Raw genomic sequence first — 99,734 nt, forward strand, 5'->3', positions numbered from 1 at the left:
CGGAGCCTCTCAGACCACCAGTCAGAGAACATTAGGCACCACGCAGCGCTTTCATGGCCATGAATACCCGGTTGGAGAATGGAATAACTTACCAAGCAAGGAGTGGTGGAAGTAATCGGCCATACCCTGCCCCACGCGGTAAATTCCTCGGCTATATACAGACCCGATAAAAGCCTGCCTTCAGCAGGCTTTGTTGTTATGAAGCTGTGGACTCAGCACAATCGCTGTCGCCACTTTGGCGCCATTTAGGAAAAAGAAAAAGGCCACTATTTCTAGTGGCCTTTCGTAACTCTTTGATTTTAATGGTGCCCGAGGCCGGAATCGAACCGGCACGACGCGAACGTCGAGGGATTTTAAATCCCTTGTGTCTACCGATTTCACCACTCGGGCACCGCAATCGGTATCAAGCTCGCGTGGCGGGCTTGTCAATATGGAGGCACGTTCCGGAGTCGAACCGGACTAAACGGATTTGCAATCCGCTGCATAACCGCTTTGCTAACGCGCCATGCAAAAGAGAGTTGGCTCTCTATTGTCTAAATTTGGAGCGGGAAACGAGACTCGAACTCGCGACCCCGACCTTGGCAAGGTCGTGCTCTACCAACTGAGCTATTCCCGCATTGGTTTGGCTGACTGCCTGACTACGAGGACGCATTCTAGCGATGTTCCTCGCCCAGTCAACCAGAAATATTTAATTACCTGATCGTTCGGGCGTTTTTTGCCCTTTTTGAACAGTTTTAGCGCCTTTGGCCGTTTCCTGCCTCAAATCAGCGGAAACCTCACCTTGCGGCGCAGGTGACTCACAGGTTGGCGTGGTGGGTCAAATCTCCCCAGGCGGCCTTCATGTACTGGAACATCGACCAGAAGGTGAGCACGGTGGCGACATAGAGCATCACATAGGCGAGCCACACCATCCAGACGTTGTATTGCCAAATCAGACCGGTCAGCGACACCATCTGGATCATGGTCTTCCACTTGCCAATCCAGCTGACCGCAACCGAGGAGCGTTTGCCGAGCTCGGCCATCCATTCGCGCAGGGCGGAGATGATGATCTCGCGGCCAATCATGGTCATGGCGGGGATGGTCACCCAGATGGTGTTGTAGTGTTCGACGATAACCACCAGTGCGGCGGCAACCATGATCTTGTCGGCAACCGGGTCAAGGAAAGCGCCAAAGGCAGTGGACTGATTGAGCTTGCGAGCCAGATAGCCATCAAACCAGTCGGTGGCAGCGGCCAGAATAAAGATGATGGCGGCAGCCAGATAGGACCATTGATAAGGCAGATAGAACAGGATGACGAAGACGGGAATGAGCAAAATCCGGAAAAACGTCAACAGGTTAGGTATGTTTGTCATTATTTTCAGCCACTTCTTGTACGTCGCTACATAGTGCGCCAAAGCCGATTTGCGATGCAACCGCACTGGCGCCCGTCTTGGTCTTTTTAATCCATCAATCTTCTCAAAATGCGAGGGCCATTATGGCATTTACGGCCCCCCCGCGTCACGGCTCTTGTGCATCAAGGAGTTAGCGATTATGCCATGCCGCTAACCCTGCTCAGGCGCTGTGCAAGCCATCGTGGATGGTCTGGGCCAGCTCCTGACTGATGCCGGGTACCTTGGCCAGTTCATCCACGCTCGCCTTTTTGACCTCCTGCAGGCCGCCCAGATACTTGAGCAGTGCCTGCCGCCGCTTTGGCCCCACCCCCGGAATATCCTCCAGACTGCTGCTGGTGCGGGCCTTGGCCCGTCTGGCCCGGTGGCCGGTAATGGCAAAACGGTGGGATTCATCGCGAATATGCTGAATAAGGTGCAAAGCGGGCATATCTGCCGGCAAATGCAGCTCTTCGTGGCTCTCCCCCATGATAAGCGTTTCCAACCCGGCCTTGCGGGTCACCCCCTTGGCAATTCCCACCAGCAGCGGATATTTGCCGCCGAGGAACTCCAGCTGACGGGCCAGGATCTCTTCGGCGCGGCGCAGCTGGCCGAGGCCACCGTCGATAAACAGCACGTCCGGCACCTTGTCCGGCTCCTGCTGCTTGCCAAAGCGGCGCTCCAGCGCCTGCTCCATCGCCGCGTAGTCATCACCGCCGGTGATACCGTCGATATTGAAACGGCGATATTCCGATGAGAGCGGCCCCTCCCGGTTGAACACCACGCAAGAGGCCACCGTGCGCTCCCCCATGGTGTGGGAGATATCGAAACACTCCATGCGGGCGATGGGGCGCTCCAGCTCCAGCAGCTCTTCCAGCTGATCGTAGCGAGCGGTGATGGTGCTCTTGTGAGCAAGCCGCGATCGCAACGCCGTCTCGGCGTTGATAGAGGCGAGCTTGATAAAGCGGGCCCGTTCGGCGCGGGTACGGCTCACCACCCGCACCTTGTAGCCTGCGGTCTGGCTCAGTGTCTCGGCGATGACGCTCTCATCCTCCAACGCCACATCGAGCAACACCTCACTCGGGATCTGCCGTCCCCCCTGCCCCGACAGATAAAACTGCAGCAGGAAGGATTGCACCACCTCGTCAAGTTGGGTATCGGCCGGCACTTTCGGGAAGTAGCTGCGCGAACCCAGCACCTTGCCCTGACGAATAAAGAGCACGTGGATGCAGGCCGCACCTTGCTGGAAGGCGACCCCCACCACATCCAGCTCGTCCAGCACGTTACCGCTCACCGACTGCTGTTCGGTAACCCGGCGCAGCGCCAGGATCTGATCCCGGTAGCGGGCCGCCTCTTCAAAGCGCAGATCACCGCTGGCGGACTCCATCTTGCCCACCAGCTCGCCTATTACCTGCTGGTTCTTGCCCGCCAGAAACAGCTTGGCCAGCTCCACCTGCTGGGCATATTCGGCCTCGCTCACCAGTCCGGGCACGCAAGGGCCAGCGCAACGCTTGAGCTGATAGAGCAGGCAAGGACGGGTGCGGTTGGCATAGACCGCATCCTCGCACTGGCGTACCGGAAATATTTTCTGCATCAGATGCAAACTCTCGCGCACCGCGCCGCCAGAGGGGTACGGGCCGAAGTACTCCCCCTTCACCTTGCGGGCGCCGCGATGGACGCCGATACGCGGATGCTGGTGCGCGGTGATGATGATCCAGGGGTAGGATTTGTCGTCCCGCAGCAGCACGTTGTAACGAGGTTGGTACTGCTTGATGAGATTGTGCTCGAGGATCAGCGCCTCGGTCTCGGTGTGGGTGACGGTGACCTGAATATCGGCGATCTGGCGCACCAGGGTGCGGGTCTTGATGCTGTCGACGTTGGTGCGAAAGTAGGAAGCGAGCCGCTTTTTCAGATCCTTGGCCTTGCCCACGTAGATCACGGTGCCACCGCTGTCATACATGCGGTAGACGCCACTCTGATGTGTGACGGCGCTCAGAAACGCCTTGCTGTCGAAGAGAGGTTCGGGAGAGAGGGTCATCAGCTACTCGGCTCACACAAAGGCAAAAATTGACGGGCAGAGCATACTGCCCTCGCAGCCCGAAAAGCAAAAGGGCAGAAAAGCAAAAAGGCGGCACGCGCCGCCTTTGTGACCACACGCCACCCGATTAGAGGGTATCGGCATCCAGCATGCCATAGCGAATGGCCAGATGGGTCAGTTCCACGTCACCGTTGATCCCCAGCTTGCTGAACAGACGATAGCGGTAGCTGTTGACCGTCTTCGGGCTCAGGTTGAGCTGCTCGGAGATATCGGTCACCTTCTGCCCCTTGGTAATCATCATCATGATCTGCAGCTCGCGCTCGGAGAGGGACTTGAAGGGATTCTCGTCAGCGGAGGCAAATTGGCTGAGGGCCATCTGCTGGGCAATCTCCGGGGAGATGTAGCGCTGACCTGAGTGCACCAACCGGATCGCCTGGATCATCTCGTCAGGGGCAGCACCCTTGGTCAGGTAACCGGCGGCGCCGGCCTGCATCACCTTGGTGGGGAACGGATTTTCTGAATGAATGGTCAGCACTATGATGCGTACATCGGGGCGGATCCGCAGAATTTTGCGGGTCGCTTCCAGACCACCAATACCCGGCATGTTCATGTCCATCAGGATCACGTCCGGATGGTGTTGGCGACAGAACGTAACTGCGGTCTCGCCGCTCTGTGCCTCACCCACCACCTTGATCCCGCGCACATCTTCAAGAATGCGTCTTATCCCTGTACGCACCAGCTCATGATCATCGACCAGGAATACATTTATCACCCAAACACCCCGTTTTATCTCGTTTTAGCCGCCCGGTTAGGGTTAACAGGGCGTCTTGCATCATAACCAAACTCGTCGCTTTGGCAAACCATGCACGCCAAAAGTTTGAGAAAACCCATGTTTAGCGTTTAAAATCAAATAATTATATAAATTTTCAAAACAAAAAACGGTGCCTTGCGACACCGTTTTTCATGACGTTAGTGCTGTGGCCATCACTTGGCCAAAAAGGCCCGCACCTTCTCCAGATCGGCCTGGGTATCCACCCCGACCGGCGGCGCTTCAAGGGCCTGGGCGACGTGGATCTTCTCCCCGTACCAGAGCACCCGCAGCTGCTCCAGCGCCTCGACCTGCTCCAGCACGCTCGGTGCCCAGTCTACGTAACGCTGGATAAAGCCGGCGCGATAGGCGTAGATACCGATATGACGCTGGTAGTGGTCACCAATCTGCTCGTGACTGTTGGCAAAGCGATCCCGATCCCAGGGAATGCTGGCGCGACTGAAGTAGAGGGCGTAGCCATCCTTGTCAGTCACCACTTTCACTGCGTTCGGGTTGAACGCCTCTTCGGCATCCTTGATCGGCACCGACAAGGTCGCCATCGGCGCCGTGGCGGCGGCCAGATTATCCGCTACCTGACGAATGATGGCGGGCGGAATGAGCGGCTCATCCCCCTGCACATTGACGATGATGGTATCGGCGGCAAAGCCGTAGTGACGGCACACCTCGGCCAGACGCTCGGTGCCGGACTGGTGATCCGGTGAGGTCATGCACACCTCGACGCCGGTGCTCAGCAGTGCTTGCTGCACCCGCTCGTCATCGGTGGCAACGATCACCCGATCGGCACCCGATTGCAGGGCTTTCTCCACCACGTGCTGCACCATGGGCTTGCCATGGATATCGGCCAGCGGCTTGCCCGGCAGACGGGTTGACGCATAGCGGGCCGGAATGACGACGACGAAACTCATGACGGCAGCTCATCGCTGTTGAGCGGACGGGCACGGTTCTCCAGCAGCACCGGGATCCCCTCCTCCAGCGGATAGGCCAGCTTGTCAAAACGGCAGACCAGCTCATGAACTGCTTTGTTGTAGTGCAGCTTACCCTTGCAGACCGGGCAGGCGATGATGTCGAGCAACTTGATGTCCAAAGCCAAAACGATACTCCTTCAACGATGTCGCGCTGGCGGCTTCATCACGCCAGCGATGGATGTCGAGCAACCAGCTATTCCATGCGGGGCATATCAAGCCCCTGCTCCCCCGCCGAGGCGAGAGAGCTTAATCTTGCGCCCTGGTCGCGCCCTTTGCCTTCGCCCCCAGCTTGTGCAACAAGGTATCGAGCAAGGAGGCGGGCAACTCGGCGCTGACCGGCAGATACCACCAGTTCTCGAGGGCAAACGGACGACACTTGACCGCATCCTTCTCGGTCATCAGCAGCGGCTTGCTGGCAAAGCGGCCCACCAGCTCATCCCGATCGAAGGGGTGATGATCGCCGTAGGCGGCCTGCTGCTCCAGCTGGTAGCCGAGCCCTTCCAGGGTGGCAAAGAAGCGGGGCGGATGACCAATCCCCGCCAGCGCATCGACCGGCCCCGACAAGGGGGCAGCCAGCGGGGCATCGTCGCGCACCCGGCGCGGGGTGTCGGCGACCAGTTGCATGGGGTACTCCCCCTTGCCCGGCTCGCCGCCGTTGCAGATGATGGCGTCCACCCGTTTGAGACGAGTGACCGGCTCGCGCAGCGGCCCCATCGGCAGCAGGCAGGCATTGCCGAAACGGCGCGCTCCATCCACCACCACCAGCTCGATGTCGCGGGCCAACGCATAGTGCTGCAGACCATCGTCGGTGATGATGATATCCACTTCACCGCTCTGCTCCAGCAGTCGTACCGCGTCGGCCCGTTTTGGGGCAACCACCACGGGGCAGCCGCAGCGCCGGGCAATCAGCACCGGCTCATCACCTGCTTGCGCCGTGGTGCTGGTTTCATCCAGCCGATAGGGGTAATGGGGCGCCTTGCCGCCATAACCACGGCTCACCACCCCGGGGCAATAGCCGCGGGCTTGCAACTGTTCCACCAGCCAGACCACCACCGGCGTCTTGCCGTTGCCGCCCACCGAGATATTGCCCACCACGATCACCGGCAAGGAGGAGCGATACCCCTTGCGCCAGCCGTGGCGATAGGCGTAGCGGCGGGTGCCGCTGATGATGGCAAACAGCAGGGCAAAAGGGGCCAGCAACCAGCGCCAGCCACTTTTGCGATACCAGAGCCGTTCCAGCATCAGGCCTTGTTTCCTGCATTGCCAAACTGAATGGCACGCAGTTGGGCATAGGTGCCGCGCTGCTCCATCAATGCTTCGTGGTTCCCGCGCTCGACGATATGACCTTCGTCGATCACCAGTATCTCGTCCGCCTTCTCGATGGTAGAGAGACGGTGGGCGATCACCAGCGAGGTACGCGCCTTGCAAAGCTCGTCGATAGCCGCCTGAATGTGGCGCTCGGATTCGGTATCGAGGGCCGAGGTGGCCTCATCCAGCAGCAAAACAGGCGCATCGCGCAGCAGAGCCCGCGCAATGGCAACACGCTGGCGCTGACCACCGGAGAGGGATGCACCGTTTTCGCCAACCACAGTGTCATACCCGTTGCTCATCTTGCTGACGAACTCGTCGGCATGAGCGATACGGGCTGCCTGCACGATCTGGTCGCGGCTGTATTTGTCTTCTGCGGCGTAGGCGATGTTGTTGGCCACCGAGTCATTGAACAGGTGAACATGCTGGGAGACCAGCGCGTACTGCTTGCGCAGCTCGCTCAACTTGTATTCGCGGATGTTGATGCCGTCCAGCAGGATCTCGCCCTGATCGATGTCGTAGAAGCGGGTCAGCAGGCTGGCAATGGTACTCTTGCCAGAGCCGGAACGGCCCACCAGCGCCACCGACTTACCCGCCTCCACCTTGAAGCTGACGTTGTGCAGCGCCGGGGTGTCCTTGGTCGGGTAGGTGAAGGTGACGTTGCGAAACTCGATCTCGCCGCGAGCACGCTCCAGAGTGCGGGTGCCGGTATCCTGCTCCGGCTCGGTGTCGAGCAGACCAAACAGGCTGTGGCAGGCAGTGATGGCGCGCTGGAACTGGTTGTTGACATCGGTCAGGCTTTTTAGCGGTTTGAGCAGCATCATCATGGAGGTGATCATGACGGTAAACGTACCGGCAGTCAGCTCGCTGCGCACACTGTCGATGGTGGCTACATAGAGGAAGGCAGCCAGCGCGATGGAGGCCACCATCTGCACAACAGGACTGCCGATGGCATCAGCGGCGACCATTTTCATGGTCTGCTGGCGCATGTTGTTGCTGACCTGGAAGAAGCGTTTCTCTTCCACCTTCTGGCCACCAAACATCAGCACCTCTTTGTGCCCTTTGAGCATCTGCTCGGTGGAGGTGGTGATATCCCCTACCGCCTGCTGGATGTGACGGCTGATCTGGCGGAAACGGCGGCTGATAAGGCCGATGATGACCCCCACCAGCGGGCCAACCACCAAAAAGATCACTGACAGCTGCCAGGAGTGCCAGAACATCAGGCCGAGCAGGCCGACCACGGTCGCCCCTTCCCGCACCAGGGTCACCAGCGTGGTGCTCGCCGCCGAGGAGACCTGACTGGCGTCATAGGTCACCTTGGAGAGCAGATGACCGGTGTTCTGACGGTCGAAGAAGCTCATCGGCATTGCCACCATGTGATTGAACACCTGCTGTTGCAGACGCATCACAACGTGGTTGCCGACCCAGGCCATGCAGTAGTTGGAGAGAAAGTTGGCGACACCGCGCAGGGCCACGATGCCGAGGACGAAGAAGGGCATCCATTTCAGAACGGTGCTGTCGTTGCCATTGATGCCCTGATCGATCAGCGGCTTGATGGAGTAGACAAAGGTGGTATCCACGGCGGCGTAGCCCAGCATCCCGATGATGCCACCGACCAGGCCCAGCTTGCGATCACGGACATAACCGAGCAGGCGTTTGAATACTGGCCAGCTCTCTTGTGAGGTTTCTTGTTGCATGAATAGCCGTTAGTAATGGAAATGACGGGCTATTCTAGCCAAAGCGCAGGATTACACCAAGCGTCGCCACCGATATAGAATCCATCCGCTGCGGAAATGACGGATTATTGCTCAAACCACACTCTCGGCCGCCACCACTCACCACTGCGCCGGTACCAGGGCCCCAGATCTCGCTCGGCTGTGACGCTCAAGCCCTCTGCGGCGGGTTCGACCAGCATCGCCCCTTGCTGACCGGTGATCCACTGGCGGGCATCCTGATAGCGAGCAACCACATCGGGACGAGGAAAGCCCCACTGATTCATAAAACCGGCGCTGTGGATCACCTCCTGCGCCGCTACCGCCGCGACAAACGGGGGCGTGGAGGAGGTGCGACTGCCATGATGCGGGCTCACCAGCAAGGTGCTGGCCAACCCCTCTCCCTCCAGCGCCACCAGCCGCTGCTCGGCTTGCCGCTCGATATCTGCGCTCAGCAGCACGCTGCGCTGCCCATCGCTGATGCGCACCACGCAGCCATCGTTATTGCGCCCGCCACCGGGGCGTTCTGGCCAGAGCACAGCAAACGAGAGCCCCTGCCAGCGCCACTGTTGCCCACGCTGGCAGAGCGTCGTTCCCTCACTGAAAGGGTAAGAGGAGAGCTCGTGGCGCACCGGCATGGCGCTGAGCAGTCGCTTGCGATTGCCGGCATGGTCCCGATCCTTGTGGCTGATGATGAGGCGATCGATGACCCGGATCCCCAGATGGCTCAGCTGGGGCAGGATCACCGCGTCCGCCATGTTGTAGCCTCCGGGATAGCGATCGCCGGTGTCATAGAGGATGGCACGCTCCCCCTTGCTGATCAGCACCGCCAGCCCCTGCCCCACATCCAGCACCCGCAGTTGCCAGCGGGCAGGCGTTGGCCAGAGCGCCAGCAACAGCGCACAAAGACCCGGTAGCCAGAGCCAGCGGGCCGGGCGCCACTGCGCGGCGAACCAAAGCAGCAACAGCAAGGTGCAGAGTGGCAGCCACCAGCCGGGCAGTGGCCACCACAGTTGCAGTTGATCGGCCAGCCAGTTCAGGATCGTCAGCACCCACCCGAGCCCCAGATCCGCCAGCCAGAACAGGCCGTAGGCGAGCGAGGTGGAGAGCGGCGCAAGCAGCACACCGATCAGGGCCAGCGGGATGATGGCGATACAAAAGAGCGGCACCGCCAACAGGTTGATCACCATGGCAAGGGGCGCGATCCCCTCGAACAACGCCAACTGCAGCGGCAGCAGACCGAGTAGCAGCCAGAGCTGGATCTGCCAGAGCCCCGGCTTGTCGTGGAGATATCCCACCAGCAGCAAGATGGCCACTGCCAGAAACGAGAGCCAGAAGCCGGCCGAATAGAGGGCGAAGGGATCCCAGAGGGTCAATACCACAAAGGCCCACAGCCAGATGCGCCAGGCCGGCCACTCTCGCCGGCTCCAGCGCAGCACACTCCACACCAGCACCATGATCAGGGCCCGTTCGGTGGCCACCGCAAACCCGGCCAACGCGCTGTAGACGGCGGCAAACAGCAGGGAGGTGATGATGGCGCCACGCAAGCCAAACAACCTACCCAGCCACCACCCGAGCACCGCCACCAGCGCGATGTGTTGCCCTGAGATGGCGATGATATGGGTCAGGCCGCTGCCGCGAAACAGCTCCCACTGGGCATCCGTGATGCCACTCTGCTCGCCAAAAGTGAGCGCCGCCAGCAAGGGAGAATGATCAAGCGGACGCCAACTCTCGGTCGCCGCGCCCAACCAGCGTTCGCGCCACCCCGCAGGTGCCTGTTGAATATCTATCACCCGACGCAGATTGCCGGTGGCAGTGATCCCCTTGCCCAGCAGCAGACGCCGCCCATCCAGCCCCACCTCGTTGGCAAGACCGTGAGCCGGTTTCAACGAGGTCACCAGGGTGATCCGGCTGCCTACCGTCATGGCGGGTAATGCCTGATAGGCATTGACCCGGATCAGGGGCTCAGGTGTCACCGGTTGCTCGTCGAGGGTGCTCACCCGCAGCAGCAGCCGGACAAATTTATCCCCCTCGGGCTCTGCACTTTGCAGCTCTGCGGTTATCATGTGGCTCGTCTGATCGCCCAACCGCTCCAGCCAGGCCAGCCGATAGGCAAGATTGGCCTGCATCCAGAGGATGCCGAGCAGGAGAAACAGCCACCGCCAGGCACGGCAATATGCAAGGGGGATCAGCAGGGACAGCAACAGGCCCCCCCATGCGAGTGAAGGTAACCATGGCCAGAGCAGTGAGGAGCTTGCCCCCAGGGCAAACAACAACAGACGCAGATCCATGGAGCAAGTATTTAGCAAGGTTTCAATATGCCCAAACGACTCATTAAACGCTGGATGCCCGATCAGCAAACCCTGAAAGAACACAAGCACCTGCGGCTGTTCGGCAAACTGCTGCTCGATGCCAACCTCTGGCACCTCAACCGCCGCTCGGCCGCCGGGGCATTTGCGGTGGGCCTCTTCATGGCCTGGGTGCCGCTCCCCTGCCAGATGCTGTTGGCCGCCGGTGGCGCCATCCTGTGCCGGGTCAATCTGCCGCTCTCGGTGGCGCTGGTCTGGCTCTCCAACCCCTTTACCATGCCGCCCCTGCTCTATGGCGCCTATCTGGTGGGTTGCCAGTTGCTGGGACATTCGGCGCAGCAGATAGAGATTGAATTCACTTGGGAGTGGCTGGTCTCGGTACTGGGCACAGTGGCACCGCCGCTGTTGCTGGGCTCGCTGATCCTGGCCCTGCTCAGCTCCCTTATCGGTTACACCCTGATCCGCACCTTCTGGCGGATCAGCACGGTGCGCCAGTGGCAAAAACGCAAGATGGCCCGCCCATGCTGAGTCGCTGGTTTGCCCGCTTCAAGCTAGATCCCGATACCCTGCGCCAGCAGAAGTGGTTTGCCCTGTTTGGTGAGCGACTGCTTGCCCCAGCCCTCTGGCAAGGGGGCACCCGCGCCCTGAGTGGCGCGGTGGCGGCCGGGATCTTCGCCTGCTGGTTCCCCATCCCGATGCACTCGCTTATCGCAGTCGGTCTGGCGCTGGCATTCAGCCTCAACCTGCCGCTGACACTGCTGGCGGTCTGGTTCAACAATCCGCTGACCCTGCCGTTCATGTATCTCTACGCCTATCGCACCGGTTGTCTGGTACTGCACCAGACGCCGGAGCCTTTCCACCTCAGCTGGACCCTCCACTGGCTGGAGCAGGAGGCGGCCACTCTGGTGCCCCCCTTCCTGCTCGGCAGCCTGCTGCTGGCGGTACTCACCGCCCTGAGCGGCGGCGCCCTGACCGCGCTGCTGTTGCAACTGCGCAAGCTGTGGCAAGGTGCCCGCCACCACTGAATCCCCCTTGCGGTTGTTTGGCGATCAGCCGTTGGCGATCAAAAAAGCCCGTCACCAAGGTGACGGGCTTTTTCATGGCATGGTGCTGCATAGTGCCAGAGCATCAGGCGATGCGATTACAGCACCTTGGCAATGGCCTCGCAGAGGGGATCGATATTGGCGCGGGTAATACCGGCTACGCTGATCCGGCCTGAGCCGACGATATAGATGGCAAATTCGCTCTTGAGGCGCTCCACCTGCTCCTTGGTGAGACCGGAGAAGGAGAACATGCCGTTCTGCTCGCGGATAAAGCTGAAATCCTGGCTCACGCCGAGGGCAGCCAGCTTCTCTACCAGCAGCTCGCGCATCTCGCGAATACGCACCCGCATGGCGGCCACTTCTTCGACCCACTCGGCATAGAGAGCCGGATCGCTCACCACGGCGGTGACCACGGCGGCACCGTGTGACGGCGGGTTGGAGTAGTTGGCACGGATCACGGTCTTGACCTGAGTGAAGGCCACATCGGCGATCTCCTTGGTCGCGCTGACCAGCGTGAAGGCGCCGACCCGCTCGTTGTAAAGGCCGAAGTTCTTGGAGAAAGAGCTCGCCACCAGCAGCTCGTCATGGCACTCGGCGAAGATACGCAGGCCTTCGGCATCCTCTTCGATACCACGGGCAAAACCCTGATAGGCGAAGTCAAACAGCGGCAACCAGCCGGCAGCAGCACTCTGCTTGGCCAGCGCGCGCCACTGATCGCTAGTGGGGTCGATACCGGTCGGGTTGTGACAGCAACCGTGCAGCAGCACCAGCTCACCCGGCTGCACTTCGGCCAGCGAGGCCTGCATGGCGGCAAAGTCGAGTCCCTTGGTGGCGGCGTCGTAGTACTTGTACCACTTGACGGTCAGACCGGCGGCCTGGAACACGCTGACGTGGTTGGCCCAGGTGGGATCGGAGATCCAGATGGTCTTGGCCAGACCGTTGCGCACCACGAATTCGGCCGCGATACGCAGGGCACCGGTACCGCCCGGCGCTTGCGCGGTCTTGGCGCGGCCACTGGCAACCAGCGCAGAGTGCTGCCCGAACAGCAGTTGCTGCACGATGCGGCCATATTCGATATTGCCTTCAATACCGAGGTAGTTCTTGGTCTTCTCGTCGGTCAGCAGCTTCTGCTCGGCTTTCTTGACGCAGTGAAGAATGGGGGTGGCACCGGACTCGTCCTTGTAGATCCCTACGCCCAGATTGATCTTGTGGCTGCGAGAGTCAGCGCGGAAGGCTTCGGTCAGGCCCAGGATCGGATCCGCTGGGGCGGCAACAACCTTTTCAAACATGGTATTCCCTGTATTCCGTTGAGTTCGTTGGGTGGCAAAGCGGCTTGATAAACAAAAGCGCTCATCTGGCGAGCGCTTCGTCAACTCTTTATATCACCGCGTTCAATGAGGGAAAACCGCTTTTTGGCTCGCTTTCAGGCCAATTTCAACCAACGGCATGCCACGCTGGCGCCAGCGCACACACCTCGGCCGACAAGCCACCATTGGACTCAACCAAACCGCTACAAACTGCTAACAATGGCTTGGGGATCCGGCTCGGTTCCCACGGCCTAGCCTCAGTCAAAGGTTGGGCATACGCGCTGAGAATGGGGGCCAGATCACGGGGCAACCACCAGCTGGCCGGACGGCCCAAGCGCTGGGCCAGCGCCTGCAGCCGATCCACCCCTGCAGGGTCGAGGGCGGTGAGATGACTCCACAACACATTGGGGGGCAAGGCGGCCACCACCTGCTGCAAGGCTAGAGGAGCCGATGGGGGTGCCCACACCAGCAAGGTGCCAGCATCAAGGGGCAACTCGGCAAAGGCGCCGACGCTATCTGTGGTGATCACCCGCTCGATACTCCCCTCCCCCCACAGGATCTTGCCAAGACCCGCCAGGGTGCGCTCGGGTAGGGCCACCTCCCCCAGCGCCTGCAACCAGGGGGCAGCGTCGATCAGGGTGCCGCCGCTAAAAAAGAGGCTGAACGGCTGGGCAGCGCGCAAGCGCAACAGCTGATCGGCACAGAGCCGGATCCCCTTGTCCTCGAAATCGATCTGCTCGTTGGGGGTGAAGTTCACTTCGCTCTTGCGATAGAGCGCCGCCAGCACCCGTTCGTTGACCTGCTCCCCCAATTGCCAGCCCTGAGCATGCAACCACTCCTCTGGCTCGGGGGGCGCGGTGGCGATCTCGGCCAGCATCAGCTCGCGGGTGAGATAGCGCCGTCCGGCCGGGGTGAGCTCATAGCTGTGGCTGCCATGGGCGAGCAGCAGCTGGTTATCCTTGAGCAGGCCCACCAGCGGTTGCCACTGGCGGCCACGGATCACCACAGGTGAGTGGCTCAGCAACTGCTGCGCCAGTGCCCGCCATTCGGGGTGACTAAAGTCGATCAATTACAATCCATCCCTGTCAGTGCTCAATCGGATAAACAGCCTGAAAAGGTACCGTTACAGGCCGATGACGCCAAGCCTCCCGCGCCAATTACGTGACCCCGCTCCCTGCAATTTTCCCCAAACTGAAGAGCCCACCGTGGGGTGGGCTCTTCCTTGGATAACACTCGACGCTTATTCGACGTTGAGGCGCAGCTCGGCATCGTGCCAACCCAGTGGCAGGGTCAGAAGCTGATCGATCAGCTCCCGGCGATCGGATTTCTCCAGATAGGCGAGATAGAGCGGACGGCTCAGCGGCTGGCCCCCCTCCACCAGATGGAGCGTCCCCTTCTCGAGGAAGGGGCTGACCATCCGCCGTGGCAGGTAGGCAGCACCACCGTTGGCCAGCACGAACTGCAACGCCATGCTGGCGGAACTGGAGTGCAGCACCGGGGTCTTTTGCAGGCTCTGCAAGCGGCTGGGTTGCGGCTCGAAGCTGGTGCCCCAGTCGAGGTGGATGTGCGGCATCTGCATCAGGTTGTCGGCATTGGCGGCCGGATCCCGGCTCACCAGCTCGAACACCAGCTCACCGATGGGATGCAGGGCAATCTCGTCGATCTTGGTGGGCTCGGAGAGCAGGGCCAGATCGAGGGAGCGCTCCAGCAACTGGCGGCAGAGGTGCTCGCGGGAGGCTGTTTCCAGCCGCACCGCCAAACCGGGCGCCAGCGCATAGATGTGATTGAGCCAGTCGTTGAAATCGAGCTCCCAGAACACCGCGGGCGCGCCGATAGCCAACTGCTGGCTGAATCCTGGCGAGAGCGCCACATCCTGCTTGGCACGACCAAGGGTGTGCAAGATGGCGTCTGCGTAAGGCAGCAGACGCTCACCGGATGCGGTCAAACGGATATTGTTGCGATGACGGGCAAACAGACTGACACCCAGTTGCTGCTCTAGCTGGCGGATCCGGAAACTCACCGCCGACTGGGTCAGGTAGAGATTTTCAGCAGCCCGGCCAAAGTGCCGGGTCTTGCTCACCTCGATAAAGGTCCGAAGCAGCTCGGTATCCATTAATCGATGGACTCGTCACTGCCACCACCGCTGCCACCACCGACATCAAAGCTGCCGCCACCGCTACTCTCTTCGCTGGCGCCGCCAACGACGGTGCAGAGGCGATGAACGCGCTTGGGACCGATCACCTTGAGGTATTTGAACCACACCTTGGCATGGGGGTTGGCACCGGCTGCGCCGGATTTGACCTGCTCGACGAAGGCGGACTCGACATCGTCACGGGGTGCAAGGTTGCCCTGGTAGAGTGCCAGCATGGCGGTACCATACTTTTCCAGACTGTCCGCTTCGGCCACAGTGAATTCGCCACTGCGACGCAGGCCACGGGGAAAATGTTTGAAGTCGTTGAAACGCTTGTCTGATTCGAAGCTCATAGTGCTCTTTTTCTGGTTAGTTTGACCTTTGCGGGCAAGTATCATCAGGCCATCGCCGAGTGCAAAATCAATTTTCTCACTATGTTAATAAATATCTTTTATCGAAGTCAGTTTGCCCCATCGCTGACGCCGATTTTGTGGCATAACACGCAAAAAACGTTGATAAATAATAAACTTATGTAAATGTGCAACCCATTTACACGTCACTTTTTGGGTTACGCAGGCAAAAATAAAGCGCCATACGGCGCTTTATTTGTCACATCAGGTGAACCAGCTGAACCCTTGGTTCAAACATGCTTACTCAATCATGGCCGGTTGAGCCAGGTTGTCGGCACGCCACAGACGGTAGCGCACTTCATACTCCTGCGGCACGTAGATCACGAACGGCAGTTTTGAATTGTAGTTCACGAAGAAGCCCTGACCGTAGATCTGGACGAAGGTCTCTTTCTGCTGGTTATCCGGGCACATCATCAGGGTGCTGATGGGGTCGGAGACCTTGCCCAGTTTCAGGTAGTTGTAGCCCCAGCCTTTGACGCTGTGCTGTTCCAGGTTGCCTGCAAAACGCGGTACGTTGCAATCAACCATCATCTTTTTGCCGACCTGCAGCTCGACCATCATGTCGGCTTCTTTTTCGACTTCAGGCAGGCGGATCACCACACGTTCCTGATTCACGTCAGCGGCTGGGAACATGCTGATATCAAATTTTTTCGGCTCGGCGGCGAAGGCATGGCCACCCAGCAACAAGGCGCCCAGCAGGCTAAAACGCAATACGGTTTTCATCTGTACCTCATGGGGTTGGTTCAACGCCGCTAGACTAACCGCTCTGCCGATTTCATGCCAGCGATCTGCTACGTAAAAACTGCGTAAAATGATGCAGATCCGGCACACCATGACGTGATCTGGCTATTTTCTGACAGGGCGCACACTCCCGTTACGGGAACCTGAAACAAAAAGCGAGGCTAATTAGCCTCGCTTTGCATTCAAATGGCGCCAGAGTGCTATTTGGTCGCCTCTTGATGGGCCTTGATGACGGCGACCGCCTTGTCGGGGAAGTCGCTGAACACCCCATCCACATCGGCCTGATAGAGGAAGATGTTAAGGAGATCGGTGAAGTCCTTGGCATAGGCCGGGATCTGCCCCTCATCCTGACGGAAGGTATAGGGGTGAACTTTCAGGCCCGCCGCGTGGGCTTCTTTTACCATGCCGGTGAAGACCGGCTTGCCCAAAGTGCCCGGTTCGGTAACGATCATCGGCTTCCAAGGGCCAATCCCTTCGGCATAGCTGGCGATGGTTTTCATCGCTCCCGGCTTGAACATCCAGTCATAGTTGTAGGGGGTCGCCTTACCCTTGGCATCGTAAACCATGGTCTCGTTCCAGTCGGTCTCGGCCATCAGCTGCACCAGTTTCAGATCCATACCCATGGCGGGCATCAGTTCGCTGTTAATGCGCTTGAGTTCATCGGCATCGAAGCACTGCAGATAGACCTTGTCATCCTTCCCGGTGTAGCCGTACTCCTTGAGCACCTTCAGCACCGCCTTGGAGATATCCTTGCCTTCGTGGCGGAACAGCCAGGGTGCCTTGATCTCCGGGTAGATCCCGATGTTTTTGCCAGTGCTCTTGTTGAGCCCCTGGATCATCTCGATCTCCTCCTGGAAGGTATGAATCTTGAAGTCTGACTTCCAGAGCGGGAAGCGCGCCGGATAGACCGGCACCTGCTTGCCATCCACCAGCTGGAACGGCTCGGTCATGCGCAGGGAGCGCACCTCGTCCAGGGTGAAATCCACCACATAATAACGGCCGTCCGGACGGGCACGACCGGGGAAGCGCACCGCCACATCGGTGATGCCATCGAGGAAGTGATCGTGCATCACCACCAGCTGGTCATCCTTGGTCATGACCAGATCCTGCTCCAGATAGTCGGCCCCCATGCCATAGGCCAGCGCCTTGGACTCCAGGGTATGCTCGGGCAGGTAGCCGGAAGCGCCACGGTGGGCGATCACCACCTTGCCTTCATCGGCAGCCAACACGGGTAATGAGAGGGATGCCCCAAGGCTCAAGGCGATGAGGGAAACGGCGAGTATTTTCATATGTGATGCTCTTTATTATTGTGTGTAGGTAATTGTTCTATCAGAGGTTTGTTGCATATTTACGGTGGAAAGCGGTAGGCAGCAGCGCACTGCCTACCGTCACTCATCAGCTCGCCTTGCGCAGAGCCTGATGGTATTGGTCGAGCCAGATCTGCAGCATCTGCTGCTCTGAGTCGTTCAGGCGCAGCCCCAGCTTGCTGCGGCGCCAGAGGATATCGTCCAGTGAACAGGCCCACTCCCGCTCGATAAGGTAGCGCACCTCAGATTCGTATAGTCCGGCACCAAAGTGCTGGCCACGGGGCTCCTTGAGCCAGAGCCGGGCATGGGCACCATAGGCCTCGGCAATGCGCAGGGCGCTGCGATCATCGAGCCAGTCAAACTCCAGCGCAAAGGCGCGGGCCAGCTCGCGTACCGAGCAGTCAAACTCGCCACCTGGCAGCCGGCTGGTCGCCGTCCAGTCATCCCCCATCTGGCTAAACCAGGGCTTGAGCTTGTTGCAGGCGGCCTGCGCCAGCTTGCGATAGGTGGTGAGCTTGCCGCCAAACACCGACAAGAGCGGCGCACCGTCAGACTCGCCAGACAGTTCGAGGGTGTAGTCACGAGTCACCGCTTGCGGCGAGTCTGACTCGTCATCACAGAGCGGACGCACCCCGGCATAGGTCCAGATCACATCTTGCGGCGCAATTTGGCGAGTGAAGTGGGCGTTGACCACCTTGCACAGGTAGGTAATTTCAGCCTCGCTGATCTTCGCTTCCCGCGGGCTGCCGTGGTGCTCCACATCCGTGGTGCCGATAAGGGAGTAGTCCTGCTGATAAGGGATGACGAAGACGATACGGTTATCTTCGTTTTGCAGGATATAGGCCTCTTCGCGCTCGTGGATGCGCGGCACTATCATGTGGCTGCCTTTAATAAGGCGAATGCCGCGGGGGGATTTCTCGTGCAGGCTCTCGTCGTAGAAGGTCTTGACCCAGGGGCCCGCGGCATTGACCAGACCACGGCAGGTGACGGTGAACTGCTCGCCCCCTTCCCGCTCCAAAGTGAGCGTCCAGTGTTTGGAACCGCGCACCGCCTTGATGCAACGGGTGCGGGTCTGCACGTCGGCCCCCTTGTCACGGGCCATCATGGCATTGAGCACCACCAGCCGGGCGTCGTCGACCCAGGCGTCCGAGTATTCAAATCCCTTGTTGATCCCCGCGGTCAAGCCATCTTGCGGCAGAAAGCGCACGCCGCAGCTCCCCTTGAGCTTGTCGCGCTTGGCCAGATTGTCATAGAGGAACAGACCGGCACGGATCATCCAGGCCGGACGCAGGTGTGGACGGTGCGGCAGGCGAAAACGCATGGGACGCGCGATGTGGGGCGCCATACCGAGCAGCACCTCACGCTCCGCCAACGCCTCTTTCACCAGCCGGAATTCGTAATGCTCGAGATAGCGCAAACCGCCGTGGATCAGCTTGCTGGAGTTGGACGAGGTGGCAGAGGCGAGATCTTGCGCCTCAAACAGGGCAACCTTCAGACCCCGTCCTGCCGCATCGGCTGCGATGCCGACCCCGTTGATGCCGCCACCGACGACGACCAGATCATAATGTTCGCTCATGTTCACCTACTTTCATTTTTATGATTGCTATAACAGCAATGTTTGATTTCGCTCATTTTAGAACATGAAAATACAACAAACGAACATTTTATGATGAAAGTGTGATCGCTACAGCCCGCCAGAGGTGGCAAAGGGGACAGGTCAGCGGAGCAAATGGCGTCGGGCCAAAATCGGCGGGTTAATAGCCAAAAAAACCAGATTGAATAGTGGTTTTTGCAATACCTATAAAGGGGTGAGATGGGTGCAGAGATGGGGGAGAGAAAGAGAAAAGAGGCCGCCCTGACGGGCGACCGGCACAGCCTTGGCGTGTTTCGCCGTCAGCAGATGTGGCAGGCGATCTGGTGTTGCGCCATCAATCGCGTCAGCTTTTCCGGTGGCTCCTGATCGGTAAAGAGGGCGTGGATCTGGCTGAGATTGCCCAGATTGACCATGGCATTGCGACCGAACTTGGTGTGGTCGGCGGCCAGGAACACCTGACGGGAGTGAGCGATGATGGCCTGGGCAATCTTCACCTCGTGATAGTCGAAATCGAGCAGGGAGCCGTCGTTGTCGATCCCCGAAATCCCGATGACGCCATAGTCCATGCGAAACTGACCGATAAAGTCGCGGGTCGCCTCCCCCACGATGCCGCCATCGCGGTTGCGGATCTCGCCACCGGCGATGATGACGGTGAAGTCATCCTTTGCCGTCAAAATGCTGGCCACGTTGAGGTTGTTGGTGACGATGCGCAGCTCACGGTGATCGAGCAGGGCGCGGGCAATGGCTTCGGTGGTGGTACCTATGTCGATAAAGAGCGATGAGCCGTCGGGAATATTGGCCGCGACCTCGCGGGCGATGCGCTCTTTCTCCTTGAGTTGCATCACTTTACGGGCGCTGTAGGCGGTATTGACGGTACTCGAATGCAGGGAGGCACCGCCATGATGGCGCCGGATCTTGTTCTGTTCGGCGAGATCGTTCAGATCCCGGCGAATGGTCTGGGGGCTGACGTCAAAGTGGGTCACCAGATCGTCGGTCGAGACAAATCCCTGCCGCGTCAGGACGTCTAGGATCTCCAGATGTCGTTGGGTTTGCTTCACGCTTGCACTCCGATGATGAGACAAAAAAAGGCCCCGGCAGATGCGGGGCCTTTTGGCAGTTTACCTGATCCCCTTTGGGATCAATAAGCTGAGGATCACGTTTTATGCCTTATGGGCAGCCGCTTTCTTGGCCGCAACGGCAATGTTCTCATGCTTGAGGGTCATCGCCAGCAGGATGATGGAGAGCACACAGGAGACGGTCAGCACCATGAAGCCGCCATCCCAACCGAAGTGGTCAACGGTATAACCCAGCATGGCGTTGGCTGCCACGGCGCCGCCCAGATAACCGAACAGACCGGTGAAACCTGCCGCAGTACCGGCTGCTTTCTTCGGTGCCAGCTCAAGAGCATAGAGGCCGATCAGCATGACAGGGCCGTAGATCAGGAAGCCGATAGCCACCAGCGCCATCATGTCGATGGTCGGGTTGCCGGCCGGGTTGAACCAGTAAACCAGCACAGCCAGGGTCACCAGCACCATGAACAGGATACCGGCCGGGGCTCGGCGGCCCTGGAACATCTTGTCAGAGATCCAGCCACACAGCAGGGTGCCCGGAATACCGGCCCACTCGTAGAGGAAGTAAGCCCAGGAGGAGTTGTCGACGGTGAAGTGCTTGGCCTCTTTCAGGTAGGTTGGCGCCCAGTCCAGCACACCGTAACGAATGAGGTAAACGAAGGCGTTGGCGATCGCGATATACCACAGCAGTTTGTTGTGCAGCACGTACTTGACGAAGATCTCCTTGGCGGAGAACTCCTGCTCGTGGCTCTCGTTGTAATCCTTCGGATAGTCGTTCTTGTACTCCTCGATAGGAGGCAGACCGACCGATTGCGGGGTATCACGCATCACGAAGAAGGCGATCACTGCGATGGCGGCCGCCGCTGCCGCAGGCACATAGAAGGCACTGCGCCAGTCGTTGAACCAACCCATCCCGAGGATAAACAGCGGGCCAATCATGCCGCCACCCACGTTGTGCGCCACGTTCCAGACCGCAACCACTTCGCCGCGCTCTTTCTGTGACCACCAATGCACCATGGTGCGACCGCAGGGCGGCCAGCCCATTCCCTGTGCCCAACCGTTCAGGAACAACAGCACAAACATGATGGCAATGCTGGAGGTGGCCCAGTGCATGGTACCCATCATGAACATGATGGCAGCCGAGAGCAGCAGACCGGCGGAGAGGAAGTAACGGGCGTTGGAACGGTCAGAGACGTTCCCCATCAGAAATTTGGAGAGACCATAGGCAATGGAGACCCCGGAGAGCGCGAAACCGAGATCACCACGGGAAAAGCCCTGCTCGATCAGATAGGGCATCGCCAGACTGAAGTTTTTCCGTACCAGATAGTAGCCGGCGTAACCGAAGAAGATCCCGAAAAACACCTGCCAACGCATGCGTTTGTAGAAGGGGTCGACCTTGTCAGCCGGGAGCCTGTCGATGTGCGCCGCAGGCCTGAAGAGACTAAGCATGTTCTGCTTCCTTATTGTTGTTATGGGCGGTTGAGGATGCCCTGACCATTCCAACGAATCATGTGAGTCCACCGATTCGCAAGCGAGCCAATTGTGCTCATATGCGCTCATTTAATCTGTGATGCATGCTCAAATATTGCAGTTTTATTACAAATAAAAGCTCCAAATGAGAAATTGCTCAGCAAGCGCCAGCCCTTGTGTGGCAAGGGTTGCAAGCTACCCCCTAAGTGGTAAGTGGCTGTTATCAAGATGCTTTACGTCACATTTTCTTAGCAATGAGTGGGATCTTGTCCACATTTCCTATGGAGGGGGGATGGTGAAATTAGCGGGAAGGGTTATTTTCTGTCACGACCGATAACGAGCGCAAACGAGCATAACGTTTGCGCAAGACGCAAAAACAACAAGGAAACGTTTTCGGCAGCAACGGATAGACACAAAAAGATAGAACGGAACATCAAACCTCTACGGGTGGATATAAGGAATAAAAGTATGAGCATACAAAGACCCAATACCCTGCTTGGCGAATGCATCGCCGAGTTTATCGGAACCGGCCTGCTGATATTTTTCGGTGTCGGATGTGTGGCCGCACTGGTGCTGGCAGGCGCCAACTTCGGGCAGTGGGAAATTTCCATTACCTGGGGTCTGGGCGTGGCCATCGCCATCTATGTGACCGGCGGTATTTCAGGTGCCCACCTGAACCCGGCCGTCACCCTGGCGCTGATGACCTTCTGCGGGTTCGACAAGCGCAAGGTGGTGCCCTACATCATCGCCCAGATGGCCGGTGCCTTCTGCTTCGCGGCCCTTGTCTACTTCCTTTATGGTAACCTTTTCACCCAATGGGAAGTGACCCATAACGTGGTGCGCGGCAGTGTCGAGAGCCTCGGCACCGCCGGGATCTTCTCCACCTACCCCAATGCCCTGCTGACCAACATGCAAGCTTTTGCCGTCGAGCTGGTGATCACCGCCGTCCTGATGCTGGGCATCATGGCGCTGGGTGACAACAACAACGGCGCCCCCAAGGGTTTCGCTGCCGCCCTGCTGATCGGTATCCTGATCGCGGTGATCGGTGCCTCCCTTGGCCCGTTAACCGGTTTTGCCATGAACCCGGCCCGTGACTTTGGTCCGAAACTGTTCGCGTTCTTTGCTGGCTGGGGTGATGTTGCCCTGACCGGTGGTCGTGACAACCCCTACTTCTGGGTTCCGATCCTTGGCCCCATCGTTGGCGCCCAGATTGGTACCGCTCTGTATGTCAAAGTGCTGGCTCCCTGCGTCCCGGGCAACCGTGTCGTCACCACCGAGCAAGCTACCCAAACCGCCAAAGAAGAGGCTGCCGCATAAGAGCGGCCCCCTCCAACGTATAAAAACGTGGAAAATAGAAACGTGGAGAACATCATGTCTGCTGAAAAGAAATATGTCGTCGCTCTGGACCAGGGAACCACCTCTTCCCGCGCCATCGTGTTTGATCAGGATGCCAATATTGTCGGTACCTCCCAGCGCGAATTCACCCAGCACTACCCGAAAGCGGGCTGGGTAGAGCACGACCCGATGGAGATCTGGGCGACCCAATCCTCTGTCTTTACCGAAGTGCTGGCCAAGACTGGCCTTCGCAGCGAAGAGATCGCCGCCATCGGTATCACCAACCAGCGTGAAACCACAGTGGTATGGGAAAAGGCCACCGGCAAGCCCATCTACAACGCCATCGTCTGGCAGTGCCGCCGTACCGCCGCCATCTGCGAGGAGCTGAAAGCACGCGGTCTGGAAGAGTACGTTCGCGAGAACACCGGTCTGGTGCTGGATGCCTACTTCTCCGGTACCAAGGTGAAGTGGATCCTCGATAACGTGGAAGGTGCCCGCGAGAAGGCAATGAACGGCGAGCTGCTGTTCGGCACCATCGACACCTGGCTGGTCTGGAAGATGACCAATGGCGAAGTGCACGTCACCGACCCGACCAACGCCTCCCGTACCATGCTCTACAACATCCGCGAGCTGAAGTGGGACGAGAAGATGCTGGACGAGCTGGGCATCCCCATGTCCATGTTGCCGGAAGTGAAACCCTCTTCCGAAGTGTACGGCTACACCACCCGTGGCGGCGGCTCCCGCATCCCCATCGCCGGTATTGCCGGTGACCAGCAGTCTGCCCTGTTTGGCCAGCTCTGCTTTGAAAAAGGGATGGCCAAGAACACCTACGGCACCGGTTGCTTCATGCTGATGAACACCGGCACCGAGCCGGTTCGCTCCAGCAACGGCCTGCTGACTACCGTCGCCATCGGCCCGAAAGGGGAAGTGAACTACGCGCTGGAAGGGGCAGTATTCATGGGCGGCGCCACCATCCAGTGGCTGCGTGACGAGCTGAAGATCATTCACGATGCCCGCGATACTGACTACTTCGCTTCCAAGGTTGGCGATACCAACGGCGTCTATCTGGTACCGGCCTTCGTCGGTCTGGGTGCCCCCTACTGGGATCCGTATGCTCGCGGCACCATGGTCGGTCTGACCCGTGGCGCCAACCGCAACCACATCATCCGTGCCGCGCTGGAATCCATCGCCTATCAGAGCCGCGATGTGCTGGATGCGATGCAGCAAGACTCCGGCATCAAGCTGGCCGCCCTCAAGGTCGACGGTGGCGCGGTAGCCAACGACTTCCTGATGCAGTTCCAGGCCGACATGATGCACACCCCGGTAGTGCGTCCGACCCGTATCGAGACCACCGCCATGGGCGCTGCCTTCCTGGCTGGCCTCGCCGTCGGCTTCTGGAAGAGCTCGGAAGAGCTGGAAGACAAGTTCAGCGTGGACCGTGAGTTTATCCCGCAGATGGACCGCGACGATCGCGCCAAGCGCTACAACGGCTGGAAGAAGGCGGTGGAACGTTCACGCCGCTGGGCAGAAGAGGAGTGATCGGGCTCCCGACATTCCGTTGAGATAAACACCAAGGAGGCCGACCATCACGTCGGCCTCTTTTTGTCTACCCCTTGCCGGCCCTCCCCTCCCGTTGCTCCCCCTGTTTTTATCTGGTGAATCTTGTTCTCACCAACCGTCACAACACAATTGAGTTCTCTATCTATAATCATCATCTGGGTCGCATATGCGGCCTTTCTTTATGGAGGAGAGAAATATGGAGAGGGCGATACACCGTTTTACACTGCACTCACTCTGGTCAGGGCTCGGGATCCGCACCCGGATCCTCTCCGGCGTAGCGATACTGATGGTTATCGCCATCAGTTGCATCACCCTGATCCTCGAGCAGATATCCCACACGCAGGCACAGCAGCGGGTCGAACGCTATGAGCTGCCAAGCAGTGTGGACCGCATTGCCAACCAGCTGACCGCCCAGCTGACCCAGCACCTGACAGAGGCGCAAGCGCTCGCCAGCAACAGCTTCGTCATCGACTGGCTGACCGCTGGCATGCCAGAAGCTGAGTGGCCCGAGATGGAGCGCTACTTTCAGGCTCTGCAACGACGTCTCGGCGGTAACGTCTTTATTGCCCCTCGCCAGACCAACACCTTGCTCAACTTCAGTGACGGCCCCACCGCCCAGAAAGCGCTGAGCGAGTCAGACCCGAAAGATGAGTGGTTTTACGGTTTTCTCCAGCGCAATCAACCTTACGAACTGAACCTCGACATCTCCGATTTCAACCAGCGAGCCTCCCTCTATATCAACACCGCCGTCACCCACGAGGGCAATACCCTGGCGGTGGCCGGTACCTCCATCGACATGAGCACCCTGAGCAAGCTCATCAGCAGCTATCGGATCGGCAAGAGCGGTCAGGTCTATCTGGCGGACATGGAAGGCAATATCGAGATCCACCCCGCACTGGAGCAAAAAGATGCCGCTCACCATCAACAATCCTTTCTCGATACCGTCAAACGGCTTATCCCCAAGGCTGGGGAACAGGTGGCAGTTGAGGCACTGACGCTGGAGGGAGAAACCTACCTTCTTGCTGTACGCTACATCCCCACCCTCAACCGGCTGCTGATTGGCGAGATCAACAGCGCCGAGTTGGAAGAGGGATTACATGAGTCACGCCAGCTCATCATCATGGTGTCGCTCGCCATCGGCACTCTGGCGATGCTGGCCTCCGCCTGGTTGGCTCACTCCATCAGTCGCCCGATTCGTCAGGCTGCCGATGGCATGCACCACATCACCGCCGATCGGGATCTGGCGACCCGCCTCGACTTCTCCGACGAGTCGGAGCTGGGCCAGATGGCCCAGAGCTTCAACCGGCTGATCCAGAGTCTTAACCAGAGCTTCTCCCGCTTCCAACAATCGGGGAGTGCCCTCTCCGCCCAATCCTCGCAAACCCTTCATCAGGCGCAGGCACTGGCGGGAGAAGCGTGCCAGCAGGCAAGGAGCATCCAAGAACTGACCAACGTAGTCGCTGCCATCGGCAGCAATGCCGAGCAGATCGCCAGCCGTTCCGAGGGGGTCAACGACGTGACCCGGCGCATCGCTGACCACATGCTCAGTGTCGAACAGGATGTGATCCAGAGTGCCGATCGTCTCGATACTTTGCGCAGCAGCATCGGCACCTCGTCCGCGCTGCTTGAAGAGGTGGTCAGGGACAGCAACAACATCACCCAGATCATGAACCTCATCCGCGATGTCTCGAACCAGACCAACCTGCTGGCCCTCAATGCCGCTATCGAGGCTGCCCGGGCAGGGGATATGGGGCGGGGCTTTGCGGTGGTGGCCGACGAGGTGCGCCAACTGGCGGTGCGCACCCAGACCGCCACCAAGGACGTGCAGGATCTTATCTTGCGTCTGCAGGAGGGTACCCGGCAGGCCAGCAGCTCGATGGCAGGCTCCCACACCCTGAGCGAAGAGGGCTATAGCCGGATGCATCAAGCCAGAGAGGTGCTGGTCGATGCCACCAGCCAAATTAACCAGACAGCAAGGGAACTCAACGAAATCAGCGCGCTGGCACAAGCTCAGGATCAACAGATGGGGCAAGCCAGAGCTGCGCTTGACGAGCTCGCCATGGTGGCCGAGCATCAGCGTGAACACGCAGAGGAGAGCAATGCCGCCAGCCGCGAACTTTTCGAACTGGCCAAAGCCATCGACGAGCAGATCCGCCAATACCGGATTGGCTAGGCCCGGCGCTTCCCCCTCCTCTTCTCAATAACCAAGACGCCACCTCAGGGTGGCGTTTTCATTTTGCAAATCATTTTGCCTGCGCTCTCGGAACGGGAATGACGAGCAAGAGCACAACACATTGATTATTAACATGAAAAAATGTGGAACAGCCATTGCTTAGTGATATCAGACTCAACAGAGGGATATCGCCATGAAACCCACCACCACTCAAGCGCCCGTAGCTCACGTCGCCACTCAAAAAGAGACCCTGACCCCCCGCGAAGGCACCTTCCTGATAATGGTGGCCCAACTGGTGGTGCTCACCAGCATCGTACTGGCCGCCACCGTCGGCGGCCTCTCCTGGCAGTGGACCCTGCTGCTGGCCATTCCGCCGGTGATCGGCGGCGCCTTGCTCAGCCGGGTATGGGGCAAACCACCCCGCTAACTGCGCTTCAGCTCACACACCTTCCCGAACCGGTAGCCAACTCTCAAGTCGGCCGTCTGTGTATCTGCCGCCTGGCTAATGCTGATTGACCGCAACGAAGGCGCGCTTGTTTTTCGTTAAGCAAACCGCAGCGACGAACCGTTCAAACAAACCGCACAAACCAACCTGAACTACAGGGTATGGCTGCCCAGCTGCTCTTTGAGAAAATCGAGCCAGACCCGCAGCCGGATATCCCGCTGGGCATCGGAGTAGAAGACCGCATTGATGGGGCGCGAGGCGCCACTGTTGCTGCGGGCCAGCACCTCCACCAGCGCGCCGCTCTCCCGATCCGGCCCGGTCATGAAATCCGACAGACAGACGATCCCCTGCCCCGCCAGCGCCAGCTGACGCAAGGTTTCACCGCTGCTGGCACGCAGGCTGGGGGTGATGGCAAAGCGATCCCCCTGCTCGGCACTTAGCAGCGGCCAGTGGTTGAGGTGATCGGGATGCAAAAAGCCGAGCAGCTCGTGACCGCTCAGCAGATCCGCCGGTTGGCGCGGGGTGCCGCGCTCGCTCAAATAAGCGGGAGAGGCCAGCAGCCGCAGCCGCGAACGGCCCAGCGGCAGCGCGCGCAGGGAGGAGTCGGTCAGCTCGCCGATGCGGATAGCCATGTCCACCCGCCGCTCCATCAGATTGATAAAGCCCTCCGAGCTGTGCAGCTGTAGCTCGATGGCGGGGTAGCGGCGGCGAAACTCGCCGATGATCGGCACCAGCCGGTGCAGAATAAAGGGGGTAGCGGCATCTACCCGCAAGATCCCCTCTGGTTGCTCCCGGCGCATCAGCAGATGCCCCTCCGCCTCACTCATCTCGGTCAGGATCTTCACCGCCCGCTGATAGAACCAGCTCCCCTCCTCGGTCAGACTGACCCGGCGGGTGGTGCGATTGAGCAAAACGGTGGAGAGCTTCTCCTCCAGCCGTTTGATGCCGCGGCTCACCACCGAGTTGTCCATGCCGAGGTTCTCCGCCGCCTGGCGAAAACTGCCCGCCTCCACCACCGCCACAAACAGGGTCAGTTCATCAGAATGAGTCTTCATTGCTGTTATCCGGACAAGAGTAATGGGCCTTTATAGACGCAGCCGCTGTGGATTGGCAAGCGTGCGGTGAGGCCAGTTCTTTTTTTCTACAGAGAAAGAACGTGACCGCGAGCCCACATCATACCCGCGATTTGTCAGTACAATGCAGCCTGAAAAGCACCGTATGACACCACTTATTTCACAAGGATGAATACCATGACATTTGAAGAGCGGCTGGCCGCCGCCCATCAGGAGCTGGCTAACAAAGGGGTATGGCATGCCAACTACAATCCACCGCTGTGCAGACTACTGCGCAGGTTCGGTTATCCCGTCAAACCGCCTCACTATGAAGGTTGGCTAACCAACGTTCTGGTATTCGGGGTAGGCATTGGTCTGGTATGGGGCATGGCGATGTGGTTTTTCAGTTGGCACCCCATGGGGATAGATCCGCTGTTTGCCCTGCGCCAAACAGCCTTGTTTGCGGGATTCTGCGGCCTGACCATGGCATCTTGGCTCTGGCTACGGCGCAAGCAGCTTAAACTGACCCCGTGGGAACAACTTGCTGAACCCAGCGATGCTGATGATGAGGGAGACGAACTGAATGAAAGCCCATGAAAAATTGAACTATGTGGAGTTTGCGGCCAAGGATCTCGCCGCGACCAAGGCATTCTTTCAGGCCGTATTTGGCTGGCAATTTGTCGATTACGGCCCCGACTACTGTGCCTTTGCCGATGAAGGACTGGATGGCGGATTCTATCGTGCGGATCAGTGCAACCTGACCGCTCAGGGCGGCGCCCTGCTGGTGTTCTACAGCGCGGATATTGAAGCGACTCAAGCCAAGGTGAGCCAACACGGAGGCATCATCAACCGCCCTCTTTTCGATTTTCCCGGTGGCCGTCGTTTCCACTTCGTTGAGCCCAGCGGTAATGAGTTTGCCGTCTGGGCTGAACCGGCTTGTGCGTGATGGGTTAGTGGGAGAAGCATCCACACGATGCGCCCCAACAATATCCATAATCAGCCGTGATCTCTTACAAATATCTAAAAATACTAATTAATAACTTGTTTTGTGATCTTGCCGATGCAATTCTTTGGAAACAATGAAGTATCATCGACATTCAATGCTAATGTTTGTTATTAGCATGATGCTGCTCTTGTATATATGTTTTTCATATCCATACATTGAATACCAACCATACAATATTTAAATACCGTTTTATCTGGAAGGGATTATGTCAAAAGCAATTCAAGGATTTGAATACGCAATAAAGGATGCTGAAGAGTTATTAGCCCATTTTGATAGTGTAAATGCAAACCCACCTCCACCAAACAGCGAAGTACTAAAACGAGCAGGACTTGTAATGGCACTCACTGCATGGGAAACCTATGTAGAAGATCGTGTTGTCGAAGAAATGCATAAAAAGCTTGCGATTGTTCAAGGTAGCTATCTTGGTGATTTTATATTAAAAAAACTTCATACAGATTTGAAAACATTCCACAACCCTAGCTCCGATAAAACAAAACGAATTTTTCAAGACTATTTAGGGTTTGATGTCACTGAAGGGTGGCGGTGGTCAAATTACGAGCCAGATAAAGCCAGATCAACATTGAATCAATGGATTAAGAAGCGTGGGGATGCAGCCCATCGATCAAAACCTATAAACTCAGGAATTCCATCAGCTCATTTGATTAAACGTGACGAACTTGAAAAAGTAATCAGATTTATAAAAGACTTGGTGAAGGCCACCGACAACTATGTCAATGAAAAGATAGATCAGCACCATGCTTCTGTTTTTGAGAGACAGCATCAGATATCAAGCTAAACAACTGAAAAAAAAGTGCTGTATCTTGGCGATTCCATAATAACTACGCAAGTCTATACAGCTCTAACTATCACTTGACACCGACTTTGTCGGTGTCATTTATCGGATCCCATTGCTGCTCTCCCCTCAATACTGTTTTGCAACCAGCGCCCTGTTTCCAGCAAGTCACGGCAGGCATACTGACCCTTCGTTTTTGCCAAGGAGGTTCAGATGTCATCACCCGTGATTGTGATTGCCCAGCTTGAAGCCAAACCCGAATTCGCCGCCCAGTTTCGCGCCGCCCTTGAGCCGCTGATTGCGGCCACCTTGCAAGAGGCGGGCTGCCAGCGCTATCAGCTGCATCAGGATCTGGACAATCCAAACAGCTGGATGCTCTACGAGGTGTGGGAGAGCGAAGCGGCCCTCACCACCCATCAGGGCCAACCCCACTTTACCGAATTTGTCGCCAAGGCCGAGCCCTGGTTTGCCAGCAGCACCATTCGCCGCTATCAGCCACTGGGCGCCTGATTGGCCCTAGAGCCTGTTTCTGTTCAGCCCATCAAGGGCCAACCACCACCCCATTGAGGAACGAGATGATCAATATGCCACCCATGGGTCTGGGCACTTTCCGCCTGAAGGGCGAGCCGCTGCTTGCCACCCTGACCAACGGTCTGGAGCTGGGCTATCGCCATATTGATACCGCCCAGATCTATGACAATGAAGCCGAGGTCGGCGCCGTGCTGACCCGCAGTACTGTTGCCCGTCACGAGATCTACCTGACCACCAAGGTGTGGACCAGCGAATTCGGGCCGGGCAAGGTGATCCCGAGCCTTGAGGTGAGCCGCGAAAAACTGGGCACCGACTATCTGGATCTGACGCTGATCCACTGGCCCTCCCCCAAAGATGAAGTGCCGATGGCGGTCTATCTGGAGCAGTTGGCCGAGGCCAAGGCCCGGGGCCTGACCCGGGAGATCGGGGTCTCCAACTTCACCGTGGCCCAGCTCAAACAGGCTATCGAGATTTTGGGGCCTGGGGCCATCGCCCACCAGCAGATCGAGGTTCATCCACTGCTGCAAAACCGCAAGGTGGTCGAGTTCTGCAAGGCCCAGGGTATCGCCGTCACCGCCTATATGCCGCTCGCCTATGGCAAGGTGCTGAGCGAGCCGCTGCTGATGGAGATTGGCCAGCGCCACTGCGTCTCGGCGGCCCAAGTGTCGCTGGCCTGGCTGCTGGCTCAGAATATGGCGGTGATCCCGAGCTCCACCAAGCGGGAGAATCAGACCGCCAATCTGGCCGCTCTCGATATTACCTTGAGCAGCGAGGAGATAGCCGCCATCGCCACGTTGGATCGGGGCGAGCGCTGCGCCAACCCGGACTTTGCCCCGGATTGGGATTAAACGGGAAGGGAGACATGGGCTCTCTTGCTTCGACGGCGGATACCGGCAACTCTCACGAGCCTATTGCAACTGCGAACTATCCCCTCTCCCGACGGGAGAAGGTCAGAGTGAGGGGGCAAGCGACCTCCCCCTCATCCCTAACCCTTCTCCCACAAGGGGAGAAGGGTGCAAATAACGCTCAACGACATTTTTCAGCAAAATCGGGAGGTATAATGCCTCCCGCTTTTTTTGCCCTTTCATCTCACTCGTTGCTCATTCCCCCACGCACAGCAGGTTCAGCCAACCCTGTCTCCTTACATTACCCCCGCCCCCGTTTCCTCTTTATACCCTACTCGCTCAACACGCTTCTACTCTGCTTTCCAGTCACTTCGATCTCATCTCTCTTCCCCCCTCTTTGCGGCCACTCTTGTCTCTCCCATTCCCCTCCTACTCATCGCCATTGCTGCTTATTTGGCAAAAGTAATTTGATGTAACCATCATTTTTGCCAACAAACTGTCTCGGCATACTGGCGCCATTCTCCCGTCGGGAGTCCCTAACCAAGGAGTTGTTATGCCACTGGCGTTATTTGCCCTTACCCTGAGTGCCTTTGCGATAGGCACTACCGAATTTGTGATCGTGGGGCTTATCCCCACCATCGCCGAGCAGCTCAATGTCTCGCTCCCCTCGGCGGGCCTGTTGGTCAGCCTCTATGCCCTTGGGGTGGCCATCGGCGCCCCTGTGCTCACGGCGCTGACCGGCAAGGTGCCGCGCAAGTGGCTGCTGGTGGGGCTGATGGCACTCTTTACCGCCGGCAACCTGCTGGCCTGGCAGGCCCCCGGTTATGAAAGCCTGATTGTAGCCCGCATCCTGACCGGATTGGCGCACGGAGTCTTCTTCTCGGTGGGCAGCACCATCGCCACGGGTCTTGTGGCCAAAGAGAAGGCGGCGAGCGCCATCGCCATCATGTTCAGCGGCCTTACCGTGGCGCTGGTAACCGGCGTACCGCTCGGCACCTGGATTGGTCAGGTCTTTGGCTGGCGTGAAACCTTTCTGGTAGTAAGCTTGCTCGGCCTCATAGCCATGGTGGGTAGCCTGCTGCTGATCCCGAGCAACCTGCCAAAGGGGGCGGCCTCGACCATCCGCGAACAGCTCTCGGTGCTCACCAAAAAACCGCTGCTGCTGGTCTACGCCAAAACCGCCCTCGGTTATGGCGGTGCCTTCACAGCTTTTACCTTCCTCGCCCCCATCCTGCAGCAGGTGAGCGGCTTTAGCGCCGGTGCGGTGAGCCTGATCCTGCTGGTCTACGGGGTATCGGTCGCCATCGGCAATATCTGGGGTGGCAAGCTGGCCGACAAGATGGGCCCATTGCCGGCGCTGAAGCTGCTGTTTGCCGGTCTGGCGCTGGTGCTGCTGGCCCTCACCTTCACCGCCCCCCATCCGGTGCTGGCGGTACTGACCGTGCTGGTGTGGGGCGCCTTTGCCTTCGGCAACGTGCCGGGTCTGCAGGTACTGGTGGTGAAGCAGGCCGAGCTGCACACCCCCAAGGCGGTGGATGTGGCATCGGGCCTCAATATTGCCGCCTTCAACGTCGGCATCGCGCTGGGATCTGTGGTCGGTGGCTTGGTGGTAGAACACCTCGGCCTGATGCACACCCCCTGGATCGGCGCCCTTATCGTGCTGCTGGCCTACGGGCTGACCCATGTCAGCGAGCGCCGCGAAGCCCTCCGGCTCGCAGCCTGTCAGGCATAAGCTGCGCCAGCAGGCGTCACGCAAGGGCGTGGCGCCTGCTGCAATCGGCGCGGCAGGCTTCTATGCTGTGACACAGCGCCAACCCGGCAACTGTTTCAGTAACTTTTTCAGCAACCAAGCCTGTCACCCTCGCATCATTTGCCACGGAGTCTGTTATGAAGGTGCTTATTGTCTATGCCCATCCCGAACCCAAAAGCTTCAACGGTGCCCTCTTCTGCCACGCCATCAGGGCGCTGGAGCAGGCGGGTCACACAGTGATGACCAGCGATCTCTATGCCATGGGCTTTGATCCCGTCTCGGATCGGCGCAACTTCACCGCCGCCAGCGATCCCGATTTTCTCAAGCTGCAACTCGAAGAGCTGGCTGCCACCGAGCAAGGCAGCTTCGCCCCGCAGCTGGAGCAGGAGATGCAAAAGCTGGAGGCGGCCGATCTGCTGATCTTCCAGTTCCCGCTCTGGTGGTTTGGCCTGCCAGCCATCCTCAAGGGGTGGGTGGAGCGGGTCTTTGCCATGGGGCGGGTCTACGGTCAGGGCCATATCTACGAGAGCGGCAAGTTTCGCGGCAAGCGGGCGTTGCTGAGCCTCACCACCGGCGGCCCTGCCGAAACCTATCTGCCCGACGGCTTCAACGGCGATATCGACGGGGTGCTGCGCCCCATCCAGCGCGGGATCCTGCAATTTGTCGGCTTCGACGTGCTGCGCCCCCATATCTGTTATGCCCCGGTGCGGGTCTCGCAAGAAGAGCGGGAAGCCTGGCTCGCCCAGTGGGCCGAGCGCCTTGGCCAGATTGAGCAGGAGTCCCCCATCGCGGTTGGCCGCTACCAGTAACGGCTGACGCAGCTGACACTCTCCCCCCCAAAGCACAAAAACAGCGAGCGGCCCCCGGCCGCTCGCTGTTTTTCACGCTCTGTCGTTATGGTTTTTGTTATCCGTGGGCAAGCCTTATGCCGCCTGTTGCACGCCTGCTTTGCCGGTCACGGCACGCTTGAGCCAGTAGTCGAGGCTGACGTAGCGGCCCCCGCCGTAAACCAGCAGCACCAGCAGCATCACGAAGTAGGTGGCGGCAAACTCCATCCCGTTGTTGAGCATCACGGGATCCCCGAGCTCGGTGATGTAGTTGTAGCGACCGGGGAAGTTGGCGGCCAGCCACTCGATAAAGCCGTTGAGGCGCACAGTGGCCTCCATGCTGCCGGTGGCGATGGCATCCCAGCCGTGCTTCCAGTGCACCATGGCGCTCGCCACGCTCATCAGGAAGATGGTGGGAATGGCCATGATGCGGGTAAAGAGGCCAAGGGCAATGCAGATGCAGCCCAGCACCTCGGTGCCCGCCGCCAGAAAGGCGAGCAGGGTCGGGAACGGCAGGTTGAGCCCCCCTTCCGAGACTGGCGCACCAAACCAGGCGACCGTGCCGGCAAAGCCCATCACCTTGGAGTGGGCCCCCACATAGATGACCGGAATGAGATAGAGGCGAATGGCCAGCAGGGCCAGAAAATCGAGCCGCTTGCACTGGGCCACCGCCCGCTCGTACCACTGGATCAGGGTGTTGTTCATGGGAATTCTCCTTGGTGTTTGCTAAATGGGGGCAAGGGGGTGCCGGACTGGCGCTCGCCAACGGACAAGGTCAACAGACCCAGCCGGTGAAAATGGCGTGCCCACCCTGTCAGATCAAAATCACGGCGAACCTGTTGCACCTGTTGCTTGAACGCGGCTTGAGTGATCCCCGGCTGCTGTTGCAGCAACTGGATCAGCGCCACATCCCATTCGCGCAGCCGCTGGGTCACCACCTGATGCTCCGGGCTGCGAAACAGGCCATAGAAGTGGTTGCCCTGCCGGGTCGGCACCACGCCGCTGCGACGAATGGCAAAGGGGAGTTCAAGCAGTTGCAGGGTAGGGTTGAGCACAAGCGAACTCTCCGGCGTCACCTCAACCCCCGATATAACTTGCGGCACTACCCCTTCATCAATCTCGACACAGAGGCAGGCCCACTCGTACTCCAGCAGCGCCAACCGCTGCCTGGGCCAGTTGAGAGAGCCCTCGCCGTGGCGATGCTGCACATAGCGGACAAACTCGGTGGCGATATGGTGAAACTCGGGGGCCTCGGCGCCGTGCGCGATGACAAAGCCCTCCACTAGTTGCCACCTGTCCACCGGTGCCCAGTGAGCGTGGGTGAGCGGAAACGCGCTCTCCAGCACCGACTCCACATTGGCGCGCACGCTGCGGGCATAGTGGCTGGCGATGCCATCCTGCGGCAGCCGCACCCGGCTCGCCAGCCAGGCGGTCTGCTGCTGCATCCGCTGCGGCGCCGTTTTAGGCGCAGTGATCAGGGATAACCGTCTATCCATAACGCACCTCCCGCACCTGACGGTCTATCGCCTCGCAACAGGCGCCGTGCACCCGCGCCAGCTCGGCCTCCAGCTCTGCCAGCGGTGGCAGATGGTGATCCCGCTCCAGCAGCAGGGGGCGCAGGCCGTGGGTCTGCACCGTATAACGGGCCAGCGCTACCACCGCCTCACAGACCGGACGACCATGGGTATCCAGCAAGGTGCCATCCGCCTCTTCCAGATGACCGGCAATATGGAAATAGCGGATCGCACTGTCCGGCAGCCCGGCGATCATCCGCTTGGGGCAGTAACCGTGGTTGCGGCTGTTTACAAAGACGTTGTTGATATCGAGCAACAGCTCGCAGCCGCTGCGCGCCACCAGCTCGGCGAGAAAATCCTCCTCCGGCATCTCGTGGTCATAGCCGTGGTAGTAGGAGATATTTTCCAGCACCAGCGGGCGGGCCAGCGCCTCCTGCACCTGCGCGATCCGCTCTGCTAGATAGGGGATGTTCTCCCACTGACGCGGCACCGGTAGCAGTTCGTAGAGATACCCCTGTTGGTCGCGGGAAAAGCTCAGGTGCTCGCTATAGATCTCGATGCCAAACTCGTCCAGAAAGGTGCGGATCTGGCTGAGCAGGGTGCGATTGAGGGGCTGGCAATCGCCGAGAGAGAGGCTGAGGCCGTGGGCCACCAGCGGGTAACGCTCGGCCAGCTGATGCAGCTGCGCCCGCCTGGCACCGCCGATGGCCATCCAGTTCTCCGGCGCCAGCTCGAGAAAGTCGATACCGGGGCGGACGGGGCCGGCGCAGAGCGCATCCAGATGCTCCTGCCGCAGCCCGATCCCCCGACTGCGGGAGCTTATTGGCCGCATACCCCCTCCGTCATCTTGCTGCCCTTGCTGGATGTATTGCCATCAATCCCCTCGCCCGCCACGCCACACTTGCCATCGCGAGCGCGCACCAGCCGCCCCTGCGGATCACTGTCGAGGGCCTGCTTCTCGAAGCGCTTCTCGGTGCCGCACTTGCCCGCCGCGCACTTGCCGCCGTGCTGTTCGCTGGGGGCGGCCTTGACCGGCGCATCGCTCGGGGTGGCCGCCAGCGCAAGTCCCGGGGTCAGGGCAATCAGGCTGGTCATGGCGATGGATAGGGTCAGTTTGCCGGTGGTTTTGTTGCTGCTTGAGTTACTCATGAGCGGACTCCTTGACTGCTGAAACGGGGTAACTGGAGAGATCGCGGGCGGCCACGATCTGACCGTGGAACTGCTGCTTGACGATGGCCATCGCCTCTTTCTTGTGATTGAGGCCAACCCCCATCCAGTGGTTGAGCACCAGCAACTTGGGGTTCACCTCGGCGGCAATCTTGGCCACCACAGATGGCTTGGCATGGAGCGAGGCGGAGACAGGGTCGGCACCTTCGTGGATGGCGAGCGGCATCACCAGAATGTCGGCCCCCTTGGCAAACGGCACAAAGGCCGGGTTGCTGCCGTTCTGATCCGCCGAGATAACGATGGTCCCCTCGGCGCTCTCGATGCGATAGGCCAGACAGGGCACGTCACCGTGAGGGATGCCGAGCGCGGTGATGGTCAAGCCATCCTGCTGATAGACGGTGTGAGGCTGCGGGCTCTGGTAGGGCACATCGTGCAAGGTGATGGGGAAGAGGCCATCGGTGCCATCCTTGAAGCCGCTCAGGTAGGCATAGGCGCCCTTGTCCTTGTTGAAGAGGGCATCAAAGTAGCCGCTCATGCTGGGAAAGGCCGAGCCGGCCTCTGGCCCCGCCAGATCCAGCGGATCGCTGCGCTCGAAGAAGTAGGCCCCCTTGAGCAGGGCGGGCAGGTCGGTCACATGATCGGTGTGAAAGTGGGTGATGCCGATAAAATCGACCTCTTCGAGCTTGGCCCCCGCTTGGCCGAAGCGCAGGTAGACGCCGCCACCGGCATCGATCAGGATGCGGGATTTCCCCTTCCACCAGATCACCTCGCTGGAGGAGGCACGCAGGTCGTCGGAGATGGGGCCACCACTGCCGAGCACCTGCAGGGTGAAGGTTTTATCCAGTGGCGTCAGTTGTACCGGTTCGGCACAGGCCGGGGCGATGGTGAGCGCGCAGCCGATGGCCAGCGCCACCGCTTTCAATCTCTGTTTCATCACAATTACCTGTCGGTTGGTTGTCGGTTGAAAGTGTGTCGTTTGTGTCGTTTAAAGAGGGGGAGAGAGGGGCCGATGGCGACGTGTGAACGCCAACCACCGGCCGTGGCGGGGCGCGAGCCCCGCCGTCAGTTACCGTCCCGTTCGTCCGCCTGCCAGCGCGCTTCCAGCCAGAGCAGGTTGCACAGGCCCAGCAGCAGGGCGAATCCGAGGCCCAAAATCCAAGTGAAGTACCACATAGCAGATCCCTTGAGGTCAGTAGAGTTGATGGCTGTCGCGCTTGATGCGGGCACGGTCGAGCTTGCCGCGCACCACCCGATAGACCCAGCCGGTGTAGCCCAGGTTGATCGGCATCAGCACCAGCACGAGGCCGAACATGATGGCCAGGGTTTTGTAGCTGGAGGTGCTGTCCCACAGGGTCAGGCTGCTGACCGCATCGAGGGATGAGGGCAGCACGAAGGGGAACAGGGCGATGGCCACCGAGCAGAGCATGGCGGCGCAGGCGATGGCGCTGGCTAGCAGCGCAATCCGGCCCCGCTCCAGCCAGGAGGCAATCCCGCTCACCAGCGGCGCCAGCGTCCCGATGATCGGCACCAGCCACAGCAGCGGATAGCCAAAGTAGTTGCGCAGCCAGCCTCCGGCGTGGGGGATCACCCCCTTCATCAGCGGGCTGATGGCGGCATTCGGGTCAAAGGGTTGTGTGCCCACACCGGTCAGCTGAAACCCTTGCAGATCCACCAGATGCCAACCGGCCAGCAGGTAGCAGAGGCTCACCAGCGGGGCCAGCAGGATGGCGATCCCCCGTGCACGCAGCGCAGGGGTGCCAGTCACCTTGGCTTGCAGAAAACCGGCGCCGTGCAGCAGCAACAGGCTGATGGCAGTGGCCAGCACCGAGAGCAGCCAGCCCCACTGGAAGTCGAAGGCGCCGTAGTGCAGGCGCAGCGCCGTGTCGAAGCGAAACGGCAGCCCCTCCATCACCAGACCGATAGCCACACCGAGGATGAGCGCCGGTATCAGACCACCCGCCACCAGCGCCCGATCCCACCAGCGGCGCCACACCGGATCGGCCAGCTTGCTGCGATAGTCAAAACCGACCGGACGCAGAAAGAGCCCGAGCAGCAGCACCACCATGGGGATGTAGAGCCCCGAGAAGGCGGCGGCATAGACCAGCGGCCAGGCGGCGAACAGGGCACCGGCACCGGCAATCAGCCACACCTGATTGCCCTCCCACACCGGCCCCACGCTGTTGATCACCAGACGGCGGTCGTCGTCATCTTTCGACACCACCGGCAGCAGCATGGCGATGCCGAGATCGAAGCCATCCATCACGATAAAACCGACCATCATGAAGAGCACCAGCGCCCACCAGATGAGTTTCAGGGTTGCGTAATCCATCAGGCGATCCTCGCAAGTTCGGGTTGTTCACCGCTGTAGCGGCCGGTATGGAGAATGGCGGGCCCCTTGCGGATCACATGGCGCAACAGGAACAGCTCCACCACCAGCAACAGGGTGTAGATGGAACAGATGGCGATGAGGCTGAACCAGAGTTGGCCCGGCTGAAGCAAAGAGACCGAGGCCGAGACCGGCAGCACGTCGCTGATGGTCCAGGGTTGACGGCCAAGCTCGGCCACCAGCCAGCCCGCCTCGATGGCAATCCAGGGCAGCGGAATGCTCCAGAGCAGGGTCTTGAGCAGCCGTGGCGAGTCTTGCAGCCGGTTGCGGCAGAGCTGAACAAAGCTCATCACCATCAGCCCCAGCATGGTGACACCAAGCCCCACCATCACCCGAAAGCCCCAGAAGAGCGGTGCCACCGGCGGGATGGAGTCATCGACCGCTTTGGCGATCTCCGCCTCACCGGCCTTGGCGATATTGCTGGCATAGGGGGTCAGCAGCATGCCGTAGCCAAGATCCTTGCCGTGCTGCTCGAAGCGGGCACGGTTGGCTGGGCTGTCATCACCCTGCCGGATCTGCTCGAGAGCCTCGGCCGCCACCATGCCGCTGCGAATGCGCTCCTCGTTCTGCACCTTGATATCCTTGAGGCCGGTCACCGCCTCGTCGATGGAGCGGGTGGCGATGATCCCCATCAGATACGGGATCTTGATGGCGGCGTGGGTGGTCTGCGCCTGCTGATCCGGGAAGCCGAACAGGGTAAAGGAAGCTGGTGCCGGCTCGGTCTCCCACTCCGCCTCGATGGCGGCGAGCTTCACCTTCTGCACCTCGCCGGTGCGATAGCCCGACTCATCCCCGAGCACGATGACCGAGAGGATGGCCGCCAGTCCGAAGCCGGAGGCGATGGCAAAAGAGCGCAGGGCAAACTGCACCTCGGTCTTGCGCAGCAGATACCAGCTGCTCACCCCCATCACAAACATGGAGGCCGCCACATAGCCCGCCGCGACGGTGTGAACGAACTTCACCTGCGCCACCGGGTTGAACAGCACGGCGGCGATATCCACCAGCTCCATGCGCTGGGTCAGCAGGTTGAACTCGGCCCCCACCGGGTTTTGCATCCAGCCGTTGCCGATCAGGATCCAGAGCGCCGAGAGATTGGAGCCGAGCGCCACCAGCATGGTCACCAGCAGGTGCTTGCCGCGGGAGAGCTTGTCCCAACCGAAGAAGAAGAGCCCCACCAGGGTCGATTCGAGAAAGAAGGCCATCAGCCCCTCGATGGCCAGCGGGGTACCGAAGATGTCCCCCACATAGTGGGAGTAGTAAGCCCAGTTGGTGCCGAACTGAAACTCCATGGTGATCCCCGTGGTGACCCCCATGACGAAGTTGATGCCAAACAGTTTGCCCCAGAAGCGGGTGATGTCCTGATAGATCACCTTGCCGGTCATCACATAAGCCGACTCGGCGATCACCAGGATCCAGGACAGCCCCAGCGTGAGGGGCACAAACAGGAAGTGGAACAGGGCCGTGGCGCCAAATTGCAGGCGAGACAGGCTGACCACGTCATCCGGATTGATCATGCGTCACTCTCTTTTGTTGTATTTGCCTTGCACGTTTCGTGCGTGACAAGTACATCACGGAGCATGACACCTATAACAGATGCAGTTATATTGAATTACACCTATAACAGTTGATCCAGATCATGTCTCTTTACCAGCAGTTGGCCGACCGCCTGCAAAGCCAGATCGACGATGGTATCTGGCAACCGGGGGAGCGCATCCCCTCCATTCGCCAGAGCTGCAAGACCCACGGGCTCAGCCCCATGACGGTGCTGCAGGCCTATCAACTGCTGGAGAGTCAAGGGCGGATCCTCGCCCGCCCCCAGTCCGGCTACTACGTCAAAGCCGCCTCACCACAGGTCGTGCAGCACACGCCGAGCCAGACCCACTACAGCGGCTCGGTGGATATCAACGATCTGGTGTTCGAGGTGTTGCAGGCGAGCAAATCGCGGGATCTGGTGCCCCTTGGCATGTCGGTAGCAGACCCGACCCTATTCCCCCATCCCCAGCTCGGGCGGGCGCTGGCCAGTTGCATGCGCAAGCTCGACCCCTTCAGCACGGTGGCCGACCTGCCCCCCGGCAACGAAGCGCTGCGCCGCGCCATCGCCCAGCGCTACGCCAGCGACGGAGTGGCGGTCAATCCGCAGGAGATCATCATCACCACCGGCGCCATGGAGGCGCTCTCCCTCAGCCTGCAGGTGCTGACCGAGCCCGGTGACTGGGTGGTGGTGGAGTCCCCCACCTTCTATGGCGCCCTGCAGGCCATCGAGCGGCTGAAACTCAAGGCGGTGGAGATCCCGGTTATTCCGGGAGTGGGTATCGATCTGGCGCTATTGGAAGATGCCCTCAGCCAAATGCCGGTCAAGGCGTGCTGGCTGATGGGCAATGTGCAGCACCCGCTCGGCCACACCATGCCCGATGCACACAAACAGGGGCTGATGGCACTGCTCAACAGCCATGGGGTGCCGTTGGTGGAGGATGACGTCTATGCCGAGGTCTACTTCGGCCGCGAGCGCCCCAAGCCGATCCGCCACTGGGATCAGCGTGGCGACAGCCTGCTCTGCAGCTCCTTTTCCAAGTGTCTGGCGCCGGGCTTTCGGGTCGGCTGGGTGGTGGCGGGGCCCCATGCCGAGCGGGTGCAACGGCTGCAACTGATGTCCACCCTCTCCACCAATGTACCGAGCCAGCTTGCTCTGGCCGAGATGCTGCGCCAGGGCGGGGTCGATGCCCACTTTCGCCGCCTGCGCCACACCCTGGCCCAGCGCCAGCAGCAGATGCGGGCGGCCCTGCAGCGCTTGCTTCCGGACGAGGTGCGGATCTCCTCCCCCGATGGCGGCTACTTCCTCTGGCTGGCGCTGCCTGCCCATTTCGACAGCCGAGCCCTGCACGCCAAGGCTCTGGGCAGCGGTTTTTCAGTGGCCCCCGGCGCGCTCTTCTCCAGTCAGGGACAACACAACCACTGCCTGCGCCTCAACAGCTCCCATCCCTGGAGCGAACAGCTGGAGCAGGCCCTCACCCGACTGGCGGAGCTGATTGCCGCGCAGCTCGGTGAAAAGTAACGAGGTAAAGAGCCGCTGACGAAACGAACAAAGGCCCGTAACGGGCTTGTGTAGTTGGGGAGTGACGCGCCTTGGCTCGCCATCAGAAACTGGTTATCTGGCCATGATCTGCGACTGCACCTTGAAGCCCAGCGCCTCGTAGAGCGCTTGGGCACGCTCGTTGAAGGCCATCACCTCCAGCCGGATTTGCTGAGCATCACGGGCCTTGGCCCACTCATCGCAATGGGCGATCAGCGCCTTGCCAATCCCGCGGGAGCGGTGCTGCTCATCCACCACCACGGAGCCGATACGGCAAATCGGCGCACGGGTGAGAAAAGGCACGCTCTCATTGATGTCTATCCGCGCCGTCAAAAAGCCCACCACCCAGCCATCCTGCTCGGCAACGCAGAACAGACGCCCTTCCGCGCCGATGGCGCTCAATAAGAACCCCCGTTCCTCTGGTGAAGGGGGGCAGAACACTTCGGGATAGTGCTGATGGTGGATCTCTCCTATCTGCCGGTTCAGCTCGACAATGGCGTCGATATCCAGTTCGCTTGCCTTGCGTATCTCCAACGGTTGCTCCTTGCAAAAAAGGTGATGGTCCTGCGCCATCTTAGGGGCTGTGCCCCGCAATCCAAATAGGCTCATCCGCATCTTTTGACGAGCCTCAGAAACAACAACGCCCCTTGAGCGGGGCGTTATCGGCAATCCATGGCGGTGAGGAGTATCAGGCGGGGGCGTTAAGCTGGGCCACCTGCCGCTCGATGCTGCCTTTGAGGTTGTCATCGAGTTTGAGGGCGCGTGCCAGCTCGTCGAGATAGCCTCGCTCCATAAAGTGATCCACCTCGATGGCGAGCAGGGAGGCGAGATAGACCTCGGTGGCCAGCTCCATGTCGGTCACTTCCCGTGCCAGCGCGTGGGGATCGAGGGGGCGGGCCAGCTCGGCGTCAATCCAGCGGGCGACATCGCTCTGGCCCTGTTCGGTCAGGTACTCCTGAATTTTCTGGCGCTCGGCGCCGTCGATATGGCCATCGGCCCGGGCTGCTGCCACCATGGCGCGCACCAAAAGCGCCGCGCGGGCATCCAGCGCATTGCCTTCCAGAGTGCTGACGGGATGGGTCGGCTGGGCGGGCGCCGCCTGCTGGGCCTGCCAATCCTGATAGAGCTTGTAGGCCAGCCCGCCAAGGGCCGCAGCGCCGCCCACGGCAGCGGCCTTGCCGCCATATTTGCGCATCTTCTTGTTCCCCAGCAGCAGACCGAGCGCACCGCCGGCCAACGCTCCCTGCATCTGCCCCTTGCGCTTGTCTCCGCCTTCGTTGAGCCAGCCTTTGCCAGCCCCCAGCAACTGTTCCAGCATCTGTTTCATCGTGACACCTCGCTATTGTTCGCCCCATGCTGGCGCTGGCGTCATGAACCAAGAGTGAATGGGCCCCATTATTGCGCCGTCCCCTGTGCATCCTGCCGCCATTCGCGGTATACCTGAAACAGGTCAACAAGGAGCATCAGGATGCGCATCATCACCCCTTTCGTGGTTCTGCTGTTGTGCGGCACTGCCAGTGCCGCCAGCGAGCTGGATCGCTCAGCCCAGCAGGCCAAGCTGGATGCCGCCTGCCAGCAAGCTCAGCAGCAACTGGTCGAGCAGGGCAAGCAACAGCGGATCGACGCCTGCATCAAGGAGGGCGGCAAGGCCGACAAGTGTCAGCAGGAGTTCGCCAACTTCGGCCAGCGCGAGGGCAACAAGCGGCCCGACCTCAACAACCTGCCCCCCTGCCAACAGGCTGACGCCTACCGCAAGAGCTACCGCCAATGACCCCGAACCAAGGAGAGAGCATGATCCCCCCCCGCGAACTGACCCTGCAATTTCTGGCCGAACCCTCCGACGTCAATTTCGGCGGCAAGGTCCACGGCGGCATGGTGATGAAGTGGATCGATCAGGCGGGCTATGCCTGCGCCGCCGGCTGGTGCGGCGGCTATGCGGTGACCGTCTATGTGGGGGGGATCCGCTTTTTGCGCCCCATCCAGATTGGCCAGCTGGTAGAGGTGCACGCTCAGGTGATCCACACCGGCACCACCAGCATGCATCTGGCGGTGGATGTCTACAGCCGCCACCCCACCGACACCGAGCGCCACAAAACCACCCACTGCATCATCATCTTTGTGGCGATGGACGAGCGGGGCAAACCGACCCCGGTGCCCCAGTGGCAGCCGATGAGCGAGAGCGATCTGCAGTTGCAGCAGTACGCCAAAAAGCTGATCGCCCTGCGCGAGGAGATCGACAAGGAGATGCGCCAGCACCTCTGACCCTGGTGCCTCACAGCCCGACAGTGCGGGCGCTTTCGGCCAACGGCGGCGCCCCTGTATAATCCCCCCTCTTCCCGCAACCGGAACCCTGCCCATGTCACTGGAAACTGCCCCGCCCGAGGTGAAACTCGCGGTGGATCTGATTGAACTGCTGGAAACCAATGAGCTGGCTCCCGAGCTGGTGCTGGCGGCGCTGGCCATCGTAAAAAATGACTACGAGCGCAAGCTGGCGGAGGGGAAGGATCACTGATCCCTCCCCGCACTTTTTCCGCCTTATCTTTCCGACTTCAATTGTTCCCCACAGAAGTTTTTCCCCATATAGCCACTCACTGCGGCCCCATCACTTCATCACAGAGGGCGATCAGGGCCGAACTCAAGCGGCTGAGCGGCTCGCCCCCCTCCTTTGCCGCATGGAGCGCCAGCTCCACCGATGCCACCTTGGGCCACTGGGTCAGAGCCAGCTGATCGGCGGGCATCAGCCGTTTGGGCAGCAAGCTCACGCCAATGCCTGCACTCACCGCCCCCTGCAAACTGGCGAGACTGGCGCTGACATAGGCGATACGCCAGCGCAGCCCCAGACCATCGAGCGCCTCTGTCATCTGCTGGCGATAGAGCCCTTCGCTCGGGAAGGCGACCAGCGGCAGCGGATCACGCCCCTTGGCCGGCCAGTCGCGGCTATCGACCCACACCAGCGGCTCACGCCAGCTGGCGAGCGGCGAGCCCTGTCCGCGAACCTGCTTGACCAGCGCCAGATCCAGCTCCCCCGCCGCGAAGCGCTGCCAGATGTGGTGGCTCAGACCGCTCTCCACCTCCAGCCGCACCTCGGGGTAGTCGCGGGCAAAGGCGGCCAGCACCGGGGTGATGGCACCGGCGGCGAAATCCTCCGGCACCCCGAGGCTGAGCGATATGCTCCCCTCGCTCACCTGCTCCTCGGCCTGCGCCAGCAGCGCCAGAATGCGGCGGGCCAGCCCCAGCAGCTGCTCCCCCTCGGCCGTCGCCACCACCTGCCGACCGGAGCGGTCCAGCAGCGGACAGCCGATCTGCTGTTCGAGCCTGCGCATCTGCTGGCTGATGGTGGATTGGGTCAGGTGGACCCGTTCACCGGCCCGGGTGAAGCTGCCGGTGTCGATAATGGCGACAAAACTGCGCAGTAACAGGGGATCCAGCATGGGTTTCTCCATTTATAAAACCACTGAAACTCATTTTATCATTTAATTTCCAAATGGTTTGTTTCGCCGCTAGGCTGGCATTTGTTCTGTCAAATCAGGGTTTTTCATCATGTCTGCGCCCCTTGTTGCCTCTGCCAACGCCCGTCCGATCCCCTCATCAACCCCCCTCCCGACTCATCAGCGCTGGCTGGAGCAGGCGGTGCAACTGGCCAGAACAAATCACCGGCAGGGGGGCCGCCCCTTCGCCGCCCTGCTGGTGCGCGATGAGCATCTGGTGGCGAGCGCCGTCAACGGCATCCATCTGGATGGGGATCAGACCCGTCACGCTGAGCTGGAGGCGCTGCGCAAGGCAAGCCAGAGCGGGCCGCTCGCGGGTGCCACTGTTTACGCCAGTGGCCACCCCTGCCCCATGTGCCTCGGTGCGCTGGTGATGAACGGCATCGCCGCCGTCTATTACGCCTTTGATAACGCCGATGCGGCGCCGTTCGGCTTTGACAGCACTGCCGCCTATCAAAAGCTGGGGCTGCCGCTGGCACCGCCACCTCTGCCACTGGTCAAGCTGGCCGTGACCATGACGGCGGCAGATCTCTACGGCCGCCAGCCGCAACAAGCAGCGCCTGATCATGAGTAAGGGGACAAGCGAACGCCCGGCAGAGGCGCGCCGCCAGCAGTTTGCCCTGCTGGTGCTGGTGATCCTGACTGGCCTGAATCTGCGCCCCTTTCTTACCGCCATCGGCCCGCTGAGCGGCGAGATTGGCCGCGCCCTGTCGCTCGGGATGGATACCCTGGCCTGGCTCACCCTGCTGCCACTGTGGCTCATCGGGGTCGGCGTGCTGCTCACCCCGCGCCTGCGCAGCCTTGCCAGTGCCACCACCCTGCTGGGGCTGGCCCTGCTGCTGCTCGCGGCGGGTAGTGCCCTGCGTTTTGATGCCCAGAGCGGAACCCTGCTAATCGCCACCGCCGCGCTCTGCGGCCTGGGTTCGGCGCTGGTGCAGGGAGTGCTGCCTGCCCTTATCAAGCAGCACTTTGCCCGCAAGGTGCCGCAAGTGATGGGGATCTTCTCTGCCTGCATGATGGGGGGCGGCGCGCTCGGCGCCAGCCTGACGCCACGGCTGGCAGTCAGCCTCGACTGGTCGCATGCACTGGCACTCTGGAGCCTGCCGCTGCTGCTGGCCCTCGTTTGGCTGGGGTGGAAAGTGCGTCTGCCAAGCACCGCAGCGGTCGCTATTCCCCACGGCGAGCAGCGGCTGATCACCCTGCCCCGCAGTTGGTTGCTGATCGTCTGCTTTGGCATCATCAACAGCGGCTACGGCATCGTAGTGGCCTGGCTGGCCCCCGCCTATATGGCGCAGGGGTGGAGCGCCGGGCAGGCGGGCGAGCTGGTCGCCTGGCTGGCACTGGCGCAGACCGCCAGCGGCCTCGGCTTGCCGCTGCTGGCGGCGCGCAGTCTGGATCGGCGGCCGTGGATGGGCCTTGCCATCGCCATGCAGCTGGCGGGATTTGGCGGCCTCTGGCTGGCGCCAGCCAGTGCCCCCATTCTCTGGTGCATGCTGTGCGGCGCCGGTCTTGGCGGCAGCTTTTCGCTGATCATGGTGATTGCGCTCGATCACCTGCCCGACCCGCGCCGCGCGGGCACTCTGAGCGCCCTGATGCAGGGCTTCGGCTTTATGCTGGCTGCCACCGGCCCCTGGGTCGCAGCCCGCCTCTATCACCTGTTCGGTGACTTCGCCGCCGCCTGGCAGTGGCAGCTGGGGGGATTGCTGCTGATGAGCCTGCTGGTGCTGCGCCTCGACCCGCGCTACTACCCTCGCGTCATGGGGTTACCGACCGCCAGCGAGCCAACCCTTTCGGCGCCCCTCCCGGCCAGCGCTGCGGCCCAAAGCAACACACCGGCCTGAGGCCGGTGTGTTGGGGATAACCGTATTGGGGATGACAAGGTAGGCTGACGCCACTCAGGGGCGCAACTCAGCGCCCCTTCTTCTGCCGTCCGGTATTAGCGGTGCGCGGCTTGCCTGCGGCCGGTTTGCCTCCCTTGGGAGCCCCTTTGCCAGCGCCGCCCTTGTTGGCAGCACCTTTGCCCGCGCCACCCTTGCCCACCGGCAGCTTCTTCTCGAAAGCTTCCGGGCCCGGCACATTCGGACGCCCGCCAATCTCGTGATCATCATCGCGGCGCGGCTTCTTGCCTTGGGCCGGCTTGGCGCTTGGCGCCGCAGGAGCCTTGGCCGCCTTCGGCTTGTCGCCTTTGGCCGGTTTCACCTCGGAGGAGGAGTCCTCAATCAGCTTGAACAGATCGATCAGCTCATCGTCGGTGAGATCGCGCCACTCGCCCACCGGCAGACCCTTGAGGCTGACATTCATGATGCGGATACGCTCCAGCTTGGTCACTTCAAAACCGAAGTGCTCGCACATGCGGCGGATCTGGCGGTTAAGCCCCTGCACCAGGGTGATACGAAAGACGAACGGCGCCTCTTTCTTCACCTTGCACTTCTTGGTCACAGTACCGAGGATCGGCACCCCGGCCGCCATGCCGCGCACAAACTCGTCGGTCACCGGCTTGTCGACGGTCACCAGATACTCTTTCTCGTGATCGTTGCCCGCCCGCAGGATCTTGTTGACCAGATCGCCGTGGTTGGTGAGAAAAATCAGCCCCTGCGAATCCTTGTCGAGACGCCCGATGGGGAAGACCCGGGTGCTGTGGTTGACGAAATCGACGATGTTGTCCTTCTCGCCCGCCTCTGTGGTACTAACGATGCCCACCGGCTTGTTGAGGGCGATCAGCACCAGACTGTCCGCCTCGCGCGGCTCGATCACCTGACCATTGACCTTGACCAGATCGCCAACCTGCACCTGATCGCCAATCCCGGCCCGCTTGCCGTTGATAAAGACGTGGCCCTGCTCGATAAAGCGGTCGGCCTCGCGACGCGAGCAGATACCGCTCTCGCTGATGTATTTGTTCAGGCGCATGGATTCGTTAGCCAGCATGGTGCACCTGCCACAGGTTCTGGGTCGCGCCCGGTTGTGCCATCGCCTGTTCCGGCTGCACCGGGGAGGCTGTTTGCTGCATCAGCCAATTCACTACGTCAAAGTTCTGCATACCATTCCATCTTCAAAAAAGGCCAATGCCAGCTTATCCATCAAAAAACGCCGCTACAGTAGCATAATTGCCCCCTTTCAGGGGCAGATAGTTGCAAGTTCGCAGCACCCAAGCTGGCATCTGCGGATAAGTTCACGCCGCCAGATGGCCCGCGATGCAGCCTTTGAACGGCCAGCCTGATGTAAGCGGCGGGGTCAGGCGCCCACAGCCAGCGCGGCCGAACGCCATCAACTATACATATCACCTTGTTTCCATTAGGCTTTAAGCCGGTTGGCCGCGCCCAATGTGCTGCGCCGAACTCGCCCGCCCAAAGGCGGCTCTACCTCTATCGCCAAGGATTGCACCATGCTGGCTCACACTCGCCGCCTTGTTCGCCGTGCTCTGCTGACCCTGTTGCTGCTGTTGCTGACCGCTTGGGCGGTGATCGCCTACTTCGCCTGGCAGGCAGCGCCGCTGCAGCTGTGGCACACAGTGGTGCCCCCCGAACTCAGTGCCGATGAGCTCGACAGCAGCAACTGGCAAACCTATCTGGCCCGCGAAGCAGAGCTGTTCGAGCTGGTGGCCACCGAGGTGGTCGCCAAGACACCGCCCGAGCAGCAACTGGCCAGCAATCGCTACTATCAGGACGCCCCCATCAATCCCGCCCGCTTTCAGCAGAACTGGAACCGCTCCTACCTGCTGCGCCCCGAGGGGGAAGTCAAAGGGGTGGCGGTGCTGCTGCACGGCCTGACCGACTCCCCCTACAGCCTGCGCCATCTGGCCAGACGTTATCAGGAGCAGGGCTTTATCGCGCTGGGGCTGCGGATCCCCGGCCACGGCACAGTGCCCGCTGGCCTCGTAGATGTGGATTGGGAAACCTGGCTGGCCGCCACCCGACTGGCGGTGCGGGAGGCCAGATTGCTGGCACCGGGCAAGCGGCCGCTGCATCTGGTGGGCTTTTCCAACGGCGGCGCGCTAGCGGTGAAATATGCGCTCGATGCGCTGGCCGACCCGAGCGGCACGCTGGCAAAACCGGATCGGCTGGTGCTGATCTCCCCGATGATCGGGGTGACCCGCTTTGCCCGCTTCGCCGGGCTCAAGGCCGTGCCCGCTCTGCTGCCCGCCTTTGCCAACGCCGCCTGGCTCGACACCATGCCGGAGTTCAACCCGTTCAAGTACAACTCGTTTCCGGTCAACGGGGCGCGCCAGTCCTATCGCCTGACCCACGCCATCCAGCAACAGGTGCGCCAGCTGGCCGCCAGTGGCGAGCTGGCGGCGTTTCCCCCCGCCCTCACCTTCCAGTCGGTGATGGACTACACCGTCAGCACTCGCTCCATCATTGCCGATCTCTACCACTACCTGCCGGCCAACGGCAGCGAACTGGTGCTGTTTGATATCAACCGCAGTACCCTGTTTGGCCCGCTGATGAGCTCGGCCTCCGAGCTGGCGCTGCACCGCTTGCTGCCAAACGCCCCCGGGCACTATCGCCTCACCGTGGTGGGCAATGTCGAGCCCGCCTCTCCCGCGACGCAGGCCAGAACGCTGGCCAGCGCAGATCAGCCTGAGCAGCTCCGCCCGCTGGGTATCGATTATCCCAAAGAGATCTACTCCCTCTCCCATGTGGCGCTCCCCTTCCCGATGGACGACCCCCTCTATGGCATGGCGGCGCGCCCGGAGCAGCGGGAGCAATACGGCATCAACCTCGGTGGTCTGGCCCTGCGTGGCGAGCGCGGAGTGCTGATCGTCAACCCCGGCGCCCTCACCCGCACCTCCTCCAACCCCTTCTCCCCCTATCTGCAGCAGCGGGTGATGGAGACCCTCACCGCCCCTCCCGTCGCTCGTCCTGCCGCCGTCACCCCTGCCAGCAGTGGTCAACCTGATGCGGCCTATCAGGCCGAGCTGGAGCAGTTTTTACAGGAGAGCGACGAGAGCGGTGCGCCTTTCTAGGGCGCTTCTGGAGAATCGGCAAAGAGCCACTGGCGCTGGGTCGATAGCGATACGAGAAAGGGGCTGTCAATTAACGGCCCCTTTCTATTGATGATGGCGATGGGACTGATGGCTTGGTGGGCTCAGGGATAGATGCTCACTTCTATCAGATTCTGATCCGGGTCGAGGAAGTAGATGGATTCTATCGGCCCACAAGCACCGCTTTTGGTCACCGGCCCCTCGACAATCTCCACCCCGTGGCAGGCAAGCTGGGCCATCACCTGCTCCAGCGGCCAGCGGGTGATAAGGCAGACATCCCCCGACCCCACCTGCGCCCGATTGCGCGGCTCCTGCCCAAGCAGCTGCAGATTGATCTTCTGGTTGCCAAACCCTACCGCCCGGCGCCCCGTACCGAAGGTGATGGCCTCCATATTGAGCACCGAACTGTAAAACGCCACGGCCCGTTCGATATCACTGACCGTCAATACCAGATGGTCGATATGGCTGATCATGGTTACCTCCTGGTGGTGATCTGGCTGATGTGACCGACATATGCCCGCAAGCATCCGACTGTTACCGCCACGGCGGGCAACCCCATCTTACCCGGCAAGAGAGAGCCCATGTGTGCCGTGGCGCGCAAAGAAAACGCAAATGATCTGGTCAAATAAATTCGCGTTACTGCACCGCTGCACACGCTTTATTCCGCTGGGCCTGCAGGGTCTCATCTTCGCTATCCATCGCCGCCAGAATCGCCTGATTGCAAGCCCGCTCTGCCAGCTTGGCCGGACTCTGTTTGGCATCCCCTATTTCGGCGATAAGGGGCCGATAACTGACGGCTGCCGAGCAATACATGGTGCGAAATTTGGGCAGTTGCCAGCTGCTGTCATCCTGCCGGGTCAAGTCATCACACAGCTTGTGAAAAAGGGCGGACGCCTTGACCGTGCACTGGCTAAAACGCCGCACATCCTGCTGGTAGGGACGACAAACGCTCGGCTGCTGGATCTGCCACAGCTGAAAAGAGAACGGAACCGACTCCCCTTCATACTGCACCACCAGCGTCTTGGCCTCAGTGCCATAGATATCCGCAACCTGCTGCTGTACCAGATTGAGATAAGCCGAAAAAAGATAGGAAACCGGATCCATCACCACCTCCCTGTGGGTGTATTACGTGCAACGCACATAGTTGCGTAGCCTATCCAATCGCGAGCCTGAAACATGAAAATGAAAAATAGCTTACTGATTTATTTAGATAAATTTATGGACTGGGCGCACGCTATCGCAAAATGACAGCTGAAATGCGGTGTCGTTTGGATTAATATGCCTGGCGATAAAAGCACACTCGGATGACGCCGTCTATCACTATGATACCGGCCAATCCCAACAGCATTATCTCCTCTAATTAGGATCTGGTTTTGAGCGATAACTGGACAGAAGAAGAGCTAAGGGCTGCGGTTATTGCATATTTGGATATGCAAACCAAAGCATCTCTTGGTGAACCCTTCGTGAAAAAGCACTATTACCGGGAATTGGCGAGCCAATTCGGGCGTACGGAGAAATCCTTCGAATATCGGATGCAGAACATCTCATATGTCTGTGCCGAAATGGGACTAGATTGGCTCCCCGGGTTAAAACCCGCCAAAAATGTGGGGGCAACCGCTTTTACGCATATCGAACGCCTGATCCGCCAACAGGAACTTAACCTTCGCTCTTACAAAAACGCGCTGGAACAGCCGCTTCCACAAGGGGTCGAAACGCCCCAATCACGTTATGTCATCACCAACAGTCATGAACGAGACCTGCAAGTCAGGGAGTGGGTACTGCAAAATGCAGCCCAACAATGTGAATCATGTAACGAACCTGCTCCCTTTATAACCGTCGCAGGGGAACCCTTCTTGGAAGTACATCACCTGAAAGGGTTAGCAGAGGGTGGCTCAGATACGGTTAGCAACACGGTAGCCCTTTGCCCTAATTGCCACCGAGAGATGCACTACGGCTGTAATAAAACGGAGATTGTCGAGGTTCTTTATCAACGGATTAAACGTCTCGTTCGCGAATAATCACCCACTCAGAGGTAGATTGTTCACGCAGTGTTGCTTACTGGCGCAAAACCCACCGGATTCTTGCCCAAAACCCCGGCTAAATTATCCAGTTGCATAATAACCATGCGGCCTTGCGGTTGTTTAACTGGCCCTAACGTCAGATAATACCGCCCGCCTTCAACCCCCCGATAACCCGACTTTCAGTGACGGTAATTGATGACTGAGTACCTGCTTTTATTGATCGGCACCGTGCTGGTTAACAACTTCGTGCTGGTGAAATTCCTCGGCCTCTGCCCCTTTATGGGGGTCTCCGGCAAGCTGGAAACCGCCATCGGCATGGGGCTGGCGACCACCTTCGTGATGACCCTCGCCAGTGCCAGCTCCTATCTGGTGGAGCACTATATCCTGCTGCCGCTGGATATCGCCTATCTGCGCACCCTCGCCTTTATTCTGGTGATCGCCGTGGTGGTGCAGTTTACCGAGATGGTGGTGCGCAAGAGCAGCCCGACCCTCTACCGCCTGCTGGGGATCTTCCTGCCCCTCATCACCACCAACTGCGCGGTGCTCGGGGTGGCGCTGCTCAGCATCAATGAGCGACACGACTTTATCCAGAGCGTGATCTACGGCTTTGGCGCCGCCACCGGCTTCTCGCTGGTGTTGATCCTGTTCGCCGCCATGCGCGAGCGTCTGGTCGCCGCCGATGTGCCCGCCCCATTTCGCGGGGTGTCGATTGCCATGATCACCGCCGGTCTGATGTCGCTGGCCTTTATGGGCTTTACCGGCCTTATCAAGATATAACCATGATCCATATTCTCTTTGCCATTCTGGTGCTCACCCTGCTGGCGCTGGCGTTCGGGATTATCCTGGGCTTTGCCGCCGTCAAGTTTCATGTGGAAGCAGACCCCATCGTCGATCAGCTCGATGCCCTGCTGCCCCAGACCCAGTGTGGCCAGTGCGGCTATCCCGGCTGCAAACCCTACGCCGAGGCGCTCGCCAACGGCGATCAGATCAACAAGTGCGTACCCGGTGGCGAGGCCACCATGCGCAAGATTGCCGATCTGATGGGGGTCGAGCCCCAGCCGCTGGGGGGCAGTGACGAGGCCGCCGTGCCGGTCAAGAAGGTCGCCTTTATCCACGAAGATCAGTGCATCGGCTGCACCAAGTGCATTCAGGCCTGCCCGGTGGATGCCATTGTCGGCGCCACCAAGGCGATGCATACCGTGATTGCCAACGAGTGCACCGGTTGCGATCTCTGTGTTGATCCCTGCCCGACCGACTGCATCGAGATGATCCCGGTGCCCACCACGGTCGATAACTGGAAGTGGGATCTCAATAACGTGCATGTTCCGGGCAAGATTCCGGTCAAGATAGTGGAATAAACAGCGGAGCAACCATGCATTCCTTACTCGAACGTATCAAAGCCGGCACGCTCTGGGACTTTCACGGTGGCATTCACCCCGCCGACAACAAGCTGCAATCAAGCCAGAGCCCGGTGGTGGACGCCGGTCTGCCGCCGCGCCTCATCATTCCGCTGCGCCAGCACGCAGGCCCCGCCGGCGATCTGCTGGTGCAGGTGGGCGACAAGGTCAAAAAAGGGCAGCCGCTGACCCGTTATGCCAAGGGGCGGGTCGTCCCTGTCCATGCCTCCACCTCCGGCACCATCACCGAGATTGGCAACCACACGGTTGCCCACCCCTCCGGGCTCGGCGATCTCTGTGTCATTCTCACCCCGGATGGGGAGGATGAGTGGGGCGAGCGTAACGGCAAAGCCGATTACTGGAATCTGGAGCGGGGCGAGCTGCTCGAGCGCATCCAGCAGGCGGGGGTAGCGGGCCTTGGCGGCGCCGTGTTCCCGACCCACAGCAAGCTCGACGGCCGCGGCCAGCTCACCGAGATCCTGATCGTCAACGGGCTGGAGTGCGAACCCTATATCACCACCGATGATCGGTTGATGCAGCAGTACGCCGACGAGATCATGGATGGCATCCGGGTGCTCAAGCACCTGCTCAAGCCCAAGCTGACCCTGATCGGGGTGGAAGACAACAAGCCCGAGGCAATCGAGCAGCTGACCCGTCACGCCACCGACGAAGATGTGCTGGTCAAGACGGTGCCGACCAAGTACCCCTCTGGCGGTGCCAAACAGACCATCGAGCTGCTCACCGGTCGTCAGGTGCCCAAGGGAGGCCGCGCGGTCGATATCGGCATCATGGTGCTCAACGTTGCCACCGTGTTTGCCATCAAGCGCGCCATCATCGACGGCGAGCCGCTGATCGAGCGGATCGTCACCCTCACCGGCGACAGCTTCAAGAAGCCCGGCAACGCCTGGGTGCGCCTGGGTACGCCGGTTCGCTGGCTGTTGCAGCGTTTCGAGCTGCAACCGGAAGCGGAGCAGCGGGTGATCATGGGTGGCCCCATGATGGGCTTTACCCTGCCCCACGCTATGGTGCCTGTGGTCAAGGCCACCAACTGCCTGCTGGCGCCGACGCAGGCCGAACTGCCCGCCCCCGGCCCGGAGCAGCCCTGCATCCGTTGCAGCGCCTGTGCCGATGCCTGCCCGGCCACTCTGCTACCGCAAGAGCTCTACTGGTACAGCCGGGCCAAGGAGTATGACAAGGCCGAAAAGCTCAACCTGATGGACTGCATCGAGTGCGGCGCCTGCGCCTGGGTCTGCCCGAGCGAGATCCCGCTGGTGCAGTACTACAAGATCGCCAAAGACGACATTCGCGAAGCCCGCGCCGAGGCCGAAAAAGCCGAGCGCGCCAAGCAACGTTTCGAGGCCAAGCAGGCCCGCTTCGAGCGGGAAAAAGCGGCCCGCGAAGCGCGCCATGCCGAAGCCGCCGCCCAGCGCCGTCAGACCATGACGGCCGCAGGCGGGGAAGATCCGGTGGCAGCGGCTCTCGCCCGCATCAAGGCCAAGCAGGATGCGCCCATCACAGCCATTGCCGCCACCGCCGAGGGCTTGCCTGACAACAGCGCAGTGATTGCCGCCCGCGAAGCCCGCAAACGGGAAGCGGAGGCGCGCCGCGCCGCCAAGCTGGCCGAGAGCGCAAACAGCGAAACAGCCGCTGCGCCGCAATCCGCCGAGGCGGCTGACCCTGCCAGCGATCCCAAGAAAGCAGCCATCGCCGCCGCACTGGCCCGCGCCAAAGCCAAGAAGGCAGCTCAGGCAGGCGAGAGCACCGAGCCTGTGACTGCCGAAGCCGTTGCTGCCCCTGCGGTAGATGCTGATCAGCAAAAGGCAGAGGTAGATCCGAAAAAAGCAGCGATTGCCGCTGCCATCGCTCGTGCCAAAGCCAAAAAGGCCGAAGCCAGTGGCGAGCCGGTAAGCGCAGCCAACGGCACGGCAGCCGAGGTCAACACGCAAAATGACGCCCCTGTCGATCCCAAAAAAGCTGCAATTGCTGCCGCCATCGCTCGTGCCAAGGCCAAAAAGGCGGCCCAGCAGGGTGACAGCGCTGAGGGCGATCTGACTGCAACCGCAGGCTCCAGCGAATCCGCTGCAACCCAAAGCGATGCGCCATCTGCTGTCAGCGAAGCGGTCGATCCCAAGAAGGCGGCTATCGCCGCTGCCATTGCCCGCGCCAAGGCCAAAAAGCTGGCCCAGCAGGGCGACAGTGCCGGTGCTGCAGGTGCGCAGAGTGAGCCTACTGCCAGCGCACAGACCCGCGACGTGGCGCTAGCCAAGAGCGAAGTAACCACCAGCCACAGCGATACAGCAGCAAGCGAAGCGGTCGATCCCAAGAAGGCCGCTATCGCCGCAGCCATCGCCCGGGCCAAGGCCAAAAAGCTGGCCCAGCAGAGCGCAAATACCAGTGCTGAGGTAGAAAGTGCCGCTACTCAGGTAGATAGAGCCGGAACTGAGGGTGAGCGCGCACCGGCTGAGCCGATGCAAAGCGATGCAGCCAGCAGTGAGCAACCACTTGCCGTCACTGCCGCGCCTGAAGCGAGCGCCCCTGCGGCTGATGCCCCGGTTGATCCGAAAAAAGCGGCCATTGCAGCCGCCGTGGCCCGCGCCAAGGCGAAAAAGCTGGCGGCCGAGGCAGCCAGAGCTGCCGAAACCGTCGCTGAAGATGCCCCGTCAGCCGACCGAACAACCACAAGGTAATCGACAGACTCATGTTCAATATCGCGACTGCGCCGTTTGCCCATAACCGCAAACAGACCCGAACCCTGATGCTGCTGGTGATCCTGGCCTGTGTGCCGGGCTTGCTGGCCCAGACCTGGTTCTTCGGCTGGGGCTCCTTTATCCAGATCCTGATTGCGCTGGTAACCGCGCTGGTGAGTGAGGCATTGGTGCTCAAGCTGCGGGGCCGCCCCGTCAAACCGGCCCTGATGGATGGCAGCGCCGCTCTCACCGCCGTGCTGATCGGCCTCTCCCTGCCGCCGCTGCTGCAGTGGTGGATGATGGTAGTGGGCACTGCCTTCGCCATCATCATCGCCAAGCAGCTCTACGGCGGGCTGGGTCAGAACCTGTTCAACCCGGCCATGGTCGCCTATGTGCTGCTGCTGGTCTCCTTCCCGGTGCAGATGACCAGCTGGCTGCCGCCGGAGAGCGTGCGCGCCTACAGCCTCGGCTTTGGCGATGCGGCCTCGGTCATCTTCACCGGCTTTAGCCTCGACGGCTACAGCATGGCCCAGCTCAAGCAGGGGGTGGATGGTCTGACCATGGCGACCCCGCTCGATACCCTGAAAACCGGCCTGACCCAAGGGCTCACCACCGGCGAGATCCTGAGCGGCCCGCTGTTTGAGGGTTGGGGCGGCATCGGCTGGAGCTGGGTCAACCTCGGCTATCTGCTGGGCGGCCTCTTCCTGCTGCAACAGAAGGTGATCAACTGGCGCATTCCGACCGCCATTCTGGGCTCCCTGCTGGCGGCGGCGACCCTCGGCTACCTGATGAGCCCGGATGCCACCGCCACGCCGATGTTCCATCTCTTTAGCGGCGCCACCATGCTGGGGGCCTTCTTTATCGCCACCGATCCGGTCAGCGCCTGCACCACCCCACGCGGCCGACTGGTCTATGGCGTGCTGATCGGGGTGCTGGTCTACATCATTCGCCGCTTTGGCGGCTATCCGGATGCGTTCGCCTTCGCCGTGCTGCTGGCCAACCTTTGTGTGCCGTTTATCGACAGCCTGACTCGCCCGAAAGTGTATGGAGCTCGTCGCCAATGATGTTTCTGCCCTTTTCCCCCATCACAGCTGACGGAGCCCGTACATGTTAAAGAGCATGCGCAAGAACGGCCTTATTCTGGCGATGTTCGCGCTCGGCTGTACCGCGCTGGTGGTACTGACCAACGAGCTGACCAAGGATAAAATCGCCCACCAGCAACAGCTGGAGAAGCAGCAGACCCTCTCGGTATTGCTGCCGGAGGGGAGCTATGACAACGATCTGGTGGCCAGCTGCAAACAGGTGACCAGCAGGAAGTATCTCGGCAGCGATCAGCCGCAGGCCCTCTATACCGCCAGCAAGAATGGCGTGGTGACCGGCTATGCATTGGAGGCGATCGCGCCGGATGGCTACAGCGGGGCGATCCGCATCGTGGCGGGTTTTGATGCCAAGGGCACCATCACTGCCGTGCGCGTGCTCGCTCACAACGAGACCCCGGGCCTGGGTGACAAGATCGAGCTGAAGAAATCGGACTGGATCAACAGCTTTGCCGGAAAATTCCTGACCCATGACAACGACCCCCAGTGGGCGGTGAAGAAGGATGGCGGCGAGTTCGATGCCTTTACCGGCGCCACCATCACCCCGCGAGCCGTGGTCAAGGCGGTGAAAAACCTGCTTAAACTGCAGCAGGAGCAACCCGAACTGCTCAGCAACGCCCCGGCTTGTCCGGCGGCGAACTAACGGAGTCGAGCCATCATGAACCAGATGGAACAGATTGAAACGGGTGCAGCCCCGATTGCCGAGCTGGAAAGCCGCAAGGGCGAGCTCAAGGAGCTGATGAGTCAGGGGCTCTGGAAGAACAACCCCTCGCTGGTGCAGGTGCTGGGGCTCTGCCCGACCCTCGCCGTCTCCTCCACCTTTACCAATGCGCTGGGGCTGGGCCTTGCCACCATGGCGGTGCTGGTCTGCTCCAACCTTGCGGTCTCGCTGGTGCGCAACTGGGTGCCGAAAGATATTCGCATCCCGGTCTATGTGATGATCATCGCCTCGCTGGTAACCAGCGTGCAGCTGCTGATGAACGCCTACACCTACGGCCTCTATCAGGCGCTCGGCATCTTTATCGCCCTCATCGTCACCAACTGCGTCATCATCGGCCGCGCCGAGGCCTATGCCTCCAAGAACCCGCCGCTGCTGGCGGCCCTCGATGGCCTGATGATGGGCCTTGGCTTTACTCTGGTGCTGCTGGTACTGGGCGGCATGCGCGAGATCATCGGCATGGGCACCCTGTTTGATGGCGCCGAGCTGCTGCTGGGCGAGTGGGCCAAGTCCCTGCGCGTCGAGCTGTTCCACGCCGATGCCAGCCTGCTGCTGGCGATTTTGCCGCCGGGCGGCTTTATCGGGCTGGGGCTGCTGATCGCCGCCAAGAACGCCATCAACGACTGGCGGGACCGCAAACAGGCAACCACTGTGGCCCACTGCAACGTTGCCCCGGCTCGCGTCCGGGCGACCGAACTATGATCGGACGCAAGGCATGAACAACCAGAAACGCAGAGAAATCCTCGAGCGACTGCGGGAAAACAACCCCCACCCCACCACAGAGCTCAACTTCAACTCGCCGTTCGAGCTACTGATCGCCGTGCTGCTCTCGGCGCAGGCGACCGATGTCAGCGTCAACAAGGCAACCGACAAGCTCTATCCGGTGGCCAACACCCCGCAGGCAATGCTGGATCTCGGGGTGGACGGGCTCAAGGAGTACATCAAGACCATTGGCCTGTTCAACACCAAGGCCGAGAACGTCATCAAGACCTGCGCCATCTTGCTGGAGCGCCACGGTGGCGAGGTGCCGGAGAACCGCGAAGCGCTGGAAGCCCTGCCGGGCGTCGGCCGCAAGACCGCCAACGTGGTCCTCAATACCGCCTTTGGCTGGCCCACCATCGCCGTCGATACCCATATCTTCCGGGTCTCGAACCGCACCGGCTTTGCGGTAGGCAAGAACGTGGATCAGGTGGAGGAGAAGCTGCTCAAAGTGGTGCCCGCCGAGTTCAAGCTGGATGTCCACCACTGGCTGATCCTGCACGGGCGTTACACCTGTCTGGCTCGCAAGCCCCGTTGTGGTTCCTGTATCATCGAGGACTTGTGCGAATACAAAGAGAAGGTCTATCCAGAGAGCTGATGGCCTCACAACCGAGATTGAAAGCAGTACACATCACCAACCCGGAGAACTGAGCAATGAGAATTCTGCATACCATGCTGCGTGTCGGCGATCTGCAACGCTCCATCGACTTCTACACCCGCGTCCTTGGCATGAAGCTGCTGCGCAAGAGCGAGAACAGCGAGTACAAGTACACCCTGGCCTTCGTTGGCTACGGTGACGAGAAGGATGAAGCGGTGATCGAGCTGACCTACAACTGGGGGGTGAGTGAGTACGAACTGGGCTCCGCCTACGGCCATATCGCGCTGGAAGCGGACGACATCTACGCCACCTGCGACGCACTGCGCGCCGCCGGTGCCAAGATCACCCGCGAACCGGGCCCGGTCAAGGGCGGTACCACCGTGATCGCCTTCGTCGAAGATCCGGACGGTTACAAGATTGAACTGATTGCCAAGAAAGATGCCGGTACCGGCCTGGGTGACAGCTTCTAAGCAGCCCTAATCCCGCTGCCGAATGGCAGGATCAAAAAAGAGCGCAGATGCGCTCTTTTTTATATCCGGCTGCCGGGGACGGCGCTAGATCTCGCCATTGCGCCCCATGCTGATCACCACCCGCCGGTTCTTGGCACGACCCTGCTCCGTTTCGTTGGAGGCAACGTGCTGCTTCTCGCCATGCCCCTCCACCGAGATCTTGCCGGGATCGATCCCCAGATCGACAAACACCTTCTTGATGGCATCGGCCCGTTTCTCGGATAGCTTCAGGTTCGGCCAGCGGCCGCCATAGCTGTCGCTGTAGGCATCGATCACCACCACGTCGATGCTCTTGTCCGCCTTGATAAACTCGCTGATCATCGCCAGCCGCCGCTTGGAGGGGATGGAGAGCTGATCGCTGTTCTTGTCGTAGGTAAGCACGCTAAAGGCGATGTCGTTGAAGCTGTAGGGCAAGAGCCCGCTCAGGCAGTCGATAAAGGCCTGATATTTGACCCGAAAGTTAACCGACGAAAGCGATACTCGCACCGCACGGTTTTGGCGATACCAGTCCCGATACTGGAAAGTGGGCATTCGTCCCCCCTCCAGCTCATCGAGCATGGTCCAGGCGGTTTGCCCCTCCACCAGCCCATCGAACTGCTGATAGAAGCGCAGTTGACTCACTTCTCGCCCGGCAATCCCTGGGCGCCATACCGGCGGCATGATGCCAAGGCTCACCGTCTGGGTCTGGGCCTGTGGCCGCTTGCCCTTGAGCTCAAAGTCGAGGTTGATCTTGCGCCCGGCGCGGCTGACAAAGGCCCCCGTTCCCCAGTTGGGGATCGGGTGTTCGAGGCGACACTCAATCTGGGTATCGGAGGTCAAACGCCAGACGGATTGATCCAGACCGGCACCGAATTCGGTGACCCCAGCCTGTAACTGCATACTCACGGATATGCTGACCAACCCCAACACCCAAGCGTTCAATTGCTTGCCCTCCACACGATCTCACAAGGGGTATCGGCCAGGGAGGGACAAGCTTTAGCGCAAATGGATCAGTGGGGAGAGGCTCTCTCTATCAACTTGAAGCTGGCAATTCGTCCAGCCAGCTCCCGTGCCAACTGATCCAGTTCGACACTATTCTGCTGCAGGGTGACCGAGTGCTGGCGATGGGCCTCGTACACTTCGCGGATGGTCATTACGTTGTGCTGGATATCGTCCGTTACGTAGCGCTGCTGCTCGGTTGCGGTAGCCACCTGCGCCGTCATGTCACTCACCTTGCGCACCTCATTGACGATGTCGGTCAGCTCGTGACCCGCCCGCTGCGCTTCACTGACGCTGAGGCCCGCCTGCTCGCTGCCCGACTGCATGGCCACCACCGCCTGACGGGCTCCAGCCCGCAAACGGGAGAGCATCTGTTCGATATCATCTGCCGCCTGCTGGGTACGGGCAGCCAGTGAACGAACCTCATCGGCGACCACGGCAAAGCCGCGCCCCGACTCACCGGCACGGGCTGCCTCAATGGCGGCATTGAGGGCCAACAGATTGGTGCGATCGGAGATCTGCTTGATGAGGTTGAGTGCCTCGACGGCGGACTCGGTATCCTGATGCAGGTTGTTGACCAACAGCCGGGTCTCGTCGAGGGTGCCGGCCACCTGCTCGATGGCGGCGATAGTCTGATCCACCTCCTTGTCCCCCTGCCGGGCACGGCCAATGGCCTGCTGGGTCGCCAGTGAGGTCTGGGTCGCATTGCGAGCAATTTCGGCCACCGTCGAAGCCATTTCCGTTGCGGCGGTGGCAACCAGTTCAACCTGACCGACACCACGCACCACACCTTCATTCACTTCGGCAATCACCTCGCTGGAGTTGCTGGCACTACGGGTCAATATCTCACAGGAGCGGCGCACCTCCAGCAACAAGCCTTCCAGATGCTGCAGAAAGTGGTTGAGATCCCGCGCCAATGCCCCAAGCTCGTCACCCGATTGCCAGTTGACCCTCACCGTCAGATCATTGTCATTGACGAGCCGTGAAAAGGTGCGATGCAGAGCGACGAAGCCCAGATGCACATCCCGCAGCACCTTCCAACTGATGAGGGTAGTCAACAGCAGGCAGCACAGCACCGCCATAGCCCCCCACCAGAAGTTGCGCTGACTCTCTCCCTGCATCTGCTCAACCCGTTCGAACAACTGCTGGAAGAGCTGATCTTCGCCCTGTTTGAGCTGGTCGATCTTCTCGGTGCTCACGGCAAACCAGCGCTCCGGATCGACGCCAAAGCTCCCCTCGGTCATCTTGCCGAGGGCGAGCTGCTCATATTTCGCGACCTCTGCCATCACCGGACTCTTCTCAATTTGCTCAAGCAGGCGTCGCTGCGGCTCGCTTGCCACGGCGCGAAAACGCTCCAGATAGCTCTGCTGGGCAGCGAGCAGGGACATAAATTGCTGCAAGGTAGCCGGGGTGAAACTCCCTTTGGCAAAGACATTGCTGAGGGTCGCCCGCTCCATCCCCATACGCTCCTTGTTTTGCAAAAATGCGGCGTAGGCATTTGTCTGCAAGGCAATAGCGGCATCCTGGCTACGCAGACTAATCTCATCCACGACCTTGAGCAGAGAAGCAATCAACTGGCTATAAAAGGCGACCTGACGCGGGGCCTCTATGGCCAGTTTGTCCACCTGATTGCGGATCCCCATCAACTCGCGCAAAGCCAGATCCACCTGCTCGTGGGCAACCTCCCTCTCCAACCCCTGAAAGCGATGAATGGCTTCATCAACCTGTTGCCGCTGACGTGGCAGGGCATCTGCAAATTTGCGCCCTTCAGAGCCGATAAACCCCGCCGACATGCCACGCTCCTTTTGCAGCTCGTGCACCAACTGGGCGCTGCGTTCGACCACAGCCAGCTGCTGCAGGGCTTGCGTCATCTCATGGGTCACCCGATATCTGTCGTATGCGTAGTGGCTGGCGAAAAACAGCAGCGCCAATAACGGCAGGCAAATTGCCAGCAACATCTTGCCGGCCAATCCGAGTCTGTTCATCCCGCACTCCTGTCATTTTTATCAACGCGTTGATTATATCCGGCCTGCTCGCTTATGCCGCTGACGACATCTGCCATTGGCCAGAACCATGAGCTGCATCAACCATTTTCTGTAGATGGCCACGCAGCCCCCCCATAGCCCAGCCCAATGGTCAGGTCGAGACAGCCAGAGAGAAACTCGCTACAGTAGATCAGGGCGACAGGAGGTCGCTTGTTTGGGGAATCCAGCCATGAAACACCCGCTCTGCCCGCTTTACCGTCTGGGTTGCGCCCTCTTCGCGGCGACCCTGCCCATGGCGTCACTCGCGGCCAGTAACAACCTTGACGATCAGGAGGAGGACTGGGCGCAAAAACGGGCCAATGCGGTGATCTCGCTGATGACTTTCAGCGTGGTGCCGGACATCACCGCCAGCAACCTGGACATCGGCAGCAGCACTGGCCAATCTTCTGCGCTCAACATGGGGCAACTGGGAGGCGGCGCAACCCTGAGCGAAGCCGTGCCCATCTATCTGGAGGGGGCGCTGGGCTACAGCCGCTACGACCCCCAGTTTGTGATAAGCAATGGTACCGAGAGTCGCACCATACCGACCAAGTGGAATAGCCTGACCGCCTCGGGCGGGATCGGCTGGGATGTCACCCTTCACAAAGATCCGCGTGGCGGCCACTGGGTGCTGCGCCCCATAGCCAACGTCTCGCTCGGTACCATGGCCAGTGACCTGCGGATCGGCAACTGGCTGCTGGATCGTACCAAGGGCTACTCGCTGGACTTTCTCGATGGGGGTCAGCTCAATATGTACGGGCTGGGTGGCTCACTGATGCTCGATTACGAACTCTTTTCACCGGCCCAGGACATAGATGCCGAACTGCGCTACTCCTATCAGCACCTGCAGAGCTTTGGCGGCACCTCGACCAGCGTCCGTGGTCACGCCGAGGCGGAGAACCTCGGCCTCTATCTGCGCCGCCGCGCCCCGCTGTTCCACTGGACCCTGCTCGACAGACCAGTGCGCTATGTACTGGAGGGGGCTCATACCGCATATCTGGGGCAGCAACGTGGGTTGCTTGGCTTTGACTCCCTCAACTCCATCGGCGCCGGTCTGGAGCTGGACAGCAGCAAGTACGACATCATTGTCACCCGTACCCGGCTGGTTGCCCGCTACATGTTCAGCCACAACACCAGCGGTTATTCCATCGGGCTGGCCATGAGCTTCTAACCCGGGCTGCCAGAGGGGCATCCTCCGAGTCGCACCATGCAGCTATCACCGCCACCATAAAAAACGCCAGCCTTGCGGCTGGCGTTCTCATTGGGGTTGAAGCGACTTATTTCAGATCGAAACGGTCATTGTTCATCACCTTGACCCAGGCCTTGACGAAGTCTCGGACGAACTTCTCCTTGCCATCTTGCTGGGCATAGACCTCGGCGTAGGCACGCAGCACCGAGTTGGAGCCAAACACCAGATCAACCCGGGTAGCAGTCCACTTCACCGCACCGCTCTGGCGATCCACGATCTGGTAACTGTTGCGGCCAGTCGGCTGCCAGCTATAGGCCATGTCGGTCAGGTTGACGAAGAAGTCGTTGCTGAGCACACCGACCCGGTCGGTAAAGACGCCGTGGGCCGACCCGCCATGGTTGGTGCCAAGCACCCGCATACCGCCGACCAGCACAGTCATCTCGCGGGCGGTAAGCCCCAGCAACTGGGCACGGTCGAGCAGCATCTCCTCCGGCTGCACCTTGTAGTGCCCCTTCTGCCAGTTGCGGAAACCATCGTGAACCGGCTCGAGGAAGGCGAACGACTCGGCATCGGTCTGTTCGGCGCTGGCATCGCCGCGGCCCGACGCAAAGGGAACGACGATATCGACGCCGGCCAGCTTGGCCGCCTGCTCTACCGCTGCGCTACCGCCCAGCACAATCAGGTCGGCGATGCTGACCGGCTTGCTCAGGGTGGCCTGCAGGGCGATCAGGGCGTTGAGCACCTTCTCGAGGCGAGCGGGCTCGTTGCCTTCCCACTCTTTCATCGGCGCGAGGCGGATGCGAGCACCGTTGGCTCCGCCGCGATAATCGGAGCCGCGGAAGGTGCGGGCACTGTCCCATGCGGTGGCGATCAAATCGGCTGGCGCCACGCCGCAGGCCAGCAGTTTGGCCTTGATCTCACTCACCTCTTTGTCAGAGAGCTGGTAATCCACCGCCGGAACCGGATCCTGCCACACCATGACTTCGCTCGGCACTTCCGGCCCCAAATAGCGGCTGCGCGGCCCCATGTCGCGGTGAGTCAGCTTGAACCAGGCGCGGGCAAAGGCGTCGGAGAAGAGCGCCTGATCCGCGGCAAAGCGCTCGGAGATCTCCCGGTATACGGGGTCAAAGCGCAGCGCCATGTCCGCATCGGTCATGATGGGGTTGCAGCGGATGGAGGGGTCTTCCACGTCCACCGGACGATCTTCCTCCTTGATGGCGACGGGCTCCCACTGCCAGGCACCGGCCGGGCTCTTCTTGATCCACCAGTCGTGGCCCAGCAGCATCTTGAAGTAGCCGTTGTCCCAGCGGGTCGGGTTGCTGGTCCAGGCCCCTTCAAGGCCGCTGGTCACCGTATCACGACCGATGCCGCGGCTCTCGTGGTTGATCCAGCCCAGCCCCTGCTCGTGCACATCCGCCCCTTCGGGAGCGGGCCCCAGTTTGGCAGCGCTGCCGTTGCCGTGGGCCTTGCCGACGGTGTGGCCACCGGCGGTGAGGGCGACGGTCTCTTCGTCATTCATCCCCATGCGGGCAAAGGTAACGCGCATGTCGTGGGCGGTTTTCAGGGGATCCGGGTTGCCATCCACCCCTTCCGGGTTGACGTAAATCAGCCCCATCATCACCGCCGCCAGCGGGTTCTCCAGATCCCGTTCGCCGCTGTAACGGCTCCCTTCGCTGCCGCTCGGCGCCAGCCACTCCTTCTCGGAGCCCCAATAGACATCTTTTTCCGGATGCCAGATATCCTCGCGGCCACCGGCAAAGCCGAAGGTCTTGAGCCCCATGGATTCATAGGCGACATTGCCCGCCAGGATCATCAGGTCAGCCCAGGAGATCTTGTTGCCGTACTTCTGTTTGATCGGCCACAGCAGACGACGCGCCTTGTCGAGGTTGCCGTTGTCAGGCCAACTGTTGAGGGGGGCGAAGCGCTGGTTGCCGGTGTTGGCACCGCCGCGCCCGTCGGTAGCGCGATAGCTGCCGGCGGAGTGCCAGGCCATGCGGATCATCAGGCCGCCATAGTGACCCCAGTCTGCCGGCCACCAGGGCTGGCTGTCGGTCATCAGGGCATGCAGATCTGCCTTGAGGGCATCGTAATCGAGGCTGTTGAAGGCATCGGCATAATCGAAAGTCTCATCCATCGGATTGGTCTTGCTGTCATGCTGGTGCAGGATGTCGAGGTTGAGGGCATTGGGCCACCAGACTTGATGCTCCTGGCTGGCAGAGGTATTGGCACCGTGGGCAAAGGGGCACTGACCGGCCCCGCTAGCGTGTTTGTCCATCTATCAGATCCTCATTGTGGTCATAATGACGGCGAAACCCTTCGCTTCGCAGTAGAGACTAGCCTACCCCCCACCAGTCACTTAAAAAATCGAATAAAAAAGTTCAATTCAATCTGGTTTTGCGATTGAACTATCTCGTCACCGGGTAACAAACAGAACAATGCAGGCGCTGGCTGAGTAGTAGTGGCATAGATCACACACGCTTGTTGAACCCACTGTTAACATGTTGCCATTGCACATCAGACGACAGCGTTGAAATGGACTTCACACCTGTTATTGCGGTTCTGCTGGACCAGCTCTGGTATCTGCTGCCCCTTCTGCTGATTGCCACCCTGATCAAAACGCCCAGGTTTAAGGGGATGGTTGGGGAGGCATTTATCAACTTGGGCATCCGGCTGTTTCTCGATCAGCGGGAGTACCACCTGCTCAAGGATGTTACGCTGCCTACCCCGCAGGGAACTACCCAGATCGACCATGTGCTCGTCTCGCGCTTCGGGCTATTTGTGATCGAGACCAAGAACATCAAGGGGTGGATATTTGACAATCCAGCCCACAAGAGCTGGACCCAGCAGCTCTATCGCCGCAGACATACCTTTCAAAATCCCCTGCGCCAAAACTATCTGCACCTGATGACGCTCAAATCCTTGCTGGGTCTTGCTGATCATCAGCTCCATTCGATTATCTACTTTATTGGCGACTGCACCTTTAAAACCCCCATGCCGGATAACGTGATGAACCGCGGGCTTATTCGCTATATCAAGAGTAAAACCACGCAGATGCTGACCTCTGCCGAAGTCACCAGAGTGATCGACACCATCCAGCGGGGACGACTGGCTGCCAATTGGCAGACCCATAAACAGCATGTGGCGCAGTTGAAAGCCCGTCACAGCGAGGTTCCCCACCCACCTTTATCCTTAGCTGCAATGTCTGTCGTCAATCAGGTGGTGAACGCCGCACCAACCACCACCGAATCGCTCACCCAAGCAAATCCACTATGCCCCAGATGCGGCAACCCGATGGTATTGCGTACCGCCAAACGGGGGGATAACCGAGGCAATCAGTTTTGGGGATGCAGTGGATACCCCAAATGCAGATTCATGGTAAATCTCACGGGGAACAGCAAGGCATGAACTGCCACACAAGGGGAAACTCACTCTGACAACAAGGGCGGCCAATTGGCCGCCCTTGTTGTGTTTCTTAGCGAATGGTCGCCATCTGCCGCACGCAACGTTGCTCCCTGTCATCCACCCGCTTGGCAAACCAGGCGGTGGTGAGGTTGCGGGTAATTTTCGGACTCTTTAGCTGAATGCCGGGCAGGATGGCGCGGGGCAGTCGCTTGCCCGCTTGCTTGTCGGCCAAGGTAAAGATGCGATGGTAGAGATCGGTCTCGGCAAATTCGGCTGTATCCCCTTTGCGAAGGCTCTGGTGGATCGCCTGTTTGCTCATATTGACCCGGTTGGCGAGGGTGTAGACGGCAAGCTCGGTGTTACCCGGCAGATCCGAGTCATAGCGGATCAGGTCCCCGTCCAGCGCCAGAGTTTTGCCACTCAGGCGGCTGACGGCGGCCTGAAAAGCGGCATTGCGACTGGCATACCAGCCGGCGTTGAAGTCGGCAAAACGGTAGAGGGTATCCGGGTAGTCGACGGGATAACCGAAGATATGCTTGGTGCCAAACCAGATGCCGCCGCGACGGGTAAAGACTTCGTGGCGAATGGAGTCCTTGATTGGATAGGGGTAGCCACGGGCGTTGGCCTCGGCAAAGGCGATGCTCACCTGCATCGGGCCGCCGGTATGCACCGGGTTGAGGTTGCCAAACAGCGTCTTGCCCATCGGCAGCATGCTGATCATGTCTTCGAAGATTTCACTCATCTCCCGCTCGGTACGCAACTTGTCGATCCGCTCGGCGTAGCTCTTGCCAGTGGGCGAGTTGATGGAGAGCGCGGCCCGCACCATAAATTCGGGGATCAGCAGCTTGGCTGCCCGTGAGTTGATCTCTTTCCAGGCGATCTTGCCAAGGCCCGGCACCACGGGGTCGGCCTGATAAGTGGCTTCCTGCTCCGCCACCGCCAGCACGCTACAGACATTGTGATCATTGACCGTCACCCCCTGGGTGGTGAGCGCCGTCACCACGTCGTTGGCCCACCCCTGTTTGTCCGGCACCTGACGGGGCAAGAAGCGCACGATGCGGCTCTTCATGTCCGCCGGTTTGCGCGGCTGCATGGCAGGCGGCGTTTTGGGGTTGCTCACGCTCGCCTCTTTGGCAGGCGCGGAGGCGGGATCACTGGCACAACCGGCCAGCAACAAGGCAGAGCAGAAGGCAAGAAGACGACAGGAAGGCAAAGCGGTCATAAGCATGTCCATTTTTTGTTGGCCCTACAGGCAGCGCCGCTGGCACTGCACTGACAAGCAAAGTGGGGCCATTGTAGAGGATTGCCTGCCGCAGTTGAAACCCGCGCTCGCAGCATCCCCTCCCCTTGCCAGCTTTTGCCACCCCACGCGCCATCAGTTGTCTGCGATGCGGAACTCATGACCTTCCTCAATGGCTCACCCGGCCAGAACCGTACGGTGAGCGACAGATAAAAAGAAACCCCCGCCATCGCTGGCGGGGGTTGGTCGTCTGGCAAGTCGGACTGATGCCCGCTGCAAACGCTTAGCGGTTTTTCACCTTCTGGTGCAACTCCTGCACCGAGTTGACGTTGGCGGTGGCATCCACGCTGATGGCCATGCAGGTGGCAAACGCCTCATTCATGGTGGTGGTGTAAGCCACCTTGTTCTGCAAGGCGGCGCGACGCAGCTGCTTGGAGTCCTGGATCGCCACCCGCCCTTCGGCGGTGTTGACGATGTAGGTGTACTCGCCATTCTTGATGCGGTCGAGAATGTGCGGGCGACCTTCGTGCACCTTGTTGACCAGGCGCGGGTTGATGCTCGCCTCACCCAGCGCGACGGCTGTGCCGTGAGTGGCATCCAGCTCGTAGCCCAGCTCCAGCAGCTTGGCAGCCAAGTCAACCACCTGCGCCTTGTCGCTGTGACGCACTGACAAGAGGGCACGACCCTCTTTCGGTACGGCGTGGTTGGCACCCAGCTGCGCCTTGGCATAGGCCTCGGCAAAGCTGCTGCCCACACCCATTACCTCACCGGTAGAGCGCATCTCCGGCCCCAGCAGCGGGTCAACCCCCGGGAACTTGGCGAACGGCAGTACCACCTCTTTCACCGAGTAGTAGGGTGGGATGATCTCTTTGGTGAAGCCCTGTTCTTGCAGCGACTGACCGGCCATCACACGGGCGGCAATCTTGGCCAGCGGGGCACCGGTCGCCTTGGAGACGAACGGCACGGTACGGGCGGCGCGCGGGTTCACCTCGATGAGGTAGATGTCATCACCCTTGACCGCGAACTGCACGTTCATCAGGCCGATAACGCCGAGCTCCAGCGCCAGCTTGCGCACCTGCTCGCGGATCTCGTCCTGAATTTTCTTGGACAAGGTATAGGGAGGCAGGGAGCAACCGGAGTCACCGGAGTGGATACCGGCCTGCTCGATGTGCTCCATGATGCCGCCGATGACCACATCGGTGCCGTCGCAGATGGCATCCACGTCCAGCTCGGTCGCATCGTCCAGGAAGCGGTCCAGCAGCACCGGCGATTCGTTGGAGACGCTCACCGCCTCGGCGAAGTAGCGACGCAGATCCTGCTCGTCATAGACGATTTCCATGGCGCGGCCACCCAGCACGTAGGAGGGGCGAACCACCAGCGGGTAGGTAATGCGCTCGGCCAGCAGCACGGCCTGTTCCAGCGCGGTGACGGTGCCGTTTTCCGGCTGCTTGAGGCCGAGGCGCTCGACGGCAGACTGGAAGCGCTCGCGGTCTTCGGCGCGGTCGATGGCATCCGGGCTGGTACCGATAATCGGCACGCCGTTGGCTTCCAGTGCTCGGGCCAGTTTCAGCGGGGTCTGGCCACCGTACTGAACGATGACGCCCTTGGGTTTTTCGATGCGTACGATTTCCAGCACATCTTCCAGGGTCACCGGCTCGAAGTAGAGACGATCGGAGGTGTCGTAATCGGTGGAGACGGTCTCCGGGTTGCAGTTGACCATGATGGTCTCGTAACCGTCTTCGCGCAGGGCCAGCGCCGCGTGCACACAGCAGTAGTCGAACTCGATACCCTGACCGATACGGTTCGGGCCACCGCCGATGATCATGATCTTGTCGCGGTTGCTCGGGGCCGCTTCGCACTCCTCGTCATAGCTGGAGTACATGTAGGCGGTGTTGGTAGCGAACTCGGCGGCGCAGGTATCGACCCGCTTGTAGACCGGGAAGATGTTGTGGCGGGCACGCAGTTTGCGCACTTCCCCTTCGGCCACACCGAGGATCTTGGCCAGACGGGCATCGGCAAAGCCTTTGCGCTTGAGGGCACGCAGGAAGTCGGCATCGAGACCGGCCATGCCGCGCTCTTTCACCTCTTCTTCCAGCTTCACCAGATCTTCAATCTGTACCAGGAACCAGGGGTCAATCTTGGTCAGCTTGAAGATGCCGTCCATGGAGAGACCGGCGCGGAACGCATCGGCAATATAGAAGATACGGTCGCTACCGGCGTCCTGCAGCTCGTGACGGATGCGGGTCAGGGAGTCCGGCGCATTGAGGTCAACCATGGGGTCGAAGCCGGTTTTGCCGGTTTCGAGGCTGCGCAGCGCCTTGTGCAGGGACTCCTGGAAGTTGCGGCCGATGGCCATCACTTCACCGACCGACTTCATCTGGGTAGTCAGACGATCGTTGGCACCGGCGAATTTTTCGAAGTTGAAGCGCGGCACCTTGGTGACCACGTAGTCGATGGCCGGCTCGAAGGAGGCCGGAGTGCGACCGCCGGTGATATCGTTCATCAGCTCGTCGAGGGTGTAACCGATGGCGAGCTTGGCGGCGATCTTGGCGATGGGGAAACCGGTCGCCTTGGAGGCCAGCGCAGAGGAGCGCGACACCCGCGGGTTCATCTCGATGATGACCATGCGGCCATCTTTCGGGTTGATACCGAACTGGACGTTGGAGCCGCCGGTCTCAACGCCGATTTCGCGCAGCACCGCCATGGAGGCGTTGCGCATCAGCTGGTACTCCTTGTCGGTCAGCGTCTGGGCTGGCGCGACCGTGATGGAGTCACCGGTGTGGATACCCATGGGGTCGAAGTTTTCGATGGCGCAGACGATGATGCAGTTGTCGTTGCGATCCCGCACCACTTCCATCTCGTACTCTTTCCAGCCGATCAGCGACTCGTCGATGAGCAGCTCTTTGGTCGGCGACAAGTCCAGACCGCGCTCGCAGATCTCGACGAACTCTTCGGTGTTGTAGGCGATGCCGCCACCGGAGCCGCCCATGGTAAAGGAGGGACGGATGATGCAGGGGAAGCCGACCATCTGCTGCACGCCCCACGCCTCTTCCATGTTGTGGGCGATGCCGGCACGCGGGCACTCCAGGCCAATGCTGCGCATCGCCTTGTCAAAACGGGAGCGGTCTTCGGCCTTGTCGATGGCATCGGCGGTGGCACCGATCATCTCGACACCGAACTCGGCCAGCACGCCATGCTTCTCCAGCGCCAGTGCGCAGTTAAGCGCAGTCTGGCCGCCCATAGTGGGCAGAATGGCGTCCGGGCGCTCTTTCTTGATGATTTCGCGCACCACTTCCCAGGTGATGGGCTCGATGTAGGTGGCGTCTGCCATCTCCGGGTCGGTCATGATGGTGGCCGGGTTGGAGTTGACCAGAATAACGCGGTAGCCCTCCTCGCGCAGGGCTTTGCACGCCTGGGCGCCGGAGTAGTCAAATTCGCAGGCTTGGCCGATGACGATGGGGCCGGCGCCGAGGATCAGGATGCTCTGAAGGTCATTACGTTTTGGCATGAAACTCTTTCCTCTATTTCTTAGGCGCGATACTGCTTAATCAATTCAATAAAGTGGTCAAAAAGACCGGCACAGTCGTGCGGGCCCGGGCTCGCTTCGGGGTGTCCCTGGAAGCTGAAGGCCGGACGGTCGGTGCGATGGATACCTTGCAGGGAACCATCGAACAGGGAGACGTGGGTGGCGCGCAGGCAATCCGGCAGGCTGTTCTCGTCTACCGCAAAGCCGTGGTTCTGAGCGGTGATCATGACGGTGTTGTCATCGAGGCTCTTCACCGGATGGTTGGCGCCGTGGTGGCCAAACTTCATCTTGACGGTCTTGGCACCGGAGGCCAGACCCAGCAGCTGGTGACCCAGACAGATGCCGAACACCGGCGTGTTGGTATTAAGGAATGTCTTGATGGCCTCGATGGCGTAGTCGCACGGCTCGGGGTCGCCGGGGCCGTTGGAGAGGAAGATGCCATCCGGGTTCAGCGCCAGTACCTCGGCGGCCGGGGTCTTGGCAGGCACCACGGTCAGGCGGCAGCCACGGTCAACCAGCATCCGCAGGATGTTGCGCTTGACGCCAAAGTCATAGGCTACCACGTGGTATTTCAGCTGGTCGGCATCTGGGGTGACGTGCCCCTTGCCAAGCTGCCAGCTCCCTTCGGTCCAGTTGTACGCCTCACCAACCGTCACCTCTTTGGCCAGATCCATCCCCTTCAGACCGGGGAAGGCGCGGGCCTGTTCGAGAGCATAGGCTTCATCGACCTGTTTCCCGGCCAGAATGCAGCCAGCCTGAGCGCCTTTCTCGCGCAGGATGCGGGTCAGTTTACGGGTGTCGATGTCGGCGATGCCAACTATGTTGTGAGACTTGAGGTATTCGGAGAGGGATTGCTGATTGCGGAAATTGGAGGCAAGTATCGGAAGGTCCCGGATGATCAATCCCTGAGCATGGATCTGACTGGACTCTTCATCTTCGCTGTTGGTGCCGGTGTTGCCTATATGGGGGTAAGTGAGGGTGACGATCTGACGGGAATAAGAGGGATCGGTGAGGATTTCCTGATAGCCCGTCATCGACGTATTGAAAACCACTTCACCAACGGAACATCCCTCGGCGCCTATCGACACGCCTTTGAACACAGTTCCATCTTCCAGCACTAGCAATGCAGTGTGATTCAAGACAACCTCCAGTTATTTAGCTTTAAATTCAGCAATTTACCTGGGTGTTGCGGGCTCGGTTCCGGTCTTGGACAGGACTCGAACCCGGCAGATTTCTGGCAAATTGGGCGCATTCTACTTAAAAAAAGTGGCATTTCAACGTCTTTTCTCAGATGAAATGCATCTAAATTCAATAAAAAAGCAACATTACCCATTATCTATGCACTTGATTGCTTTGCAACCCCCTCCCATGAAAGAAAAGGAAAAACCACCACCAAAAGATGACATCAAGCCAGCGATAGCAACAAAAACAAACAAAAAAACCAATTAAAACAATGGCATTTATTTTTACACAAAAAACATTAATGACAGATTTAACGCTTTTATGATGACAAGAGTGAACATGAAAAATGGAAAACGTTTTTCTACGTTTGAATTTTTAGTCTTTTCTTGTCGGTGTAAAAAAATGGCTTTATCCGCCATAAAGATGCTCAAATCTGTTACCTGGTGATGACATTCAGGAAGGGAAAATCTGGCAGATAACACAACAGTGTGATTTATAAGGCGTTCAGTTAAAAATTGCAGGCAGCGTGTCTTTTTACACAAACTCTGGCTGACTGACAGCAAAAACCCCGGCAAGCCGGGGTTTTTCACTGGGGTAGCAGTAGTACGAAAGTGCCGCTCAGAGGCATCACTTGAGATTGAGCACATCCTGCATGTCATAAAGGCCTGCACCCTGCTGACCAAGCCACTTGCCCGCCCGCACAGCACCGTTGGCGAAAGTCAGGCGACTTGAAGCTTTGTGGCTGATCTCCACCCGCTCGCCGATATCGGCAAACATGACGGTATGCTCCCCCACCAGATCGCCAGCGCGAATAGTGGCAAAGCCGATAGTGTTGCGATCCCGCTCGCCAGTGATCCCCTCGCGACCATAGACGGCGCACTCCTTGAGATCGCGACCCAGGGTTTTGGCGACCACTTCACCCATGGAGAGCGCAGTACCGGATGGCGCATCCACCTTGTGGCGATGGTGGCCCTCGATGATCTCGATGTCGGTGTAATCCCCCATCACCTTGGCGGCCTGCTCCAGCAGCTTGAACACCAGGTTGACCCCGACCGAGTAGTTGGAGGCGAACACGATACCGATCTGCTTGCCCGCCTCTTTCAGGGCGGCCTTGCCTGCATCGTCAAAACCGGTGGTGCCAATCACCATCTGCTTGTGGTGGGCCAGCGCAAAAGCCAGATTGGCAAGGGTCACCTCGGGGCGGGTGAAGTCGATGATGAGATCAAACTCGTCACGCACCTTGTCAAGACTGTCACTGATGGCCACACCCAGATGGCCCAGCCCATTGAGCTCACCGGCATCGAGGCCGATCACCGCCGAGCCCGGCCGCTCCAATGCAGCCCCGACCACCACGCCATCGGTGTTGGTGATGGCCTCCAGCAGCACCTTGCCCATACGACCATTACAGCCCATCACGGCCACACGGATCGGATTGTCCATCTCCACCCTCTCATCTCTTTTAATTATGGAAAGAGACCGTTTTACCAGCCCGCGCCGGGTTTGAAAAGCCCACAGTGAGCCAGCAGAGACAACCGACAAATAAACGAAATATTTAATTTAATCCGAACATTTAACGGATTTAGTCAGAGTGACAAAATCGAAAGATAAAAACACCTATCCATCTGGACGTCTATCTTGACCTTGTGGGGTTGACTCACTACTGTGGGCACCCCAATGCGGCAGGATGCCCGCCCTGTTTTCCCCCTATCCCTATCCGATACAGGTACAAAGCAGTTCATGACAGGAGGTCATTGTTCAATTTCAGAGGAACACATGATCCAGACTCAACCCAGTGCCAGGGCCTTGCTGCCACTTCTGGTTTTTCTCGCACTCTTTATCGGTACCGGTACCTGGCTGACCCTGCAGGGGGTCGAGTTCGCCTTCTATCAGCTGCCCGCTCCGGTTGCTGCCTTGCCTGCGGTAATGCTGGCCCTGCTGCTTGGCAAAGAGAGCTTCAACAGCAATCTGGAGACCTTCTTCAAGGGGGTTGGCCACAGCAATATCATGGCGATGTGCCTTATCTATCTGCTGGCGGGCGCCTTTGCCAGCGTTGCCAAGGCCACCGGCGGGGTTGATGCCACCGTGGCGCTGGGCCTGTCGCTCATCCCTGGCTGGGCGCTGTTGCCCGGACTGTTCCTCATCTCTGCCTTTATTGCTACCGCCATGGGCACCTCCATGGGCACCATAGGTGCAGTGGCGCCGGTGGCCCTCGGTGTGGCACAGGCTGCCGGTATCGATCCGGTGCTGATGGCAGGTACCATTCTCTCCGGCGCCATGTTTGGCGATAACCTCTCCATCATCTCCGACACCACCATAGCAGCAACCCGCAGTCAGGGGTGCGAGATGAAGGACAAGTTCCGCGAGAACTTCAAGATTGCGGCCCCTGCCGCCATCGCGGTGATCCTGCTCTATCTGACCCTGGGCTCAGTGGGTGAATCCCCTGCCAGCGGCAGCGCCATAGAGCTGTTCAAGGTGATGCCTTATCTGCTGATCCTGGGGCTGGCGCTCGCCGGAGTGAATGTGTTTGTGGTGCTGGGGATCGGCATTCTGGCCGCCGGAGTGGTGGGCATGATCAACGGCTACGCCATCGGTCAGTTCAGCAAGGATATCTATCAGGGCTTTACCGGCATGCAGGAGATCTTCCTGCTCTCCATGCTGATCGGCGGCCTCGGCGCCCTGATGGAGCGTCAGGGTGGACTGGCCTGGATCAGCGAGCGCATCAGCGCCCTGATTGCCCGTTTCACTCGCGAGCACAATGGTGAACAGAACGAGAAAGCGGCCGAGCTCGGCATCGCCGGGGTAGTGAGCCTCACCAACCTCTGCACCGCCAACAACACGGTGGCCATTATCGTCGCCAGCAAAGTAGCCCGGGATCTGGCCGAACACCACGGTGTCATCCCGCGCCGCGCCGCCTCCATGCTCGATATTTTCTCCTGCGTGGTACAGGGTCTGATCCCCTGGGGCGCACAGGCGCTGCTGCTGGGATCCATCTTCGCCCTGTCGCCGTTGGCGGTAGTAAGCATGAGTTTCTACCCGATGGCACTCGCGGTAGCGGCACTCATTGCAGTGTTTGTGAAGCACCAGATGCGCGGCAAGGCTGAGAAGTAACTGACCAGACGCTGGCGCACCGACATGCCATCAACAGGGGCCACACCCTGGCCCTTGTTGACTCACTATCGGATCCGCCAGCATTTATCCCACCGTTCCGGGCATCAGCCGTCCGGGACGGGGTTTCCCTGCCCCCCTTAACGTCAAGAGTGAATGTGCTAAGGTAGAGCGCGTTCAAGCCATCGATGCGCAGCTATGCCAGAGGTTCCCCATGCATGAGTCCCAACCCGAACGTCAATCCCTGCGCCAACTGGTTCGTCAACGCCGTAAAAATCTGAGTCCGGCCGAGCAGCAGGCGGCGGCCCAACAGCTGCTGGCCCAGTTCAAGCAACACCCCGAGATCCTCGCCGCCAAACGCATTGCCCTCTATCTGGCCAATGATGGGGAGATCAACCCCTTGCCCACCATCCATTGGCTGTGGGCCCAGCACAAAGAGGTCTACCTGCCGGTGCTCCACCCCTTTACCCCGGGTCACCTGCTCTTTTTGCGCTATACCGCCACCAGCCCCATGGTGCGCAACCGCTACGGCATCGAAGAGCCCGAGCTGGATATCCTGCAGGTGGTGCCCCATAGCACGCTCGATCTTATCTGCACCCCGCTGGTTGCCTTCGATGCCCAGGGTAATCGCCTTGGCATGGGGGGCGGCTACTACGATCGCACTCTCGCCATCTGGCATGAGCACAAGCTGGGCCCCAAGCCACTAGGCATTGCCCACGACTGCCAGCAGGTGGATGCCGTCCCGCAAGAGGAGTGGGATGTGCCGCTGCCCCAGATCATCACCCCGAGCCACTGCTGGCGCTTTGAATAGGCTGTTTTTGGCCGGCAATCCCGGCTTTGTGCGCGCAAACGCAGAATAAACAGGCAAACGATTTACAAAGTCCCTCTTTTTGCCCAGGAACGTGAGCAACAAGGTCGCGACGGGGTACCGGGTTGGATATAATGCGCCCGCTTTTTTCTTAAGGAACGATCATGACTCAAGATGAAATGAAGAAGGCGGCCGGTTGGGCTGCGCTCAAGTATGTGGTTCCCGGCACCATCGTCGGGGTGGGCACCGGCTCTACCGTCAACCACTTTATCGACGCGCTGGCGACCATGAAGGACGAGATCAAGGGGGCGGTATCCAGCTCCGTGGCCTCTACCGAGCGCCTCAAGGGCTTCGGCATCACCGTATATGATCTCAACGAGATCGACGCCCTCTCCGTCTATGTGGATGGCGCCGACGAGATCAACGCAACCCGCGACATGATCAAGGGCGGTGGCGCAGCCCTGACCCGCGAGAAGATCGTTGCCGCCGTCGCTGACAAATTCATCTGCATCATCGACAACACCAAGACCGTCGACGTGCTGGGCCAGTTCCCGCTGCCGGTGGAAGTGATCCCGATGGCCCGCGAATACGTGGCCCGCGAAATCCGCAAACTGGGTGGCAACCCGGTGTGGCGTGAAGGGGTCGTCACCGACAACGGCAACCACATTCTGGATGTGAAAGGCATGGCCATTACCGACGCCAAGGCGTTGGAAGTGCGACTGAACGCCATTGTTGGCGTGGTCACCAACGGCCTGTTCGCCGCGCGCGGCGCCGATGTGGTCCTGATCGGTACGCCGGATGGCGTGATTACCCAGTAATCCCGACACCGGCAGCACAATCCTCCCTCGCACGCCAGCGCCACTCTGCAACCTCTGACGCAGCAGCGGCGTTGATTGAGCCCCGGGATGGGATATGACCCAAACATTGCACTGTGAATAAATGACGGCGCCTGATGGCGCCGTTTTTATTTATCCCTCAACAAGTTGCATACGGATGTTTACAACATTCGTTGATAACTTCAAAGAATTTGACTTTCGTCACAAATATTCCCTCTCCCAAACGTTTTTGCTACTTTACGGTTTTCTTCGCACACCAAATCTGCACTTACGTTTGCACATACAGAGGGATCGTCATGACTGCCAAGTTTTCGTTGGACAAGGATAAAATCAAGGTTCTGCTGCTGGAGGGGGTTCACCCCAACACCGTAGAGACCTTTCGTGCCGCAGGTTACACCAGTGTGGAGTATCTCAAGACCTCGCTTTCCGAAGAGGAGCTGATTGAGCAGATCCGCGACGTCCATTTCATCGGGCTGCGCTCCCGCACCCAGATCACCGAGAAAGTCCTCGACGCCGCCAACAAATTGGTCGCCATCGGCTGCTTCTGCATCGGTACCAACCAGGTCGAGCTGGAAGCGGCCCAGATCCGCGGTATTCCGGTCTTCAACGCCCCCTTCTCCAACACCCGTTCGGTCGCCGAGCTGGTTCTGGGCGAGATCCTGCTGCTGCTGCGCGGCATCCCCGAGAAGAACGCCAAGTGCCATCGCGGCGTGTGGGAAAAACTGGCCAACCGCTCGGTGGAAGCGCGCGGCAAGAAGCTCGGCATCATCGGCTACGGCCACATCGGCACCCAGCTCGGCATCATCGCCGAGAGCATAGGCATGAAGGTTTATTACTACGATATCGAGAACAAGCTCTCGCTGGGCAACGCCATTCAGGTGCCAAGCATGGTCGAGCTGCTCAATATGTCTGACGTCATCAGCCTGCACGTGCCGGAGACCGCCTCCACCAAGAACATGATCGGTGCCGAGCAGCTCCGGATGATGAAACCGGGCGCAATCTTCATCAACGCCGCCCGCGGTACCGTGGTGGATATCGATGCGCTGGCTGACGTCATCAAGAGCGGCCATATTGCTGGCGCCGCCATCGACGTCTTCCCGGTCGAGCCCAAGTCCAATGACGAGGAGTTCCAAAGCCCGCTGCGGGGGCTGGAGAACGTGATCCTGACCCCGCACATCGGTGGCACCACCCATGAGGCGCAGGAGAACATCGGGCTGGAAGTGGCCAACAAGCTGGTCAAATACTCCGACAACGGCTCCACCCTCTCCGCCGTCAACTTCCCGGAAGTATCGCTGCCGGGCCACAAGGGCTCCAGCCGCCTGCTGCACATTCACCGCAACCAGCCGGGCGTGATGAACCAGATCAACCAGATCTTCGCCGAAGAGGGGATCAACATCGCCGGTCAATACCTGCAGACCAGCAGCCATATCGGTTACGTGGTGATCGACGTGGAGACCGAGCACAGCGAGAAGGCGCTCGCCAAACTCAAGGAGATCAACGGCACCATCCGCGCCCGCATCCTCCACTGATAGACCCTTATCTGCGCAGCAAAAAGCCCGTCGTGATGACGGGCTTTTTTATGAAGCAGAACCTAAAGGCAGCGTAGTGGCTTACCACCACCCCAACAGGTTGCGGCCCACCAGCGCCCCCCATACCAGGGCGTTCAGGGCCAGCGCGATAAAGACGGCGGCGGAGCCCAAATCCTTGGCGCGACCGGAGAGCTCATGATGCTCGGAGCCAACCCTGTCTACCACAGCTTCAATGGCAGAGTTGAGGATCTCGACGATCACCACCAGCCAGCTGATGACGATAAGCAGCAGGATCTGGTTGAGGGAATCCCCCAGCCAGAAGGCCAGCGGCATCAGCAACAGGATCAGCATCAGCTCCTGCCGAAAAGCCGCCTCGTTAATCCAGGCTGACTTGAGCCCCTTCATGCTGTAACCGGTTGCGTTGATGATGCGGGTGACCCCGGTTGCCCCTGGCTTTGCCACGCTATCTACCTCATTTGGAATCGATTTTGGCCTCACATCCTATCAGAGCCCCCCAAGGTTTCAATCAGGGGACTTTTGCTTTATTTTATCTCTTTGCTTTTTCGCCCCTTGCGGCTGACACCACCCACTCGAGACTTGAGTTGTATGTCCATTCACACAGATGAATTGCGCACCCGTCGCCTGGAGTCACTGATCACTCCGAGCGAGCTTGCACACGCGTTTCCGATCACCGATACCATTGCCCAGAATCTGCTGGATGCCCGTCGCGAAGTGGAAGCCATTCTGGCCGGAGACGATCAGCGCCTGCTGGTCATTGTCGGCCCCTGCTCTATCCATGATCCCGCTGCTGCTCGCGAGTATGCCCAGCGCCTCAACGCCCTGCGCGAGCAGTATAAAGAGAGCCTCTGCATCGTGATGCGCACCTATTTCGAGAAGCCGCGCACCATCGTCGGCTGGAAAGGGCTGATCAACGATCCGCGCCTCGATGGCAGCTTCGATGTCAACGAAGGGCTGAAACTGGCGCGCAAACTGCTGGTCGACATCAACGAGATCGGCATGCCCACTGCCACCGAATTCCTCGATATGGTGACCGGCCAGTATATTGCCGACCTCATCACCTGGGGCGCCATCGGCGCACGTACCACCGAATCCCAGGTACACCGCGAGATGGCTTCGGCCCTCTCCTGCCCGGTCGGCTTCAAAAACGGCACCGACGGCAATACCCGCATCGCCATCGATGCGGTGCGCGCCGCCCGTCACAGCCACATCTTCTATTCGCCGGACAAGGACGGCAAGATGACCATCTACCGCACCGCCGGTAACCCCTTTGGTCATGTGATCCTGCGTGGCGGCCACCGACCCAACTACGACACCGCCAGTGTCGATGAAGCCTGTGAAGCGTTGGCCGATGTGGGCCTGCCGGAGCGTCTGGTGGTCGATTTCAGCCACGGCAACAGCATGAAGGATCACCGCCGTCAGCTGCTGGTGGCGCAAGATATCTGCGATCAACTGCGCCGCGGCCGTACCGGCATCGCCGGCATCATGGCCGAGAGCTTCCTGGTGGAAGGGCGTCAGGATGTGGAGAACGGCTGCGCCGCCACCTTCGGCCAGAGCATCACCGATGCCTGCCTGTCATGGAGCGACACCGAAACCCTGCTGGCGATGCTGGCAGAGGCGGCGCAGGTGCGCCTGAGCAAACAGGCTTGAACTGCGAATAAAACCAAAGGGGCCAGTATTTTTGATACCGGCCCCTTCTTCTTGCCGTCGGCCGATTACGCTTCGCTAATCGACCCTACATGCGCCCTCTTTCCTGTACACCCTACTTACAAACTGGGCATAAACCACACGCGCCCCGCAGCTTCGATGCGGTCGGTGCGGATCTGGAATACCTGCGCCAGCAGCGCCTCATCCACCAGCTCGACACCCCCTTCGCGCACCACCGCGCCCCCTTGCAGGCAGAGAATGCGGTCGGCCCAGTCGATGGCCAGATTGATATCGTGGATGGCGAGCACCACCAGCAAGCCCTGAGCGGCCAGGGTTTTCAGCAACCGCAATAGCGCCAGCTGGTGATGCAGGTCGAGCCCCGCCAGCGGCTCGTCCAGCAGCAGCACCTTGCCGGTCGGATTGAGGCTCGGCCACACCTGCAGCAGGGTGCGGGCAATCAGCACCCGCTGCTGCTCGCCCCCCGACAACCGGCTGAAGTCCCGGGCCAGCAAAGCTTCCAGCTCCAATGCCTCGCACAATGCATTTATCGCCTCGTTCTGTCTGGCAGGTGCAACCATCTCATCAAGCCCCAGGCTCAATACCTGAAACACCGGAATATGAAACAGCTGGGGCTGACGTTGGGGCAGCATGGCGCGCCGTTTGGCAAGCTCGGGCCAACTCAGGTCAGTAAGCACTTCCCCCCCCAGCAGCACTGTGCCATCGGCGGGTAAAATCCCCGCCAGCGCCCCGAGCAGGGTCGACTTGCCACTGCCATTGGGTCCAAGCAGCGCCACCAGCTGGCCGCCATGCCAGCGAAGATCGAGGGGAGAGAGCCGTCCGGCAATGGCGAGTGCGCGTGCTTCCAGCAGCGGCGCAGCAGCACGAGAAGAAACCGGCATGGGATCAGCGGGTGACATCGGCATCTTGCCTCAACAACGGGTAAATAAGGAGACTGCGCGCCCCGACCAAATCATGCAGATATTCATGCAGCACCATCGGCAGTTTGCCTCAATAGCAGGTAGATAAAGAGCGGCGCCCCCACCGAGGCGGTGATGACGCCGATAGGCAACTCCCCCGTGCTCAGGGTGGATCGAGCAACCAGATCGGCCGCCAGCAGCAGGGCCCCGCCGCCAAGCGCCGAGGCAGGCAGCAGAAAGCGCTGATCGCAGCCACCGCAGAGCCGCAGCAGATGGGGCACCACCAACCCGACAAAACCGATGACACCACACAACGACACCGCCACACCGGTCAGCAGACAGACCGCCAGCACCAACCGCACCCGCATCCTGTCGACATCCATCCCCATCAGGCGGGCCTGAGTCTCCCCCAACAACAACTGTTGCAGCGCCTTGCCCTGCCAGCAGAGCCAGCCCAGGGTGAGCGGCAGCACCAGCCACCACCAGGCAAACTGCTGGCTGCCGTAAGAGAGGCTACCCATCATCCAGAACATGAATTCACGCAAGGAACCATCGTCGGCAAAGTACATCAACCAGGTCATGGCGGCATTGGTAAGAATACCGATAGCGACGCCAAACAACAGCAAGCGGGCATGGCCGAGACGCGCCCGGCGAGCCAGCCGAATGAGCAGCATGGTCACCAGCAGGGCGCCACCAAAGGCCGCCAGCGACAGCCCCCAGCCGGGCAGATAGAGGCCGAGGGACTTGGCCACCGCCATCGCCACCATGGCGGCAAGGCCAGCCCCGCTCGAGACACCAAGCAGCCCGGGTTCGGCCACCGGGTTGTGCAGCATCACCTGCAACACGGCGCCGCCACAAGCAAGGGCTGCGCCAGCCAATAGGGCCAGCAAGGCACGCGGCAGACGCAGCTCCAGCAGGATGCGCAGTTCGAGATCGCCAAGGGGATGCCAGGGCAGTAGCACAAACTCGCCCCAGACGAGGGAGAAGAGAAACAGCAGCAGGGTCAGCAGCGTCAGGCCACAGAGCCAGCGCCGCTGCCAGCGCTGCTGGCGGGCGATAAGGGAGAGGTACAAGGAAGATCCCCGAATAACAAGGCTTTCCCCCGGCCCTGTCGCAGCGCCGGGGGGAAGCAGGAAAAGGGCATGATAACAGTGGCTTGCCACCCAAGGTCAAGGCTGGTAACGCTTTGCCATCACGCTTATCTCGCCGCTGGCCACCAGATTTTGCAGCGCCACCAGCAAGGGCTGGCGCAGCGACTGGTGAGGTGAGTGCTTGCTCATCCCGAGATAGAGGGTCACCGGCGTGGCGGGGCGGTAGTCCGCCTTGCCTATCCGGCTGGCATTTCCCTGACTCAGGGCATAGTCCACCTGACAGTCGGTGCCAATCATCAGCGGCAGGTGACCGCGCTGCACCATGCGCAGCAGCTGATCTTCGGTGGGTACTCCGTGCTTGTCGAGGCGGCTGTCACTGCTGAAGGGCTCAAAGTAGGCGGAGTTGAGCACATAGCCCACCTTCACCCCCTGCAGATCGCGGTATTGGTGGATCCGGGCCACATTGACCGGCTGACCATAAAACGCGGGCCAGCATTGGTAATAGGCAGGCTGCAGATAGTCGATGAACTGCGCCCGCTCGGCGGTATAGGCGAGGCCAATCATCAGATCGACCTGACCGGTCTGCATCTGCTTGAGCGCCCTGCCCCACGGCATCCGCCGTACCTGCAACTCAATGCCGCTCGCCTGTTGCAACCGGCGCAGGATGTCCATGTCGAGCCCCTGCAACCGGCCATCCGCTTGCTGGATGCGAAATGGCGGCCACAGATCGGTGGCCACCGTCAGCGTCGGGGTCGCTCGCACCGGCATGGCAAATAACAGTAACAACACAATCCCGCATAACTTGCCCATCCCGTCGCATACCTCGCACGGCTTATCCTGTTGGTTAAAAATACCCTCCCACACCACGTATGAAAACCCGTGGTTCAGGGATAAAATGCGCCGGATTTTCAAGGAGAACCCAATGAACCCGATTTTCGCCAGTATCGGTCTGCTGCTCTGCAGCAACGTCTTTATGACCTTCGCCTGGTACGCTCACCTCAAGAGCATGAACCATAAACCCTGGATCATTGCCGCCCTGGTGAGCTGGGGTATCGCCCTGTTCGAATACCTGCTGCAAGTGCCCGCCAACCGCATCGGCCATACGGTGATGAGCGTAGGCCAACTTAAAATCTTGCAAGAAGTGATCACACTCACCGTATTCGTCCCCTTCTCTATCTTCTATCTCAAGGAAGATCTGAAATGGGACTATCTCTGGGCAGGGCTCTGCATTCTCGGTGCGGTCTTTTTTGTCTTTCGCGAGAAACTGACCGGCGCCTGAGGCTGTACACTCAATATCATCCCGCTCATGGCATCTCATTGATCGACGAGGCAAAAAAATGGAATTGCGAGACATGTTACAGATCCTGGCCAAGCAGGATGGCTCAGACCTCTATCTGTCGACCGGCGCGCCCCCCTGCGCCAAGTTTAACGGCGGCCTGCGCCCCCTCAACGAAACGCCGCTGGAGCCGGGTGAAGTGGCGCGGATCGCCGCCGAGATCATGGATGGCGAGCAGAAGCAGCAGTTCGAGAAGGATCTGGAGATGAACCTCGCCATCTCCCTGCCCCAGATCGGCCGCTTTCGGGTCAACATCTTCAAGCAGCGCAACGAAGTCTCTCTGGTGGCCCGCAACATCAAGACCGAAATCCCCCGCTTTGAAGATCTCAAACTCCCGCCTGTGTTGCTCGACACCATCATGGAGAAACGCGGCCTGGTACTGTTTGTCGGCGGTACCGGCTCGGGTAAATCTACCTCGCTGGCGGCGCTTATCGACCACCGCAACCGCAACAGCGGCGGACACATCATTACCATCGAGGATCCGGTGGAGTTCGTTCATCGCCACCGCAAGAGCATCATCAACCAGCGGGAAGTTGGCGTGGATACCCGCAGCTTCCACGCTGCGCTGAAAAATACCCTGCGTCAGGCGCCGGACGTCATTCTTATCGGCGAAATTCGCGATCGAGAGACCATGGAACATGCGCTGGCCTTCTCCGAAACCGGCCACCTTGCCATCTCCACCCTGCACGCCAACAACGCCAACCAGGCGCTGGATCGCATCATCAACTTCTTCCCCGAGGAGCGCCGTCCGCAACTGCTCAACGATCTGGGCAACAACCTCAAGGCCTTTGTCTCCCAGCGGCTGGTAAAAACCACCGATGGCGGCCGCCGGGCCGCAGTGGAGATCATGCTCGGCACCCACACCATCCGCGACATGATCAAGCGCGGCGAATTTGGCGGCCTCAAAGAGGTGATGGAAAAATCCAAGGCCCTCGGCATGGTTACCTTCGACAGTGCACTGTTCGATCTGGTGGTGGAAGGGGTGATTGAGGAAGAAGAGGCGGTGAAAAACGCCGACTCGGCCAACAACCTGCGCCTCAAGATCAAGTTGTGGAAGGAGAAGGGGCAGATTGCCAGCAGCAGTGATGCCACCGGCTGGAGCCTCGAACCCACCAAGGACGAGAAGGGCGATTTTTTCTAACTAGCCCCTCGAGAACCCCGGGCCAGCCGGGGTTCTCTTTATCCAGCACGGCTGGCCCGACTTATCCCTCAGCTCACGAAGATCACTGCCTGTCAGCACCAACGGCGAACGCGCTGGCAATACGCCACATACTCGTCGCCGAAACGGGCGCGCAGCAGCCGCTCCTCCGGCATGATCTGAAAGCGAGTCAGCCAGGCAACCAGCACGATTGGCCCAACCCAGACCCAACTTCCCCCCAGATAACAGCCCCAGGCGGCCAGCCAGCAGAGCAGCCCCAGATACATGGGATTGCGACTGACACGATAAACGCCGCAGGTCACCAGACGACTGGTGTGCTGCGGTTTGGTGGGGCTGACCGTGGTCTGATGGTGACGAAACCGTTGCAGGGCCCCAAAGCCCATGATGGCCCCCACCACGACCAGCACATCCATCAGCGTCATTGCCCAGATACCGGGCTGGCTCTCCCCTCTTAGCCACCACATGACACCAGCACAGAGCAGGAAGATCAGCGGTGGTGGCAAACGTAACTCAAGATTGACCATTTTCTTCCCCTGACGAGTGTCGGCCGAACCCGTGTTGCGGTAGACTCCCAACCAGTCAGCGCCTGTTGAGAGTGACAAAGATCATAATAATAACAACAAGTTGTGGTTAAACCACCACCAATGTGGCCGACCCCGTCCAAACTATCCAACGCGAACAACAAAAAGGAATCACCATGCACAAGAAAACTCTGCTGGCTACCCTGATCTTCGGCCTGCTCGCGGGCCAAGCCGTTGCGGCTCCCTATCTGCCCCTTGCGACGGATCATCGCAACGGCCAGGAGCAAACCGCCAGCAACGCCTGGTTGGAAGTGGATCTGGGCGCCTTTGAGCACAATATCCAGACCCTCAAGGATCGTCTCGGTGACAAGGGCCCGCAGATCTGCGCCATCATGAAGGCCGACGCTTACGGTCATGGCATCGACCTGCTGGTCCCCTCCGTGGTCAAGGCCAATATCCCCTGCATCGGCATCGCCAGCAACGAAGAGGCGCGCGTCGCCCGCGAGAAGGGCTTTACCGGCCGTCTGATGCGGGTGCGTGCTGCCACCCCGGATGAAGTAGAGCAGGCCCTGCCCTACAAGATGGAGGAGCTGATCGGCAGTCTGGTGAGTGCCCAGGGTATCGCCGATATCGCCCAGCGCCACCACACCACCATTCCGGTGCATATCGCGCTCAACTCAGCCGGCATGAGCCGCAACGGCATCGACCTGCGCCTGGCCGATGCCAAGCAGGATGCGCTGGCCATGCTCAAGCTAAAGGGGATCACCCCGGTCGGCATCATGACCCACTTCCCGGTTGAGGAGAAAGAGGACGTCAAGATGGGACTGGCCCAGTTCAAACTGGACTCCCAGTGGCTGCTGGAAGCGGGCAAACTGGATCGCAGCAAGATCACCATCCACGCCGCCAACTCCTTCGCCACTCTGGCCGTGCCGGACGCCTACTTCGACATGGTGCGCCCGGGCGGCCTGCTCTACGGAGACTCCATCCCCTCCCACACCGAATACAAGCGGGTGATGGCATTCAAGACCCAGGTCGCTTCTGTCAACCACTATGCAGCGGGCAACACCGTCGGTTATGACCGCACCTTTACCCTCAAGCGTGACTCCTGGCTCGCCAACCTGCCGCTGGGCTACTCCGATGGCTATCGCCGTGCCCTCAGCAACAAAGCCTATGTGCTGATCCAGGGTCAGAAGGTGCCGGTGGTCGGCAAGACCTCCATGAACACCATCATGGTGGACGTGACCGACCTGAAGGGTGTGAAACCCGGCGACGAGGTGGTGCTGTTTGGCCGTCAGGGTGACGCCGAAGTGAAACAGGCGGATCTGGAGGAGTACAACGGCGCCCTGCTGGCGGACATGTACACCATCTGGGGCTACACCAACCCCAAGAAGATCAAACGCTGATAACACGATATGAAAAAGGGCTCCCGCGGGAGCCCTTGTTGTTTGGTATTAAATGATGTTGCGTTTAAGCGGCCTTTTTACGGGTCACAAACAGACTCAGCCCCATGGATGCCAGCAGGATCAACGCGACTACGCCCAGTGCTATGCCGGTCGGGATCTTGAAGATATCCAGCAGCAGCATCTTGACCCCGATAAACATCAGGATCAGCGCCAGACCGTATTTGAGCAGGGCGAAGCGATCAGCCACACCCGCCAGTAGGAAGTACATGGCGCGCAGACCCATGATGGCGAAGATGTTGGAGGTCAGCACGATGAAGGGATCCGTGGTCACCGCGAAGATGGCCGGGATACTGTCCACCGCGAAGATGAGATCGCTCACCTCCACCAACACCAGAATGAGCAGCAGCGGGGTGGCATAGCGCACACCGTCACGCCAGACGAAGAACTTCTCCCCTTCCAGGGTCTCGGTCACCTTGAAACGACGGCGCATCCAGCCTAGCAGCGGATTGTTGGCCAAGTCCGGCTCCTTGTCGGCCGCCCACAGCATCTTGGCACCGGTCAGCAGCAGGAAAGCGCCGAACAGATAGAGGATCCAGTGGAACTGCTCGATGAGCCAGCTACCCGCGAACACCATACCGGCACGCATCACGATGGCACCCAGTACTCCATAGAGCAGCACCCGGCGCTGCAGCTCGGCCGGAATGGCAAAGTAACCGAACAGCATCAGCCAGACGAATACGTTGTCCACTGCCAGCGCTTTCTCGATGAGGTAGCCGGTGAGGAACTCCAATCCCTTCTGGTTGGCAATGTCACGGCCAGCGCTGTGGTCCAGCCAAAACCAGATGGCCAGGTTGAAGAGCAGAGCAACACTGATCCAGATGAGGGACCAGACGCCCGCCTCTTTGAGGGACACCTTGTGTGACTTGCCGCCACCAACAAAGCGTATGTCTATCCATAACAGGACCAGCACTATGCTGAAGAAACCGGTCCACATCCACCATTCACCCATTTTCACTTCTCCCAAAAACGACAAAACCCACGACCGAGAGGCGTGGGTTTGCGTTTGGAGCAGATACACCTTGCCTCTCGGCAAGGTCTCACTTACAGCTGATTTGCATCGACTGCCCGGCTGCCGGGTGCACTGCAGGATATGGGTGCACCGTAATGACGACAAACCGGCGAGAAGTTACTCCCCTTGTTGCGCGGATAGTAGCAGCGGTAAAAGATAACGCCAAGAGGCATCTTCACTGCCGTCAAAAATAAATCGGGGCCCCATCAAGGAGCCCCGCAAGCAGGTTCAACACATCCCCATCAGAGCGGGTCGACCTTGAGGCAGGAGACCGCGTGATCGAAGTTCCCCTCCAGCACGGGGCGGGTCTTGGCGCACTCGGGGCCAGCCACCGGGCAGCGGGTGCGGAACACGCAACCGGACGGCGGATTCATCGGCGATGGCAAGTCCCCCTCCAGGATCTGGATCACCTTGTTGCGCTCCAGCTCAGGGTCCGGGATTGGCACCGCGGACATCAGCGCCTTGGTGTAGGGATGCAACGGGTTGGCAAAGATCTCCTTGCGAGTCCCCAGCTCAACGGCGTTGCCCAGATACATCACCAGCACCCGATCGGAGATATGTTTGACAACCGACAGATCGTGGGCGATGAAGATGAGCGACAGCCCCATCTCCTTTTGCAGGGATTTGAGCAGGTTGACCACCTGTGCCTGGATAGAGACATCAAGCGCTGACACCGGCTCATCGCAGATGATCATCTTGGGCTCGAGGATCAGCGCCCGGGCAATCCCGATCCGCTGGCACTGGCCGCCGGAGAACTCGTGCGGATAGCGGTTGACCAGGTTGGGCAACAACCCCACCTTGCTCATCATGGCGCGCACCTTCTCCTTCACCTCTTCCCGTGGCAGGTTGGGATAGAAGGTGATGAGCGGCTCGGCGATGATGTCGCCGATGGTCATGCGTGGGTTCAGAGAAGCCAGCGGATCCTGGAAGATCATCTGGATCTCTTTGCGCTTCTCGCGCAGGGCATTCTGATCGAGCTTGGTGAGATCGTCACCCAGCCACACCACCTTGCCATCGGTGGCCGGTACCAGACCGATGATGGCGCGGGCAAAGGTCGATTTGCCGCAGCCGGATTCACCCACCACGCCGAGGGTTTCCCCTTCGTAGAGGCGCAGGGTAACGCCATCGACCGCCTTCAAATCGGATGGCTTGGCCCAAGGCCACGCCTTGCCACTCTTGATACTGAAGTGGACCTTGAGGTCAGACACTTCCAACAGCAATTTTTTGTCGGCACCCATTTAGTTGGCCCCCTTGTTCATGGCATCCGAAACCCAGTGGCAAGCACGCTCCCGACCGTCGTTGAACGGGGTCAGGATCGGTGACTGCTGGCCGCAAATCTCGCTCACACGGTGGCAACGCTCCTGGAAGGGGCAACCGGTGGGCAGACGCAGCAGGTTGGGCGGATTGCCCGGGATGGTGGGCAACACTTCCCCTTCGGTATCGAGACGAGGAATGGCGCGCAGCAGGCCTTCGGTGTAGGGGTGGCTCGGGCGATAGAAGATATCGTCTACCTTGCCGTACTCCATGGTACGACCGGCATACATCACCAGCACCTTGTTGCAGATACCGGCGACCACGCCAAGGTCATGGGTGATCATGATGATGGCGGTGTTGAACTCGCGCTTGAGCTCATTCATCAGAGTCATGATCTGGGCCTGTACGGTCACGTCGAGTGCGGTAGTCGGTTCGTCGGCGATCAGCAGTTGCGGCCGGCAGAGCAGTGCCATGGCGATCATCACCCGCTGACGCATGCCGCCGGAGAACTCGTGGGGATACATCCCCATCCGCTTGCGCGCTTCGGGAATTTTCACCGCATCGAGCATCCGCACCGACTCTTCGAACGCTTCCGCCTTGCTGACGCCCTTATGCAACATCAGCACTTCCATCAGCTGATCCTGCACCTTCATGTAGGGGTTGAGCGAGGTCATGGGGTCCTGGAAGATCATGGCGATCTTCTCGGAGCGGATCTTGTTGAGCTTGGACTCCGGCAGGTTGAGGATCTCCTCCCCCTGAAACTTGGCGGAACCGGTAATAATGCCGTTCTTGGCCAGCAGCCCCATGATGGCAAAGGCCGTCTGGGATTTACCGGAGCCGGACTCGCCGACGATCCCCAGGGTTTCACCCGCAGAGAGAGAAAAATTGAGGTCGTTGACCGCCACCACATTGCCATCCGGGGTCTTGAACTCGACCCGCAGATCTTTCACATCCAGTAACTTCATATAAAAACTCCTTATCGATCTTTCGTGATGCTTTCCTGTCGACCCGATGCTCGATTAACGATCTTTCGGATCGAGGGCGTCACGCAGACCATCCCCGAGGAAGTTGAAGCAAAACAGGGTCACCACCATAAAACCGGCGGGGAACAGCAGTTGCCAGATGGCCACTTCCATCGACTTGGAGCCTTCATCCAGCAGGGCACCCCAGCTGGTCATCGGTTCCTGAACCCCAAGGCCCAGGAAACTCAGGAAGGATTCAAACATGATCATCCCCGGCACCAGCAAGGTGGCGTAAACGGCCACGATACCGAGTACGTTCGGTACGATGTGACGGGTGATGATCTTCCACTTGGAGACGCCACAGACGTGGGCCGCCTCGATAAACTCCTTGCTCTTGAGGCTGAGAGTCTGGCCGCGCACGATACGCGCCATGTCGAGCCAGCTCACCGCCCCGATAGCAATAAAGATGAGTGCCAGATTGCGGCCAAAGAAGGTGACCAGCATGATGACAAAGAACATGAAGGGGAAGGCGTTGAGGATCTCCAGTACCCGCATCATCAGGCTGTCGACCCGCCCGCCGATAAAGCCGGAGGCCGCGCCATACAGGGTGCCGATGATGACCGCCACCATGGCGCCCATGATACCGACCATCAGGGAAATCCGGCCACCCAGCAGAGTGCGCACGAACAGATCGCGCCCCAGGCTGTCGGTACCGAAGTAGTGACCCGCTTCCATATCGGGCGGCGACTGCATGGCGCCCCAGTCCGGATCGTCAAAGGTGTATTGGGACAAATGGGGGCCAAAGATGACCGCCAGACCGATGATGGTCAGAATGATCAGGCTGGTCAGGGCCGCCTTGTTGCGCAGGAAACGGCGACGGGCATCCTTCCACAGGGAGCGTCCCTCCACCACTTCCACTTTTTGCGCGAACGCCTCGACGGCATCGCGTTTTTCAGTTGAAACAACCATGATGAACTCCCGAATTAGTAACGGATCTTGGGATCGATAAAGGCGTAGAGAATATCGACCACAGCGTTAAAGGTGATGGTGAGGGCGCCGACCAGAATGGTCAGACCGAGCACCATGGAGTAATCACGGTTAAGGGCACCGTTGACGAACAGCTGACCGATCCCCGGCAGGCCGAAGATGGTCTCGATCACCACGGAACCTGTGATGATGCCGACAAAGGCCGGGCCCAGATAGGAGACCACTGGCAGCATAGCCGGACGCAGCGCGTGTTTCAGGATGATATGGCGCAGCGGCAAGCCCTTGGCACGGGCGGTACGGATGAAGTTGGAGTTCATGGTCTCGATCATACTGCCCCGCATGATCCGCGAGATGGCGGAGATGTAGTACATCATCATGCCGAACACCGGCAGCACCATAAACTGGATGCCACCACCCTGCCAGCCACCGGCAGGGAACCAACCCAGATGAATACTGAAAAACAGCACCAGCAAGGGCGCCAGCACAAAGCCCGGGATCACCACCCCGGCCATGGCCGACGACATCAGCAGATAGTCGATGATGGTGTTCTGTTTCAGTGCCGCTATGGTGCCGAAAGTGACCCCCAGCAGCACGGCGAAGAAGAAGGCCGTGGTCCCGATCTTGGCGGAAACAGGCAGCGCCTGGCTCACCAGATCATTGACGGTGAAATCCTTGTATTTGAAAGAGGGGCCCAAATCACCCTGCACCAGGTTGCCCAGGTAGGTGAGATATTGCATGCCAATGGGTTTGTCGAGCCCATATTTGGCCTCGATGTTGGCGATGACTTCGGGGGGCAGTGAACGCTCGCTGGTAAAGGGGTTACCCGGGGCGAAACGCATCATGAAGAAAGATACGGTGATCAAGACCAGCAGAGTCGGGATCGCTTCCAATAGCCGTTTAAAAATGAATTTCAACATAGACATTTCCTGTCCTGTACTGCTTCCAAAGGGTCGCGGTTGTAATAAAGGCCCACCGTCTGGCGGGCCCTGCTTGTTATGCGACTTGTTGCTTTAAATCAGTGAGCAATGATGTACATATCTTTGCTGTAGAGGTTATCCAGCGGGTTGCTTGGGTAACCCCCAACATAAGCTTTGACCATCCGAGGTTGAACATATTGGTATATCGGGATGATCGGCATGTCCTTGGCCAGGATCTCTTCCGCCTGGACATAGAGCTTGTTGCGAGCGTCCGCATCAACCTGATCACGAGAGTCGGTCATCAACTTGTCAAACGCTGGATTGGAGTACTTGCCATCGTTGTTGCCGTGAGTGGTCTGCATCAGATCCAGCATGGATGAGGCTTCGTTGTAGTCGGCGCTCCAGCCGGCACGACCCACGTCAAACTGGCCCTGCTTCTTGGTTTCCAGGTAAGTTTTCCACTCCTGGTTCACTAAACTGACCTCTGCACCCAGTTTTTTCCACATGGAAGCAACGGCCACAGCCACTTTCTTGTGGTTGTCATCGGTGTTGTAGAGCAGCTCGAACTTCAACGGCTTGCTGGCATCGAAACCTGCCTCTTCAAGCAGCGCCTTGGCCTTGGCATCACGCTCGGCCTGGGTCATTTTTGACCACTCTGGGGCAACCGGTTTAAAACCATCGACATAGTCAGGCGTCAACCCATATGCGGGTTTTTGCCCTTGCCCCATGACTTTATCTGCAATCACGTCACGATTGACCGCATAAGAAAGAGCAGTTCGCACTCGCACGTCATCAAACGGCTTTTTCTTGATGTTGAACTGGTAGTAATAAGTAGAAACCAGACCTTCAACCTTCAAATCAGCCGGGTAATCTTTCTTGAGTTGCTTGAAACGTTCGATAGGCACGTTCCATGTCATATCAATTTCACCAGCCAAGAAGCGATTTAGCTCCGCGTTGGTGGACTGAATCGGAAGATAGGTAACCTTGTTGATCACCGTTTTCGCATCATTCCAGTAGTTTTTATTACGCTCCAAGCCAATTCGCTCATTAACAACCCACTCCTTCAATACGTAGGCACCATTACCTACCATATTGCCCGGCTGGGTCCATTTTTCACCATACTTCTCGATGACCTTCTTCGGTACCGGGTAGGTGGTGGTGTGAGAGAGCATGGTTACGAAATAAGGGATAGCCTTCTCGAGCTGCACTTCGAAGGTGTAGTCGTCGGTCGCCTTCACGCCCAGCGTATCAGCCGGCTTCTTGCCAGCAATGATCTCTGTAGCATTGGCAATAGTTGGCATCTCCAGATACCAGGAGTAAGGAGAGGCTGTCTTGGGGTCAACTGCACGCTGGAAGGCATATACAAAATCATGTGCGGTGACAGGTTCACCGTTGGACCACTTGGCATCTTTGCGCAGGTGGAAGACGTAGTGCTTGTTATCCTTGGTTTCCCAAGACTCTGCGACACCAGGAACAACTTCCCCTTTCGAACCGGATGTCACGAGACCTTCAAAGAGGTCGCGCAAAATTGCAGACTCAGGCGTTCCTTCAACTTTCTGTGGGTCCAAGGTCGCAGGCTCGGAACCGTTGCCTTTTACCAGTTGCTGGACTTCAGCCAGCTTGGTTCCCGCCGGGACATCGGCAGCCTGAGCCACATTGACGCCACCAAACAGTGCAGCCACCAGCAATGTGTTAATCATTGTTTTTTTATGAGTCATTTCCCTACTCCAACAAGAACATTCCATGCGTTTTTAAAGTGACGGGGTTAAAACCCGCTCCCAGCATAATTCCCTGCCAATTCCGATAATGCAACAGATATTGTCAGGGTAATCGTCATTTTCTGGTCAAAAAATCAGCTGAGGTGCGCTTTTTCAGTATTAAAACACCAACAAAACGCTCATTTTTCACACAAACGACCGATTCTAGAAAAGACCGGGCAAAAAGCAACCAATAAAAAGCCGGTCACGAGGACCGGCTTTCATAAAGCGGAGCTGGCTCACATCAGGCTGGGGAAAACCCCCTTGATACCGGCCACCATGATCTCGATACCCAGCGACATCATGATAAGACCCATGATACGGGTCACCACGTTGATGCCGGTGTTGCCCATGATCTTGAACAGCAGCGGCGCGGCGCGGAAGATGAGCCAAGAGCAGAAGGAGAAGACCACGACAACCACTGACATGCCGAGCAGCTGCTGCCAGTGGCTCTGGCTGGCATAGACAATCACCGAGGAGATGGCACCGGGGCCCGCCATCAGCGGCAGCGCCAGCGGTACCACGGCGATAGACTCGCGCACTGCCAGTTCGCCCTTTTCCTGTTTGTTGTGCTTCACCTCGCCCAGCTTGCCCTGCAGCATCGACCAGGCAATCAGGGTAATCAGCGACCCACCGGCGATCCGGAACGACGCCAGCGAGATGCCAAACCCATCGAGGATCAGCTGCCCCATATACATGGAGACCAGCAGGATCACCATCACCGCGATATTGGCGGTGGTATTGGTTTTCATCCGCTCGGCCTGGGTATGGTGGCTGGTCAGACTGACAAACACCGGCAACAAACCAAGCGGGTTGATAATTGCGAACAAACCGACAAAAAACTTCAGATACAACGAGACGTCAATTGCTGCCATAGGCGCCTTCCAATAGAGTTTCGGGCCCAGCGGGCCAGTCCATTAATTTCGTGCGTAAATTTACATCATAGCCAGAGCGGGCACCAATCAAATAATCTCACCATTTTGAGGGTTTTTTAGTTAGTTCATCTAATGCATCCGCGCTAACTGGCATAAACCGATGCCAAAAGCCCTTTCTACCGCCCGACACGCGTTAGAAAAGTGAGCGCAAACCTGCTTAATCATAACCGGAGAGTACGACGATGACTGACCGAATGACCAAGCGACTCGAGAGGATCCAGGCTTTGCCTTCCCACTATTTCAGGCCAGACATCACTTCATTGACTCGGCAAGAGAGCCACAATGCAAAAACCGGGAAAGGGGGCAGAAATGGCCCCCTTGGGGAATAAAGCGGATTAGTCATGGATTAAAACAACAATCATTTTTGCAACAAACGCTGGAATAAAGTGCGTTTGTCGGTGATTTTGAAACCAATTCACTCATATTTGCTAACCTATACCGCCAAAATAGCTCTGTAATACTATGGCCGAGTGCAATTAACCACTTGATAAATGTGGTTTATTACTCTGCATTAACAAGTCTCTCACCTTTCCCTTTGATGCACATTCCGATAACATCAGTCAAACAAGGATTGTGAAATAAAATTTCTTTTGTTCTTTTGTTACACATGATCCAGATCAAGTTTTTCTGAGTCAGCCCCGCTCTATAATCGACTCAGAAAGCGATTTAGTAAGGCATGTGAAAAAGCTGTTGCAACGATACCGTCTTGACAGGGCGACTATAATTGCCGGGCATTGCCAACGTCTTACTAAACAGTTTTCAAATAATCAGGAGATAAACATGGCAGTAACCAATTTGGCTGAACTGGATGCACTGGTCGCCCGCGTTAAGGAAGCCCAGCGTGAATTCGCCAGCTTCTCTCAAGAGCAGGTAGACAAGATCTTCCGTGCCGCCGCCCTGGCCGCCAACAACGCCCGTATCCCCCTGGCCCAGATGGCCGTGGAAGAATCCGGTATGGGTATCATCGAAGACAAGGTTATCAAGAACCACTTCGCCTCCGAATACATCTACAACAAGTACAAAGACGAGAAGACCTGCGGCATTCTGAGCGAAGATGATCAGATGGGTACCATCACCATCGCCGAGCCGGTAGGTATCATCTGTGGTATCGTTCCGACCACCAACCCGACCTCCACTGCGATCTTCAAATCCATGATCGCGCTCAAGACCCGCAACGCCATCATCTTCTCCCCGCACCCCCGCGCCAAGAACTCCACCAATACCGCTGCCAAGCTGGTACTGGATGCCGCTGTTGCCGCCGGTGCGCCGAAAGACATCATCGGCTGGATCGACCAACCGTCTGTTGAGCTCTCCAACGCCCTGATGAAGCACGAAGACATCAACCTGATCCTGGCCACCGGTGGCCCGGGCATGGTGAAAGCAGCCTACTCTTCCGGTAAGCCTGCTATCGGTGTCGGTGCCGGTAACGTGCCTATCGTTATCGACGAAACCGCCGATGTTAAGCGTGCCGTTGCCTCCATCCTGATGTCCAAGACTTTCGATAACGGCGTGGTCTGTGCTTCCGAGCAGGCAGTCATCGTTGTTGATGCCATCTACGACCAGGTTAAAGAGCGCTTTGCATCCCACAAGGGCCATGTGCTCTCCAAAGAAGATGCTGACAAGGTACGTAAAGTCATCCTGATCAACGGTGCCCTGAACGCCAACATCGTTGGCCAGCCAGCCACCAAGATTGCCGAGATGGCAGGCGTGACTGTACCGGCTGATACCAAGATCCTGATTGGTGAAGGCGTCAAGCTGTGTGCAGAAGATGAGTTTGCTCACGAGAAATTGTCCCCGCTGCTCGGTATGTTCCGTGCAAGCAGCTTCGAAAACGCCGTTGATATGGCCTGTGACATGGTCAACATCGGTGGTATCGGCCACACCTCAGGTCTGTACACCGACCAGGACCGCAACGCTGACCGCATCAAGTACTTCGGCGACAAGATGAAGACCGCGCGTATCCTGATCAACACTCCGTCTACCCAAGGCGGTATCGGTGACCTGTACAACTTCGCAATGGCTCCGTCCCTGACCCTGGGTTGCGGCTCCTGGAGCGGTAACTCCATCTCCGAAAACGTGGGTCCGAAGCACCTGATCAACAAGAAGACAGTCGCAAAACGGGCAGAAAACATGCTGTGGCACAAACTTCCGAAATCCATCTACTTCCGTCGTGGTTCCCTGCCGATCGCTCTGAGCGACCTGGAAGGTAAAAAGCGTGCCATGGTCGTAACTGACCGCTTCCTGTTCAACAACGGCTACGCCGATGAACTGGTCAGCCTGCTGAAAGCACAGAATATGGAAGTGGAAGTGTTCTACGAAGTAGAAGCTGACCCGACCCTGGCTGTGGTTCGCAAGGGTGCCGAGATGGCCAACTCCTTCAAACCGGACGTTATCCTGGCGCTGGGCGGTGGTTCACCGATGGATGCAGCCAAGATCATGTGGGTGATGTACGAGCACCCGAACACTGCGTTCGAAGATCTGGCCATGCGCTTCATGGACATCCGCAAGCGTATCTACAAATTCCCGAAAATGGGCGTGAAGGCCGAACTGGTCTGTATCACCACCACTTCCGGTACCGGCTCTGAAGTCACTCCGTTTGCGGTAGTAACCGATGAAGTGTCTGGTCAGAAGTATCCGCTGGCTGACTACGAGCTGACCCCGAACATGGCCATCGTTGATGCCAACCTGGTCATGGGTATGCCGAAGTCCCTGTGTGCCTTCGGTGGTATCGATGCCGTGACTCACGCCATGGAAGCCTATGTTTCCGTACTGGCTAACGAGTACTCCGACGGTCAGGCGCTGCAAGCCCTGAAAATGCTGAAAGAGTACCTGCCGTCCAGCTACCAGAACGGTGCCAACGACCCGATCGCTCGTGAGAAGGTGCACAATGCAGCCACCATCGCCGGTATCGCGTTCGCCAACGCCTTCCTGGGTGTGTGCCACTCCATGGCTCACAAACTGGGTGCCGAGTTCCACATTCCGCACGGTCTGGCTAACGCCCTGCTGATCAGCAACGTCATCCGCTACAACGCGAACGACAACCCGACCAAGCAGACTGCGTTCTCCCAGTACGACCGCCCGCAGGCTCGTCGTCGTTACGCCGAAGTCGCTGACCACCTGGGTCTGACTGCTGCCGGTGACCGCACCGCCGCCAAGATCGAGAAGCTGCTGACCTGGCTGGACGAGCTGAAGGCTACCTTGGGTATCCCGGCCTCTATCCGCGAAGCTGGCGTGACTGAAGCTGACTTCCTGGCCAAGGTTGACCAGCTGGCTATCGAAGCTTTCGATGACCAGTGCACCGGCGCCAACCCGCGCTACCCGCTGATCAGCGAGCTGAAGCAGGTTCTGCTGGACTCCTACTACGGTCGTCCGTTCACCGAAGCCGCTCCGGTAACTGCTGCCCCGGTTGAAGCCAAGGTTGAAGGCAAGAAGAAATCCAAGGCCTGATAACCAGTCCTGAGATAACAAGCCCGCGCACTGCGCGGGCTTTTTTATCTGCCACTTATCACAGAGCTCCTCTCTCCAGCCGATTGCGGTAGTGCAGCCCCTAACTTCCCAACCAACCAACCAACCAACCAACCAACCAACCAACCAACCAACCAACCAACCAACCAACCAACCAACCAACCAAC

Annotated in this window: 92 protein-coding genes and 3 tRNA genes; 40 read left to right on the forward strand and 55 right to left on the reverse strand. The window is 59.5% G+C overall.

What is annotated here, in order from left to right; translation table 11 throughout:
• Positions 1 to 303: 303 nt before the first annotated feature.
• The 11 genes from G5168_RS14020 to G5168_RS14070 all read right to left on the reverse strand — a co-directional run bounded on the left by G5168_RS14020 (position 304) and on the right by G5168_RS14070 (position 10,510).
• Positions 304 to 390: transfer RNA gene (locus tag G5168_RS14020), tRNA-Leu, on the reverse strand.
• Positions 391 to 431: 41 nt separating this feature from the next.
• Positions 432 to 505 (reverse strand) — tRNA-Cys (locus G5168_RS14025).
• A 35-nt stretch (positions 506 to 540) separates the two neighbouring features.
• A tRNA-Gly gene (locus tag G5168_RS14030) sits at positions 541 to 616 on the reverse strand.
• Positions 617 to 797: 181 nt separating this feature from the next.
• The gene (gene pgsA / locus G5168_RS14035) at positions 798 to 1,352 is read right to left on the reverse strand and encodes a CDP-diacylglycerol--glycerol-3-phosphate 3-phosphatidyltransferase (protein WP_031227442.1); all 555 of its coding nucleotides are present in this window, start codon (positions 1,350 to 1,352) and stop codon (positions 798 to 800) included.
• A 199-nt stretch (positions 1,353 to 1,551) separates the two neighbouring features.
• Complete coding sequence (uvrC, locus tag G5168_RS14040; protein WP_005359709.1) at positions 1,552 to 3,405, reverse strand: excinuclease ABC subunit UvrC; 1,854 nt, start codon at positions 3,403 to 3,405, stop codon at positions 1,552 to 1,554.
• Between the two features lie 127 nt (positions 3,406 to 3,532).
• Complete coding sequence (uvrY, locus tag G5168_RS14045) at positions 3,533 to 4,177, reverse strand: UvrY/SirA/GacA family response regulator transcription factor (protein WP_005337448.1); 645 nt, start codon at positions 4,175 to 4,177, stop codon at positions 3,533 to 3,535.
• A gap of 212 nt (positions 4,178 to 4,389) precedes the next feature.
• Positions 4,390 to 5,139 (reverse strand): 3-deoxy-manno-octulosonate cytidylyltransferase, encoded by a 750-nt coding sequence (gene kdsB, locus G5168_RS14050; protein ID WP_139463907.1) that lies wholly within the window; start codon positions 5,137 to 5,139, stop codon positions 4,390 to 4,392.
• Entirely contained in the window at positions 5,136 to 5,324 is a 189-nt protein-coding gene (locus tag G5168_RS14055; protein ID WP_005347033.1) for a Trm112 family protein, read from the reverse strand. The genes kdsB and G5168_RS14055 overlap by 4 nt, the downstream gene beginning before the upstream one ends.
• A 121-nt stretch (positions 5,325 to 5,445) precedes the next feature.
• Positions 5,446 to 6,441 carry a tetraacyldisaccharide 4'-kinase gene (gene lpxK, locus G5168_RS14060; protein WP_421252364.1) on the reverse strand — a complete coding sequence of 332 codons (996 nt, stop codon included), beginning with the start codon at positions 6,439 to 6,441 and terminating at the stop codon, positions 5,446 to 5,448.
• Positions 6,441 to 8,204, reverse strand: coding sequence for a lipid A ABC transporter ATP-binding protein/permease MsbA (gene msbA, locus G5168_RS14065; protein WP_245098208.1), 1,764 nt, complete (start codon positions 8,202 to 8,204; stop codon positions 6,441 to 6,443). Before msbA ends, lpxK begins: the two co-directional genes overlap by 1 nt.
• Positions 8,205 to 8,308: 104 nt before the next feature.
• Entirely contained in the window at positions 8,309 to 10,510 is a 2,202-nt protein-coding gene (locus tag G5168_RS14070) for a DNA internalization-related competence protein ComEC/Rec2 (RefSeq protein WP_421252365.1), read from the reverse strand.
• A gap of 27 nt (positions 10,511 to 10,537) precedes the next feature.
• On the opposite strand from G5168_RS14070, the gene G5168_RS14075 reads away from it, so the two are divergent.
• Both G5168_RS14075 and G5168_RS14080 read left to right on the forward strand, forming a co-directional pair.
• Complete coding sequence (locus G5168_RS14075; RefSeq protein ID WP_005350890.1) at positions 10,538 to 11,056, forward strand: DUF2062 domain-containing protein; 519 nt, start codon at positions 10,538 to 10,540, stop codon at positions 11,054 to 11,056.
• Positions 11,050 to 11,553, forward strand: coding sequence for a DUF2062 domain-containing protein (locus G5168_RS14080; protein WP_421252386.1), 504 nt, complete (start codon positions 11,050 to 11,052; stop codon positions 11,551 to 11,553). Before G5168_RS14075 ends, G5168_RS14080 begins: the two co-directional genes overlap by 7 nt.
• 116 nt (positions 11,554 to 11,669) lie before the next feature.
• On the opposite strand, the gene G5168_RS14085 is transcribed toward G5168_RS14080, so the two are convergent.
• The 9 genes from G5168_RS14085 to glpT form a co-directional block, all read right to left on the reverse strand.
• Positions 11,670 to 12,860 (reverse strand): amino acid aminotransferase, encoded by a 1,191-nt coding sequence (locus G5168_RS14085; protein WP_019446765.1) that lies wholly within the window; start codon positions 12,858 to 12,860, stop codon positions 11,670 to 11,672.
• A gap of 145 nt (positions 12,861 to 13,005) precedes the next feature.
• On the reverse strand, positions 13,006 to 13,947 hold the full coding sequence (locus tag G5168_RS14090) for a hypothetical protein (RefSeq protein WP_198303911.1): 942 nt from the start codon (positions 13,945 to 13,947) through the stop codon (positions 13,006 to 13,008).
• Positions 13,948 to 14,118: 171 nt separating this feature from the next.
• Complete coding sequence (gene hdfR, locus G5168_RS14095; protein WP_040067774.1) at positions 14,119 to 14,991, reverse strand: HTH-type transcriptional regulator HdfR; 873 nt, start codon at positions 14,989 to 14,991, stop codon at positions 14,119 to 14,121.
• Positions 14,991 to 15,362 (reverse strand): DUF413 domain-containing protein, encoded by a 372-nt coding sequence (gene maoP / locus G5168_RS14100; RefSeq protein WP_005337527.1) that lies wholly within the window; start codon positions 15,360 to 15,362, stop codon positions 14,991 to 14,993. The genes hdfR and maoP overlap by 1 nt, the downstream gene beginning before the upstream one ends.
• A gap of 297 nt (positions 15,363 to 15,659) precedes the next feature.
• A complete protein-coding gene (gene eco / locus G5168_RS14105; protein WP_005337529.1) occupies positions 15,660 to 16,142 on the reverse strand; it encodes a serine protease inhibitor ecotin in 483 nt (160 codons plus the stop codon).
• Between the two features lie 218 nt (positions 16,143 to 16,360).
• A complete protein-coding gene (glpQ, locus tag G5168_RS14110) occupies positions 16,361 to 17,449 on the reverse strand; it encodes a glycerophosphodiester phosphodiesterase (protein WP_421252366.1) in 1,089 nt (362 codons plus the stop codon).
• Positions 17,450 to 17,555: 106 nt separating this feature from the next.
• Positions 17,556 to 19,043, reverse strand: coding sequence for a glycerol-3-phosphate dehydrogenase (glpD, locus tag G5168_RS14115; protein ID WP_216978469.1), 1,488 nt, complete (start codon positions 19,041 to 19,043; stop codon positions 17,556 to 17,558).
• Between the two features lie 317 nt (positions 19,044 to 19,360).
• A complete protein-coding gene (locus G5168_RS14120) occupies positions 19,361 to 20,119 on the reverse strand; it encodes a DeoR/GlpR family transcriptional regulator (RefSeq protein WP_005347045.1) in 759 nt (252 codons plus the stop codon).
• Between the two features lie 102 nt (positions 20,120 to 20,221).
• On the reverse strand, positions 20,222 to 21,580 hold the full coding sequence (gene glpT / locus G5168_RS14125; RefSeq protein ID WP_005337540.1) for a glycerol-3-phosphate transporter: 1,359 nt from the start codon (positions 21,578 to 21,580) through the stop codon (positions 20,222 to 20,224).
• A gap of 489 nt (positions 21,581 to 22,069) precedes the next feature.
• Here glpT and G5168_RS14130 point away from each other — a divergent pair, with 489 nt between their 5' ends.
• The 4 genes from G5168_RS14130 to G5168_RS14145 all read left to right on the forward strand — a co-directional run bounded on the left by G5168_RS14130 (position 22,070) and on the right by G5168_RS14145 (position 27,096).
• On the forward strand, positions 22,070 to 22,918 hold the full coding sequence (locus G5168_RS14130) for an MIP/aquaporin family protein (protein ID WP_005350866.1): 849 nt from the start codon (positions 22,070 to 22,072) through the stop codon (positions 22,916 to 22,918).
• A gap of 54 nt (positions 22,919 to 22,972) precedes the next feature.
• Entirely contained in the window at positions 22,973 to 24,475 is a 1,503-nt protein-coding gene (glpK, locus tag G5168_RS14135) for a glycerol kinase GlpK (RefSeq protein WP_421231228.1), read from the forward strand.
• Between the two features lie 217 nt (positions 24,476 to 24,692).
• Complete coding sequence (locus G5168_RS14140) at positions 24,693 to 26,669, forward strand: methyl-accepting chemotaxis protein (protein WP_421231229.1); 1,977 nt, start codon at positions 24,693 to 24,695, stop codon at positions 26,667 to 26,669.
• Between the two features lie 193 nt (positions 26,670 to 26,862).
• A complete protein-coding gene (locus tag G5168_RS14145) occupies positions 26,863 to 27,096 on the forward strand; it encodes a hypothetical protein (protein WP_421231230.1) in 234 nt (77 codons plus the stop codon).
• 170 nt (positions 27,097 to 27,266) lie between these two features.
• Here the strand turns inward: G5168_RS14145 and G5168_RS14150 are convergent, their stop codons facing one another.
• Positions 27,267 to 28,169, reverse strand: coding sequence for a LysR substrate-binding domain-containing protein (locus tag G5168_RS14150; protein ID WP_042081961.1), 903 nt, complete (start codon positions 28,167 to 28,169; stop codon positions 27,267 to 27,269).
• Between the two features lie 195 nt (positions 28,170 to 28,364).
• On the opposite strand from G5168_RS14150, the gene G5168_RS14155 reads away from it, so the two are divergent.
• The 7 genes from G5168_RS14155 (at position 28,365) to G5168_RS14185 (ending at position 33,900) form a co-directional block, all read left to right on the forward strand.
• Positions 28,365 to 28,763: a DUF6404 family protein gene (locus tag G5168_RS14155; RefSeq protein WP_206901596.1), complete on the forward strand. Its 399-nt coding sequence runs from the start codon at positions 28,365 to 28,367 to the stop codon at positions 28,761 to 28,763.
• A complete protein-coding gene (locus G5168_RS14160) occupies positions 28,750 to 29,112 on the forward strand; it encodes a VOC family protein (protein ID WP_421231231.1) in 363 nt (120 codons plus the stop codon). The genes G5168_RS14155 and G5168_RS14160 overlap by 14 nt, the downstream gene beginning before the upstream one ends.
• A gap of 265 nt (positions 29,113 to 29,377) precedes the next feature.
• Positions 29,378 to 29,968, forward strand: a complete 591-nt coding sequence (locus G5168_RS14165) for a HEPN domain-containing protein (protein ID WP_082044030.1) — start codon at positions 29,378 to 29,380, stop codon at positions 29,966 to 29,968.
• 210 nt (positions 29,969 to 30,178) lie between these two features.
• Positions 30,179 to 30,475 (forward strand): putative quinol monooxygenase, encoded by a 297-nt coding sequence (locus G5168_RS14170; protein WP_421231232.1) that lies wholly within the window; start codon positions 30,179 to 30,181, stop codon positions 30,473 to 30,475.
• Positions 30,476 to 30,540: 65 nt separating this feature from the next.
• Positions 30,541 to 31,344, forward strand: a complete 804-nt coding sequence (gene dkgB, locus G5168_RS14175) for a 2,5-didehydrogluconate reductase DkgB (RefSeq protein WP_421231233.1) — start codon at positions 30,541 to 30,543, stop codon at positions 31,342 to 31,344.
• A 550-nt stretch (positions 31,345 to 31,894) separates the two neighbouring features.
• Positions 31,895 to 33,073 carry an MFS transporter gene (locus tag G5168_RS14180; RefSeq protein ID WP_421231234.1) on the forward strand — a complete coding sequence of 393 codons (1,179 nt, stop codon included), beginning with the start codon at positions 31,895 to 31,897 and terminating at the stop codon, positions 33,071 to 33,073.
• A 155-nt stretch (positions 33,074 to 33,228) separates the two neighbouring features.
• Positions 33,229 to 33,900, forward strand: a complete 672-nt coding sequence (locus tag G5168_RS14185; RefSeq protein WP_139746547.1) for an NAD(P)H-dependent oxidoreductase — start codon at positions 33,229 to 33,231, stop codon at positions 33,898 to 33,900.
• A gap of 114 nt (positions 33,901 to 34,014) precedes the next feature.
• On the opposite strand, the gene G5168_RS14190 is transcribed toward G5168_RS14185, so the two are convergent.
• The 8 genes from G5168_RS14190 to G5168_RS14225 form a co-directional block, all read right to left on the reverse strand.
• On the reverse strand, positions 34,015 to 34,623 hold the full coding sequence (locus G5168_RS14190; RefSeq protein ID WP_005337566.1) for a DoxX family protein: 609 nt from the start codon (positions 34,621 to 34,623) through the stop codon (positions 34,015 to 34,017).
• Entirely contained in the window at positions 34,620 to 35,414 is a 795-nt protein-coding gene (locus tag G5168_RS14195) for a putative DNA-binding domain-containing protein (protein WP_421208729.1), read from the reverse strand. Before G5168_RS14195 ends, G5168_RS14190 begins: the two co-directional genes overlap by 4 nt.
• On the reverse strand, positions 35,407 to 36,264 hold the full coding sequence (locus tag G5168_RS14200; RefSeq protein ID WP_421252367.1) for a DUF692 domain-containing protein: 858 nt from the start codon (positions 36,262 to 36,264) through the stop codon (positions 35,407 to 35,409). Before G5168_RS14200 ends, G5168_RS14195 begins: the two co-directional genes overlap by 8 nt.
• Positions 36,252 to 36,581: a hypothetical protein gene (locus G5168_RS14205; protein WP_005337569.1), complete on the reverse strand. Its 330-nt coding sequence runs from the start codon at positions 36,579 to 36,581 to the stop codon at positions 36,252 to 36,254. Before G5168_RS14205 ends, G5168_RS14200 begins: the two co-directional genes overlap by 13 nt.
• Positions 36,574 to 37,533: an MBL fold metallo-hydrolase gene (locus tag G5168_RS14210; protein ID WP_421252368.1), complete on the reverse strand. Its 960-nt coding sequence runs from the start codon at positions 37,531 to 37,533 to the stop codon at positions 36,574 to 36,576. The genes G5168_RS14205 and G5168_RS14210 overlap by 8 nt, the downstream gene beginning before the upstream one ends.
• A gap of 128 nt (positions 37,534 to 37,661) precedes the next feature.
• Complete coding sequence (gene cydX, locus G5168_RS14215) at positions 37,662 to 37,772, reverse strand: cytochrome bd-I oxidase subunit CydX (RefSeq protein WP_005337572.1); 111 nt, start codon at positions 37,770 to 37,772, stop codon at positions 37,662 to 37,664.
• Positions 37,773 to 37,788: 16 nt separating this feature from the next.
• The gene (gene cydB, locus G5168_RS14220; protein WP_421252369.1) at positions 37,789 to 38,928 is read right to left on the reverse strand and encodes a cytochrome d ubiquinol oxidase subunit II; all 1,140 of its coding nucleotides are present in this window, start codon (positions 38,926 to 38,928) and stop codon (positions 37,789 to 37,791) included.
• On the reverse strand, positions 38,928 to 40,499 hold the full coding sequence (locus tag G5168_RS14225; protein ID WP_421252370.1) for a cytochrome ubiquinol oxidase subunit I: 1,572 nt from the start codon (positions 40,497 to 40,499) through the stop codon (positions 38,928 to 38,930). Before G5168_RS14225 ends, cydB begins: the two co-directional genes overlap by 1 nt.
• A 122-nt stretch (positions 40,500 to 40,621) precedes the next feature.
• Here G5168_RS14225 and G5168_RS14230 point away from each other — a divergent pair, with 122 nt between their 5' ends.
• Entirely contained in the window at positions 40,622 to 42,037 is a 1,416-nt protein-coding gene (locus G5168_RS14230) for a PLP-dependent aminotransferase family protein (RefSeq protein WP_421231238.1), read from the forward strand.
• 93 nt (positions 42,038 to 42,130) lie between these two features.
• Here G5168_RS14230 and G5168_RS14235 read toward each other — a convergent pair whose 3' ends face one another.
• Complete coding sequence (locus G5168_RS14235; protein WP_421252371.1) at positions 42,131 to 42,589, reverse strand: GNAT family N-acetyltransferase; 459 nt, start codon at positions 42,587 to 42,589, stop codon at positions 42,131 to 42,133.
• Between the two features lie 154 nt (positions 42,590 to 42,743).
• The gene (locus G5168_RS14240) at positions 42,744 to 43,382 is read right to left on the reverse strand and encodes a tellurite resistance TerB family protein (RefSeq protein WP_257697413.1); all 639 of its coding nucleotides are present in this window, start codon (positions 43,380 to 43,382) and stop codon (positions 42,744 to 42,746) included.
• 141 nt (positions 43,383 to 43,523) lie between these two features.
• Here G5168_RS14240 and G5168_RS14245 point away from each other — a divergent pair, with 141 nt between their 5' ends.
• The 3 genes from G5168_RS14245 (at position 43,524) to rsmS (ending at position 44,567) form a co-directional block, all read left to right on the forward strand.
• Positions 43,524 to 43,826: a hypothetical protein gene (locus G5168_RS14245; protein ID WP_337072758.1), complete on the forward strand. Its 303-nt coding sequence runs from the start codon at positions 43,524 to 43,526 to the stop codon at positions 43,824 to 43,826.
• Positions 43,827 to 43,846: 20 nt separating this feature from the next.
• Entirely contained in the window at positions 43,847 to 44,317 is a 471-nt protein-coding gene (locus G5168_RS14250) for an acyl-CoA thioesterase (RefSeq protein WP_421208725.1), read from the forward strand.
• Positions 44,318 to 44,411: 94 nt separating this feature from the next.
• The gene (gene rsmS / locus G5168_RS14255) at positions 44,412 to 44,567 is read left to right on the forward strand and encodes a pleiotropic regulatory protein RsmS (RefSeq protein ID WP_005337582.1); all 156 of its coding nucleotides are present in this window, start codon (positions 44,412 to 44,414) and stop codon (positions 44,565 to 44,567) included.
• Between the two features lie 76 nt (positions 44,568 to 44,643).
• Here rsmS and G5168_RS14260 read toward each other — a convergent pair whose 3' ends face one another.
• Positions 44,644 to 45,486, reverse strand: coding sequence for a LysR family transcriptional regulator (locus tag G5168_RS14260; protein WP_421252372.1), 843 nt, complete (start codon positions 45,484 to 45,486; stop codon positions 44,644 to 44,646).
• A 109-nt stretch (positions 45,487 to 45,595) separates the two neighbouring features.
• Between G5168_RS14260 and G5168_RS14265 the strand changes: the two genes are divergently transcribed.
• Together G5168_RS14265 and G5168_RS14270 are read left to right on the forward strand one after the other, a co-directional pair.
• The gene (locus tag G5168_RS14265; RefSeq protein WP_421252373.1) at positions 45,596 to 46,117 is read left to right on the forward strand and encodes a nucleoside deaminase; all 522 of its coding nucleotides are present in this window, start codon (positions 45,596 to 45,598) and stop codon (positions 46,115 to 46,117) included.
• On the forward strand, positions 46,110 to 47,384 hold the full coding sequence (locus tag G5168_RS14270) for an MFS transporter (RefSeq protein WP_421252374.1): 1,275 nt from the start codon (positions 46,110 to 46,112) through the stop codon (positions 47,382 to 47,384). The genes G5168_RS14265 and G5168_RS14270 overlap by 8 nt, the downstream gene beginning before the upstream one ends.
• Before the next feature lie 67 nt (positions 47,385 to 47,451).
• Here G5168_RS14270 and rluF read toward each other — a convergent pair whose 3' ends face one another.
• Both rluF and G5168_RS14280 read right to left on the reverse strand, forming a co-directional pair.
• On the reverse strand, positions 47,452 to 48,468 hold the full coding sequence (gene rluF, locus G5168_RS14275) for a 23S rRNA pseudouridine(2604) synthase RluF (protein ID WP_421252375.1): 1,017 nt from the start codon (positions 48,466 to 48,468) through the stop codon (positions 47,452 to 47,454).
• Positions 48,458 to 48,580 (reverse strand): hypothetical protein, encoded by a 123-nt coding sequence (locus G5168_RS14280; protein WP_265347000.1) that lies wholly within the window; start codon positions 48,578 to 48,580, stop codon positions 48,458 to 48,460. The genes rluF and G5168_RS14280 overlap by 11 nt, the downstream gene beginning before the upstream one ends.
• Positions 48,581 to 48,925: 345 nt before the next feature.
• Here G5168_RS14280 and G5168_RS14285 point away from each other — a divergent pair, with 345 nt between their 5' ends.
• Positions 48,926 to 50,506, forward strand: coding sequence for an alpha/beta hydrolase (locus G5168_RS14285; RefSeq protein ID WP_421252376.1), 1,581 nt, complete (start codon positions 48,926 to 48,928; stop codon positions 50,504 to 50,506).
• A 122-nt stretch (positions 50,507 to 50,628) separates the two neighbouring features.
• Here G5168_RS14285 and G5168_RS14290 read toward each other — a convergent pair whose 3' ends face one another.
• Positions 50,629 to 50,997 carry a VOC family protein gene (locus G5168_RS14290; protein ID WP_216953279.1) on the reverse strand — a complete coding sequence of 123 codons (369 nt, stop codon included), beginning with the start codon at positions 50,995 to 50,997 and terminating at the stop codon, positions 50,629 to 50,631.
• Positions 50,998 to 51,160: 163 nt separating this feature from the next.
• Entirely contained in the window at positions 51,161 to 51,628 is a 468-nt protein-coding gene (locus G5168_RS14295) for a hypothetical protein (protein WP_216953278.1), read from the reverse strand.
• 269 nt (positions 51,629 to 51,897) lie between these two features.
• Between G5168_RS14295 and G5168_RS14300 the strand changes: the two genes are divergently transcribed.
• From G5168_RS14300 to gloA, 9 genes are all read left to right on the forward strand, one after another.
• Positions 51,898 to 52,542 (forward strand): HNH endonuclease signature motif containing protein, encoded by a 645-nt coding sequence (locus G5168_RS14300; protein ID WP_323912241.1) that lies wholly within the window; start codon positions 51,898 to 51,900, stop codon positions 52,540 to 52,542.
• A 198-nt stretch (positions 52,543 to 52,740) separates the two neighbouring features.
• The gene (gene rsxA, locus G5168_RS14305; protein ID WP_005337600.1) at positions 52,741 to 53,322 is read left to right on the forward strand and encodes an electron transport complex subunit RsxA; all 582 of its coding nucleotides are present in this window, start codon (positions 52,741 to 52,743) and stop codon (positions 53,320 to 53,322) included.
• Positions 53,323 to 53,324: 2 nt separating this feature from the next.
• A complete protein-coding gene (rsxB, locus tag G5168_RS14310) occupies positions 53,325 to 53,903 on the forward strand; it encodes an electron transport complex subunit RsxB (RefSeq protein WP_005350799.1) in 579 nt (192 codons plus the stop codon).
• A gap of 14 nt (positions 53,904 to 53,917) precedes the next feature.
• Positions 53,918 to 56,629, forward strand: a complete 2,712-nt coding sequence (gene rsxC / locus G5168_RS14315) for an electron transport complex subunit RsxC (protein ID WP_421252377.1) — start codon at positions 53,918 to 53,920, stop codon at positions 56,627 to 56,629.
• A gap of 11 nt (positions 56,630 to 56,640) precedes the next feature.
• Positions 56,641 to 57,693, forward strand: a complete 1,053-nt coding sequence (rsxD, locus tag G5168_RS14320; protein WP_421252378.1) for an electron transport complex subunit RsxD — start codon at positions 56,641 to 56,643, stop codon at positions 57,691 to 57,693.
• A gap of 43 nt (positions 57,694 to 57,736) precedes the next feature.
• Positions 57,737 to 58,369, forward strand: coding sequence for an electron transport complex subunit RsxG (gene rsxG, locus G5168_RS14325; protein ID WP_407958554.1), 633 nt, complete (start codon positions 57,737 to 57,739; stop codon positions 58,367 to 58,369).
• Positions 58,370 to 58,384: 15 nt separating this feature from the next.
• Positions 58,385 to 59,146 carry an electron transport complex subunit E gene (locus G5168_RS14330; RefSeq protein ID WP_421252379.1) on the forward strand — a complete coding sequence of 254 codons (762 nt, stop codon included), beginning with the start codon at positions 58,385 to 58,387 and terminating at the stop codon, positions 59,144 to 59,146.
• Between the two features lie 13 nt (positions 59,147 to 59,159).
• Positions 59,160 to 59,801 carry an endonuclease III gene (nth, locus tag G5168_RS14335; protein ID WP_005337609.1) on the forward strand — a complete coding sequence of 214 codons (642 nt, stop codon included), beginning with the start codon at positions 59,160 to 59,162 and terminating at the stop codon, positions 59,799 to 59,801.
• A 56-nt stretch (positions 59,802 to 59,857) separates the two neighbouring features.
• Positions 59,858 to 60,271 (forward strand): lactoylglutathione lyase, encoded by a 414-nt coding sequence (gene gloA, locus G5168_RS14340; protein ID WP_005347113.1) that lies wholly within the window; start codon positions 59,858 to 59,860, stop codon positions 60,269 to 60,271.
• An 84-nt stretch (positions 60,272 to 60,355) separates the two neighbouring features.
• Here gloA and G5168_RS14345 read toward each other — a convergent pair whose 3' ends face one another.
• Positions 60,356 to 61,231: a flagellar protein MotY gene (locus G5168_RS14345; protein WP_005337611.1), complete on the reverse strand. Its 876-nt coding sequence runs from the start codon at positions 61,229 to 61,231 to the stop codon at positions 60,356 to 60,358.
• Between the two features lie 68 nt (positions 61,232 to 61,299).
• Entirely contained in the window at positions 61,300 to 63,273 is a 1,974-nt protein-coding gene (locus G5168_RS14350) for a methyl-accepting chemotaxis protein (protein WP_421252380.1), read from the reverse strand.
• 292 nt (positions 63,274 to 63,565) lie between these two features.
• Here G5168_RS14350 and G5168_RS14355 point away from each other — a divergent pair, with 292 nt between their 5' ends.
• A complete protein-coding gene (locus G5168_RS14355) occupies positions 63,566 to 64,483 on the forward strand; it encodes an autotransporter domain-containing protein (protein ID WP_421252387.1) in 918 nt (305 codons plus the stop codon).
• A 106-nt stretch (positions 64,484 to 64,589) separates the two neighbouring features.
• On the opposite strand, the gene katG is transcribed toward G5168_RS14355, so the two are convergent.
• Complete coding sequence (gene katG, locus G5168_RS14360) at positions 64,590 to 66,776, reverse strand: catalase/peroxidase HPI (RefSeq protein WP_421252381.1); 2,187 nt, start codon at positions 66,774 to 66,776, stop codon at positions 64,590 to 64,592.
• Positions 66,777 to 67,033: 257 nt separating this feature from the next.
• Here katG and G5168_RS14365 point away from each other — a divergent pair, with 257 nt between their 5' ends.
• Complete coding sequence (locus G5168_RS14365; RefSeq protein WP_421252382.1) at positions 67,034 to 67,906, forward strand: NERD domain-containing protein; 873 nt, start codon at positions 67,034 to 67,036, stop codon at positions 67,904 to 67,906.
• A gap of 67 nt (positions 67,907 to 67,973) precedes the next feature.
• Here the strand turns inward: G5168_RS14365 and G5168_RS14370 are convergent, their stop codons facing one another.
• The 4 genes from G5168_RS14370 to dapB all read right to left on the reverse strand — a co-directional run bounded on the left by G5168_RS14370 (position 67,974) and on the right by dapB (position 75,291).
• A complete protein-coding gene (locus G5168_RS14370) occupies positions 67,974 to 69,125 on the reverse strand; it encodes a DUF1615 domain-containing protein (protein ID WP_040067843.1) in 1,152 nt (383 codons plus the stop codon).
• A gap of 301 nt (positions 69,126 to 69,426) precedes the next feature.
• Positions 69,427 to 72,651 (reverse strand): carbamoyl-phosphate synthase large subunit, encoded by a 3,225-nt coding sequence (gene carB, locus G5168_RS14375; protein ID WP_005337626.1) that lies wholly within the window; start codon positions 72,649 to 72,651, stop codon positions 69,427 to 69,429.
• A 20-nt stretch (positions 72,652 to 72,671) separates the two neighbouring features.
• The gene (carA, locus tag G5168_RS14380; protein WP_033113584.1) at positions 72,672 to 73,808 is read right to left on the reverse strand and encodes a glutamine-hydrolyzing carbamoyl-phosphate synthase small subunit; all 1,137 of its coding nucleotides are present in this window, start codon (positions 73,806 to 73,808) and stop codon (positions 72,672 to 72,674) included.
• Between the two features lie 670 nt (positions 73,809 to 74,478).
• A complete protein-coding gene (dapB, locus tag G5168_RS14385; protein WP_005347132.1) occupies positions 74,479 to 75,291 on the reverse strand; it encodes a 4-hydroxy-tetrahydrodipicolinate reductase in 813 nt (270 codons plus the stop codon).
• A 333-nt stretch (positions 75,292 to 75,624) separates the two neighbouring features.
• Between dapB and G5168_RS14390 the strand changes: the two genes are divergently transcribed.
• The 4 genes from G5168_RS14390 (at position 75,625) to serA (ending at position 80,129) form a co-directional block, all read left to right on the forward strand.
• Positions 75,625 to 76,959: a Na+/H+ antiporter NhaC family protein gene (locus G5168_RS14390; RefSeq protein ID WP_421252383.1), complete on the forward strand. Its 1,335-nt coding sequence runs from the start codon at positions 75,625 to 75,627 to the stop codon at positions 76,957 to 76,959.
• A 211-nt stretch (positions 76,960 to 77,170) separates the two neighbouring features.
• Entirely contained in the window at positions 77,171 to 77,767 is a 597-nt protein-coding gene (locus G5168_RS14395) for a 5-formyltetrahydrofolate cyclo-ligase (protein WP_005337635.1), read from the forward strand.
• Between the two features lie 161 nt (positions 77,768 to 77,928).
• The gene (rpiA, locus tag G5168_RS14400) at positions 77,929 to 78,582 is read left to right on the forward strand and encodes a ribose-5-phosphate isomerase RpiA (protein ID WP_005353106.1); all 654 of its coding nucleotides are present in this window, start codon (positions 77,929 to 77,931) and stop codon (positions 78,580 to 78,582) included.
• Between the two features lie 314 nt (positions 78,583 to 78,896).
• Positions 78,897 to 80,129 (forward strand): phosphoglycerate dehydrogenase, encoded by a 1,233-nt coding sequence (gene serA, locus G5168_RS14405; RefSeq protein WP_005337639.1) that lies wholly within the window; start codon positions 78,897 to 78,899, stop codon positions 80,127 to 80,129.
• Between the two features lie 81 nt (positions 80,130 to 80,210).
• Here serA and G5168_RS14410 read toward each other — a convergent pair whose 3' ends face one another.
• On the reverse strand, positions 80,211 to 80,591 hold the full coding sequence (locus G5168_RS14410; RefSeq protein WP_005337641.1) for a diacylglycerol kinase: 381 nt from the start codon (positions 80,589 to 80,591) through the stop codon (positions 80,211 to 80,213).
• A 144-nt stretch (positions 80,592 to 80,735) separates the two neighbouring features.
• Between G5168_RS14410 and G5168_RS14415 the strand changes: the two genes are divergently transcribed.
• Positions 80,736 to 81,797: a 3-deoxy-7-phosphoheptulonate synthase gene (locus tag G5168_RS14415; RefSeq protein WP_064336455.1), complete on the forward strand. Its 1,062-nt coding sequence runs from the start codon at positions 80,736 to 80,738 to the stop codon at positions 81,795 to 81,797.
• 116 nt (positions 81,798 to 81,913) lie between these two features.
• On the opposite strand, the gene G5168_RS14420 is transcribed toward G5168_RS14415, so the two are convergent.
• The 3 genes from G5168_RS14420 to G5168_RS14430 form a co-directional block, all read right to left on the reverse strand.
• On the reverse strand, positions 81,914 to 82,711 hold the full coding sequence (locus tag G5168_RS14420) for an ATP-binding cassette domain-containing protein (protein WP_216951571.1): 798 nt from the start codon (positions 82,709 to 82,711) through the stop codon (positions 81,914 to 81,916).
• Positions 82,712 to 82,776: 65 nt separating this feature from the next.
• A complete protein-coding gene (gene btuC / locus G5168_RS14425) occupies positions 82,777 to 83,784 on the reverse strand; it encodes a vitamin B12 ABC transporter permease BtuC (protein ID WP_421252384.1) in 1,008 nt (335 codons plus the stop codon).
• 96 nt (positions 83,785 to 83,880) lie between these two features.
• The gene (locus G5168_RS14430) at positions 83,881 to 84,612 is read right to left on the reverse strand and encodes a substrate-binding periplasmic protein (protein ID WP_421252385.1); all 732 of its coding nucleotides are present in this window, start codon (positions 84,610 to 84,612) and stop codon (positions 83,881 to 83,883) included.
• A gap of 112 nt (positions 84,613 to 84,724) precedes the next feature.
• Between G5168_RS14430 and G5168_RS14435 the strand changes: the two genes are divergently transcribed.
• Positions 84,725 to 85,081, forward strand: a complete 357-nt coding sequence (locus G5168_RS14435; RefSeq protein WP_005353120.1) for a DMT family protein — start codon at positions 84,725 to 84,727, stop codon at positions 85,079 to 85,081.
• Positions 85,082 to 85,139: 58 nt separating this feature from the next.
• A complete protein-coding gene (gene tapW / locus G5168_RS14440) occupies positions 85,140 to 86,279 on the forward strand; it encodes a type IVa pilus ATPase TapW (protein ID WP_005353124.1) in 1,140 nt (379 codons plus the stop codon).
• A 92-nt stretch (positions 86,280 to 86,371) separates the two neighbouring features.
• Here the strand turns inward: tapW and G5168_RS14445 are convergent, their stop codons facing one another.
• Positions 86,372 to 86,821: a methyltransferase family protein gene (locus G5168_RS14445; protein WP_266135096.1), complete on the reverse strand. Its 450-nt coding sequence runs from the start codon at positions 86,819 to 86,821 to the stop codon at positions 86,372 to 86,374.
• Between the two features lie 173 nt (positions 86,822 to 86,994).
• Here G5168_RS14445 and alr point away from each other — a divergent pair, with 173 nt between their 5' ends.
• Entirely contained in the window at positions 86,995 to 88,221 is a 1,227-nt protein-coding gene (gene alr / locus G5168_RS14450) for an alanine racemase (protein ID WP_103422279.1), read from the forward strand.
• Between the two features lie 64 nt (positions 88,222 to 88,285).
• Here the strand turns inward: alr and G5168_RS14455 are convergent, their stop codons facing one another.
• From G5168_RS14455 to G5168_RS14485, 7 genes are all read right to left on the reverse strand, one after another.
• Positions 88,286 to 89,230, reverse strand: a complete 945-nt coding sequence (locus G5168_RS14455; protein WP_227342375.1) for a TerC family protein — start codon at positions 89,228 to 89,230, stop codon at positions 88,286 to 88,288.
• 302 nt (positions 89,231 to 89,532) lie between these two features.
• A complete protein-coding gene (gene oppF / locus G5168_RS14460) occupies positions 89,533 to 90,528 on the reverse strand; it encodes a murein tripeptide/oligopeptide ABC transporter ATP binding protein OppF (protein WP_005337666.1) in 996 nt (331 codons plus the stop codon).
• Positions 90,529 to 91,509 (reverse strand): ABC transporter ATP-binding protein, encoded by a 981-nt coding sequence (locus tag G5168_RS14465; RefSeq protein ID WP_005337668.1) that lies wholly within the window; start codon positions 91,507 to 91,509, stop codon positions 90,529 to 90,531.
• A 54-nt stretch (positions 91,510 to 91,563) separates the two neighbouring features.
• Positions 91,564 to 92,475, reverse strand: a complete 912-nt coding sequence (oppC, locus tag G5168_RS14470) for an oligopeptide ABC transporter permease OppC (RefSeq protein ID WP_139407229.1) — start codon at positions 92,473 to 92,475, stop codon at positions 91,564 to 91,566.
• 14 nt (positions 92,476 to 92,489) lie between these two features.
• Positions 92,490 to 93,410, reverse strand: a complete 921-nt coding sequence (gene oppB, locus G5168_RS14475; protein ID WP_005337672.1) for an oligopeptide ABC transporter permease OppB — start codon at positions 93,408 to 93,410, stop codon at positions 92,490 to 92,492.
• 98 nt (positions 93,411 to 93,508) lie between these two features.
• Complete coding sequence (locus G5168_RS14480; protein ID WP_227342374.1) at positions 93,509 to 95,128, reverse strand: ABC transporter substrate-binding protein; 1,620 nt, start codon at positions 95,126 to 95,128, stop codon at positions 93,509 to 93,511.
• Positions 95,129 to 95,406: 278 nt separating this feature from the next.
• The gene (locus G5168_RS14485) at positions 95,407 to 96,042 is read right to left on the reverse strand and encodes a YchE family NAAT transporter (RefSeq protein WP_005337678.1); all 636 of its coding nucleotides are present in this window, start codon (positions 96,040 to 96,042) and stop codon (positions 95,407 to 95,409) included.
• 840 nt (positions 96,043 to 96,882) lie between these two features.
• On the opposite strand from G5168_RS14485, the gene adhE reads away from it, so the two are divergent.
• Positions 96,883 to 99,549 carry a bifunctional acetaldehyde-CoA/alcohol dehydrogenase gene (adhE, locus tag G5168_RS14490; protein ID WP_019446648.1) on the forward strand — a complete coding sequence of 889 codons (2,667 nt, stop codon included), beginning with the start codon at positions 96,883 to 96,885 and terminating at the stop codon, positions 99,547 to 99,549.
• Positions 99,550 to 99,734: the final 185 nt, after the last annotated feature.

The organism is Aeromonas sp. 600724, assembly GCF_049175135.1.
GTDB lineage: Bacteria > Pseudomonadota > Gammaproteobacteria > Enterobacterales > Aeromonadaceae > Aeromonas > Aeromonas veronii_A.

Coding starts and splice junctions, on each gene's coding strand:
- pgsA (WP_031227442.1), bottom strand. CDS start 1,352: ATGACAAACATACCTAACCTGTTGACGTTTTTCCGGATTTTGCTCATT.
- uvrC (WP_005359709.1), bottom strand. CDS start 3,405: ATGACCCTCTCTCCCGAACCTCTCTTCGACAGCAAGGCGTTTCTGAGC.
- kdsB (WP_139463907.1), bottom strand. CDS start 5,139: ATGAGTTTCGTCGTCGTCATTCCGGCCCGCTATGCGTCAACCCGTCTG.
- lpxK (WP_421252364.1), bottom strand. CDS start 6,441: ATGCTGGAACGGCTCTGGTATCGCAAAAGTGGCTGGCGCTGGTTGCTG.
- msbA (WP_245098208.1), bottom strand. CDS start 8,204: ATGCAACAAGAAACCTCACAAGAGAGCTGGCCAGTATTCAAACGCCTG.
- G5168_RS14070 (WP_421252365.1), bottom strand. CDS start 10,510: ATGGATCTGCGTCTGTTGTTGTTTGCCCTGGGGGCAAGCTCCTCACTG.
- G5168_RS14075 (WP_005350890.1), top strand. CDS start 10,538: ATGCCCAAACGACTCATTAAACGCTGGATGCCCGATCAGCAAACCCTG.
- G5168_RS14080 (WP_421252386.1), top strand. CDS start 11,050: ATGCTGAGTCGCTGGTTTGCCCGCTTCAAGCTAGATCCCGATACCCTG.
- G5168_RS14085 (WP_019446765.1), bottom strand. CDS start 12,860: ATGTTTGAAAAGGTTGTTGCCGCCCCAGCGGATCCGATCCTGGGCCTG.
- hdfR (WP_040067774.1), bottom strand. CDS start 14,991: ATGGATACCGAGCTGCTTCGGACCTTTATCGAGGTGAGCAAGACCCGG.
- maoP (WP_005337527.1), bottom strand. CDS start 15,362: ATGAGCTTCGAATCAGACAAGCGTTTCAACGACTTCAAACATTTTCCC.
- eco (WP_005337529.1), bottom strand. CDS start 16,142: ATGAAAACCGTATTGCGTTTTAGCCTGCTGGGCGCCTTGTTGCTGGGT.
- glpQ (WP_421252366.1), bottom strand. CDS start 17,449: ATGAAAATACTCGCCGTTTCCCTCATCGCCTTGAGCCTTGGGGCATCC.
- glpD (WP_216978469.1), bottom strand. CDS start 19,043: ATGAGCGAACATTATGATCTGGTCGTCGTCGGTGGCGGCATCAACGGG.
- glpT (WP_005337540.1), bottom strand. CDS start 21,580: ATGCTTAGTCTCTTCAGGCCTGCGGCGCACATCGACAGGCTCCCGGCT.
- G5168_RS14130 (WP_005350866.1), top strand. CDS start 22,070: ATGAGCATACAAAGACCCAATACCCTGCTTGGCGAATGCATCGCCGAG.
- glpK (WP_421231228.1), top strand. CDS start 22,973: ATGTCTGCTGAAAAGAAATATGTCGTCGCTCTGGACCAGGGAACCACC.
- G5168_RS14140 (WP_421231229.1), top strand. CDS start 24,693: ATGGAGAGGGCGATACACCGTTTTACACTGCACTCACTCTGGTCAGGG.
- G5168_RS14145 (WP_421231230.1), top strand. CDS start 26,863: ATGAAACCCACCACCACTCAAGCGCCCGTAGCTCACGTCGCCACTCAA.
- G5168_RS14150 (WP_042081961.1), bottom strand. CDS start 28,169: ATGAAGACTCATTCTGATGAACTGACCCTGTTTGTGGCGGTGGTGGAG.
- G5168_RS14155 (WP_206901596.1), top strand. CDS start 28,365: ATGACATTTGAAGAGCGGCTGGCCGCCGCCCATCAGGAGCTGGCTAAC.
- G5168_RS14160 (WP_421231231.1), top strand. CDS start 28,750: ATGAAAGCCCATGAAAAATTGAACTATGTGGAGTTTGCGGCCAAGGAT.
- G5168_RS14165 (WP_082044030.1), top strand. CDS start 29,378: ATGTCAAAAGCAATTCAAGGATTTGAATACGCAATAAAGGATGCTGAA.
- G5168_RS14170 (WP_421231232.1), top strand. CDS start 30,179: ATGTCATCACCCGTGATTGTGATTGCCCAGCTTGAAGCCAAACCCGAA.
- dkgB (WP_421231233.1), top strand. CDS start 30,541: ATGATCAATATGCCACCCATGGGTCTGGGCACTTTCCGCCTGAAGGGC.
- G5168_RS14180 (WP_421231234.1), top strand. CDS start 31,895: ATGCCACTGGCGTTATTTGCCCTTACCCTGAGTGCCTTTGCGATAGGC.
- G5168_RS14185 (WP_139746547.1), top strand. CDS start 33,229: ATGAAGGTGCTTATTGTCTATGCCCATCCCGAACCCAAAAGCTTCAAC.
- G5168_RS14190 (WP_005337566.1), bottom strand. CDS start 34,623: ATGAACAACACCCTGATCCAGTGGTACGAGCGGGCGGTGGCCCAGTGC.
- G5168_RS14195 (WP_421208729.1), bottom strand. CDS start 35,414: ATGGATAGACGGTTATCCCTGATCACTGCGCCTAAAACGGCGCCGCAG.
- G5168_RS14200 (WP_421252367.1), bottom strand. CDS start 36,264: ATGCGGCCAATAAGCTCCCGCAGTCGGGGGATCGGGCTGCGGCAGGAG.
- G5168_RS14205 (WP_005337569.1), bottom strand. CDS start 36,581: ATGAGTAACTCAAGCAGCAACAAAACCACCGGCAAACTGACCCTATCC.
- G5168_RS14210 (WP_421252368.1), bottom strand. CDS start 37,533: ATGAAACAGAGATTGAAAGCGGTGGCGCTGGCCATCGGCTGCGCGCTC.
- cydX (WP_005337572.1), bottom strand. CDS start 37,772: ATGTGGTACTTCACTTGGATTTTGGGCCTCGGATTCGCCCTGCTGCTG.
- cydB (WP_421252369.1), bottom strand. CDS start 38,928: ATGGATTACGCAACCCTGAAACTCATCTGGTGGGCGCTGGTGCTCTTC.
- G5168_RS14225 (WP_421252370.1), bottom strand. CDS start 40,499: ATGATCAATCCGGATGACGTGGTCAGCCTGTCTCGCCTGCAATTTGGC.
- G5168_RS14230 (WP_421231238.1), top strand. CDS start 40,622: ATGTCTCTTTACCAGCAGTTGGCCGACCGCCTGCAAAGCCAGATCGAC.
- G5168_RS14240 (WP_257697413.1), bottom strand. CDS start 43,382: ATGAAACAGATGCTGGAACAGTTGCTGGGGGCTGGCAAAGGCTGGCTC.
- G5168_RS14245 (WP_337072758.1), top strand. CDS start 43,524: ATGCGCATCATCACCCCTTTCGTGGTTCTGCTGTTGTGCGGCACTGCC.
- G5168_RS14250 (WP_421208725.1), top strand. CDS start 43,847: ATGATCCCCCCCCGCGAACTGACCCTGCAATTTCTGGCCGAACCCTCC.
- rsmS (WP_005337582.1), top strand. CDS start 44,412: ATGTCACTGGAAACTGCCCCGCCCGAGGTGAAACTCGCGGTGGATCTG.
- G5168_RS14260 (WP_421252372.1), bottom strand. CDS start 45,486: ATGCTGGATCCCCTGTTACTGCGCAGTTTTGTCGCCATTATCGACACC.
- G5168_RS14265 (WP_421252373.1), top strand. CDS start 45,596: ATGTCTGCGCCCCTTGTTGCCTCTGCCAACGCCCGTCCGATCCCCTCA.
- G5168_RS14270 (WP_421252374.1), top strand. CDS start 46,110: ATGAGTAAGGGGACAAGCGAACGCCCGGCAGAGGCGCGCCGCCAGCAG.
- rluF (WP_421252375.1), bottom strand. CDS start 48,468: ATGCTGGCTAACGAATCCATGCGCCTGAACAAATACATCAGCGAGAGC.
- G5168_RS14280 (WP_265347000.1), bottom strand. CDS start 48,580: ATGCAGAACTTTGACGTAGTGAATTGGCTGATGCAGCAAACAGCCTCC.
- G5168_RS14285 (WP_421252376.1), top strand. CDS start 48,926: ATGCTGGCTCACACTCGCCGCCTTGTTCGCCGTGCTCTGCTGACCCTG.
- G5168_RS14290 (WP_216953279.1), bottom strand. CDS start 50,997: ATGATCAGCCATATCGACCATCTGGTATTGACGGTCAGTGATATCGAA.
- G5168_RS14295 (WP_216953278.1), bottom strand. CDS start 51,628: ATGGATCCGGTTTCCTATCTTTTTTCGGCTTATCTCAATCTGGTACAG.
- rsxA (WP_005337600.1), top strand. CDS start 52,741: ATGACTGAGTACCTGCTTTTATTGATCGGCACCGTGCTGGTTAACAAC.
- rsxB (WP_005350799.1), top strand. CDS start 53,325: ATGATCCATATTCTCTTTGCCATTCTGGTGCTCACCCTGCTGGCGCTG.
- rsxC (WP_421252377.1), top strand. CDS start 53,918: ATGCATTCCTTACTCGAACGTATCAAAGCCGGCACGCTCTGGGACTTT.
- rsxD (WP_421252378.1), top strand. CDS start 56,641: ATGTTCAATATCGCGACTGCGCCGTTTGCCCATAACCGCAAACAGACC.
- rsxG (WP_407958554.1), top strand. CDS start 57,737: ATGTTAAAGAGCATGCGCAAGAACGGCCTTATTCTGGCGATGTTCGCG.
- G5168_RS14330 (WP_421252379.1), top strand. CDS start 58,385: ATGAACCAGATGGAACAGATTGAAACGGGTGCAGCCCCGATTGCCGAG.
- nth (WP_005337609.1), top strand. CDS start 59,160: ATGAACAACCAGAAACGCAGAGAAATCCTCGAGCGACTGCGGGAAAAC.
- gloA (WP_005347113.1), top strand. CDS start 59,858: ATGAGAATTCTGCATACCATGCTGCGTGTCGGCGATCTGCAACGCTCC.
- G5168_RS14350 (WP_421252380.1), bottom strand. CDS start 63,273: ATGAACAGACTCGGATTGGCCGGCAAGATGTTGCTGGCAATTTGCCTG.
- G5168_RS14355 (WP_421252387.1), top strand. CDS start 63,566: ATGGCGTCACTCGCGGCCAGTAACAACCTTGACGATCAGGAGGAGGAC.
- katG (WP_421252381.1), bottom strand. CDS start 66,776: ATGGACAAACACGCTAGCGGGGCCGGTCAGTGCCCCTTTGCCCACGGT.
- G5168_RS14365 (WP_421252382.1), top strand. CDS start 67,034: ATGGACTTCACACCTGTTATTGCGGTTCTGCTGGACCAGCTCTGGTAT.
- G5168_RS14370 (WP_040067843.1), bottom strand. CDS start 69,125: ATGACCGCTTTGCCTTCCTGTCGTCTTCTTGCCTTCTGCTCTGCCTTG.
- carB (WP_005337626.1), bottom strand. CDS start 72,651: ATGCCAAAACGTAATGACCTTCAGAGCATCCTGATCCTCGGCGCCGGC.
- dapB (WP_005347132.1), bottom strand. CDS start 75,291: ATGGACAATCCGATCCGTGTGGCCGTGATGGGCTGTAATGGTCGTATG.
- G5168_RS14390 (WP_421252383.1), top strand. CDS start 75,625: ATGATCCAGACTCAACCCAGTGCCAGGGCCTTGCTGCCACTTCTGGTT.
- G5168_RS14395 (WP_005337635.1), top strand. CDS start 77,171: ATGCATGAGTCCCAACCCGAACGTCAATCCCTGCGCCAACTGGTTCGT.
- rpiA (WP_005353106.1), top strand. CDS start 77,929: ATGACTCAAGATGAAATGAAGAAGGCGGCCGGTTGGGCTGCGCTCAAG.
- serA (WP_005337639.1), top strand. CDS start 78,897: ATGACTGCCAAGTTTTCGTTGGACAAGGATAAAATCAAGGTTCTGCTG.
- G5168_RS14415 (WP_064336455.1), top strand. CDS start 80,736: ATGTCCATTCACACAGATGAATTGCGCACCCGTCGCCTGGAGTCACTG.
- G5168_RS14420 (WP_216951571.1), bottom strand. CDS start 82,711: ATGTCACCCGCTGATCCCATGCCGGTTTCTTCTCGTGCTGCTGCGCCG.
- G5168_RS14430 (WP_421252385.1), bottom strand. CDS start 84,612: ATGGGCAAGTTATGCGGGATTGTGTTGTTACTGTTATTTGCCATGCCG.
- G5168_RS14435 (WP_005353120.1), top strand. CDS start 84,725: ATGAACCCGATTTTCGCCAGTATCGGTCTGCTGCTCTGCAGCAACGTC.
- tapW (WP_005353124.1), top strand. CDS start 85,140: ATGGAATTGCGAGACATGTTACAGATCCTGGCCAAGCAGGATGGCTCA.
- G5168_RS14445 (WP_266135096.1), bottom strand. CDS start 86,821: ATGGTCAATCTTGAGTTACGTTTGCCACCACCGCTGATCTTCCTGCTC.
- alr (WP_103422279.1), top strand. CDS start 86,995: ATGCACAAGAAAACTCTGCTGGCTACCCTGATCTTCGGCCTGCTCGCG.
- G5168_RS14455 (WP_227342375.1), bottom strand. CDS start 89,230: ATGGGTGAATGGTGGATGTGGACCGGTTTCTTCAGCATAGTGCTGGTC.
- oppF (WP_005337666.1), bottom strand. CDS start 90,528: ATGGGTGCCGACAAAAAATTGCTGTTGGAAGTGTCTGACCTCAAGGTC.
- G5168_RS14465 (WP_005337668.1), bottom strand. CDS start 91,509: ATGAAGTTACTGGATGTGAAAGATCTGCGGGTCGAGTTCAAGACCCCG.
- oppC (WP_139407229.1), bottom strand. CDS start 92,475: ATGGTTGTTTCAACTGAAAAACGCGATGCCGTCGAGGCGTTCGCGCAA.
- oppB (WP_005337672.1), bottom strand. CDS start 93,410: ATGTTGAAATTCATTTTTAAACGGCTATTGGAAGCGATCCCGACTCTG.
- G5168_RS14480 (WP_227342374.1), bottom strand. CDS start 95,128: ATGACTCATAAAAAAACAATGATTAACACATTGCTGGTGGCTGCACTG.
- G5168_RS14485 (WP_005337678.1), bottom strand. CDS start 96,042: ATGGCAGCAATTGACGTCTCGTTGTATCTGAAGTTTTTTGTCGGTTTG.
- adhE (WP_019446648.1), top strand. CDS start 96,883: ATGGCAGTAACCAATTTGGCTGAACTGGATGCACTGGTCGCCCGCGTT.